The sequence below is a fragment of the Rhizobium leguminosarum bv. viciae genome, from assembly GCF_012276115.1.
Classification (GTDB): Bacteria; Pseudomonadota; Alphaproteobacteria; order Rhizobiales; family Rhizobiaceae; genus Rhizobium; species Rhizobium leguminosarum_T.
The window spans coordinates 225897-340997 of the sequence record NZ_WIEU01000003.1 but is presented as its reverse complement, the minus strand read 5'-3'; the positions used below and the strand labels follow the sequence as shown (position 1 = coordinate 340997).

General features: G+C 61.8%; 103 protein-coding genes, 1 tRNA gene, 2 pseudogenes and 1 riboswitch (2 of these 107 running past the window's edge). Of the genes and pseudogenes, 59 read left to right on the top strand and 47 right to left on the bottom strand.

Annotation, left to right across the window (positions count from 1 at the left end; all coding sequences use genetic code 11):
- Positions 1–285, top strand: the end of a protein-coding gene (locus GFM02_RS07515) for an acetyl-CoA C-acetyltransferase (RefSeq protein WP_168321283.1). It extends 897 nt beyond the left edge of the window; only the last 285 of its 1182 coding nucleotides appear in the window; its start codon lies beyond the left edge, outside the window; the stop codon is at positions 283–285.
- Positions 286–356: 71 nt separating this feature from the next.
- The gene (locus GFM02_RS07510; RefSeq protein ID WP_017962530.1) at positions 357–1082 is read left to right on the top strand and encodes a beta-ketoacyl-ACP reductase; all 726 of its coding nucleotides are present in this window, start codon (positions 357–359) and stop codon (positions 1080–1082) included.
- A gap of 413 nt (positions 1083–1495) precedes the next feature.
- Here the strand turns inward: GFM02_RS07510 and GFM02_RS07505 are convergent, their stop codons facing one another.
- A complete protein-coding gene (locus GFM02_RS07505; protein ID WP_003543792.1) occupies positions 1496–1756 on the bottom strand; it encodes a YMGG-like glycine zipper-containing protein in 261 nt (86 codons plus the stop codon).
- A 27-nt stretch (positions 1757–1783) separates the two neighbouring features.
- Complete coding sequence (locus tag GFM02_RS07500) at positions 1784–1939, bottom strand: DUF3309 family protein (RefSeq protein ID WP_017962528.1); 156 nt, start codon at positions 1937–1939, stop codon at positions 1784–1786.
- Between the two features lie 808 nt (positions 1940–2747).
- Between GFM02_RS07500 and GFM02_RS07495 the strand changes: the two genes are divergently transcribed.
- From GFM02_RS07495 to GFM02_RS07475, 5 genes are all read left to right on the top strand, one after another.
- Positions 2748–6020 (top strand): helicase-related protein, encoded by a 3273-nt coding sequence (locus GFM02_RS07495; RefSeq protein ID WP_168268674.1) that lies wholly within the window; start codon positions 2748–2750, stop codon positions 6018–6020.
- 2 nt (positions 6021–6022) lie between these two features.
- Positions 6023–6427 (top strand): RNA-binding S4 domain-containing protein, encoded by a 405-nt coding sequence (locus GFM02_RS07490; RefSeq protein ID WP_020052120.1) that lies wholly within the window; start codon positions 6023–6025, stop codon positions 6425–6427.
- Between the two features lie 194 nt (positions 6428–6621).
- On the top strand, positions 6622–6960 hold the full coding sequence (gene fdxA / locus GFM02_RS07485; protein ID WP_003567552.1) for a ferredoxin FdxA: 339 nt from the start codon (positions 6622–6624) through the stop codon (positions 6958–6960).
- Between the two features lie 393 nt (positions 6961–7353).
- Entirely contained in the window at positions 7354–7926 is a 573-nt protein-coding gene (locus tag GFM02_RS07480; protein ID WP_003543775.1) for a CarD family transcriptional regulator, read from the top strand.
- Positions 7927–8304: 378 nt separating this feature from the next.
- A complete protein-coding gene (locus GFM02_RS07475; RefSeq protein WP_012759432.1) occupies positions 8305–9168 on the top strand; it encodes an RNA polymerase factor sigma-32 in 864 nt (287 codons plus the stop codon).
- Positions 9169–9219: 51 nt separating this feature from the next.
- Here the strand turns inward: GFM02_RS07475 and GFM02_RS07470 are convergent, their stop codons facing one another.
- Together GFM02_RS07470 and GFM02_RS07465 are read right to left on the bottom strand one after the other, a co-directional pair.
- Complete coding sequence (locus tag GFM02_RS07470; RefSeq protein WP_168268672.1) at positions 9220–10764, bottom strand: M48 family metalloprotease; 1545 nt, start codon at positions 10762–10764, stop codon at positions 9220–9222.
- 389 nt (positions 10765–11153) lie between these two features.
- Positions 11154–12692: an MDR family MFS transporter gene (locus GFM02_RS07465; RefSeq protein WP_168268669.1), complete on the bottom strand. Its 1539-nt coding sequence runs from the start codon at positions 12690–12692 to the stop codon at positions 11154–11156.
- Between the two features lie 116 nt (positions 12693–12808).
- Here GFM02_RS07465 and GFM02_RS07460 point away from each other — a divergent pair, with 116 nt between their 5' ends.
- The 4 genes from GFM02_RS07460 (at position 12809) to GFM02_RS07445 (ending at position 16621) form a co-directional block, all read left to right on the top strand.
- The gene (locus GFM02_RS07460) at positions 12809–13336 is read left to right on the top strand and encodes a MarR family winged helix-turn-helix transcriptional regulator (RefSeq protein WP_168268667.1); all 528 of its coding nucleotides are present in this window, start codon (positions 12809–12811) and stop codon (positions 13334–13336) included.
- A 57-nt stretch (positions 13337–13393) separates the two neighbouring features.
- Complete coding sequence (locus tag GFM02_RS07455) at positions 13394–14050, top strand: thiamine diphosphokinase (RefSeq protein ID WP_205930208.1); 657 nt, start codon at positions 13394–13396, stop codon at positions 14048–14050.
- 3 nt (positions 14051–14053) lie between these two features.
- Entirely contained in the window at positions 14054–15871 is a 1818-nt protein-coding gene (locus GFM02_RS07450; protein ID WP_168268663.1) for an ABC-F family ATP-binding cassette domain-containing protein, read from the top strand.
- 120 nt (positions 15872–15991) lie between these two features.
- A complete protein-coding gene (locus tag GFM02_RS07445) occupies positions 15992–16621 on the top strand; it encodes a hypothetical protein (RefSeq protein WP_168268661.1) in 630 nt (209 codons plus the stop codon).
- A gap of 37 nt (positions 16622–16658) precedes the next feature.
- On the opposite strand, the gene GFM02_RS07440 is transcribed toward GFM02_RS07445, so the two are convergent.
- The 3 genes from GFM02_RS07440 to GFM02_RS07430 form a co-directional block, all read right to left on the bottom strand.
- Positions 16659–16871 carry a type II toxin-antitoxin system RelE/ParE family toxin gene (locus GFM02_RS07440; protein WP_168321282.1) on the bottom strand — a complete coding sequence of 71 codons (213 nt, stop codon included), beginning with the start codon at positions 16869–16871 and terminating at the stop codon, positions 16659–16661.
- On the bottom strand, positions 16868–17116 hold the full coding sequence (locus GFM02_RS07435) for a type II toxin-antitoxin system ParD family antitoxin (RefSeq protein ID WP_168268764.1): 249 nt from the start codon (positions 17114–17116) through the stop codon (positions 16868–16870). The genes GFM02_RS07440 and GFM02_RS07435 overlap by 4 nt, the downstream gene beginning before the upstream one ends.
- 96 nt (positions 17117–17212) lie before the next feature.
- Positions 17213–19105 (bottom strand): ABC transporter ATP-binding protein/permease, encoded by a 1893-nt coding sequence (locus GFM02_RS07430; RefSeq protein WP_205930207.1) that lies wholly within the window; start codon positions 19103–19105, stop codon positions 17213–17215.
- Positions 19106–19219: 114 nt separating this feature from the next.
- A riboswitch (SAM riboswitch) is annotated at positions 19220–19297 on the top strand.
- Between the two features lie 47 nt (positions 19298–19344).
- On the opposite strand from GFM02_RS07430, the gene metA reads away from it, so the two are divergent.
- The 6 genes from metA to GFM02_RS07400 all read left to right on the top strand — a co-directional run bounded on the left by metA (position 19345) and on the right by GFM02_RS07400 (position 25319).
- On the top strand, positions 19345–20268 hold the full coding sequence (gene metA / locus GFM02_RS07425) for a homoserine O-acetyltransferase MetA (protein WP_168268657.1): 924 nt from the start codon (positions 19345–19347) through the stop codon (positions 20266–20268).
- Positions 20269–20464: 196 nt separating this feature from the next.
- Entirely contained in the window at positions 20465–21487 is a 1023-nt protein-coding gene (locus tag GFM02_RS07420; protein WP_168268655.1) for an aldose epimerase family protein, read from the top strand.
- 133 nt (positions 21488–21620) lie between these two features.
- Positions 21621–22394 (top strand): GntR family transcriptional regulator, encoded by a 774-nt coding sequence (locus tag GFM02_RS07415; RefSeq protein WP_131620037.1) that lies wholly within the window; start codon positions 21621–21623, stop codon positions 22392–22394.
- The gene (locus tag GFM02_RS07410; protein ID WP_168268653.1) at positions 22391–23422 is read left to right on the top strand and encodes an SIS domain-containing protein; all 1032 of its coding nucleotides are present in this window, start codon (positions 22391–22393) and stop codon (positions 23420–23422) included. Before GFM02_RS07415 ends, GFM02_RS07410 begins: the two co-directional genes overlap by 4 nt.
- Complete coding sequence (nagA, locus tag GFM02_RS07405) at positions 23422–24573, top strand: N-acetylglucosamine-6-phosphate deacetylase (RefSeq protein WP_168268650.1); 1152 nt, start codon at positions 23422–23424, stop codon at positions 24571–24573. The genes GFM02_RS07410 and nagA overlap by 1 nt, the downstream gene beginning before the upstream one ends.
- A 17-nt stretch (positions 24574–24590) precedes the next feature.
- Positions 24591–25319 carry an SIS domain-containing protein gene (locus tag GFM02_RS07400; protein ID WP_168268648.1) on the top strand — a complete coding sequence of 243 codons (729 nt, stop codon included), beginning with the start codon at positions 24591–24593 and terminating at the stop codon, positions 25317–25319.
- Between the two features lie 183 nt (positions 25320–25502).
- Here the strand turns inward: GFM02_RS07400 and efp are convergent, their stop codons facing one another.
- Positions 25503–26072: an elongation factor P gene (gene efp / locus GFM02_RS07395; RefSeq protein ID WP_168268646.1), complete on the bottom strand. Its 570-nt coding sequence runs from the start codon at positions 26070–26072 to the stop codon at positions 25503–25505.
- Between the two features lie 148 nt (positions 26073–26220).
- Between efp and epmA the strand changes: the two genes are divergently transcribed.
- The 9 genes from epmA (at position 26221) to GFM02_RS07350 (ending at position 39046) form a co-directional block, all read left to right on the top strand.
- Positions 26221–27282: an EF-P lysine aminoacylase EpmA gene (epmA, locus tag GFM02_RS07390; protein WP_168268644.1), complete on the top strand. Its 1062-nt coding sequence runs from the start codon at positions 26221–26223 to the stop codon at positions 27280–27282.
- A complete protein-coding gene (locus tag GFM02_RS07385; RefSeq protein WP_168268641.1) occupies positions 27279–28331 on the top strand; it encodes a lysine-2,3-aminomutase-like protein in 1053 nt (350 codons plus the stop codon). The genes epmA and GFM02_RS07385 overlap by 4 nt, the downstream gene beginning before the upstream one ends.
- Before the next feature lie 264 nt (positions 28332–28595).
- Positions 28596–28847: an acyl carrier protein gene (locus GFM02_RS07380; protein WP_025396395.1), complete on the top strand. Its 252-nt coding sequence runs from the start codon at positions 28596–28598 to the stop codon at positions 28845–28847.
- Positions 28847–30028: an acyl-CoA dehydrogenase family protein gene (locus tag GFM02_RS07375; protein WP_168268639.1), complete on the top strand. Its 1182-nt coding sequence runs from the start codon at positions 28847–28849 to the stop codon at positions 30026–30028. Before GFM02_RS07380 ends, GFM02_RS07375 begins: the two co-directional genes overlap by 1 nt.
- A gap of 5 nt (positions 30029–30033) precedes the next feature.
- A complete protein-coding gene (locus GFM02_RS07370; protein WP_025396393.1) occupies positions 30034–30942 on the top strand; it encodes an amino acid--[acyl-carrier-protein] ligase in 909 nt (302 codons plus the stop codon).
- Positions 30933–31925 (top strand): DUF1839 family protein, encoded by a 993-nt coding sequence (locus GFM02_RS07365; protein WP_348643954.1) that lies wholly within the window; start codon positions 30933–30935, stop codon positions 31923–31925. The genes GFM02_RS07370 and GFM02_RS07365 overlap by 10 nt, the downstream gene beginning before the upstream one ends.
- Before the next feature lie 16 nt (positions 31926–31941).
- Positions 31942–34422, top strand: coding sequence for a glycoside hydrolase family 2 protein (locus GFM02_RS07360; RefSeq protein ID WP_168268635.1), 2481 nt, complete (start codon positions 31942–31944; stop codon positions 34420–34422).
- A 45-nt stretch (positions 34423–34467) separates the two neighbouring features.
- A complete protein-coding gene (locus tag GFM02_RS07355; RefSeq protein WP_168321281.1) occupies positions 34468–35646 on the top strand; it encodes a glycosyltransferase family 4 protein in 1179 nt (392 codons plus the stop codon).
- Positions 35647–35734: 88 nt separating this feature from the next.
- A complete protein-coding gene (locus GFM02_RS07350) occupies positions 35735–39046 on the top strand; it encodes an oligosaccharide flippase family protein (protein WP_168321280.1) in 3312 nt (1103 codons plus the stop codon).
- A 67-nt stretch (positions 39047–39113) separates the two neighbouring features.
- On the opposite strand, the gene GFM02_RS07345 is transcribed toward GFM02_RS07350, so the two are convergent.
- The 3 genes from GFM02_RS07345 to GFM02_RS07335 form a co-directional block, all read right to left on the bottom strand.
- On the bottom strand, positions 39114–40292 hold the full coding sequence (locus GFM02_RS07345) for a glycosyltransferase family 4 protein (RefSeq protein ID WP_168321279.1): 1179 nt from the start codon (positions 40290–40292) through the stop codon (positions 39114–39116).
- 147 nt (positions 40293–40439) lie between these two features.
- On the bottom strand, positions 40440–40676 hold the full coding sequence (locus tag GFM02_RS07340; protein ID WP_003543721.1) for an Lrp/AsnC ligand binding domain-containing protein: 237 nt from the start codon (positions 40674–40676) through the stop codon (positions 40440–40442).
- A gap of 68 nt (positions 40677–40744) precedes the next feature.
- Positions 40745–41653: a LysR family transcriptional regulator gene (locus GFM02_RS07335; protein WP_168321278.1), complete on the bottom strand. Its 909-nt coding sequence runs from the start codon at positions 41651–41653 to the stop codon at positions 40745–40747.
- Between the two features lie 84 nt (positions 41654–41737).
- Between GFM02_RS07335 and hglS the strand changes: the two are divergent.
- The 6 genes and pseudogenes from hglS (at position 41738) to GFM02_RS07305 (ending at position 50082) form a co-directional block, all read left to right on the top strand.
- Positions 41738–43176: pseudogene (gene hglS, locus GFM02_RS07330) on the top strand (2-oxoadipate dioxygenase/decarboxylase HglS).
- Positions 43177–43244: 68 nt separating this feature from the next.
- Positions 43245–44528 carry an NAD(P)/FAD-dependent oxidoreductase gene (locus GFM02_RS07325; RefSeq protein WP_168321277.1) on the top strand — a complete coding sequence of 428 codons (1284 nt, stop codon included), beginning with the start codon at positions 43245–43247 and terminating at the stop codon, positions 44526–44528.
- Between the two features lie 25 nt (positions 44529–44553).
- Complete coding sequence (gene amaB, locus GFM02_RS07320; RefSeq protein WP_168321276.1) at positions 44554–46092, top strand: L-piperidine-6-carboxylate dehydrogenase; 1539 nt, start codon at positions 44554–44556, stop codon at positions 46090–46092.
- Positions 46093–46302: 210 nt separating this feature from the next.
- Complete coding sequence (locus GFM02_RS07315) at positions 46303–47319, top strand: iron ABC transporter substrate-binding protein (RefSeq protein WP_168283301.1); 1017 nt, start codon at positions 46303–46305, stop codon at positions 47317–47319.
- 148 nt (positions 47320–47467) lie between these two features.
- Positions 47468–49048: an ABC transporter permease subunit gene (locus GFM02_RS07310; RefSeq protein WP_168321385.1), complete on the top strand. Its 1581-nt coding sequence runs from the start codon at positions 47468–47470 to the stop codon at positions 49046–49048.
- Positions 49045–50082, top strand: a complete 1038-nt coding sequence (locus tag GFM02_RS07305) for an ABC transporter ATP-binding protein (RefSeq protein WP_168321275.1) — start codon at positions 49045–49047, stop codon at positions 50080–50082. The genes GFM02_RS07310 and GFM02_RS07305 overlap by 4 nt, the downstream gene beginning before the upstream one ends.
- A gap of 12 nt (positions 50083–50094) precedes the next feature.
- Here GFM02_RS07305 and GFM02_RS07300 read toward each other — a convergent pair whose 3' ends face one another.
- The 9 genes from GFM02_RS07300 to GFM02_RS07260 form a co-directional block, all read right to left on the bottom strand.
- Positions 50095–51429: a glucoamylase family protein gene (locus GFM02_RS07300; RefSeq protein WP_168321274.1), complete on the bottom strand. Its 1335-nt coding sequence runs from the start codon at positions 51427–51429 to the stop codon at positions 50095–50097.
- Positions 51430–51683: 254 nt separating this feature from the next.
- Positions 51684–53522, bottom strand: a complete 1839-nt coding sequence (locus GFM02_RS07295; protein WP_168321273.1) for an ABC transporter ATP-binding protein — start codon at positions 53520–53522, stop codon at positions 51684–51686.
- Positions 53523–53547: 25 nt separating this feature from the next.
- Positions 53548–54303 (bottom strand): DUF1028 domain-containing protein, encoded by a 756-nt coding sequence (locus tag GFM02_RS07290; protein WP_168321272.1) that lies wholly within the window; start codon positions 54301–54303, stop codon positions 53548–53550.
- Positions 54304–54305: 2 nt separating this feature from the next.
- Complete coding sequence (locus tag GFM02_RS07285) at positions 54306–56090, bottom strand: gamma-glutamyltransferase family protein (RefSeq protein ID WP_168321271.1); 1785 nt, start codon at positions 56088–56090, stop codon at positions 54306–54308.
- A 21-nt stretch (positions 56091–56111) separates the two neighbouring features.
- Positions 56112–56987: an ABC transporter permease gene (locus GFM02_RS07280; RefSeq protein WP_168321270.1), complete on the bottom strand. Its 876-nt coding sequence runs from the start codon at positions 56985–56987 to the stop codon at positions 56112–56114.
- A complete protein-coding gene (locus tag GFM02_RS07275; RefSeq protein WP_131640854.1) occupies positions 56984–57931 on the bottom strand; it encodes an ABC transporter permease in 948 nt (315 codons plus the stop codon). Before GFM02_RS07275 ends, GFM02_RS07280 begins: the two co-directional genes overlap by 4 nt.
- 124 nt (positions 57932–58055) lie before the next feature.
- The gene (locus GFM02_RS07270) at positions 58056–59564 is read right to left on the bottom strand and encodes an ABC transporter substrate-binding protein (protein WP_168321269.1); all 1509 of its coding nucleotides are present in this window, start codon (positions 59562–59564) and stop codon (positions 58056–58058) included.
- Between the two features lie 92 nt (positions 59565–59656).
- Positions 59657–60388 (bottom strand): FadR/GntR family transcriptional regulator, encoded by a 732-nt coding sequence (locus tag GFM02_RS07265; RefSeq protein ID WP_168321268.1) that lies wholly within the window; start codon positions 60386–60388, stop codon positions 59657–59659.
- Between the two features lie 210 nt (positions 60389–60598).
- Positions 60599–62041: a M81 family metallopeptidase gene (locus GFM02_RS07260; protein ID WP_168321267.1), complete on the bottom strand. Its 1443-nt coding sequence runs from the start codon at positions 62039–62041 to the stop codon at positions 60599–60601.
- Positions 62042–63072: 1031 nt separating this feature from the next.
- On the opposite strand from GFM02_RS07260, the gene GFM02_RS07250 reads away from it, so the two are divergent.
- The 3 genes from GFM02_RS07250 (at position 63073) to GFM02_RS07240 (ending at position 66620) form a co-directional block, all read left to right on the top strand.
- Positions 63073–64023: a helix-turn-helix domain-containing protein gene (locus tag GFM02_RS07250; RefSeq protein ID WP_168321266.1), complete on the top strand. Its 951-nt coding sequence runs from the start codon at positions 63073–63075 to the stop codon at positions 64021–64023.
- Positions 64024–64470: 447 nt separating this feature from the next.
- On the top strand, positions 64471–65301 hold the full coding sequence (locus GFM02_RS07245; protein WP_020052076.1) for an alpha/beta fold hydrolase: 831 nt from the start codon (positions 64471–64473) through the stop codon (positions 65299–65301).
- A gap of 113 nt (positions 65302–65414) precedes the next feature.
- Complete coding sequence (locus GFM02_RS07240) at positions 65415–66620, top strand: NAD(P)/FAD-dependent oxidoreductase (RefSeq protein WP_168321265.1); 1206 nt, start codon at positions 65415–65417, stop codon at positions 66618–66620.
- Between the two features lie 397 nt (positions 66621–67017).
- Here GFM02_RS07240 and GFM02_RS07235 read toward each other — a convergent pair whose 3' ends face one another.
- The 4 genes from GFM02_RS07235 to GFM02_RS07220 form a co-directional block, all read right to left on the bottom strand.
- The gene (locus GFM02_RS07235; RefSeq protein ID WP_168268592.1) at positions 67018–67443 is read right to left on the bottom strand and encodes a cupin domain-containing protein; all 426 of its coding nucleotides are present in this window, start codon (positions 67441–67443) and stop codon (positions 67018–67020) included.
- 144 nt (positions 67444–67587) lie between these two features.
- Positions 67588–68340 (bottom strand): SDR family oxidoreductase, encoded by a 753-nt coding sequence (locus GFM02_RS07230; protein ID WP_168303342.1) that lies wholly within the window; start codon positions 68338–68340, stop codon positions 67588–67590.
- 148 nt (positions 68341–68488) lie between these two features.
- Positions 68489–69442, bottom strand: coding sequence for an MBL fold metallo-hydrolase (locus GFM02_RS07225; protein WP_168321264.1), 954 nt, complete (start codon positions 69440–69442; stop codon positions 68489–68491).
- Between the two features lie 454 nt (positions 69443–69896).
- The gene (locus GFM02_RS07220; RefSeq protein ID WP_168321263.1) at positions 69897–70829 is read right to left on the bottom strand and encodes a LysR family transcriptional regulator; all 933 of its coding nucleotides are present in this window, start codon (positions 70827–70829) and stop codon (positions 69897–69899) included.
- A 58-nt stretch (positions 70830–70887) separates the two neighbouring features.
- Between GFM02_RS07220 and GFM02_RS07215 the strand changes: the two genes are divergently transcribed.
- On the top strand, positions 70888–71637 hold the full coding sequence (locus tag GFM02_RS07215; RefSeq protein ID WP_168321262.1) for an SDR family NAD(P)-dependent oxidoreductase: 750 nt from the start codon (positions 70888–70890) through the stop codon (positions 71635–71637).
- 2 nt (positions 71638–71639) lie between these two features.
- Positions 71640–71815 (top strand): annotated as a pseudogene (locus tag GFM02_RS35000) (IS481 family transposase); the annotation flags it as partial.
- 64 nt (positions 71816–71879) lie between these two features.
- Here the strand turns inward: GFM02_RS35000 and GFM02_RS07205 are convergent.
- Positions 71880–71954 (bottom strand) — tRNA-Gly (locus GFM02_RS07205).
- A 256-nt stretch (positions 71955–72210) separates the two neighbouring features.
- On the opposite strand from GFM02_RS07205, the gene GFM02_RS07200 reads away from it, so the two are divergent.
- The 4 genes from GFM02_RS07200 (at position 72211) to GFM02_RS07185 (ending at position 75015) form a co-directional block, all read left to right on the top strand.
- Positions 72211–72720 (top strand): prolyl-tRNA synthetase associated domain-containing protein, encoded by a 510-nt coding sequence (locus GFM02_RS07200; protein ID WP_032999270.1) that lies wholly within the window; start codon positions 72211–72213, stop codon positions 72718–72720.
- A gap of 160 nt (positions 72721–72880) precedes the next feature.
- Positions 72881–73855 carry a thioredoxin gene (gene trxA, locus GFM02_RS07195; protein ID WP_077977900.1) on the top strand — a complete coding sequence of 325 codons (975 nt, stop codon included), beginning with the start codon at positions 72881–72883 and terminating at the stop codon, positions 73853–73855.
- Positions 73856–74130: 275 nt separating this feature from the next.
- Positions 74131–74817: an LON peptidase substrate-binding domain-containing protein gene (locus GFM02_RS07190; RefSeq protein ID WP_020052065.1), complete on the top strand. Its 687-nt coding sequence runs from the start codon at positions 74131–74133 to the stop codon at positions 74815–74817.
- 9 nt (positions 74818–74826) lie between these two features.
- On the top strand, positions 74827–75015 hold the full coding sequence (locus tag GFM02_RS07185; RefSeq protein ID WP_017962471.1) for a Trm112 family protein: 189 nt from the start codon (positions 74827–74829) through the stop codon (positions 75013–75015).
- Between the two features lie 34 nt (positions 75016–75049).
- Here GFM02_RS07185 and GFM02_RS07180 read toward each other — a convergent pair whose 3' ends face one another.
- Positions 75050–76264 (bottom strand): ubiquinone biosynthesis hydroxylase, encoded by a 1215-nt coding sequence (locus tag GFM02_RS07180; protein WP_168321261.1) that lies wholly within the window; start codon positions 76262–76264, stop codon positions 75050–75052.
- Between the two features lie 83 nt (positions 76265–76347).
- Between GFM02_RS07180 and tesB the strand changes: the two genes are divergently transcribed.
- From tesB to GFM02_RS07150, 6 genes are all read left to right on the top strand, one after another.
- Complete coding sequence (gene tesB, locus GFM02_RS07175) at positions 76348–77232, top strand: acyl-CoA thioesterase II (protein ID WP_168321260.1); 885 nt, start codon at positions 76348–76350, stop codon at positions 77230–77232.
- A 211-nt stretch (positions 77233–77443) separates the two neighbouring features.
- Positions 77444–77794, top strand: coding sequence for a P-II family nitrogen regulator (locus tag GFM02_RS07170; protein ID WP_017962468.1), 351 nt, complete (start codon positions 77444–77446; stop codon positions 77792–77794).
- A 27-nt stretch (positions 77795–77821) separates the two neighbouring features.
- Positions 77822–79249 carry an ammonium transporter gene (locus GFM02_RS07165; RefSeq protein WP_020052063.1) on the top strand — a complete coding sequence of 476 codons (1428 nt, stop codon included), beginning with the start codon at positions 77822–77824 and terminating at the stop codon, positions 79247–79249.
- Between the two features lie 250 nt (positions 79250–79499).
- Entirely contained in the window at positions 79500–82193 is a 2694-nt protein-coding gene (locus GFM02_RS07160) for a DNA translocase FtsK (RefSeq protein WP_168321259.1), read from the top strand.
- 139 nt (positions 82194–82332) lie between these two features.
- Positions 82333–83001, top strand: coding sequence for an outer membrane lipoprotein carrier protein LolA (locus GFM02_RS07155; RefSeq protein ID WP_168303347.1), 669 nt, complete (start codon positions 82333–82335; stop codon positions 82999–83001).
- Positions 83002–83103: 102 nt separating this feature from the next.
- Positions 83104–83907 (top strand): exodeoxyribonuclease III, encoded by an 804-nt coding sequence (locus GFM02_RS07150; RefSeq protein ID WP_018497630.1) that lies wholly within the window; start codon positions 83104–83106, stop codon positions 83905–83907.
- A 47-nt stretch (positions 83908–83954) separates the two neighbouring features.
- Here GFM02_RS07150 and GFM02_RS07145 read toward each other — a convergent pair whose 3' ends face one another.
- Entirely contained in the window at positions 83955–84410 is a 456-nt protein-coding gene (locus GFM02_RS07145) for a cyclic nucleotide-binding domain-containing protein (protein WP_168303348.1), read from the bottom strand.
- Positions 84411–84549: 139 nt separating this feature from the next.
- Positions 84550–85233 (bottom strand): response regulator transcription factor, encoded by a 684-nt coding sequence (locus tag GFM02_RS07140; RefSeq protein ID WP_017995455.1) that lies wholly within the window; start codon positions 85231–85233, stop codon positions 84550–84552.
- Between the two features lie 167 nt (positions 85234–85400).
- Here GFM02_RS07140 and GFM02_RS07135 point away from each other — a divergent pair, with 167 nt between their 5' ends.
- Positions 85401–85922 (top strand): L,D-transpeptidase family protein, encoded by a 522-nt coding sequence (locus tag GFM02_RS07135; RefSeq protein ID WP_168321384.1) that lies wholly within the window; start codon positions 85401–85403, stop codon positions 85920–85922.
- A gap of 231 nt (positions 85923–86153) precedes the next feature.
- Positions 86154–86984: an aldo/keto reductase gene (locus GFM02_RS07130; RefSeq protein ID WP_168321258.1), complete on the top strand. Its 831-nt coding sequence runs from the start codon at positions 86154–86156 to the stop codon at positions 86982–86984.
- A gap of 85 nt (positions 86985–87069) precedes the next feature.
- Here the strand turns inward: GFM02_RS07130 and GFM02_RS07125 are convergent, their stop codons facing one another.
- From GFM02_RS07125 to ffh, 10 genes are all read right to left on the bottom strand, one after another.
- The gene (locus tag GFM02_RS07125; RefSeq protein WP_168321257.1) at positions 87070–87423 is read right to left on the bottom strand and encodes a cell surface protein; all 354 of its coding nucleotides are present in this window, start codon (positions 87421–87423) and stop codon (positions 87070–87072) included.
- A 425-nt stretch (positions 87424–87848) separates the two neighbouring features.
- Positions 87849–89258 carry a 3-isopropylmalate dehydratase large subunit gene (leuC, locus tag GFM02_RS07120; protein ID WP_017962459.1) on the bottom strand — a complete coding sequence of 470 codons (1410 nt, stop codon included), beginning with the start codon at positions 89256–89258 and terminating at the stop codon, positions 87849–87851.
- Between the two features lie 285 nt (positions 89259–89543).
- On the bottom strand, positions 89544–90356 hold the full coding sequence (locus GFM02_RS07115; protein WP_168321256.1) for an amino acid ABC transporter permease: 813 nt from the start codon (positions 90354–90356) through the stop codon (positions 89544–89546).
- 16 nt (positions 90357–90372) lie between these two features.
- Positions 90373–91170, bottom strand: a complete 798-nt coding sequence (locus GFM02_RS07110) for a transporter substrate-binding domain-containing protein (RefSeq protein ID WP_168321255.1) — start codon at positions 91168–91170, stop codon at positions 90373–90375.
- Between the two features lie 144 nt (positions 91171–91314).
- Positions 91315–91869: a 50S ribosomal protein L19 gene (rplS, locus tag GFM02_RS07105; protein ID WP_003582945.1), complete on the bottom strand. Its 555-nt coding sequence runs from the start codon at positions 91867–91869 to the stop codon at positions 91315–91317.
- Positions 91870–92155: 286 nt separating this feature from the next.
- A complete protein-coding gene (trmD, locus tag GFM02_RS07100) occupies positions 92156–92887 on the bottom strand; it encodes a tRNA (guanosine(37)-N1)-methyltransferase TrmD (RefSeq protein WP_168321254.1) in 732 nt (243 codons plus the stop codon).
- Positions 92887–93456 (bottom strand): ribosome maturation factor RimM, encoded by a 570-nt coding sequence (rimM, locus tag GFM02_RS07095; RefSeq protein WP_168321253.1) that lies wholly within the window; start codon positions 93454–93456, stop codon positions 92887–92889. The genes trmD and rimM overlap by 1 nt, the downstream gene beginning before the upstream one ends.
- A gap of 113 nt (positions 93457–93569) precedes the next feature.
- Entirely contained in the window at positions 93570–93941 is a 372-nt protein-coding gene (rpsP, locus tag GFM02_RS07090; protein ID WP_020052050.1) for a 30S ribosomal protein S16, read from the bottom strand.
- 48 nt (positions 93942–93989) lie between these two features.
- Positions 93990–94310, bottom strand: a complete 321-nt coding sequence (locus GFM02_RS07085) for a chorismate mutase (RefSeq protein WP_011427149.1) — start codon at positions 94308–94310, stop codon at positions 93990–93992.
- A 16-nt stretch (positions 94311–94326) separates the two neighbouring features.
- On the bottom strand, positions 94327–95904 hold the full coding sequence (gene ffh, locus GFM02_RS07080) for a signal recognition particle protein (protein ID WP_168321252.1): 1578 nt from the start codon (positions 95902–95904) through the stop codon (positions 94327–94329).
- Between the two features lie 493 nt (positions 95905–96397).
- Between ffh and GFM02_RS07075 the strand changes: the two genes are divergently transcribed.
- The 6 genes from GFM02_RS07075 (at position 96398) to GFM02_RS07050 (ending at position 101832) form a co-directional block, all read left to right on the top strand.
- Entirely contained in the window at positions 96398–96622 is a 225-nt protein-coding gene (locus GFM02_RS07075) for a hypothetical protein (protein ID WP_020052048.1), read from the top strand.
- A 118-nt stretch (positions 96623–96740) separates the two neighbouring features.
- Entirely contained in the window at positions 96741–97646 is a 906-nt protein-coding gene (gene dapF, locus GFM02_RS07070; protein ID WP_168321251.1) for a diaminopimelate epimerase, read from the top strand.
- Positions 97643–98917, top strand: coding sequence for a tRNA (N(6)-L-threonylcarbamoyladenosine(37)-C(2))-methylthiotransferase MtaB (mtaB, locus tag GFM02_RS07065; RefSeq protein WP_168321250.1), 1275 nt, complete (start codon positions 97643–97645; stop codon positions 98915–98917). Before dapF ends, mtaB begins: the two co-directional genes overlap by 4 nt.
- A 16-nt stretch (positions 98918–98933) precedes the next feature.
- The gene (gene ftsY, locus GFM02_RS07060) at positions 98934–100529 is read left to right on the top strand and encodes a signal recognition particle-docking protein FtsY (RefSeq protein WP_168321249.1); all 1596 of its coding nucleotides are present in this window, start codon (positions 98934–98936) and stop codon (positions 100527–100529) included.
- 74 nt (positions 100530–100603) lie between these two features.
- Positions 100604–101248, top strand: a complete 645-nt coding sequence (locus tag GFM02_RS07055; RefSeq protein WP_168283329.1) for a septation protein A — start codon at positions 100604–100606, stop codon at positions 101246–101248.
- Positions 101245–101832 (top strand): DUF2585 domain-containing protein, encoded by a 588-nt coding sequence (locus tag GFM02_RS07050; RefSeq protein WP_020052043.1) that lies wholly within the window; start codon positions 101245–101247, stop codon positions 101830–101832. The genes GFM02_RS07055 and GFM02_RS07050 overlap by 4 nt, the downstream gene beginning before the upstream one ends.
- 193 nt (positions 101833–102025) lie before the next feature.
- Here GFM02_RS07050 and GFM02_RS07045 read toward each other — a convergent pair whose 3' ends face one another.
- From GFM02_RS07045 to ccmA, 5 genes are all read right to left on the bottom strand, one after another.
- Complete coding sequence (locus tag GFM02_RS07045) at positions 102026–102634, bottom strand: DsbE family thiol:disulfide interchange protein (RefSeq protein ID WP_168321248.1); 609 nt, start codon at positions 102632–102634, stop codon at positions 102026–102028.
- A complete protein-coding gene (gene ccmD, locus GFM02_RS34995) occupies positions 102631–102810 on the bottom strand; it encodes a heme exporter protein CcmD (RefSeq protein WP_168321247.1) in 180 nt (59 codons plus the stop codon). Before ccmD ends, GFM02_RS07045 begins: the two co-directional genes overlap by 4 nt.
- 2 nt (positions 102811–102812) lie before the next feature.
- On the bottom strand, positions 102813–103574 hold the full coding sequence (locus GFM02_RS07035; protein WP_168321246.1) for a heme ABC transporter permease: 762 nt from the start codon (positions 103572–103574) through the stop codon (positions 102813–102815).
- A gap of 48 nt (positions 103575–103622) precedes the next feature.
- A complete protein-coding gene (gene ccmB / locus GFM02_RS07030) occupies positions 103623–104282 on the bottom strand; it encodes a heme exporter protein CcmB (protein WP_162116902.1) in 660 nt (219 codons plus the stop codon).
- A 241-nt stretch (positions 104283–104523) separates the two neighbouring features.
- Entirely contained in the window at positions 104524–105168 is a 645-nt protein-coding gene (gene ccmA / locus GFM02_RS07025) for a heme ABC exporter ATP-binding protein CcmA (protein ID WP_168321245.1), read from the bottom strand.
- Between the two features lie 262 nt (positions 105169–105430).
- On the opposite strand from ccmA, the gene acnA reads away from it, so the two are divergent.
- The 3 genes from acnA to GFM02_RS07010 all read left to right on the top strand — a co-directional run bounded on the left by acnA (position 105431) and on the right by GFM02_RS07010 (position 109883).
- Positions 105431–108121, top strand: coding sequence for an aconitate hydratase AcnA (acnA, locus tag GFM02_RS07020; protein ID WP_168321244.1), 2691 nt, complete (start codon positions 105431–105433; stop codon positions 108119–108121).
- A 236-nt stretch (positions 108122–108357) separates the two neighbouring features.
- A complete protein-coding gene (locus GFM02_RS07015) occupies positions 108358–109098 on the top strand; it encodes a DUF1223 domain-containing protein (protein ID WP_020052036.1) in 741 nt (246 codons plus the stop codon).
- A 383-nt stretch (positions 109099–109481) separates the two neighbouring features.
- Positions 109482–109883, top strand: coding sequence for a DUF2794 domain-containing protein (locus GFM02_RS07010; RefSeq protein ID WP_131663168.1), 402 nt, complete (start codon positions 109482–109484; stop codon positions 109881–109883).
- An 86-nt stretch (positions 109884–109969) separates the two neighbouring features.
- On the opposite strand, the gene GFM02_RS07005 is transcribed toward GFM02_RS07010, so the two are convergent.
- From GFM02_RS07005 to GFM02_RS06990, 4 genes are all read right to left on the bottom strand, one after another.
- Positions 109970–110527, bottom strand: coding sequence for a GNAT family N-acetyltransferase (locus GFM02_RS07005; RefSeq protein ID WP_168321243.1), 558 nt, complete (start codon positions 110525–110527; stop codon positions 109970–109972).
- Positions 110528–110637: 110 nt separating this feature from the next.
- Positions 110638–111366, bottom strand: a complete 729-nt coding sequence (locus GFM02_RS07000; RefSeq protein WP_168321242.1) for a Bax inhibitor-1/YccA family protein — start codon at positions 111364–111366, stop codon at positions 110638–110640.
- Between the two features lie 180 nt (positions 111367–111546).
- On the bottom strand, positions 111547–114090 hold the full coding sequence (locus GFM02_RS06995; RefSeq protein WP_168321241.1) for an ABC transporter permease: 2544 nt from the start codon (positions 114088–114090) through the stop codon (positions 111547–111549).
- Positions 114087–114794, bottom strand: a complete 708-nt coding sequence (locus GFM02_RS06990; RefSeq protein ID WP_168268520.1) for an ABC transporter ATP-binding protein — start codon at positions 114792–114794, stop codon at positions 114087–114089. Before GFM02_RS06990 ends, GFM02_RS06995 begins: the two co-directional genes overlap by 4 nt.
- Positions 114795–114867: 73 nt before the next feature.
- On the opposite strand from GFM02_RS06990, the gene GFM02_RS06985 reads away from it, so the two are divergent.
- Positions 114868–115101, top strand: partial view of an arylesterase gene (locus GFM02_RS06985; protein WP_168268518.1) — the start only. Its footprint extends 411 nt past the window's final position; only the first 234 of its 645 coding nucleotides appear in the window; the start codon lies at positions 114868–114870; the stop codon falls past the right edge of the window.

Sequence of the window (115101 nt, the reverse complement as noted above, 5' to 3'; positions counted from 1 at the left end):
GCGCTCGAGAAGGCCGGCTGGTCGGTCAGCGATCTCGATCTCGTCGAAGCCAACGAGGCCTTCGCGGCGCAAGCCTGCGCCGTCACCAAAGATCTCGGATGGGATCCGTCGATCGTCAACGTCAATGGCGGGGCGATTGCGATCGGCCATCCGATCGGCGCCTCGGGTGCGCGCATTCTCAACACGCTGCTGTTCGAAATGAAGCGCCGCGGCGCGAAGAAGGGTCTTGCCACGCTTTGCATCGGCGGCGGCATGGGTGTGGCCATGTGCTTTGAAGCGCTTTAAATAGCCTACGATCCATATTTGATTGAAGATCCCGCCACGCGGCGAGGCGAAAAACAAAAGGGGAGCGGAACATGAGCAGAGTGGCTTTGGTCACCGGGGGTACACGCGGCATCGGCGCGGCAATATCCATGGCACTGAAAAATGCCGGATACAGGGTCGCCGCCAGCTATGCCGGCAACGACGAGAAGGCCAAAGCCTTCCACGACGTTACCGGCGTTCCGGTGTTCAAATGGGATGTTTCGGATTACCTCGCCTGCGGCGAAGGAATTGCCAGGGTCGAAAGCGAGATCGGCCCGGTCGAAATCCTCGTCAACAATGCCGGCATCACCCGCGACGCGATGTTCCACAAGATGACGCAGCAGCAGTGGCACGAGGTGATCAATACCAACCTCACAGGCCTGTTCAACATGACGCATCAGGTCTGGACCGGCATGCGTGACCGCAGCTTCGGCCGTATCGTCAATATCTCGTCGATCAACGGGCAGAAGGGCCAGATGGGCCAGGTGAACTATTCGGCGGCCAAGGCGGGCGATCTCGGCTTCACCAAGGCGCTGGCCCAGGAAGGGGCGAACAAGAACATTACCGTCAACGCCATTTGCCCCGGTTACATCGGAACGGAAATGGTGCTTGCCGTGCCGGAGAAGGTGCTGAACGAACGCATCATTCCGCAGATCCCCGTCGGCCGTCTCGGTGAACCGGAAGAGATCGCGCGCTGCGTCACCTTCCTCGTCTCCGACGATGCCGGCTTCATCACCGGTTCGACGCTGACGGCCAATGGCGGACAGTTTTTCGCCTAGGCATTCCTGTCTTGGAGTCGACAGTAGAGATCAGATTCAAAGCAATTGGCGCGTCCGGCTGAACGCGCCAATCTCTGTTTATGGACGTCGCTGTGGCCGAGCTCTGGCCGGCACTTTGCGCAGCGAGCGATTTTCGCCGCTAAGGGCTGATATCGCGGTCGTCAGGAAAGCCGATGTAACCAGAACAGCGACGAGAGAATTAAGCAAAATCTGGGTCATTGGAGGCGTTCCTTTCAGCTGCGCCGGGCGGCTTTGCCATTCCGTTGCGCTCGTGAAGGAAATATGTGTCTGGCAGTTGGGCGGCGGTAGATTTGACTTTCGCAACCGATTGTCAACGTTACGTTGACGGATGCAGCAGGCCAAAAGAAAAACGGGCGCCAAGGCGCCCGTCGGGAGTCCGATATGCTTGCCGATCAGTAGCGGCAGCGGGCCTCGTAACGGCGGCCGTAGCGGTCGCGATAGACGCAGTAGCCGCGGCGTTCGACCGACTGGCCGATCAGAGCGCCGGTCAAACCGCCGGCAACGGCGCCGACGGCGGCACCACCCCAGCTGTTGGTGACGGCACCGCCGATGACCGCACCGGTGCCGGCGCCAATCGCCGTACCTTGCTCGGTCGCTGTGCAGGATGCCAAGGCGCCGACGAGGGCACCAATAAGAACAATCTTCTTCATCATGTCGTAACTCCCCAGGTTAGTTGGGCTTTAGATGCGGCCCATTAGTACAAGGATAATGATAATCACGAGAACTAGCCCCAAACCGCCGGAAGGTCCATAGCCCCAGCCACGGCTATAACCCCAATTCGGCAAGGCTCCGATCAAGAGCAGAATGAGGATAATAAGAAGTATCGTGCCAAGCATGGTGTGTTTCCTTCATTTCATCCGCAATTTGAATGAACGAGAAACACACATTGGCGATTTTTGTTCCCGGTTAAGCGCCGGAAATGTGACGGCGCCTGATTCACGGTCTAAGTTCCGTTATTTCCGGAAATTGCCGTTATGGTTAAAAAAGACATATAAATACAATATGTTGCGGTGAACAAAACGGGAAGGTCGCAATGTCGCCGATTCGTCAGCGATTCGTTCCGTATTTGATCGGAACCCGATATTGGCCGCCTTGACTTAACGCCGTCTGAATCCGGCTCCTGAAAGATTAATGCCGATGCGACGAGGCGGCGCGAAAGGATCTCCGCCGATATGCATCTAGTGCCCAGACCTGAGACCGCTACCAGATGTGGCCGTGAACAAAAGGCGAAAACGATGGTGTGAACGATTCGTCTCCGATTCGTTCAGGCTTTGGTCGAGAGGTTAATTTCGGGCGGATTTTTGCCTGTTCAAAATCGGCGCGGGAATCGTCACCCACGACAGCGAAAATGCGAACAAGAGAGAGTCTCACGATTCAGCATCTAGTGGGAAAAAGTGATTCAAAATCAATACTTAGCCGTGAACAAAAGCTGAATCAGCGAGAGTCAGCGATTCGTCGCTGATTCGTTCTCACGCTGTTCCGAATCGTGAATTCGAGTGTTCCGCGAGACTCGCAAAGGTCGTAATCGCCGGTGCATTTTGAAATCTGCCCTTGCGTTTGCGGCGGCAGCTGTCCATGTGTTGTCCAGCTTCCATCGAGGAGCCGAGATTTTCCTGGGGCCACCCGCCTCATTTGCATGGACCCATGACTCTGACTTCGCAGCCGATGATTCTGAGTGGGCGCGGTGTGACCGCGGTGCTCGGGCCGACCAATACCGGCAAGACCCATTATGCCATCGAGCGCATGGTCGCGCACGGGACGGGCGTGATCGGCCTGCCGCTGCGGCTGCTGGCGCGCGAGGTCTATACGCGGGTGGTCGAGAAGGTCGGCGTGCAGAATGTGGCGCTGGTCACCGGCGAGGAAAAGATTTCGCCGCCCAATGCGCGTTTTTCCGTCTGCACTGTCGAAGCGATGCCGCGCGAGACCAGAGCCGCCTTCGTCGCGATCGACGAGGTGCAGCTCGCCGGCGATCTCGAGCGCGGCCATATCTTCACCGACCGCATCCTGCATCTGCGCGGCCGCGAGGAAACGCTGCTGCTCGGCGCGGCGACGATGCGGCCTATCCTGCAGCAGCTCCTGCCCGGCATCACTATCGTCGAGCGGCCGCGGCTTTCGCATCTTTTCTATGCCGGGCAGAAGAAGATCACCCGGCTGCCGCAGCGTTCGGCCATCGTCGCCTTCTCCGCCGACGAGGTCTATGCCATCGCCGAGCTCATCCGCCGGCAGCGCGGTGGCGCGGCGGTCGTGCTCGGCGCGCTTAGCCCGCGCACCCGCAATGCGCAGGTGGCGCTTTATCAGGCAGGCGACGTCGAATATCTGGTGGCGACCGATGCGATCGGCATGGGCCTCAACCTCGATGTCGATCACGTCGCCTTTGCCCAGGACCGGAAATTCGACGGTTACCAGTTTCGCAATCTCAATCCGGGCGAACTCGGCCAGGTCGCCGGGCGCGCCGGGCGGCATGTGCGGGACGGGACCTTCGGCGTCACCGGGCAAGTCTCGCCCTTCGACGACGAGCTGGTGCAGCGCATCGAAGGACACGAGTTCGACAACGTCAAGGTTTTGCAGTGGCGGACAACGGAGATGGACTTCGCCTCAATCGCGTCGCTGCGCGCCAGCCTCGAGGCGGGTCCGCGCGTGCCGGGCCTGACGCGGGCGCTGCCTGCGGTCGACCAGCAGGCGCTGGAACAGCTTTCGCGTTATCCCGAGGTCATCGATCTCGCCGACAGGCCGGCGCGCGTCGAAAAACTCTGGGAGGCTTGCGCGCTTCCCGACTATCGGCGTATCACCCCAGCACAACATGCCGATCTTATCTCGACCCTCTTTTCCGATCTCGTCCGCTATGGCACGGTGAACGAGCAGTTTCTTGCGGAGCAGGTTCATCGCTCCGATCGAACAGATGGCGAAATTGACACGCTTTCGGCGCGAATCGCGCAGATAAGGACCTGGACCTACGTTTCGAATCGGCCCGGTTGGCTTGCCGATCCGACACACTGGCAGGAAAAGACGCGGGAAATCGAAGATCGATTGTCCGACGCGTTACATGAAAGGTTGACGAAACGCTTTGTTGATCGCAGGACATCTGTGCTCATGAAGCGCCTGAGAGAGAATGCGATGCTGGAAGCTGAAATCAGTGTGAATGGCGATGTCTTCGTTGAAGGACATCATGTGGGGCAGTTGAGCGGATTCCGTTTCACGCCGGTGGCGGGAACGGACGGACCGGATGCCAAGGCGGTTCAGGCTGCGTCGCAGAAGGCGCTCGGGCTCGAGTTCGAAGCCCGTGCGGCCCGGATGCACGCCGCCGGCAACAGCGATCTGGTGATCGGTTCGGATGGGTTGATCCGTTGGCTGGGCGACCCGGTGGCGCGGCTTTCGGGCAGCGATCACATCATGCGTCCGCGCGTGATTCTGCTCGCTGATGAACAACTGACGGGCAATGCCCGCGATCACGTTGCCGCCCGCATCGAGCGCTTCGTCAATCATCATATCAGCACGGTGCTGAAGCCGCTCGATGATCTGTCGCGCGCCGAGGACCTACAGGGTCTCGCCAAGGGGCTTGCCTTCCAGCTCGTCGAGAATCTCGGGGTACTGTTCCGCCGCGACGTGACCGAGGAAGTGAAGTCGCTGGACCAGGAAGCCCGCGCCTCCATGCGCCGCTACGGCGTGCGTTTCGGCGCCTATCATATCTTCGTCCCGGCACTTCTGAAGCCGGCGCCGGCCGAACTCATCACGCTGCTTTGGGCGCTGAAGAACGACGGTCTCGACAAGCCGGGCTACGGCGATCTCATTCCCGTGCTTGCCGCCGGTCGCACCTCTGTCGTCACCGATCCGAGTTTCGAGCGGATGTTCTACAAGCTCGCCGGCTTCCGTTTCCTCGGCAAGCGTGCCGTGCGTATCGACATCCTGGAACGGCTTGCCGATATCATCCGTCCGCTGCTGCAATGGAAGCCCGGTCAGAACAACCGTCCGGAGGGCGCCTATGACGGCCGCCGCTTCACGACGACGACGGCGATGCTGTCGATCCTCGGTGCGACGCTCGAGGACATGGAAGAAATCCTCAAGGGTCTCGGCTATCGCGCCGATGCCGTGAAGGCGGAAGAAGCATCGGTCCATCTTGCGGCGCAGGATGCAGCCTCAGTGCCTGCCGCCAGCGCGCAAACGCCTGCGGAAGAGACAGCCGAGAAGGCCGACCACGACGATGCCGATGGCGCCGCGGAAGAGACTGCTGCCGAGCCATCCACAACCGAGGCGGCTTCGGCGGTCGCCGACGCGCCGGTGACGGAAGCCGTCGAAAGCACCGCTCCGGCCGAAGCGATCGAAGCAGCCGCTCCGGCGGAAGCCTCTGCTGCCGGGGAAATCTCCGCTCCTGCGGAAGCGGAAGCGGCTTCCGAGGAAGCAGGACCTGCTCCTGGGGAAGCCGGCGAGCCGACGGAACCGAAGCCGGTTCTTCTGTGGCGTCTTGGCGGTCGCAACGACAATCAGCGCCAGGGGCGCGGCGGGCATGGCGAACGCCGTGGCGCCCAGGGCCAGGAGCGCGGTCAGAACCAGGAACGCGGCGACCGCAATCGCCGGCCGGGCGGCGGTGAAGGCGGCGAGGGCAATCGTGGCGGCGACGGCCGCGACAACAATCGCCAGAATCGTGGCAAGGAAGGCGGCGGTCGCGATGGTGGCCGACCGCAGCAGGCAAGAGGCGACCGCAACAACCAACCACGGGGCGACCAGCCGCGTGGCGATCGGCAGGATCGTGGCGATCGCAAGGATCGCGGCGAGCGTAACGATCGCAACGACCGCAACAACAATCGTGGCGGCTCGCAGCCGTTGCGCTTCGAGGCCAAGCCGCCGCGCAAGGAGAAGCCGATCGATCCGGATTCGCCTTTCGCCAAGCTCGCAGCTCTCAAGGAGCAGATGAAGAAGTAATCATGAGCGGGGAGATACAGCCGACAAGCGGTTCGCGCCAGCGCATCGACAAGTGGCTGTTCTTCGCGCGCATGGTGAAGTCGCGCTCGCTGGCGCAGAGCCATATCCAATCGGGCCATGTGCGCATCAACGGCGAGCGTTGCAGCCATCCAAGCCAGATGGTCAAGCCGGGCGACCGTATCGAGCTGACGCTGGAACGGCGCGATGTCGTTCTCGTCATGCGCCTTGCCGGCGAACGGCGGGGACCTTACGAGGAGGCGCGTCTGCTCTACGACGACCAATCCCCGCCGCCCGATGAGGCAAAACGTCTCACGCCCTACGAGCAGGCGATCCGGGCGACCGGCACCGGCCGTCCGACCAAAAAGGAAAGACGTGCAATCGACAGGCTGATGTCGGACGAGGATTAGAAAACTCTGTCTGCGGCGACGGCTTTTGCAGATCGTTTATCCTTGAAATCCGGCGATAAAGCCGATAGGTCACTGACAACCTGCCGGAAGCGTGCTTGCCTCCCAAGCCTGCTCACGCTTTTCCTCCGGCACGGGGATAGGCGCGACGTTCCAGGTTGCCCGGCCCCATCCGCATGGAAATCCTGGAGTTCTTCATGACCTATGTCGTGACCGACAATTGCATCAAGTGCAAATACACCGATTGCGTGGAAGTCTGCCCTGTCGACTGCTTCTACGAGGGCGAGAATTTCCTCGTCATCCATCCCGACGAATGCATCGATTGCGGCGTCTGCGAACCTGAATGTCCCGCCGAGGCGATCAAGCCCGATACCGAGCCTGGCCTCGACAAATGGCTGAAAATCAATACCGAATATGCCACGATCTGGCCGAATATCACGGTCAAGAAGGACCCGTTGCCCGAGGCCAAGGAAATGGATGGCGAGACCGGAAAATTCGAGAAGTATTTTTCGGAGAAGCCCGGTTCCGGCGATTGAGACAGCGCCCATATCCGGTCCCCGGATTCGGGCGACCGCGAGGCGAAACGTTTTAAAAGTTGCGTGAGGCATATGGGTGACATGTGTTGCCCGCATGACTCAAGCGAAGCAAATTATTGATTTCCTCATATTTTTATGATAGGTTTCGTCTACTGTTCCATTTGTGGCATGACGCATGCCCAAAACCATCACGAAAGCAAAACAAATCCGTACACGGTTTCCGTGACATATCAACGCTTTGAGCGCCGGGTCCCAAGATCGTGCGCAAGAAGTCTTTGCTTTTGCCCGATGGGACCAGAGTGAAGTCACCCGACGGATACTACCGTCTCACCCGGGCCTGACTGACCCGGCTCCGGCCGCCGCCGGAAGCGTAACAGGGAGTTTTTGAATAGAATGACGACTCAGCAGAAAAAGCCTTCTACAGCACGTCACGGCTTCAAGACCGGTGAATCGATTGTCTACCCCGCTCATGGCGTCGGTACCATCACCGCTATCGAAGAGCAAGAAGTTGCCGGCATGAAGCTCGAACTTTTCGTTATCGATTTCGAGAAGGACAAAATGCGTCTGAAGGTTCCGGTCGCGAAGGCCATGAGCATTGGTATGCGCAAGCTTTCGGAAACGGATTTCGTCGAGCGTGCTTTGAAGGTTGTGCAGGGCAAGGCGCGCGTCAAGCGCACCATGTGGTCCCGCCGCGCCCAGGAATATGATGCCAAGATCAATTCCGGCGACTTGATTTCCATCGCTGAAGTCGTGCGCGATCTCTATCGTGCCGAGAACCAGCCTGAACAGTCCTATTCCGAGCGTCAGCTTTATGAGGCTGCGCTCGACCGCATGGCGCGCGAAATCGCCGCGGTCAACAAGATGTCGGAAACCGAAGCCGTCCGCCTCGTGGAGACCAATCTCAACAAGGGTCCGAAGCGCGGCAAGGCCATCGAAGAAGACGATTCACAGGACGAAGCCGCATAAAGCGACCCTGTTTTTTCTGTCAAAAAACCCGGCCTTCGAGCCGGGTTTTTTTATTGGAACTTTTTCCCGATTGCTGCGTTTACCAGACGTAATTGTGGACTGCTCGTCGGGCAATGGCCTCACGGGCGAACTGCTATTCCGTCAATGTTCGATGAGGAGCGGATCATGCCTTTTCTATATTGCCCATCCGGCAAGGTGAAGAAACAGATCCTGCCCAGCCGTCTTACCGGCACATGATGAGAAATAGGGCCTCCCCCTGAAAAGTCCAGGGGCGAGGCTTTTATGCATTCAAAACCCCATTCAATCCGGACAGCGATGTTCCGGAAGATGAGTTTTATTGTTCATTTCAGGGCGAGAGGCCTGTTTCGGGAGATTGAAATGAAGAACATGTCTGCAGATCGGCGCATGATCAAAATCGCGATGGCCGCGCCTTATCTCGCCCGCCAGGAAGAGCACGATCTCGCCACCCGTTGGAAGGATCATGACGACCGTGGTGCGCGCAACCAGATCGCCATGGCCCATATGCGCCTCGTCATATCCATGGCCGGCAAGTTCCGCAATTTCGGCCTGCCGATGAGCGATCTGGTGCAGGAGGGCTATGTCGGTCTGCTCGAGGCCGCCGCCCGCTTCGAGCCGGAACGCGACGTGCGCTTTTCCACCTATGCAAGCTGGTGGATCAGGGCGTCGATCCAGGATTATATCCTGCGCAACTGGTCGATCGTGCGCGGCGGCACGAGTTCGGCGCAAAAAGCGTTGTTCTTCAATCTGCGCCGTCTGCGCGCCAAGCTCGCCAAGGGTGACACGCAGCTGACGCTGCAATCCATTCACCAGGAAATCGCCGCGGCCCTCGGCGTCAGCCTCTCGGATGTGCAGACGATGGATGCTAGGCTTTCCGGCAACGACGCCTCGCTGCAGGCGCCTTCGGTCTCCGGCGATGCCGAGAGTGCGGAGAAGATGGACTTCCTCGTCAGCGACGATCCCCTGCCGGACGAGCAGGTGTCCAACATGATCGACGGCGAGCGCCGCCGAGTCTGGCTCGCCTCGGCGCTGAAACATCTCAACGAACGCGAGATGAAGATCATCAGCGCCCGGCGTCTGGCGGAAGACGGTGCCACGCTCGAAGAGCTCGGTGCCGATCTCGGCATTTCCAAGGAGCGCGTGCGTCAGATCGAAAGCCGGGCGATGGAGAAGCTTCGCAGCGCGCTCGTCAGCGCCGATCCGCATATGGCGGCCTACGCCTGAACCTTATCCCCTCCAGCAGCACAGACTGGCCCGGCGCAAACCGGGCCTTTTTTATTCGGCGATGATCTTGACGCGATCGCCTGTTGCAACGGCTGCACCAGTGGGCAGGGCGTTGATGAGCTTGAAGAGATCGAGCTTGCGGTCTGTGCCCATCATGCGGGCGGCGAGCGTCGAGATGTTCTCACCCGGCCGGACGGTGACGACGCGGATGCGCAGCGGCTTCAGCGAGGCGGTCTCTGCCGGCGTCATGCGGCGGAAGCTCGCCCGCAGCACATTCGCCGTTGGCTCAAGGGCGCCGCTGCCTTTCGGCACGGCGGTCAGGAAACGGAAGATCTGCGAATTGTTGCGGATCACGGTCACATCGAAATCCCAGCGGTCGGCGCTAGCGCGCGCGGTGGCTGCTTCCATGCCGTTGATGGTGATCGGCTGGATGGTCGACGGGTCGAGCCCGGTCACCCAGCCGCTGGAAATATAGTTGGTGAGGCTCTGGTTCTGATTGTCGGCGACGCCGTCGAAGCGGACGGCGATGTCGTTCGGGCCGGTGGCCATCACCGCTTCGACCTTGTTGTCGATGTGGAAATCCGGCGGTACGTCGAAACGGATGCCGAGGCCGCCATGCAGGAACGTCTGGCCGCGCACATAGCCTTCTTCCGGGCTGTCGCCGTAGAGCAGTCCGTCTATGCCGTCGAGATAATAATTGCGACCCTTGTCGCCGACCGAGCCTTCCTGGCCGAAGGCGCGGGCGTGGGTGCGGGCAAGTTCTATGCGCTGGACCGAATTCGGATGGCTCGACAGGAAGTCGAGGCTCTGGTCGGCTTCGGGATCAACCGACATGAAGCGACTGTAAGCGGCCATCGAATCGAGGAACCGGGTGGCGGCATAAGGGTCGTAGCCGGCTTCGCCGAGCATGCGCACGCCGATGACATCGGCCTGCAGTTCCTGCTGGCGGGAGAAGGCGGCGAGCCGTAGTTTGCCGCGGGCAAGCGCCTGCTTGCCGGCGATGTCGCTGGACAGGACCTCGGCGACGACGCGGCTGGCGATGACCTCGGCCTCTTCGCGCTTCTGCCGCTCGATGCCGTGGTTTGCCGTCACATGGCCCATTTCGTGCGACAGCACAGCAGCGACTTCCGAGGCGTCGTTGGCAAGGGCGAGCAGGCCGCGGGTAACGTAGAGATAACCGCCCGGCAGCGCGAAGGCGTTGATCGCCGGCGAATTCAGAATGGTGATGCGGTAGGACTGGCTCGGATTTTCCGACACCGCCGTCAGCGCGCCGGCGATGCGGGCGACGAGGCGCTCGGTTTTGGCGTCCTTGTATTCGCCGCCATAGCTTGCCACGATGCGCGGATGCTCGCGGGCGCCCATTGCCGCGCGCGGATCGTTCTTCTGCACCTCGTCGACGATCTGCGGATTGGAAGAAGGCGAGACACTGGGCTGATAGGATTGGTCGATCAGCGATTGGCAGCCATTCAGCGCCATTGCGAGGGCCGAAAGCAGCATCATGCGACGCGCGAAGCGCCGCGGCGCGGAGATGGCATCACTGGAAAGCGCGGGCGATTTCCACGTCGTCGAGCTGTCCAGTCTGATTCTCCGCATCATGTCGCTGTTTTGCCGGTTTGCCGCAGATTCGGACCGACCGTGGCAAGGGGAACTCAACAGGTGCGCACCCCTGATCTCGCGCTGCACAATCGGCCGATACAAGTCGTTGCTGTAGCTGATTTACGCATCGGTTGCATAGCGAGACTTCGTTTAAATGTGGCGCCGTTGCATTTTAGCAAGCCTCAGGCATTAAGGCTTCCTTTCGCTCGGATGAAATTATGGCGAAAGTTCCGTCACAAAGCGGAGATTCGTCGACGGCGCGGAAAAAGAACGGCCCGATTGAAGCAACCGGCTCGATAGCGACAGTCTTGCGAGAAAATTGCAACCCTTGATATAGGCGTCGAGAGGAAGGCCTCCCGATGAAGCATTCTCTCGCAGTAACGATTCGACTATTCGGCAGCTTCCGCCGTCGCCGGTTGCGGCTTCGTGGTTTCGCCGGCGCGAGGCAGCTGCACGGGTTTCAGCATGATGGCGGCGGCAAGGCCGATCAGCGCAATGGCGCAGGAAGTCATGAAGAGCGGCGAGAAAGCGGCGGCATAGGTATCGGCGACGGCCCGGCGGCTCGCTTCGGGAAGGGCGGCCATCATTTTCGGCGTCAGCTGCTCGATATCGGCGACGCCGGGAATGGAGATGCCGACCTTGCCGAGCTGAGAGGCGATGATGGCGCCATAGATGGAAATGGCGATCGAGGCACCGCCCATGCGCGACAGCGTCACCGAGCCGGTGGCGGCGCCGACATCGCGGGCGGGTGCTGCATTCTGTACGCCGATGACGGGAACCTGCTGGGCAAGGCCGATGCCGATGCCGTGCAGCATCATGACCGCGCCGATCAAGGCGATCGGCGTTCCCGCGTGGATCTGCGACATCAGTGCAAAGGCGATGGCACTGCAGGTGAGGCTTGCAATGGCGAAGGGCTTGTAGCGCCCCGTCTTCGAGATGATGCGGCCTGCGGAAAGCGACCCGCAGACGAGGCCGCCGGTCAGAAGGATGAAGAGCAGGCCAGCGGCAGACGGCGAAAGGCCGGTCGTGGTCTGCAGGAAGAGGGCGAGATAATTGACCATGCCGATGGCGATGGCGCCGCCCATGATCGAGATTACCAGGAGCAGGCTGAAGGTCGAATTGCGAAACAGCTGCAGGGGAACGATCGGTTCGGGCGCGCGGCGCTCGACGAACACCCAGGTGACGGCGCAGACGACGCCGAAGGCGACGATGCCGATACTCTCAGGCGAAATCAATGCACCGAACAGTTCGCTGCTGTCGGTGGCAAGCACGATGCTTGTCGTCGTCATGGCAAGCAGAAGCGCACCGGCATAATCGATCTTGGGGCGGCGATGCGGTTTGCGGTACGGCAGCATGAAGGCAAGGCCGGCGAGCACGATGAAGCCGATCGGCACGTTGACGAGGAAGATCGAGCGCCAGCCGAAAAGATCGCTCATCGTGCCGCCGAGCACCGGGCCGATCGCGCCCGATGCCATCAGCACGAGGCTGGAATAACTCTGGTAGCGCGCCCGCTCGCGTGGCTCGAACAGGTCGGCGTTGACGGCGAAGATCGATACCATGATGCCGCCGCCGCCAAGACCCTGCAGCACGCGGGCGGCGATCAGCGTATTCATCGAGACCGCAAGGCCGCAGACTGTCGATCCGACGGTGAAGATCATGATCGCCGTCATCATCACGTATTTGCGGCCGAACAGGTCGCCGAGCTTGCCGTAGAGCGGCATGACTGCGCTCAGCGACAGGAGATAGGCCGAGCCGATCCAGCCGAAACGCTCGAGATGACCGAATTCGCCGACGATCGTCGGCAGCGCAGTGGAGACGATCTGATTATCAAGCGTCGCCATGAACATGGCGGTCATCAGGAAGAAGAAGAGGATAAGCCGGCGACGAGGATCCGTCACGAGCGGCGCAGGCGCGAGTTGCATGTCCATGGGAGGCATCGTTCCGGGTTGAAGTGCATTTATGTGCTAACAGCATATAGTTGTCAATGGCACATTAATGACATCGGCATATTCAATTTTTGAATCGGCTCTGTTATGGTCCTGTGATGAGCGACGTCCTGACCAAGACCCCTTCTGTGGAGCCGGCCGCGCCGGATCGTGAAAACGTGCCGCGTATCGGCCGGAGCATGGCGCGCATGCGGCTGATGACCGGGCGGCGGCTGATCGGCCGGCTGGCGATCCAGAGTGCTGCACCGGGCCTCGAGCTATCGCATCTCGACGTGCTCGATGCCGTGCGGAGGGCGCAGCCTGCCGGCGAGGTCACGGTCGGCATGATCGCGGAGATGCTGCGCATCGATCCGTCACGGGCAAGCCGGGTGGTGGCCGACATGGTCGGCCGCAACGTGCTGCGCCGCGAGGCCTCGCAGGCCGATGCGCGGCGGATCGTCGTCGTCATGACCGAGGCCGGCCAGGACCTGCTTGCCGAGATCGTCGCGCAGAAGCTTGCGATCATTTCCGAAATCGTTTCGGACTGGCCGCAGGAAGATGTCGAGCGCTTCGCGGCGCTTTTCGAGCGCTTCATCGGCGGCTACGAGGCGGTTTTCCTGTCGCGCGACAAGGATACGCCGGGCTGAGGCAGACGCCGTCGTTCGCCGGCCCTTCCCCTCGACCCCTCGTTTGCGCTAAGGGCAATGCCCATGAGCCAATCCACCTTCACCATTCTCCTTGGCGGCGAACTCAGCCTGACGGAGCGCCTGCGCGATGCCATCGAAGACAGCCGCTTCATTGCGGCCGATGGCGGCATGCGGCATGCGGCAGCACTCGGTATTACGCCGGAGCTCTGGGTCGGTGATTTCGATTCGACACCTGATGATCTCGCGGGTGCATTTCCCGATGTGCCGAAACAGCCCTATCCGGCAGCGAAGGCGGCGACGGACGGTGAAATCGCCGTGGCGGAGGCCATCGCGCGGGGCGCGCGGCGGCTGATCCTCGCCGGTGCGCTCGGCGGCGAACGTTCCGACCACGCGCTTCAGCATCTGCTGTCGGCCGTCAGCCTGGCGGAAGAGGGTTTCGACCTGCTGCTGACCTCGGGCAAGGAAGAGGCAGTGCCGCTGGTTGCCGGTGCGATCGAACTGGACCTTCCCAAGGGCAGCCTGTTTTCCGTGCCCGGATTCAGCGAGCTGAGAGGGCTTTCCATCGAGAATGCGCGTTATCCGCTGGCAGATTTCCATCTGCCTTTCGGCTCGTCGCGCACCATTTCCAATGTTGCGGAAGGCAAGGTTCGCTTTTCGCTCCGCAGTGGCCGAGCGTTCGTGCTCGCCCGGCCCTATGATCTTACCGGAGTCTGATTTTTGGCCCCTCCCATTCTGAAACTCGACGATATCTTCCTGAGCTTTGGCGGTGCACCGCTTCTGGCGGGTGCCGGCCTGCAGATCGAGCCCGGCGACAAAATCTGTCTCGTCGGGCGTAACGGCTCGGGAAAATCGACGCTGCTGAAGATTGCCGCCGGCCTGGTCGAGGCGCAGTCCGGCGAGGTCTTCCGCCATCCGTCCTCGACGGTGCGTTATCTCGAACAGGCACCGGATTTTGCCGGCTTCAACACGGTGCAGGCCTATGCCGAGGCCGGCCTCGGCCCGGGCGATGACCCCTATCGTGTCACCTATCTGCTGTCGCATCTCGGGCTGAGCGGCGATGAGGACCCCAAGATGCTGTCCGGTGGCGAATCGCGGCGCGCAGCCCTTGCCCGGGTTATGGCACCGGAGCCGGACATTCTTCTGCTCGACGAACCGACCAACCATCTCGACCTGCCGACGATCGAATGGCTGGAAGGCGAGCTGCAAAAAACGCGCAGCGCCTTGGTGCTGATCTCGCACGACCGGCGTTTCCTCGAAAAGGTCTCGACGGCAACCGTCTGGCTCGACCGCGGCACCTCGCGCCGGCTCGACAGGGGCTTTGCACATTTCGAAGCCTGGCGCGATCAGGTGCTGGAGGCCGAGGAGCTGGAGCAGCACAAGCTCGGCAAGTCGATCGAGCGCGAGGAGCACTGGCTGCGCTATGGCGTCACGGCGCGGCGTAAGCGCAACATGCGCCGTCTCGGCGAGCTGCAGACGATGCGCTCGAACTATCGCGGCCACAAGGGACCGCAGGGCACGGTGCAGGCGACGGTTTCGGACGCGCAGGAATCCGGCAAGCTGGTGATCGAGGCCGATAAGATCACCAAGAGCTTCGGTGAGAGGGCAATCGTCACGCCGTTTTCGATCCGCGTGCATCGCGGCGACTGCATTGGTCTGGTCGGACCGAACGGCGCCGGCAAGACGACGCTGCTGAAGATGCTGACCGGACAGCTTTCACCCGATAGCGGCATCGTCAAGCTCGGCACCAATCTGGAGATTGCGACGCTCGACCAGAAACGCGAAGATCTCGATCCCGAGGATACGCTTGCCAACTATCTGACGGATGGGCGCGGCGAAAACCTGCTCGTCAACGGCGAGCAGCGCCATGTCACCGGCTACATGAAGGAATTTCTGTTTCAGCCGGAACAGGCGCGTACGCCGATCAGAAACCTCTCCGGCGGCGAACGCGCCCGGCTGATGCTGGCGCGCATCCTTTCGCGCCCGACGAACCTCTTGATCCTCGACGAGCCGACCAACGACCTCGATATCGAAACGCTCGATCTCCTGCAGGAGATTGTCGCCGGCTTTCCCGGCACCGTCATCCTCGTCAGCCACGACCGCGATTTCCTCGACCGCACCGTGACCTCGACGATCGCACCCGCCGTGCCGGATGCGCCTGATGGTCGCTGGATCGAATATGCCGGCGGCTACTCGGACATGCTTGTACAGCGCAAGGGCGCGCTTGAGGAGCGCAGAAAAGCCGAGAAGGCGGCGGAGAAGCCGAAGACGCAGCAAGCAACAGCTTCAGGCAGCTCGAAGGTCAAGCTCTCCTTCAAGCAGAAATTCGCACTGGAAAACCTGCCAAAGGAAATGGCGAAGGCCGAAGCCGAAATCGCCAAGCGCGAACAGGTGATGGCAGACCCCAATCTTTTCACGCGCGATCCCGCAGCCTTCAACCGGCTTGCCGGCGAGATGGAAAAACTGCGCGCCAGCCTGACTGACATGGAAGAGGAGTGGCTGGAGCTCGAAATGCTGCGGGAAGAGCTGGAAGGCTGAGATTTTCTCGAGGCTCAAGGCTCACTTTTCCTTGATTCGTCAGTGTGTCGTCCTGCGGCGTAAGGTGCCGTCCGGCAGCCGGGGATATTGCCGATCGCAATGGCGACAAGGAAAAGTCATATGTCTCGCAAGCCTCGTTCCCGTTTTCTCACAGCACTTAATGCCGGCAGCCTCGTGGCGCTTGCCCTGTCGCAAGCCGCACAGGCGCAAGACGCCCAGCGCATTCGTGTTCGCGGCGCCATCGAAAGCCTCAGCGGCGATACGCTCGTCGTCAAGACGCGCGAGGGCAGCGATGCGACGGTCGCGCTGAAAGCCGGCTGGAAGGTCGGCGGCATCAAAAAAGCTTCCGTCGAGGATATCAAGCCCGGCGATTTCGTCGGCGTCGCTTCGCTTCCGAAAGGCACCGGCCCGGACGGGGCGATCGAGGTGCTGATCTTTCCGGCGTCGATGAAGGGAACCGGTGAGGGCAACCGTCCCTGGGATGCGCAGCCGAACAGCCAGATGACCAACGCGACTGTCAGCAACGCCGTCAAATCCGTCGACGGCCACACGATCACGCTGACCTATCAGGGCAAAGAAAAGACCATCTCGATTGCCGATGGCACGCCGATCGTGACGTTGGCGCCTGCGACCAAGGATGATCTGAAGCCCGGTGCCGGTGTCGTCATCACCGGCGAGACGGCGGCGGATGGCAGCATCTCGGCCAGTCAGATCGCCGTCGGCCTCAACGGCGTCATACCGCCGATGTGACGGCCGGCTTCAGAAAAAAATGGCCATAGGTCCAACTCTACGCAAAGAGGCTTTGCCAGGGATGGAGCCGCATCGGCGGGTTTAGCTCACGGCGCTCACGGGCCACGCGTGGATTATCGGCCAACAATTCAAACGCGTCGAACAAGTCATCGACGTATCGCTCCGACTGCAAAGCGCCGAACTGATCGGCGCCGAGAACGTAGAACGCGACTACGTCCCGATCCGCTTCGACGGTTGTGCGGTATTTCATACACGCCGTGCAGCCAGCCGTTCGCGCGCCTCTCGAAGAATATCGGCCTTGGGACGATCACTGACGCCGCTTTCCAGCCCGTCCGTGATCAAACGCTGCAATTCCGCCAGCTTACCTGCGCGCTCTTGATCACGCCGTATCAAGTCGCGGACATAATCGCTCGCATTGCTGTAACGCCCGGTTTTGGTCTGAGCGTCCACCCATTCCTTCATTGGATCGGGCAGGGAAACATTCATCGTCGCCATATACATCACCTCGCCCCATATTTTGGCGAAGATCGCATCATCCTCGCCATACCGTGGCAACGAGATTTTCCTCAACACGCTGGGACGCGCGGCGTTTTACAGCGCCGGCGCGGGCACGGCGGCAGCGCCGGCACTGGCGCTGGCGCCGGTCTGGACGACAGGCGGCTGTTCCTCGGATTTTGACGGCAGCGCCTGCAGATGCAGCACGCGCGGCTTCAGCACCTCGAGATAGGCCTCGGAGCGGCCGATGTAGATCATGCCGCTTTCGGGCATCGAGGTGAGCAGTTTGGCCATTGTTTCCTGAAATTCCGGCTCCATGCCTTCCAGCACTTCGTCGAAGATGATCCAGCGCGGGCGCACGAGAAGCAGCCGGGCAAATCCGATCGCTTTCTGCTGGTCGCTGTCGAGCAGCTTGTCCCAGCGGGCGCGGGTTTCGAGCCTTGCGATCAGCGAATGGAGACCAACCTTGTCGAGGGCCGCCTCGACGTCGGCTTTCTCGTAGGCTTCGGGACGTTCGGGGAAGGCCAGCGCCTCGCGCAGCGTGCCGCCGGGAACATAGGCAACCTGCGGAACGAAGAGCATGTCGTCGATCGGCGGCAGGCCTATCGTGCCGCTGCCGCACGGCCAGAGCCCGGCCATCGCCTGGAAGAGCAGCTTGCGATTGACGCTGTGATCGCCGTTGATCATGATTTTTTCGCCGGCCTTGATCACGACATCGGTTTCACGCAGGCGGAAACCGCCGCATTCCTCGATGTCTTCGCCGATCTTGGCAACGATCACCACGTCCTTCAGCGTCAGCGTGTCGGGCGCGGCGTTTTCATAGGCGATGCTGTCCTTCAGGTCGAAGTCCTCTTCCATCTCGACCAGCGCCTGGCGGAAATCGGTGACGCGCATCAGCGTGGCGCGCCATTCGGCGATCGGGCCGAAATTGGACACATACCAGCGCAGCGCCGTGTTGACCTGGTTGAAGGCACCGACGGACATCATCAGCTGGCCGAGGGTGAGACCGCCGGAGAAATAGGCGGGGGCGGCAACGATGATCGGGATGACGATCACCAGCCAGCCATAGCCGGCCGAAACCCAGGTGAGATTGGTATTGGCCATGGCAAGCCGCTTGACGACTGTCAGGACCGAGCTGATATCGGTGTTGATGCGCCGACGCTCGTTCTCCTCGCCGCGGGCGACGGTGATTGCCGGCATGTTTTCGTTGGCGTGCATCAGCGTGAAGCGAAGCTCGGCCTCTTTCGAAAAACGATCGGCATTGAGCTTCACCAGCTTGCGGCCGACCACCTGGCTCAGCACCGAGGCGGAAGCGGCATAGAAAATCGCCGCCCAGACCATGTAGCCTGGAATGGAGAAGCTGTGGCCGCTGATGCGGAAGATGAAGCCGCTGGAAAGTTCCCAGAGCACGCCGATGAAGCTCACAAGAAGAATGGTCGACTGCAGCAGGCCGAGAACCAGTCCTGTCGTGCTTTCGGCAAGGTTGCGGGAATCCTCGTGCAGACGCTGGTCTGGATTGACGCCGATCAGGCCGCTGGAGGCGAGCCGCAGCGCTCGCTTGCGCTTCAGCCACTGGTCGACCAGATCGCGCGACAAGCCTTCGCGCATATAGAGCGCGGTCATCTGGTTCAGCCAGGCCTGCAGCACGTTGAGCAGCAGCAGCGTGCCGGCGATCATCGCGAAGATTTCGAGCTGGTGGAAGAATTCGCCGAGGTCGCGGCGCTCCAGCGAGTCGTAGAAAGGAGCATTCCACTCGTTCAGGATGACCTGGCCGTAGGATGTCGCCAGGATAACGAGGATCAGCACGGTCGCCAGAAACAGCACCTTGCCACGCACTTCCGAATTCCAGAATGCTGAGAACATGACGCCGAGGCGATATGTCAGGCTTAAATCATACCCTACCCTATCCTGCCTCCGGATGCCCGGCCTCCTCTCGATCTTATCTGCCATTACGCTTTTCCAAATCGCCCATGCCCCTATAAATAACATGGTGGCGTTACCGGTCTATCAACAGATTCTATCAGTCATTAAAGTGTGATGATGCTTGCATGAGTCTCTCCTGCATGCATTCGCCAGTTGATTCGCAATCAGACTGGGTCTAATTAAGGCCTCCGTGGTGATTTGGCCGGCCGGCTTGCAGCCACGTTAAAAAAGTCGCTAAAGGGCCGCGTGCGGACCGGTAGCGATTTTTGTCGCCGCCGGTTTTTGTTTTTGATCGAGTGACCGCAATGCCCATCAAGATCCCCGATACGCTGCCCGCCTTCGAAACCCTGGTTCAGGAGGGTGTGCGGGTGATGACCGAGACGTTGGCGATCCGTCAGGATATCCGACCGTTGCAGATCGGGCTGCTGAACCTCATGCCGAACAAGATCAAGACCGAACTGCAGATGGCCCGTCTCGTCGGCGCCTCGCCGCTGCAGGTGGAACTGTCGCTTATCCGCATCGGCGGCCACAAGGCGAAGAATACGTCCGAGGATCATCTGCTTGCCTTCTACCAGACTTGGGAAGAGGTAAAGCACCGCAAGTTCGACGGCTTCATCATCACCGGGGCGCCGATCGAGCTTTTGCCCTATGAGGACGTCACCTATTGGCCGGAGATGCAGGAGATTCTCGACTGGACGGAAACAAATGTCCATTCGACGATGAACGTCTGCTGGGGCGCGATGGCGGCGGTATATCATTTTCACGGCGTTCCGAAATACGAGCTGAAGGAGAAGGCCTTCGGTGTCTACCGTCACCGGAACCTCAAGCCGTCCTCCATCTATCTCAACGGCTTTTCCGACAATTTCGAAGTGCCGGTGTCGCGCTGGACCGAAGTGCGCCGCACTGACATCGAGAAATCCGAAAGCCTGGAGATCCTGATGGAGTCCAGCGAAATGGGCGTCTGCCTCGTGCACGAGAAGAGAGGCCGGCGGCTCTACATGTTCAACCATGTCGAATATGATTCCACCTCGCTTTCCGACGAGTATTTCCGCGACGTCAATGCCGGCGTGCCAATCAAGATGCCGCACAACTACTTCCCGCATAACGATCCGGCGCTTGCGCCGCAGAACCGCTGGCGCAGCCATGCGCATCTCTTGTTCGGCAATTGGATCAACGAAATCTACCAGACGACGCCCTTTGATGTGGAAGAGATCGGCACCGATCTCTGACCGTTGACGATCGCGCCGCGAGCCTATGCCGCCGCATCACTGCTGCGGCTTTTCTTTCTGATCCGCCGGTTGCGGATCGAAGCAAATCCGGGCAGGTTCCTGTCCTGAAGCCTACCACACCGCGCGTCTTCGTCGGACGTGCAATGCACAGTTTGAATCGCTGCAAATTCAGCAGGGACAGAATGGACGGTCGATCATGTCGGATAAGTTGGAGCGGGACGTTTTCGGGCAGACGCAGGCGGGCGAGACCGTCTATCGCGTCGAGATCAAGGGCGGCGGGCTGACGGCCAAGATCATCAGCTGGGGCGCGGTCATCCAGGATCTGCGTCTCGAGGGACATGATGCGCCGCTGCAGCTTGGCTTCGACGATTTCGACAGCTATCTGCTTTATTCGTCCTACTTCGGCGCGACGCCCGGCCGCTGCGCCAACCGCGTCGGCGGCGGCAGGTTCACGCTTGACGGTAAGGACTATCAGCTCGAGCCGAATGAAAACGGCGTCACGCATCTGCATGGCGGCAGCGACAATATCGCCAAACGCAATTGGACGATCGTCGAGCATGACGTCGACCGCGTGGTGCTGAAGATCGTCGATCCTGATGGCCGCGCCGGCTATCCCGGCAATTGCACCATCCAGGCGACTTTCTGGGTGCATGGCAATGGTGAACTGTCGATCACCTACGAATCGACCAGCGACCAGCCGACGCTCGCCAATGTCTGCCAGCACGCCTATTTCAATCTCGACGGCCGCGAAGACGCGCTTGGCCATGACATCATGATAGCCGCCGATCACTATCTGCCGACCGATGAGAAGCAGGTGCCGACCGGTGAGATCCGTCCCGTCGAGGGCACGGAATTCGATTTCCGCGAGATGGCGCCGATGAAGCGTTTCGTCGGCAGCCAACAAGCATTTTACGACCACAATTTCTGCCTGTCGGGCGAGCGTACCGCCAAGCGGAGCGTCGCGCTTGCCCGCAGCCTTTATTCCGGTGTGTCGCTGGAAGTGCGCAGCACGGAGCCAGGCGTGCAGTTCTATGCCGGCTTCAAGCTCGATGTCGGAGCGCCCGGCATCGGCGGGCGCAAATACGGCCCATTCGCCGGCTTCTGCCTGGAGACGCAGGTCTGGCCGGATGCCATCAATCACCAAGGTTTTCCGAATGCGGTCCTGCGCCCCGGCGAAGTGCTGCGCCAGGAGACGGATTATATCTTCACCAAGAACTGAGTGTTTCTGCCGCACGCACGGCTGTCAAATTCGAGCGCTATGAAACCCTTGCTGGTCCGCCGGTGAGGGTTTTTTCGTTCCATATTCGATTCTGACTTGCCGATTGGTTCTATATAGGTTCTATTGTGTGTCCATGGATAGAACCAGTCTGATAGCGGAACTGAAGAGCCGCGGCCTGCGTGACGAGGCGCTGACCGGGCCGCTCTACAAGCGGCTGGCGCAGACGCTGACCGGCCTCATTCAGGAAGGGCTGCTGAAGCCCGGCACAGCGCTGCCGGGCGAGCGCGACCTTGCCGAGGCTTTGAAGCTCGGCCGTGTCACCGTGCGCACCGCCTATCGCGACCTGATGGCGTCAGGCGCACTGGAATCGCGCCACGGAAGCGGTACTTTCGTATCGAGCAGGGTGGAGCGCATGGAACAGTCGCTGTGGCGGCTTTCCTCCTTCTCCGCCGACATGCGCTCGCGCGGGCGTCTGCCGGCCGCACGGATATTGTCGCGGGCGGTCAATACGCCGTCGCCGGAGGAATCCTTCCTGCTCGGCCTCGGCGGCGACGAGCCGGTGCTGAGACTCGACCGCTTGCGCCTTGCCGACGGCCTGCCGCTGGCGATCGAACGCGCCGTGGTGCCGATCAAGTTCCTGGGACACGATGCCGGCGGTGAGGGATCGCTCTACGATGCGTTGACGGCCAGCGGCCACAGGCCCGTGCGCGCGCTGCAGCGGCTGACTGCGGTCACGCTTGATCCGTCCTCTGCCGCGATCCTGAACGTCAAATCAGGCGCGCCGGCGCTTCTGATCGAACGTGTCTCGCGCCTGGAAGACCAGCGCGTCGTCGAATACACCCGCTCGCATTATCGCGGCGATGCCTATGATTTCGTTGCCGAATTGAGAATCGGAGATGACCTATGAATGACAACCAGTCACTGATGCTGCAGGAAGCCGGCCAATCGCCCGAGGTGGTGGCCACGCTGCTCGAAAAGGAAAAACCGGTCTTTGCCGAGATCGCCCGGCTGTTTTCGTCCGCCCGCCCGAGCGTGGTGACGACGGCGGCGCGCGGCTCCTCGGACCACGCCGCCACCTTTTTCAAATATCTCTTCGAGATCACCTGCGGCGTTCCGGTCGCCTCGGTCGGCCCGTCGATCGCTTCGGTCTATGGTGCGGCGCTGCATCTGAAGGGCGGTGTCCATTTCACCGTCTCGCAGTCGGGTGCCAGCCCCGACATCGTCGCGCTGCAGGATGCGGCGAAGAAGGGCGGAGCAACGACGATCGCCGTCGTCAACGTCACCGACAGCCCGCTTGCGAAGCAGGCCGATATTGTTCTCGGTCTCAATGCAGGTGCTGAAAAGAGTGTCGCGGCGACAAAATCCTTCATCGCCTCGGTTGCAGCCCTTTCCGGGGTAACGGCTGCGATCGGCGGTGCGTCCGATCTGCAAGCCGCGCTCGGCAAGCTGCCGGAGGCGCTCTCGGCAACCGCCGGCATCGACACGGCGGCAGCCGAGGAGGTGCTCTTCAATGCGACCTCGCTCTATACCGCCGGCCGCGGCCCGGCTTTCGCGATCGCGCTCGAAGCGGCGTTGAAGGCCAAGGAGACCTCCGGCCTGCATGCCGAGGCCTTCTCGCTGGCGGAACTGATGCATGGTCCGATGCGCCTGGTGCAGCCGGGCTTCCCGATCGTCGCCTTTGCGCCCGACGATGCGGCTTTCGCCAACAATGTGCAGGCGCTGGAACGCCTGCAGAAACTCGGCGCCAACACCGTCGGTTTCTCGACGCAGCCGCTTTCCGGCGTCCATCTGCGCGTGCCGACGACGGGCAACGGCCTCGTCGATCCGCTGGTGTCGCTGCTCGTCTATTACCGGCTGATCGAGTCGGTGACGCGCCGCAAGGGCTTCGATCCCGACAAGCCGGCAAACCTGCTCAAGGTGACGGAGACGGTCTGATGGTCCGCAAGATCTTCCTCGGCGCCCGCATCTTCGACGGCGAGCGCTTCCATGACGACAAGGCCCTCATCGTTGTCGGCGGCCGCGTCGAAGCGATCGTCGCGAAAAACGATCTGCCGGACGGCGAGGTGGTGACGCTTGCCGGCGGTGTTCTGTCCGCCGGTTTCATCGATGCGCAGGTCAATGGCGGCGCCGGGCGGATGCTGAACGATGAGCCTTCCGCCGCTTCGATGGACATTATCGCCGGGGGACACCGGCCCTATGGCACGACGTCGCTGCTGCCGACGCTGATCACCGATACATCAGAGGCCTCCATTGCCGCCATCGAGGCGGCCAAGGAGGCAGTGAAAATGAACCGCGGCGTCGCCGGCCTGCATCTCGAAGGCCCGCATCTGGCGCCTGCGCGCAAGGGCGCGCATCTGGCGGAACTGATGCGGCCGGTGGATGACCGCGATGTCAAGGCCTTCATCCAGGCGCGCGAGGCGATCGGCACGCTGCTGGTCACCATGGCCGCCGAGCAGGTCACGGTTGCCCAGGTGCGCGAGCTTGCGGAAGCCCGCGTCATCGTCAGCATCGGCCATTCCGATTGTTCGAGCGAGGCGGCGGAAGAACGTTTCGATGCCGGCGCGCGGGGAGTCACGCATCTCTTCAACGCCATGAGCCAGCTGGGACACCGTGCGCCCGGTCTCGTCGGCGCGGCGATCGATCATCCTTCGACCTGGTGCGGCATTATCGCCGACGGCCATCATGTCGATCCGAAGGCCCTGCGCACGGCGCTGCGCGCCAAACGCGGCGAAGGCAAGCTGTTCTTCGTCACCGATGCGATGTCGCTCGTCGGGTCGGAGAAGGACTCGTTCACGCTGAACGGGCGCACCGTCCGGCGCGAAAGGGGCGGCTTCTGCTCGAAGCTGGTGTTGTCCGACGGCACGCTGGCCGGTTCCGATGTCGACATGATCTCGACGATCCGTTACGGCGTCACCTATCTCGACCTGACGCTCGCCGAGGCTTTGCGCATGGCGACCCTTTATCCGGCCCGGTTCCTCAGGCTTGCCGATCGCGGCCATCTCTCGCCGGGTGCGCGTGCCGATCTCGTGCATCTCACCGATGCGCTTGCCGTCACCGCCACCTGGCTCAGCGGCGAAGCGACCTGAAATCAAGGATAAGCCGGATGACTGATATCACCGATGCCTATTTCTCCAACCTCATCGGCCGGCTGGAAGAACTCAAGCAGACGCTTGCCGAGCCGATGGCGCAGGCAGCAGCCGTCATCCTCGATGCTGCCCGCGGCGACAAACGCGTCTATGTCTTCGGCACCGGCCATTCGCATATGCTGGCGGAAGAGGTGCACTATCGTGCCGGCGGGCTCGCCTTCACCGTGCCGGTACTCGTCGGCTCGGCCATGCTGCATGAGGGCGCGGTCATCAGTTCGGTCTATGAGCGCACGCAGGGCCTGGTACGGCCGATGCTGGAGCGTTACGGCATGCAGCCGGGCGATGTCATCATCATCGCCTCCAATTCGGGCGTGAACGCCGCGCCGATCGAGGCCGCCGATTATGCGCGTGAAATCGGCGCAAAGGTGATTGCCGTCACGTCGATCGCCTATTCCTCAGCGATCGCCAATGGCCGCCGGCGGCTCGCCGACGCGGCCGATGTGGTGCTCGATAACGGCCTGCCACCGGGTGACGCCGTTATCGATCTCGAAGGCACCGGGCTTCGGGTTGGGCCAGTCTCGACAGCAGTCGGGGTGACGGTCATCAATGCGATCTTCGCGGAAGTCGCCTCGGAGCTTTCGAAATCCGGCGATGCGCCAATCTATCTCAGTGCCAACATGCCGGGCGCCGCTGAGATCAACCAGAAGCTCGTCAAGAAATACCGTCCGCGCAACCCGCATCTCTAAAGCATGTCGCGCAAAAGTGTGCCGCGGTTTTGCGTCCGGAATTGCGTGAAAACAAAAAGATAGAGCATGATGCCGAAAAGTGTGAGCGGTCTTCGGACGACATCATGCTCCGATTATTAATCGAGACGGCGGATACAAAAAAGGCCGGCGTGAGCCGGCCTCTTCGATAAGCTGAAACCAGGATCAGTCCTTGGCGCGTTCGACGTAGGAATTATCTTCCGTCGCGATGACGACGCGGGTGCCGGTATTGATGTGCGGCGGCACCATGGCGCGCACGCCGTTCGACAGTATGGCCGGCTTGTAGGACGACGAAGCCGTCTGGCCCTTGACGACCGGTTCCGTCTCCATGATTTCGAGCGTGACGTGGCGTGGCATCTGGATTGCCAGCGCAATGCCTTCATGCATTGACAGAACGCAGGTCATGCCTTCCTGCAGATAAGCCTTGTCGTCCCCCATCGTGTCGACATCGACGACGACCTGATCGTAGTTTTCAGGGTTCATGAAGTGAAAGCCTTCGCCGTCTTCGTAGAGGAATTGATGGTTCACGTCCTCGACGAAGGCACGCTCGACCTGTTCGGTGGTGCGCCAACGCTCGGAAACCTTCACGCCGTCGACGATGCGGCGCATGTCGACCTGGGTGACCGGCGTGCCCTTGCCCGGATGAAAGTTCTGCGCAGTGAGAACGACGTAGAGCTTGCCGTCGACATCGAGAACGTTGCCCTTGCGGACCGAAGAGGCGATGACCTTGACCATAAGACTTCCTTGTAACTCGGCTTTCGGCGTCGTAGATGACTGTCGAGACGCTCCGAAGACGCAAATGTTTTTCTTTGGGGCGCAACTAACCTAAAATCCGGGAAATAGCCACCCCCTATACCGGCCTCTCCGGCGAAGAAAGCTTGGAATGAACTCTTCGGCGAAAGCGTCCCCCTGGTGGACCCCGTCCGTGCATGCCGACCGCCGTCCGTTCCTGATCGGGCGCAATGCGATCCAGGCGGCGTTGCGCGGGTTTTTCGCGCGCGAGGATTTCATCGAGGTGGATACGGCGGTGCTGCAGGTCTCTCCCGGCAACGAGGCGCATCTGCATGCCTTCGCGACGGAAGCGCTGACGACGGATGGGCAAAAGGCGCCGTTCTACCTGCACACCTCGCCGGAATTTGCCTGCAAGAAGCTGCTTGCGGCCGGCGAGGAACGCATCTCGTGTTTTGCCCATGTCTATCGCAACCGCGAGCGCGGGCCGCTGCATCATCCTGAGTTCACCATGCTCGAATGGTATCGGGCCGGCGAAAGCTACGAGAGCCTGATGATGGATTGCGTGCGGATCCTGGCGCTGGCGGCCGAAACAGTGAAGACCGGGAAGCTTGCCTATCGCGGCGCCGAGAGCGATCCTTTCGCCGGGCCGGAGCGGATCAGCGTTGCCGAAGCCTTCGAGCGTCATGCCGGCATCGATCTTCTCGCCTCCGTCGCTGCCGACGGTTCGACTGACCGCGACCATCTGGCGGCCGAGACGAAGCGCGTCGGCATGCGGGTTGCCGATGACGACGGCTGGGCCGATCTCTTCAGCCGGGTGCTGGTCGAAAAGATCGAGCCGCATCTCGGTTTCGGCCGCATCACCATCCTCGACGAATATCCGATCTCGGAGGCAGCCCTTGCCCGTCCCTCGGCACGCGACCCCAGAGTTGCCGAGCGTTTCGAACTCTATGCCTGCGGCGTCGAGCTTGCGAATGGCTTCGGCGAACTCACCAACGCTGCCGAACAGCGGCGACGGTTCGAGATCGAGATGGCCGAGAAGGCGCGGGTCTACGGCGAGACCTATCCGATCGACGAGGATTTCCTCGCCGCGCTGTCGCTGATGCCTGAGGCAAGCGGTATCGCGCTCGGCTTCGACCGGCTGGTGATGCTGGCGACGGGAGCATCGCGCATCGACCAGGTGCTCTGGGCGCCGGTGGCGGAGGTTGGAAGATGAATGTCGTCAAACCGATCAAGAGCGTCGACGATCTTGTGAAGGCGGGGCTGGTCGCGCCTGCCGATCGCGTAGCGCTCGAGGAGGTGGCGGCGCGTTACGCGGTTGCGCTGACGCCTGCGATCAGCAAGCTCATTGATCGAGCCGATCCCGATGATCCGATCGCTCGGCAATTCGTGCCCGATGCAGCCGAACTCACGATCGTCCCGGAAGAACGCGCCGATCCGATCGGCGATCATGCCCACAGCCCCGTCGCAGGCGTCGTTCACCGCTATCCCGATCGTGTGTTGCTCAAGGCCGTGCATGTCTGCCCGGTCTATTGCCGCTTCTGCTTCCGCCGCGAAATGGTGGGGCCGCAGGGCCTCGGCACGCTCGATGCGGCGGCGATGCAGGCCGCTTTCGATTATATCCGCGGTCATGAGGAAATCTGGGAGGTCATCCTCACCGGCGGCGATCCGCTGGTGCTTTCCCCGCGCCGGCTCGGCGAGATCATGGAGGCGCTTGCCAGCATCGCGCACGTCAAGATCATCAGGTTCCATACGCGTGTTCCGGTCGTCGATCCCGAGAAGATCGATGCGGCGCTGATCGCCGCGCTGAAGGCGAGCGGCAAGACGGTCTATATCGCGCTGCACGCCAACCATGTCAGCGAACTGACGACCGAAGCGCGGGCGGCCTGCGGCCGCCTCGTCGATGCCGGCATCGCCATGGTCAGCCAGTCAGTGCTGCTCAAGGGTGTCAACGACGATCCCGACGTGCTCGCGAAGCTGATGAAGGCCTTCGTCGAAATCCGCGTCAAACCCTATTACCTCCATCATCCGGATCTGGCGCCCGGCACCAGTCATTTCAGAGTGACGATCGACGAGGGGCAGGAGATCGTCGCGGCGCTGCGCGGGCGAATTTCCGGTCTCTGCCAGCCGGCATACATCCTCGATATCCCAGGCGGTCACGGCAAGGCCGTCGTCACTGGGAGTGCGATCCGTGCGACAGGCGACGGATGTTATTCCATCACCGATTATCGCGGCGGCGAGCATTCCTATCCACCGGCCGGTTGAGACAAAACGCGGCGTTTTGCGTGTCATTTCTGTACTCGCCACGCCAGAAACCAGACTGTGTCGCAGTATCGAAATTATCTTAAGTCATTGATATAAGGTGGTTGTTTACGACGGCGCGGGAATGATCGCTAAAATCCTAACTATGAGCCTTAGGCATATTTAACTCAATAAATTAGCGGAATGTTCTGTTTTCCGCACTAAAAGAACGCTCATGACAAGGCGATGAACGCCGGATCGGGATCATGAGAATCTTGGAGTGATGGGATGAATAAGGCAATCCGCGACCTCGTAGCCAAATTCGGCAAGCTTCCTGGGCCGATCGATCAGGTCGCCGACGACGCCGATCTTTATGCGGCAGGTTTGACGTCCTTTGCTTCTGTGCAGTTGATGCTTGGCCTCGAAGAGGCCTTCGACATCGAGTTTCCCGACAATCTCCTGAACCGCAAATCCTTCGCGAGCATCTCGGCCATCGCCAGAACCGTCGATCTCATCCGGGACGGCCGGAAGGTCGCCTGATGAATTTCCCCGTCAAGATCATGCAGGACGGTCTTGTCACAAGGGTGGCCCGCGTCGCCGAAATTGCGGCGAAACACGCGGATACCGTTGATGCCGAAGCCCGTTTTCCTCGGGAAGCCGTCGATGCGATGAAGGCCGAAAGGCTGCTCGGCATCCAGGTGCCGCGCCATCTCGGCGGCGAATCCGCCTCGATCACCGAGATCGCCGAATTGTGCTCGATGCTCGGCCAGGCCTGCGCCGCAAGCGCCATGGTCTTCGCCATGCACCACATCAAGCTGTCGAGCCTCGTTGAACACGGCGCCGATAGCGAATGGCATCGCAGCTTCATGCGCGGCATCGCCGCCGAACAGCTGCTGATCGCATCCGCCACCACCGAAGGTGGTATCGGCGGAAATCTGCGCAACAGCATCTGTGCGGTCGAGGTCGATGGCGACACGTGCCGCCTCGAAAAGGATGCGACTGTCATTTCCTACGGCTCGCACGCCGACGCTATTCTTATCACCTCGCGTGCCCACGCGCAGGCGGCTTCCTCCGATCAGGTACTGACGGCCTTCCTCAAGGACCAGTACACGCTCGAGAAAACGCATGTCTGGAATACGCTCGGCATGCGCGGCACCTGCTCCGACGGCTTCCTGTTCAAGGGCGAAGCGCCGGCTTGCCAGATCCTGCCGAAGCCTTTCGCTGAGATCGCGGCGCAGTCCATGCTTGCCTCCTCGCACCTCTTGTGGAGTGGCGTCTGGTACGGCATCGCCGTCGACGCGGTTGTGCGCGCCCAGGCTTTCGTGCGTGCCGCAGCCCGCAAGGCGCCGGATGCCCAGCCGCCGGGCGCGCTGCGCCTCGCCGAGGTTTCGAACCTGCTGCAGATGGTGAAATCCAACGTGGTTGCCGGCCTCAAGGCCTATGAAGATGCCAAGGCCGATGCCGACCGGCTGTCCTCGATGGGCTTTGCAGTGGCGATGAACAACCTCAAGATCGCCTCGTCCGAGACGATCCTGGAGATCGTCAACCATGCGATGCTGATCTGCGGCATCATGGGCTATAAGAACGGCACGCCCTTCAGCCTCGGACGCCATCTGCGCGACGCGCATTCCGCACAGCTCATGATTTCGAATGACCGCATCCTCGGCAACACGTCGAGCATGCTTCTTGTCCATAAGCAGGACACTAGCCTATTGGGGTGACAGTCATGGATATGCAGACCTCGTTTCTGGACCGGCTTTTCGAATCCGGTCTGCTGATAGATACCGGCATCGACGGACTCTACGGCCGCAGCGGCCAGTTCGAAGACGTGATCGCTGCCTTCGAGCGCCTGATCGACACGTTCGGCGGCGCCGATGGTGCCGAAGCCATGCGCTTTCCGCCCGGCATGAACCGCGCCTTCTTCGAAAAGAGCGGCTACATGAAGAGCTTTCCGCAGCTCGCCGGCACGGTGCACAGCTTCTGCGGCAGCGAGCTCGATCATGTCAGCCTGCTGCAATGCATGGAGGTCGGCGAAGACTGGACCAAGGGACAGGAGGCGACCGATATCGTGCTGACGCCGGCTGCCTGCTATCCGCTCTATCCGACGATCGCCAAGCGCGGCAACCTGCCAAAGACGGGCGGCCTCTTCGACCTGCAATCCTATTGCTTCCGCCATGAGCCGTCGAAAGACCCTGCCCGCCAGCAGTTGTTCCGCATGCGTGAATATGTCTGCATGGGCACCGAGCTGCACGTCACCGATTTCCGCCAGCGCTGGATGGATCGCGGCGTCGAGATGATGAAGGCCGTCGGCCTCGATGTGACGATCGACGTCGCCAATGATCCGTTCTTCGGCCGCGCCGGCAAGATGCTCGCCAATAATCAGCGCGACCAGAACCTGAAGTTCGAGCTGCTGATCCCGATCACCTCGGCCGCCAATCCGACCGCCTGCATGAGCTTCAACTACCATCAGGATGCCTTCGGCACGAAGTGGGGTCTCAATCTCGAAGACGGCAGTGTCGCACACACCGCCTGCGTCGGCTTCGGACTGGAGCGCATCGCCCTTGCCCTCTTCCATCATCACGGGCTCGATGTGAAGCAATGGCCGGCCAGCGTACGGAAAGCGCTGTGGGGCTGAGCAAATCGATGACGTCGGTATTTTCGGGGGTATTTTCGGGAATCGACCCGGAAACCTACCGGGCGCATCCACTGCATTCCGGCGAGCGCGCCTGGCCGGAAACCAATTGCTATGTCGATCTCTGGATCGAGGTTCTGGCAACATCAGGCGTTGCGCCAGAGGCGATGCTGGGTTTTACCCTGACGCAGGATTTCGAGGGCGACCAGTTCACCTTCTTCAAGGTGCCGCTTGAGGATCTCGAAGCGCTCTATGACATTCGTGCGACTGAGCTTGCCATCTACGACCGTGTCGAACGCCATGTCGAGGTTCAGATTGCGCGAGCCCGTCTCTGCCTGATCGAAATGGATTCCTTCTACATGCCGGATACGCGCGGCACCGCCTACCGGCAGGAGCACGGCAAGACGACGGTTGCGATCAATCGGCTGGACGTTGCGGCCAAGCGCGTCGATTATTTCCACAATGCCGGTTATTTCCGGCTCGAAGGCGAGGATTTCGACGGGCTGTTCCAGCTGCATCTGACGGAAAACGACCCGCCGTTCCTGCCCTACACGGAATTTGCACGATTCCCGGAAAGGCCGGCCGATGAAACGCATCTGCGGTCGACCGCGCGGCGGCTTGCCGGCTTTCACTTCGCTCGGCGTCCCCGAGAAAATCCGATCCGCGCCTTTGCAAGCGTTTTTCCACAACAGGTCGAAGCGGTGGCGGAACGGCCGTTCGGCTTCTTCCACAAATACGCCTTCAACACGCTTCGCCAGGTGGGCGCCAATTTCGAGCTGGCGGCCGATTACCTCACCTGGCTTTCCCCTGGTGAATTCGCGGCTGCCGCCGAGCATGCCAGGCGTATTTCGGAGGTGGCGAAATCGGTGCAGTTCCAGCTTGCCCGCGCCGTCACCCGCAGAAAGTTCGGGCCGTTGCAGGCAGCACTTGATCCGGCCGCCGATGCATGGGATTCCATGATGGCGTCGCTTGCGGGGCGAATCTGAGGCCGGAGATCTGACCATGCGGGGGCGTTTGGCAAGCATCGGTGCCGAGGAAAGTCTACTTTCCGAAGGCTGGAACCTGATCCTGACGGAGCCGGGCGCCTGCGCCGTGCCGCACGACATCCCGCTTTCCGCACAGTTCATTCCAGCACCCGTTCCCGGCACCGTCGCCGCCGCGCTCGAGAAAGCCGGGCTCTTCGACCGGGAAAATCCCGAGCCGCTGAACACGCGGGATGCCTGGTATCTCTGCCGGCTTTTCGATGCCGAGCCCGGCGACGCGATCCTGCGTTTCGAAGGGCTGGCGACACTCTGCCACGTCTTCCTGAACGGCCAGGAAATCCTGTTTTCCGAGAGCATGTTCACGGCGCACGAGATTCCGGTGACGCTTTCGGGCGGCGACGAACTGGCACTGTGCTTCCGGGCGCTCGGCCCCCGCCTGTCGGAGCCGGGCCCGCGCGCACGCTGGCGGCCGCAGATGATCACGCCGGCGGGCTTGAAGAATTTCCGCACGACGCTGCTCGGCCATATGCCGGGCTGGTGCCCCGATATCCATGCCGTCGGACCATGGCGGCCGATTTCGATGATCCGGCGTCATCCCGTCTCGATCGACAATGTCTCCATCCGCGCCGTTTTGGAGGAGAGTGGCGTCGGCCGTCTCAGCGTGTCCCTGCATAGCAATGCCGAGGATCCGGCAATGCTGCTGCGCTGCGGCGGAATGGAGCAGTCCTTCGAGAAGGTCGGCGACAGTCATTACTCGGCTATCCTCAAGCTTTCCGACATAGAGGCCTGGTGGCCGCATACGCATGGCGCTCCGCGTCTCTACGCGCTGACGCTGGTTTCCGATGGCGCGGAATATCCGCTCGGCAGGACCGGCTTCCGGCGTATTGACGTCAACCGTGGTGCCGATGGCGACGACTTCGCGCTCCTCGTCAACGGCGAACGCATCTTCTGCCGCGGCGCCGTGTGGACGACGGCCGATATCGCGCGATTGCCGGGCGGGCGGGCGGATTATGAGCCGTTCCTGCGGCTTGCCGCTGCAGCCGGCATGAACATGATCCGCATCGGCGGCACCATGGCCTACGAAACGCCTGATTTCTTCGCGCTCTGCGACGAGCTCGGTCTGCTCGTCTGGCAGGACTTCATGTTCGCCAATTTTGATTATCCGCGCAACGACAAGGCTTTTCTCGGCCACGTGCATGCGGAGGTTGAGGAATTCCTGCACGGCGTGCAGGCGTCGCCTTCGCTGGCCGTGCTCTGCGGCGGCAGCGAAATCCACCAGCAGGCGGCGATGCTCGGCCTGCCGGCGGAATTCTGGAGCGGGCCGGTCACCGATGAAATCATCCCGGCGGTCGTCGCGCGCATCCGCCCCGACGTGCCCTATGTCTCGAACTCGCCCTATGGCGGAGCGATGCCCTTTTCGCCCAATGCCGGTATTGCGCATTATTACGGCGTCGGCGCCTATATGCGGCCGATTGCCGATGCGCGCCGCGCCGATGTGCGTTTTGCCTCCGAAAGCCTCGCCTTCGCGCATGTGCCGCAGCAAAGAACGCTGCAGCGCCATCTCGATGTGCCCGCCGTCCACAGCCCGCTGTGGAAGGCCCGCGTGCCCCGCGACCGCAGTGCATCGTGGGATTTCGAGGATGTTCGCGACTTTTACCTGCAGCTTCTCTACGGTTTCGATCCGGCTGAGCTGCGCCGCGAAGATCCGGAACGCTATCTCGATCTCTCCCGCGCCGTTACCGGCGAGGTGATCGAGGAGACTTTTGCCGAATGGCGGCGCAAGGGCTCCGCCTGCAACGGCGCGCTCGTCTGGACGCTGCAGGACCTGCTGCCCGGCCCCGGCTGGGGGGTGATCGACTCCACCGGAGAGCCGAAGCCGGTCTGGTATGCGATGCGCCGTGCATTCCGGCCGGTGCAAGTGGTCTTCACCGACGAGGGAACGAACGGTCTCGACGTGCATGTCGTCAACGAGACGGACGCAGCACTCGATGTCGAGCTCGAGGTCGTCTGCCTGCGCGGCGGAAAACAGCAGGTCGTCAGCGGCAGCAGGGCCTTCAAGCTGGCGGCAAGAGACACGGAGCGCCTTGCCTGCACCGCGCTGTTCGGCGCCTTCTTCGATACGACCTATGCTTTCCGTTTCGGGCCGCCGGCGCATGATGCCAGTGTGGCGCGCCTGCGCTCGCTGGCGGACGGTACCATCCTCGCCGAGAGCTTCCACTTCCCGTGCGGACGGGGGAAGGCGCTGCATGATGCAGGTATCGAAGCATCATTCACCAGAGACGGCGACGACTGGTTCGTTGACCTCAGGACCGACCGGCTGGCGCAATCTGTGCATATCGACGTCGAAGGCTATCGGGCCGACGACGACTGGTTCCACCTTGCCCCCGGCGCGATGCGGCGCGTGAAGCTCCACGCGCTGTCCGGCGTGGAAAGCGATATTCCGCCTGCGGGCGAGATCAGAAGTCTAGGCAGTTCGCATCGCGTCGCAATCGAGGGCTGAAGCCGCTGCGAAGGATGATGCCGATCCATTGGGAAAGACCGTGATTTGAGAACGATATACCGCTTTCTGCGCGCCCATGTTCTGCAGCGGCTGATCCCGCGGTCGCGTCTTGCCTTCAATCCGCGCAGGCCGGTGGAAATCGTCGGCTATCTCTCGATGGCGGTCGGCGTCGGCGAATCGGCAAGGCTCTGCGCCGGCGCTCTGTCGGAGGCTGGGCGGGCGATTTCGCTCTCCGACGTCAGCACGCATCCTGACGAGAATTCCTTTGCCGGATGGATGCCGTCGCATCTCTCCACCGAAGCCGCAGGGAGCCGGATCTGGCATCTCAATCCGCCGATGCTGCCGCGCGCCATCCTGAAGAAGGGCGTTGCCAATTTCACCCGCGCCTTCAACATCGGCTATTTTGCCTGGGAGCTCGAAGTCGTGCCGGCCGAGTGGCGCAATGCGATGCATTACATGAATGCCGTCTTCGTTCCGTCGGAATTCACCAGGCGGGCGATTGCGCCCCTCACTGCGGCACCGGTCATCGTCGTTCCGCATCCCGTCACCGAGAAGCCGGCGACGGAAGGAATGCGCCAGAAATTCGGCATCGAGGAAGACGCCTTTCTCGTCAGTTTCATTTTCAGCGCCGGCTCCTCGATCAACCGGAAGAATCCGCAGGCCGTCATCGAGGCCTTCCGGATATTTGCCGCCGATTGCCCCAGCGCCTTCCTGTTGATGAAGGCCAGCGGCGATATCAACAAGGATGAGGGCCTGCGCGAACTGGTCGCCTCGGTTAAGGGCAATACCCGGATCAGGATCGTCACCGACAGGATGTCGGACTCCGATATCAACGGCCTCATCCGCTGTTCAGACGCCTATCTTTCACTGCATCGTTCCGAGGGTTTCGGGCTGACGGTGGCCGAGGCGATCGTGCAGCGTACGCCCGTCATTTCCACGGCCTGGTCGGGCACGGTGGATTTCTGCGATCCCGACAATAGCTGGCTGGTTGCCTCTCCCCTCATTCCGGTGGTCGATACCCATCCCGAATTTGCCGGGCTCGAAGGCGCGGTCTGGGCCGATCCCTCACCCGAGGCTGCGGCCGCGCACCTGCAAGATATCTTCCGCGCACCCGAGCGTGCGGAAGAGAAGGCCGAGAAGGCACGGGAGTTCCTGCTGCGTTACCTCGCAGAAAACAGCTACGAGAAGGCGCTTCAGACGCTGGCGGCGATGCAGGCGAGCTAAGCTGAGGTCGTCACTCCGCTTTATTTTAACATTTTCGCATTAGAGATGGCGGGTATGCGGCGGTAGGCCGATCCTGACGGATGGACAGATGTCGAAGGGTATTATCGCAAACTCGGTGATGAACGCGGCGGCAGGCATGCTGCTGCTTCTGACGGGCTTTGTTTCATCGATCATAACCGCGCGGCTGCTCGGGCCGGAAGCCAACGGCATCGTCGCCTTCTCGCTCTGGCTGGTGGTGACCGGCGCCTCGATCGCCGAGCTCGGCTCCAGCATCACGCTGCTGAAGACCTTGCCGCAACTTTCGGCGGAAGGCTTCGATGCGCGCCGCCGGCGGGGTTTCGCCGCCATCCTCGTCAGCTTCATGATGTTCTCGACCGTCGTGCTGCTGGCGCTCTACGCGCTGTTCTTCCTGACCTCCGAAAAGATGCACTGGGCCGACACGGCGCCATCCGTCGCTCTGGTCACGGGCGTGCTGTTCTTCATCCAGGCGATCGGATCCTTCGTCAAATTCTACCTGATCGGCGAAAAGAAGCTGGGCGCCTTCTTTAAGCTGACGGTCGCCGTCTCGATCGTGCAGCTTGCCGGCGTTGCCGTCGGCGCCGTTTTCTACGGCGTCGAGGGCGTTCTCGTCGGCTATGCGCTCGGCCAGCTCGTGCTGTTTTTCGCCACGCTGCCGATCCTGCTTGCGCGGCGCGACTGGTGCGGGGTCTCGTTGAAATATCTCGCCTCCTCCTCCGTCATCCTGTCGATCCAGTTCATCATCGATTCCATTTTCCTCAATCGGCTCGAGCTGCTCTTTCTGCAGCAGTTCTGGTCGGTGGAGATGGTCGGCTATTATGCCGTCGGTCTGTCGATCGCGAATATCGCGCTGCAATTGCCGATCCAGATGACCGGCAGCCTGCTGCCCTATTATTCCGAGCGGCGGCACAGCAGCGACGATTCGACATTGCCGGTCGAGGTCTTTACCGCCGTCACCCGCAGCATGGCCTATATCGTGCTGCCGATGAGCCTGGGGCTTGCCGCGATCTCCAGTGAACTGGTGCTCGTGGTGTTCGGCGAAGCATTCCGCCGCAGCGGGACGGTGGTGGCGCTGCTTGCGCTTGTTGCTCCCGCCTATACCTTCATGCAGATCCTCAGCCTCTACCTTTTGTCGATGGACAGGGCCCGCTCCCGCCTGAACATCAGTGTGATAGGTGGCCTTCTGATGGTAGCGGGTTGTTTACTCATCATACCTAGGCTTGCAGCCGAGGGTGCCGCACTCGTGCGTATCCTCGTATTCGTTGCGATGTCGGTGATGATGATCAGACAGACAGGATTCGGATCCCAGCTTTCGGGCCTCTACGCGAGCTTGACGAAGGTGACGCTCGCCTCCGTGCTGTGTGCTTGCGGCGCGATTTCCGTGCTGGAATTCGTCCAGGGTCCGCTCGGCCTCGTCGGCGCGATCATCGCCGGCGCATTCTGCTATTTTGCAGCACTGCGGGTGCTGCGCGCCGTGCCGGGCGAGGATGTCGAAGTCATGCGCTCCATTCTTGAGAAGATGCCGTCCCTGCTGCGCCGGCCGATCGGCCACGCGATCAATTTCATCGCGCCGCGGCTTCCCGGCGATCCCGATCGCGCCAAGGTCGCGCCTGGCGAATTCTCACTCGAACCGGCCGAGGGTGCGGGACGCAGCGCCGCCCTGCCTGTCGTCTTCGACGGCACGATCGGGCTGTTCATGCCTGAAAATCCTCTCGCCAGGAAACGTTCGGCTGCGGTGCTCTTCGTCAGCCCCTGGGGTTTCGAGGAGATGTGCAGCCGGAAATTCTTCCGCGTCGCGGCCGAGCATTTCTCCGATATCGGCGTGGCGAGCCTGCGCTTCGACTATCGCGGCACTGGCGATGCGCTCGATTTCGACGCGCTGCCGGCAAGGCTGGAAACCTGGGAAGATTCGATCCGTGCGGCCGCCGCGAAGCTGAAGTCGCTGAGCGGCTGCGACCGCGTCATCCTCATCGCCCAGGGCCTCGGTGCGACGCTTGCCCATCGCGTCGGTTTATCGATCGACGGCGTCGACAGCCTCGTCATGCTGGCGCCGGTGCTGAGCGGCAGAGCCTATTTACGCGAACTCAACATGTGGTCCAAGATCATCGATGCCGATCTCGGCCTCGGCAAAGAGCATATCCAGACTGCCAAGGTGCAGATTGCCGGGCTCGTCATGCCCGAAGAGATCGCCGCCGAGCTCGGCAAGCTCAACATCACCTCGCCGCAGGGGCTCGCAACCTCCCGCTACCTGATCCTCGAACGTCCTGCCAAAGCCGAGGATACCGGCTTTGCCGATGCGCTGAAGGCGCTTGGCGCCGATGTCGAGCAGAAGGCTTTCGAAGGCTATGACGAACTCGCCACCAACCCGCTGTTTGCCAAAACGCCGATGACTGTCGTGGCGCTGCTGACGGCGTGGCTGGAGACAAGGACGACGGCGACATCCGCCGCCCATTCACCGGCAGCGATCGACAACCCGCCGCTTGCCGGCGACGGTTTTGCGGAAACGCCGGTCCGTTTCGGAAGCCATAATCATCTGGTCGGCGTCGTCAGCCGGCCGCTCGGCGAGATCAAGGGCAATGCCGTGCTCTTCCTGTCGACTGCCTATGACCGGCATGCCGGCTGGGGACGGACGACGGTTGATATGGCGCGCGAGCTCGCCCGCCAGGGCGTCGTTTCGCTGCGCTTCGATTCTGCCAATGTCGGCGACAGCCCGCCGCGGCCGGATGCGCCGGAACAGGTGCTTTATTCGGATACGCAGACCGCGGATGCAGTCGCTGCGCTGGATCTGCTCGAAAGCGTCGTCGCCGGCCCCGTCATGGTCGCCGGCCGATGCAGCGGCGGCTATGTCGCCTTCCGCGCCGGCGTCGCCGACGAACGGCTGAAGGCAGTCGTGTCGATCAATCCGTTCGTCTATTACTGGGATCCTGACATGCCGGTGCGCCGGGAGCATGTCGTCTCCGTTCCCCGTAGCCTCGATGATTACAGCCAGCGCCTCGCGCGACTCGACACGCTGAAGCGGCTGCTGCGCGGCCAGGTCGACGTCGTTGCGGCGCTGCGGAACATCATCATCGCCGCTGGCCGCCGGCTGTCGCCGTGGATCGCGCCCCTGCTCGAGCTGCTTCCCGACCGGCGCCATATCGCCCGCGAGGTCCGGCACTCCTTCGCGCTGTTCGGCAAGCGCAAGGTGCCGCTGACGCTGATCTACAGCGAGGGCGATGTCGGGCTCGACCACGTCTATTTCCATTTCGGGCCGCGCGGCGCCAGGCTTTCGCGCTATCCGAACGTGCGGCTGCTGATGCTGCCGGATGCCGACCACAATCTGACGCCACCGCAATCGCGCAAATTCGTACTCGACGAGATCATTCGTCTCGCCAGAGCATGACCGGAATTTAAGCCCACGCGTCTTTTCACACGCGAAATGCTGTAGCTTATGCGGCAGGAAGACAAGATCAGATGCTTTCTGCGGCGACGATATCCAGCGATCTGTAGAGATTGATATAACGTCCGGCGACGATATCCCAGGAATAGCCGCGGGCGGCGTCGAGAAGCACGGCGCGAACGGCGTCCGGCTGGCGCGAAAGGTGTTCATAGGCGGTTTCGAGCGCCGTGGCGGCGGTCTCAGGATTGGTGAAATCGGCAAGCATGAGAACGGGATGCCGGTCGGCGAGCGTCGAAAAGGCATCGTTGGCGTTCAGCAAGGGCAGCAGACCGGCGCTCATCGCCTCCAGCGCCACCAGGCCGAAACCTTCATATTCCGAGGCGGAGGCGAAAATCGAGGCTTCTGCGATGATGCGCCGGATGGTGTCGTTCTCGGGCGACACATGCAGGGTGACGCGGCCGGAAAGATGACGGCTTTCGATTGCGCCTTCGACATCCGCCCGGTTCAGGTCGGATTCGGCGCCGACAATGTCGAGATGCCATTCCGGATCGCGGGTCTTCAGCATGGCCATCGCATCGAGCAGGTGGTCCAGACGTTTGTTCACCGAGAACCGGCCGATCGTGACGATGCGGCGTTTTGCCCGGCGCGAAGCGGTGTCGGCGAACTTGCCGATATCGGCGCCGTTTTCGATCAGCAGGCTGTCGGGCACGATCTCGGAAAACTGCTTGAGGTCGGAGGCGCTGCAGCAGACGACGCGGCGGTAGGCCATCGCCGAAGCGCGGGTCAGAGTCCGGAACCAGATCTTCTTGATCGCCGCGTATTTCTGCGTATGGAAGAAGCCACCATGAGTGGTGACGATCATCGGCTTGCCGTGCAGCAGCCGGCCCCAGGCGAGCGCGTCGAAGAAGAAGTCGATGGCATGGACATGGACGAGATCGGCATCGGCGAGATGGCGGAAAACCTGCGGTGCCAGCGGATAGCGGCTGCTGCCGAACCAGGGAATGCGCACCACTTCGATGCCGTCGATATCTTCGCGAAGCGGCAGCTTGTCTTCAGGCGCGGTGAAGAGCGAATCCAGCGTGACGACGCGCACGCGGTAACCGCGGCGCACGGTCTGGCGGGCGAGATTGGCGACCACGTCTTCCAGGCCGCCGCGATTGGGCAGGAACTGGCGCACGACATGGACGATCAGCGGGCTTGTTGCCAACTGCGGGCTTTCGCGTACCCTATCTGCCTCGATGATCGACATTTTCCACCTATCGCTGCACGCCGGCCCGTGTTGATGCGGGCTTTTAACACAGCAACGACCAGATATGTGCGGCGTTAAGGCGCGGTTTAAGAGACCACTTGCGAGGGCCAATCTTCGCGAAAAAGGTTAACCGCGTCTGACGGGAATTCAGAAGGCCTTGAAGGTCAGCGTTGTCAGCGAGCGGACGATGCCGGGAATATTGGCGATGTTGTCGTTGATGAATTTGCCGATATCCTGGCCTTCCTCGATATAGACCTTCAACAGCAGGTCGTAGTCGCCGCTGGTCGAATAGAGCTCCGAGACCAGTTCGGTCTGGTAGATCGCGTCGGCGACATCGTAAGTCTTGCCGGGTGCGCATTGGAGCTGGACGAAGATCGGCTTCATGGAGATTTCCTGCAAAGTTGTTTGGAGCGCATAATGGTCGAAAGCGCCATGCCGATGCAAGCCGTTCGTCACGCAGCCGGGTTGGCGGTGGCTTCTGCGACGATCCAGTCGCGAAAGGCGGCAAGCGGCGCATAATCGGCGCGCTCGGGCGGAAAGGCGAGATAATAGCGCTCGCGGCTCTCCATTTCACGGTCGACAGCGGCGATGAGATCGCCGCGCCTGATCTCCTCCTGCATCAGGAATGTCGGCAGCAGGGCGACGCCAAGGCCGGCGATTGCCGCCTGCGCCGCCGTGGCGAACTGGTCGAAGAGCATGCCGTGCACGCTTTCGAAGGAAACGCCATTGCCGGCGAACCATTGCTCCCAGGCGTCAGGACGCGTCGTCAGATGCAGAAGCGGAACGGCGAGCAGATCCTCTGGTCCTGAGATCGCATATTGCTTCAGAAAATCCGGACTGCAGGCCGGCACCGTGCGCTCCGACATCAGCAGTGCGAGTTCGGCGCCCGGCCAGTGCGGGTGGCCGAAATGGATGGCGGCGTCGATCGAATCGAGGCGGAAATCGAAAGGCGAAAGCCGGGTCACCAGATTGATGGTCACGCCGGCATTGGCGGCGAGAAAGCGTCCGAGGCGCGGCGCCAGCCAGCGCGTGCCGAAGGTCGGCAGGATGGCGAGATTGAGCGTGCCGCCATGCGGATTGGCGCGCAGGTTCAGCGAAGCGCTCGATATCCGCCGCAGCGCCTCGCGAATCTCGCGGGCATATCCATCGCCGGCAAGCGTCAGCCGCATGGTCTGGCGTTCGCGCAGGAAGAGCTCGACGCCAAGTTGCTCCTCCAGCGCGCTTACCTGGCGGCTGACGGCGCTCTGTGTCAGATCGAGTTCGCGCGCCGCTGCCGTCACGCTGCCGGTGCGGGCGACCGCCTCGAAGGCGACGAGATGCGAAATCGACGGCAGAAAACGTCTAGACGTCAGCATGATCATTCCGTTTCAGAATGGGCTATTTCCAAAATGGCGATATTTGCCGCTTTCTGGCGCGTGTAAAGAGGTTCATCCTGCAAAAGCGGAATGAGCCGGAGTTTCCCAATGCCGCAAGCCTTCGTTTCCCCAGACCGCATCCGATCGCTGTTTACCGAGGCGATGTCGCAGATGTACCGGGCGGAGGTGCCGCAATACGGCACGCTGATCGAACTGGTGGCGGATGTGAATGCCGGCTGCCTCGAAAAAGATCCCGACCTGCGCGATCGCCTGGCCCGGGCCGGCGAGCTGGAGCGCATCGATGTCGAGCGCCACGGCGCCATAAGGCTCGGTACGGCCGACGAGCTTTTCACCATCCGCCGGCTGTTTGCGGTCATGGGCATGCAGGCGGTCGGCTACTACGACCTTTCGGTTGCCGGCGTGCCGGTTCATTCCACCAGCTTCCGGCCGATCGACGAGGCAGCGCTCAACGTCAATCCGTTCCGCGTCTTCACCTCGTTGCTGCGACTGGAACTGATCGAGGACGAAGGGCTGCGCGGCGAGGCCGAAGCCATTCTGGCAAAACGGCGGATCTACACGCCGCGCGCCGTCGCGCTGATCGAGCGCCACGAACAGAACGGCGGCCTGACCGAGGCGGAAGCGACGGAATTCGTCGCCGAGGCGCTGGAAACCTTCCGCTGGCATGGCGAAGCGACCGTCAGCGCCGACACCTACAAGCGCCTGCACGATGCCCATCGGCTGATCGCCGACGTCGTCAGCTTCAAGGGGCCGCACATCAACCATCTGACGCCGCGCACGCTCGATATCGACGCGGTCCAGGCCCGCATGCCGGAGCGCGGCATCACGCCGAAGGCGGTCATCGAAGGGCCGCCGCGCCGCCATTGCGATATCCTGCTGCGGCAGACGAGTTTCAAGGCGCTGGAGGAAATGATCGCCTTTTCCGGTGATGACGGCGCGATACAAGGGACGCATACCGCCCGCTTCGGCGAGATCGAACAGCGCGGCGTGGCGCTGACGGCGAAGGGTCGGGCGCTCTATGACCAGCTGCTCGCCTCGGTTCGCGGCGAGGTGCAGGTGGGCGCTGGCGGCGCCAAGGCCGGCGCCTACGACCACGAACTCGCCGCGCGTTTCAAGGCACTGCCGGACAGCTGGGATGAGCTGCGCAGGGCGGATCTGGCCTTCTTCCGCTATTCCGCGACGCCTGCGGGCATTGCCGCTGCGGTCGGGAACACCCTGCCCTGCGATCTGGAGGCGCTGATCGCCTCGGGTTATCTCGCCTTCACCCCGATCGTCTACGAAGACTTCCTGCCCGTCAGCGCGGCCGGCATCTTCCAGTCGAACCTCGGCACCGACCAGCAGCAGAACTATGCGACCCGCTCGAACCGTGACGCCTTCGAGGCAGCACTTGGCGCCACGGTCCAGGACGAGCTGGCACTTTACGCCGAACGCCAGGCGGCCTCGCTGGATTCGGCGCTGGAGGCGCTCGGCCTTGCCGCCTTGCGGGCTTGCCGCTGAAGACCGTTGCGTGAAATGGCAGGTTCAACGCTTCCCTTTATGCATTAGAGTATCCGCGATTTCGCTCTGATCGGACTGAGCCATGCTGAATGATCCGCGCTCCCACGGCCTCTGGGAAAAGACAGCGCCCGAAGCGCCGACGACCTCGCCTCTCGACGGCGCGATGTCGGCCGACGTCGTCATCGTCGGCGGCGGTTACACCGGTCTCTCTTCCGCCCTGCATCTTGCCGAAGCCGGGTCGAAGGTGGTGCTGCTGGAGGCCAAGGAGATCGGCTTCGGCGGTGCCGGGCGCAATGTCGGGCTGATCAATGCCGGCATGTGGGTGATGCCGAACGATCTGCCCGACGTGCTCGGCCCGGTGCATGGCGAACGTCTGCTCGATCTGCTCGGCAATGCGCCGACGCTCGTCATGGAGCTGATCGACAAGCATCAGATTGCCTGCGAACTGGAACGGAACGGCACGCTGCATTGCGCGGTCGGCGCCGACGGGCTGAAGGAGATCGAGGCACGCGCGGCGCAATGGTCCGCCCGCGGCGCAGCCGTGACGCTGCTCGATGCAGCGGAAACGGCCAAACGTATCGGCAGCGATGCCTATACCGGCTCGCTGCTCGACAAACGCGCCGGCACCCTGCAGCCGCTTGCCTATGCGCGCGGCCTTGCCCATGCCGCCGTCAAATCAGGCGTCGCCATTCACACATCCAGCCCGGTCATCGCGACGGAGCGCAATGGCGGCTGCTGGACCGTGAAGACGGCGAGCGGCGAGGTCAGCGCGGATTGGATCATCGTCGCGACGGATGCCTACAGCACCGGTCCGTGGGAGCAGGTGCGCAGCGAACAGGTGCGTCTGCCCTATTTCAATTTTGCCACTGTGCCCCTCGGCTACAATCTGCGTCAGTCGATCCTGCCCGAGCGGGAAGGCGCATGGGATACCAAGGAAATCCTCTCCTCATTCCGTATGGATCAGGCCGGCCGTCTCGTTTTCGGCAGTGTCGGGGCGCTGCGCAATGCCGGGCTTGCCGTACACAAAGGCTGGGCCAAACGCGCGTTGAAGCGGCTCTTCCCTGATATCGGCGACGTCGAATTCGAATGTGGATGGTATGGCCAGATCGGCATGACCGACAATGCGCTGCCGCGCTTCCACAAATTCGCACCTGGTGTCGTCGGCTTTTCGGGCTACAATGGCCGCGGCATTGCCCCCGGCACGGTCTTCGGCCGTACGCTGGCGGAGCATATCCTCGGCCGGCTTCCGGAAGCCGATCTGCCGCTGCCGCTGACTTCGCCCACCGAGCCAAGCTTCCGTGCACTCAAGGAAATATGGTACGAAGCCGGCGCTCAGGTCGCCCATTTCGCCGATGCCCGCTTCTGAGAATAATAAGATTGGAAACACGACAATGACCATCGCCGTCCTCGATCTCGCCACCGAAACCGCCAAGCTGCTTGCCGAACTCGGCGTCGATGCCGGCCGCTATCACGGCGGCACGCTTTCCGTCACCTCGCCGGTCACCGGCGAGGAAATCGGCAAACTCAGGGAACATTCCGTTTCCGAGACGAAGGCGGCGATCGAAGAGGCGCACCAGGCCTTCCTCGAATGGCGTGCCGTGCCGGCGCCGAAACGCGGCGAACTGGTCCGCCTGCTGGGCGAGGAGCTGCGCGCCTCCAAGGCGGCGCTCGGCCGTCTCGTTTCGATCGAGGTCGGCAAGATCACCTCGGAAGGCCTGGGCGAAGTGCAGGAGATGATCGACATCTGCGATTTCGCCGTCGGTCTTTCCCGTCAGCTCTACGGCCTGACGATCGCCACCGAGCGCTCCGAGCACCGGATGATGGAAAGCTGGCATCCGCTCGGCGTGATCGGCATCATCTCCGCCTTCAACTTTCCGGTTGCCGTCTGGTCGTGGAATGCGGCGCTCGCGATGGTCTGCGGCAATTCCACCGTCTGGAAGCCCTCGGAAAAGACGCCGTTGACGGCGCTTGCCGTGCAGGCGCTGTTCGAAAAGGCGCTGAAGCGTTTCGTCGCCGAGGGCGGTAGCGCACCGGCCAATCTGTCGACGCTGATCATCGGTGGCCGCGAGGTCGGCGAAGTGCTGGTCGATCATCCGAAGATCCCACTCGTCTCTGCCACGGGCTCGACGGCCATGGGCCGCGCTGTCGGTCCGCGCCTGTCGCAGCGTTTTGCCCGCGCCATTCTCGAACTCGGCGGCAACAATGCGGCGATCGTCTGCCCGAGCGCCGATCTCGACCTGACGCTGCGCGGCGTCGCCTTCTCCGCCATGGGTACGGCCGGCCAGCGCTGCACGACGCTGCGCCGTCTCTTCGTGCACGAGAGCGTCTACGACCAGCTGGTGCCGCGCCTGCAGAAGGCCTACGGCTCCGTCACCATCGGCAATCCGTTGGAAAGCGGTACGCTTGTGGGACCGCTGATCGACGGCCAGGCTTTCGAGAAGATGCAGGCAGCGCTTGGCGAGGCGAAATCGGCTGGCGGCACGGTGACCGGCGGCGAGCGCGTCGACAATGGCTCGGCTGACGCCTTCTACGTTCGCCCGGCGCTTGTCGAAATGCCGGATCAGACCGGCCCGGTCGAGCACGAGACCTTCGCGCCGATCCTCTATGTGATGAAATACAGTGACTTCGACGAGGTGCTGGCGCTGCACAATGCCGTGCCGCAAGGGCTATCGTCATCGATCTTCACCAACGACATGCGCGAGGCCGAAACCTTCGTCTCCGCCCGCGGTTCGGATTGCGGCATCGCCAACGTCAACCTCGGACCATCGGGCGCCGAGATCGGCGGCGCCTTCGGCGGCGAGAAGGAAACCGGCGGCGGGCGCGAATCCGGCTCGGATGCCTGGAAGGCCTATATGCGCCGCTCCACCAACACGATCAATTACGGCAGGACGCTGCCCCTTGCGCAGGGCGTCAAGTTCGACGTCGAATAAGCCGGCTGCAAAAGGCTGTAAAAGAGAGGCGGCGCTCGGGAGCGTCGCCTTTTTTGATCAATCGCGATTTATTCCGCTGTAACATGAAATATTCAGTCAAGATATTGTGATGGCTTTTCCGGCCAAGACAAACTTGAAATCCGCAGTCAGGAAAAATATACGCCTCTCATCGCCCTTGGGAGCTCGGGCGCCATTGCCACGGAGGCCATCATGAACATTGCTCTTAATCGTTTTTCCCTTGCGCTTGCCGCTTCTCTTCTCGCCGCCACCGCGCTCGCCGGCAGCGCCCATGCGCAGGACGAAGGTCTCGTCGTCTACAATGCCCAACACGAAAGCCTTGGCCGCGAGTGGATCGATGCTTTTACTAAGGAGACCGGTATCAAGGTCACCATGCGCCAAGGCAGCGACATGCAATTCGCCAACCAGATCATCCAGGAAGGCGACGCCTCTCCGGCGGATGTCTTCCTGACCGAGAATTCGCCGGCCATGACGTTGGTTGATGGCGCGGGCCTCTTCGCCCCTATCGAAAAGGAAACGCTGGATCAGGTTCCGGATCAGTATCGCCCGGCTGACGGCATGTGGACCGGCATTGCCGCCCGCACCACCGTCTTTGCCTATGACAAGACCAAGCTCACCGAAGACAAGCTGCCTAAGTCGATGCTCGATCTCGCCGATCCGGCCTGGAAAGGCCGCTGGGGTGCAGCACCTGCCGGCGCCGATTTCCAGGCCATCGTCGCCTCGCTGCTGCAGCTCAAGGGCGAAGACGCCACCAAGGCATGGCTGAAAGGCCTCAAGGACAACGCCACCCCCTACAAGGGCAACAGCGTCGCCATGAAGGCCGTCAATGCTGGCGAAGTCGAAGGCGCGATCATCTATCATTACTACTGGTTCGGCGATCAGGCCAAAACCGGCGAGAACAGCAAGAATGTCGGCATGCACTACTTCAAAAACCAGGATCCTGGCGCCTTCGTCAGCGTTTCGGGCGGCGGCGTCCTGAAATCCACGCAGCACATGAAGGAAGCCCAGGCTTTCCTGAAGTTCGTCACCGGCAAAGCAGGCCAGGCGGTTCTGAAGGACGGCACGTCCTATGAATATGCCGTCGGCAAGGATGCCGCCTCCAACGACAAGCTCACGCCGCTCGCCGATCTCAATGCTCCCAAGGTCGAGGCTTCGACGCTGGACAGCAAGAAGGTGGTGGAATTGATGACGGCCGCCGGCCTGATCTGACCTTTCTGCCGCAGGCTTGCCGGGCCAAAACTATTGCTTTTGGCTCAAGAAAACCTTAGGGCATGACGAAATCGGGCAACCGCTCCTCAAAAGCGGTTGCCTTCCTTTTCAGCGTGTAAAGGCATCGGCCTTGCTGCAAGACAACAGATTGCTCGCATCCGGCAACCAGGCGCCGGTCGCGCCGAGGGCCACGCGAATGGCCTTGCCGCGCGGACGCGTGCCGCACGCTTCCGTGATCCTGCTTGCAACCGTCGTCGCGATCTTCAGTCTCGTGCCGCTCGGCTTCATCGGCTGGGTAACCTACGATGTCGGCTGGGAAACGGTGAGGGCGCTGGTCTTCCGGCCGCGTGTCGGCGAACTTCTCGTCAATACGGTTCTGCTGGAATCGATCACCATCCCGCTGTCAATCGTGCTTGCCGTGACGCTTGCCTGGCTGACGGAACGGACGGACATTCCTTTGGCGCGGCTCTGGGCCTGGCTTGCGATCGCCCCGCTCGCCGTGCCTGCCTTCGTGCACAGCTATGCCTGGGTCAGCCTCGTTCCCGGCATGCGCGGCCTGCAGAGCGGCGTCTTCGTCTCGGTCATCGCCTATTATCCGTTCCTCTACCTGCCGGTCGTCGCCGCGCTGCGCCGTCTCGATCCGGCCATCGAGGATGCCGCGGCCTCGCTTGGTCTTAATCCCTGGCGGGTCTTCTTCCGCGCCGTGCTGCCGCAGCTGAGGCTTGCCATCTGCGGCGGCTCACTGCTGATCGCGCTGCATCTGCTTTCGGAATACGGCCTGTTCGTCATGATCCGGTTCGACACGTTCGCGACGGCGATCGTCGATCAGTTCCAGTCCTCCTACAACAGCCCTGCCTCCAACATGCTCGGCGGCGTGCTCGTCGCCTGCTGTCTTTTTCTGCTTGGCTTCGAGGTGCTGGTGCGCGGCAATGAACGTTATGCCCGCGTCGGCTCCGGTTCGCCGCGTCCGGCGGACCGCCGCCGGCTGGGCTGGTTCGTTGTGCCGGCCGTGTTGCTGCCTGTCATCCTGGCGGCGCTGACGCTCGGCGTGCCGCTGGTGACGCTTGGCCGCTGGCTCTATCTCGGCGGCGCCGATATCTGGCGCATCGAAGTCGGCAGCGCCTTCCTGCAGACGATCGTGCTTGCCGTTATCGGCGGCGTGCTGGCGACGATTGCCGCAGCACCGATGGCCTGGCTTTCCGTGCGTGCGCCCGGCCGCTTCCAGCGTGTGCTCGAAGCCTGCCATTATTATGTCGGCTCGCTGCCGGGCGTCGTCGTGGCGCTGGCGCTGGTGACGATCACCGTGCGTCTCGTGCTGCCGTTCTATCAGACCTTCGCAACGCTGCTCGTCGCTTATGTGATGCTTTTCCTGCCGCGGGCCATGGTCGGCTTACGCGCCAGCATCGCCCAGGCGCCGGTGGAGCTGGAGCGCGCCGCGATGGGTCTCGGCCGCACCCCGGGTCAGGCGGTGCGGCAGATCACCATGCGGCTTGCAGCACCGGGAGCGGCCGCCAGCGTCGCGCTGGCCGCACTCGGCATCACCAATGAACTCACGGCGACACTGATGCTATCGCCCAACGGCGTCGATACGCTGGCGACGAAATTCTGGTCGCTGACCAGCGAGCTCGATTACGTCTCGGCCGCCCCCTACGCCTTCATGATGGTCGTGCTGTCGCTGCCGCTCACCCTGATGCTCGATACTCAATCGAAACGGACCGCCGGCCAATGACGCTGCTTACGATCGAGAACATCAGCAAGCGCTATGGCCCCGTCCAGGCGTTGAAGGATATTTCGCTCGACGTCGCGGCGGGCAGCCGAACGGCGGTCGTCGGCCCGTCTGGTTCGGGCAAGACGACGCTGCTGCGCATCATTGCCGGCTTCGAACAACCGGATGTCGGCAGGGTGACGCTGGATGGCGACGTCCTTGCCGACGGTCCGGCGACAGTACCGGCGCATAAACGCGGCATCGGCATCGTCTCGCAGGACGGCGCGCTGTTTCCGCACTTAAGCGTTGCCGAGAATATCGGCTTCGGCTTCGAACGAGGGGCGGCGGATCGCGAGAAGCGCGTGCTCGAGCTGCTCGATATGGTCGAACTCGACCGCGGCATGCTGGCGCGGCGCCCGCATCAGCTTTCCGGCGGCCAGCAGCAGCGTGTGGCGCTCGCCCGCGCGCTCGGCCGCAAGCCGCGGCTGATGCTGCTCGACGAACCTTTCTCGGCACTCGATACCGGTTTGCGGGAAAATATGCGCAAGGCGGTTGCGCGCGTGCTGCAGGCGGCCGGCATCACCACCATCCTCGTCACCCACGACCAGGAAGAGGCGCTGACCTTTGCCGATCAGGTCGCGGTTCTGAGGGAGGGACGGCTGATCCAGGCTGGGTCGCCGCAATCATTATATCTGCATCCGCGCGATCGCGAGACGGCGCTGTTTCTCGGCGATGCCGTGCTGCTTCCCGCCATCATCCGCAACGGCTTGGCAGACTGCGCCCTCGGCCATGTCGCCGTCGAAGGCAGTCGTCAGGGCAAGGCGGAGATCATGCTGCGGCCCGAGCAGATCCGCGTCGTTGCCGATGAGAGCGATCGCGACTATGGCGGGCGTGTCGTCGAGGTGGAATTCGGCGGCGCGGTCTGCACCGTCGCCGTCTCGCTCGATGGCGTGGCGCTGCCGCCGATCCTGATCAAGACCTCGAGCGTCGCTCTTCCCTCGCGAGGCGATCTCGTTCGCCTCGACATCGCCGGCAAGGCGCATGTCTTCGAGAACTGATTAGCTCTAGACTTAGCCGAACTTGCGTACCACTTCTTCCGGCTCGATGCCTTCGAGCCAGCCGCCGGTAAAGCCGGCGCGTTCGAGGCCGAGGCGGATGACCGGCGATTGCCGCATCAGTTTCCAGATGAAATCCGAACGGTCGTTCTCGATGGTCATGACGACAAGCCCCTGGTCGATGCCGACGGTGCGGTCGTCAACCCAGCCTTCCGGTCGCTTGGTCTTGACCGTCGGGTTGAAGCCGCCGGGGAAGCCGCCTTCCAACAGCAGGTTCGGATAGGTGGTCAGAAGCGCCTTGGTACCGTCGAGCGCGGCCTGCTTGTCATAGGGCAGGCAGGCGAGGGCCGCCCAGGGTGCGATCGTGCCGTCGTCGGGGCCGAGCGGCGCGCCGCGTGCGGCGTAACCCAGAACCTTCGGCTGGCGGCCGCCGCGCATGCGCCGTGTCGGCGGCGGGCCGTCACAGGCGGAGAAACCCCAGATATTCCTGTTATAGCCGACGAACTGGCCGGGATTGCGCTCGGCATGGTCACGCTGGACGTTGATCATCACCTGCGTGTTGCGGAAATAGTCCCAGTTCCGCTCCGCCATCGGCTTGTCCTGAATGGTGCGGAAATCGATCCAGGCATGCGAGAAGAGGTGGATGAAGAGCGGTCCGGCATAGAGATAGGACTGCTCGCCATGCAACATCCACGAATAGCTTGACGTAAAGGCGTCGTAGCTCGATTGCGGGATGGGGTGCGTCGGTGAGGCGAGCGCCAGCGTATAGAGGATGATCGCCTCGTCGAAGCCGTGGTAGCGCCAGCGCAGGAAGCCGGAAGAGGGCTTCCAACCCATGGCAATCGTGTCGCCCTTGTTCAGCGCCCAGCGCCAGTCGACGCGTTCGTAGATGAAGGTCGCGAGCTCGCGGATTTCGGTTTCCGTCTCGTCGTCTTCGCGATTGAAATATTGCGCAGCCGTCAGGATGCCGGCGACGAGCAGCGCTGTATCGATGGTCGAAAGCTCGCTGTTCCAGGCGCGATGGCCGGTATCCATGTGCAGGAAATGATAGAAGAAGCCGCGGTGGCCGGTCGCGTGGCGTTCCTCGCCCTGACGCGCCTCGGCGAAGAACCGCAGCGTATTGACCGTGCGTTCGGCCGCTTCCTCGCGGCTGATCCATAAACGCTCGACACCAACAGGATAGGAGGAAAGCGCAAAGCCGACGGCTGCGATGCTGCACGGAACCCCGCCGATCGATGTGTCCGCCACAAGGCCGTTTTCGGGACTGGAATATTTCAGGAAGTACTTGAACGCCGAATGCTGCAGCCTGTCGACGAGCGCCGCATCAATGTCTTCAATCCGTTGCAGCATAGGCTCCTACCCAACTGTTGCATCGCCCCATGCTTCAACATGGTGGCCGTCCCCGAGCAAATCAAACCTTTTTGATTCGTAGGGATAAGAGAACACAAATGGGTGGAATTGGTCGTTAACAATTATGGGTGAAATAATATCTAGGATAAGTGATATAAGCGGTGCAGCAAAACGGGTGATCTGCACCTCGTCGGCACAGCTCATTTCCTGAAATACTTGGCTCCTCAGATGCTCTACAGAGTGGGTTTTCCCGCTCAGGCCGCTTCATCGACCCGCACCAGATGGCCTGCCGTCACTTCCCGGTATCGGCGTGGCGGCGCGACGTAGCCGACCGGGCGGACAGGGCTCTTGAGCTCGTCGGTTCCGAGGTTGCGCTTGATGCCGCGCCGTGAGGGATCGGGAACAGGCACGGCTGCCATCAGCTTCTTCGTGTAAGCGTGCTGCGGGTTGCTGAACAGTTCCGCGCGGGGGCCGATCTCGACGATTTCGCCGAGATACATCACCGCGACGCGGTGGCTGACGCGCTCGACCACCGCCATATCGTGGGAAATGAACAGGAAGGCGAGGTTGAGGCTTTGCTGCAGGTCCATCAGCAGATTGCAGACCTGCGCCTTGATCGAGACATCGAGGGCTGAAACGCTTTCGTCGGCGACGATCACCTTCGGATCGAGTGCGAGCGCGCGGGCTATGCAGATGCGCTGCCGCTGACCGCCGGAGAATTCATGCGGATAGCGTTTCATCATGTCGGGTTTCAGCCCGACGCGTTCGAGAAGATCGGCCGCCTTGTCGCGGGCCTGGGCGCCGGTGCCGAGGCCATGCTCCGTAATCGGTTCGGCGACGGCGGCGCCAACGGTCATGCGCGGGTTGAGGCTGGCGAAGGGATCCTGAAAAATCATCTGGATGCTGCGGCGCATCCGTCTGAGACTGGCCGCGTCAAGGCTCAGCACGTCATAGCCGTCGAGGCTGACGCTGCCGCCGTTCGGCTGGACGAGGCGGGTGATCGAGCGGCCGGTGGTCGACTTGCCGCAACCGGATTCGCCGACGAGCGACAGCGTCTCGCCCTGGAAGAGATCGAAGGAGACGTCCTCGACCGCATGGATCGCGCCGGTCTTGCGGCCGAGCAGGCCGCCGCGGATATCGAAACGGGTAACGAGGTTCTTGACTTCGAGGATCGGTGTCCGGCGGCGGTCGACGGTATCGGCCACCTCGATCGGCTCGCGGCGTTCGCCGGTCGTGGTATCGACGACCGGGAAACGCAGCGGCCATTTCCGGTCGGCCATCGAGCCGAGGCGAGGCACGGCCGAGAGCAGAGCGCGGGTATAGGGATGCCTGCCGCGATGGAAGATGTCATCGGTCGTGCCGGTTTCCACCGCCTCGCCGCGATACATGACGATGGTGCGGTCGGCGATTTCGGCGACGACGCCCATGTCATGGGTGATAAAGAGCACGGACATGCCCTCCTCTTCCTGCAGCATCTTGATCAGGTCGAGGATCTGGCCCTGGATCGTCACGTCGAGCGCTGTCGTCGGCTCATCGGCGATCAGCAATTTCGGCCGGCTGGCGAGCGCCATGGCGATCATCACGCGCTGGCGCATGCCGCCTGAGAACTGGTGCGGATATTCATCGAAGCGCGAGGCGGCGTTCGGGATGCGGACCTTTTCCAGCAACCTGATCGTCTCGGCCCGCGCCTCAGCCTTGCCGATATCGCCGTGGCAGGTCAGCGCTTCGGAGATCTGGCGGCCGATGGTGAAGATCGGGTTGAGGGATGTCATCGGCTCCTGGAAGATCATGGCGGCGTCGTTGCCGCGCACCCGCCGCATCTCCTTTTCCGAAAGAGCGAGAACATCCTTGCCGTTCAAGGTGATGGCGCCATCGATGCGGCTCGATCCCTTGGCGAGCAATCGCATGATCGAAAGGGAGGTGACGCTCTTGCCCGAGCCGCTTTCGCCGACGATCGCCACCGTCTCGCCTGACATGACGTCGAAGGAGACATCGCGCACCACCGGCTTCCAGTCGCCATCGACAAGGAAAGAGGTCGTCAGGTTCCTGACCGAGAGAACCGGGGAGGCGGAGGCCGAAGAAACATCACTCATGTCGTTCCCTTGTTCTTGTCTGGGGTCACGTCTTCAAAGGTGTGGCAAAGGAGGCGGATGGCCTGCCTTCAGCGATGCGGGCCGCTTCCAGCGCCGCGATCTTTTCATCGATCTCGCGCCTGTCCGTCATGCCGTTCGGATTTTGCCGCGTCGCCATCGTCTCCGCGACATGCAGGTAACGTTCACCCGCCACCGCATGCAGGCGGACAAGCTCGGCGAGCGGATCGGGATGATCGTCGGCGCGGAGGCTGAGCCAGGGATAATCCTGATCGCGATGGATGACGAGGGCGGCGGACTGCCTGCCGCGTTTGTCGCCGCCGGCATCCTCGCCTGCCTGCATCGCCAGGAGCAGGCGTTCGGCCAGCGGCTTGTCCATCGCCTTGTTGTAGGTGGCAAGCGTCTCAGTGACGACGTCAGGACATGCGAGCATGTTGCCGGCGACCGAGACGTTTTCGTCGATCAGATGTCCCGCCCAGTCGATGCATGCGGAACCGGTGAAGGCGGCGTTGCGCCCCTTCGCATCGATGAGATGCAACTGCCGCTGATTGCGGCCGGCGTCGCGCGCAGTCAGCCCGGCGATGATCTCCTCCGGCGTCTTGCCTGCAGCCAGCAGCGACAGGCCATCGACGCCGTAAAGCGGGCTGACGAAGGCCTGGGTGGCGACGGCGCCGATGCCGCCGCGAATATGCGGCACAAGGGCGCCGACGGCAAAGAAGCGGCTCGCGACGGCGATGCCGAGATGACCGGTCACGGGATCACGGGCGACGATGGACCAGGTCATGGCTATCTCCCGATCGCATAGGCCTGCATCAGGCGCGGGGTGGCTGCGGCGCGCAGCAGTCCATCGGCATCGCGTCTCGCGGCGGTCAGCCGGCCGATCGTCCAGGGATCGGCGACCGTCAGCGTGTGGCCCTTGCGGCGCAGGGCATCGAGGACTTCAGGGCCGAAATTCGCTTCCGCCATCAGGCTGCCGGGCTCTCGGGTGCGCGGATAGAAGGAGCCCGGAAAATGCGAAGTGTGGAACAAGGGCTGGTCGATCGCCGCCTGCAGGTTCAGCTTGTGGTGCGCATACCGCAGGAAGAAGGAAAGCTGCCACTGCTCCTGCTGATCGCCGCCAGGCGTGCCGAAGGCGAGCGTCGGTCGGCCCTCATAGAGGCCGAGCGACGGCGTCAGCGTCGTGCGCGGCCGCTTGCCGGGCGCAAGCGACGTCGGCAGGCCTGATTTCAGCCAGAACATCTGGGCGCGGGAATTGAGGCAGAAGCCGAGGCCGGGCACGGTCGGGGAGGATTGCAGCCAGCCGCCTGATGGCGTGACGGAGACCATGTTGCCGTCGCGGTCGATCACGTCGATATGCACGGTGTCGCCGCGCTTTTCGGAAAGATGCGCCATGGTCGGCTCGTAGACGGCGCCGGTCTTGGAATCCGCGCCGAGCATCTTCATCGTCAGATCATGCTGCGCTTCGAAGCCAGGCACGATGCCGGGGCGAAGATCGAAGGAGGCGTCCGGACCGACCAGCTTGCGGCGCTCGGCGGCATAGGTCTCCGACAGCAGATGCGCGATGGGAACCTCCGAAAAGTCAGGATCGCCGTAATAGACTTCGCGGTCGGCGAAGGCGAGCTTCATCGCTTCGACGACGGTATGGACGAAATCGGCGCCGGCGGGATCCATCGCGGCGAGATCGAAGCCTTTGAGGATCGACAGGGTCTGCAGGAAGACCGGACCCTGGCCCCAGGGGCCGATCTTGGCGATCGTCCAGCCATGATAATCATAGGTCAGCGGCTCCTCGATCGTCGCCGACCAGTTCGCCATGTCGTTGGCGGTCAAAACGCCCTTGTGGCGATTGCCGCTTGCATCCATCACCTCTGCGGTCTTCAGATAATCGTCGATTTTCTCGGCGACGAAGCCGCGATAGAAGGCGTCGCGGGCCGCCTCGACCTGCGCTTCCCGGCCGCTTTTCGCTTCCGCCTCGGCAATGACGCGCTTCCAGGTTTCGGCAAGCACCGGGTTCCTGAAATTCGCATGCGCTTCGGGGGCGCTGCCGCCTGGCAGCCATGTCTCGTAGGAGGTTGGCCATTCCTTCTGGAAGAAGGCGGCAAGCCCCTTGATCGTGGCGGAGACGCGCGGCAGCATCGGATGGCCGTGCTCGGCGTAATAGATCGCCGGTTCCAGCACATCGCGCACGCTCATCGAGCCATAGTCGCGCAGCATCAGCATCCAGCCATCGAAGGAGCCGGGGATGACGGTCGCAAGCAGCCCGTCGCCGGGGATCAGGCTCAGGCCTTCCGCCGTATAGTGTTCGATCGTCGCACCGGCGGGGGCAGGCCCTTGCGCGCAGATGACCTCGACCTTGTCCTTTTTCTTCGAATAGATCACCGCCGGCAGGTCGCCGCCCGGGCCGCAAAGATGCGGCTCGACGATCTGCAGCACGAAACCCGTCGCCACTGCCGCATCGAAAGCGTTGCCGCCCTTTTCGAGAATGCTCATGCCGACAGCCGAGGCGATCCAGTGCGTCGAGGTGACGACGCCGAATGTGCCGAGGATCTCGGGGCGGGTCGTGAATGCGGTCATATCGAATGTCCTTTCAAGAAATCATGCTTCGCGCGGATCGAGCGCATCGCGCAGGCCGTCGCCTAAAAGATTGAAACCGATGACGACGAGGAAGATCGCGGCACCCGGCCACATCGCCATCCATGGCGCCTGGGAGAGGAAATTCTTGGCGACGTTCAGCATCGAGCCCCAGCTCGGCGCCGGCGGCTGCTGTCCGAGGCCAAGAAAGGAGAGGCTCGCCTCGGCGATGATCGCCGTTGCGATGGTCAATGTCGCCTGTACGAGGATCGGCGCAAAAACATTCGGCAGGATATAGCGGGTGATGATGCTCGAGGACCGGAGGCCGATCGAGCGGGCGCCCTCGACATATTCCTCGGTTTTGACCGAAAGCACCTGGCCGCGCGTCAGCCGCACGAAGACCGGCATGGCCGAAAGGCCGATCGCAATCATCGCATTGGTCAGGCTCGGACCGAGAAAGGCGGCAAGCGCGATGGCGGTGATGAGGAAAGGCATGGCCAGAAAGGCTTCGGTGATGCGGGAGATCACCATGTCGATCCAGCCGCCGAAATAACCGGAGATCAGGCCGAAAGGCACGCCGATGACAACGGCAATGGCGACCGAGAAGACGCCGGCCATCAGCGAGGCCTGCGCACCCCAGATCATCCGGGAAAGAATGTCGCGGCCGATGTCGTCGGTGCCGAGCCAATGGGCGGCGGAGGGCGCCTTGCGGATTGCCGACCAGCTTGTGGCGTTCGGATCGGGAATCGGAAGAATGGGGGCGGCAACGGCGAGGATCGCAAAGAAGGCGATGATCGCCAGGCCGACGAGGGCGCCCTTGTTGGCCTTCAGCTTGCGCCAGGCGCGGCTCGGCGTACGGTCGATCGCGGAGGGAATGCCGGTTTCTCCGATCGCGGTCATAGGGCAGCCCTCATGCGCGGATTGAGCAGGACGTAGAGAATGTCGGCCACGAGGTTCATCAAGATGAAGCCGATCGCCGTGCAGATCACCACACCCTGAACGACGGCGTAGTCACGGTTGAAGACGGCGTCGACGATGAGCTTTCCGAAACCCGGAATGGTGAAGATCTGCTCGGTCAGCACGGCGCCGGCAAGCAGTTCGCCGAAAAGAAGGGCGGTCAGCGTCACGATCGGCAGCATCGCGTTGCGGAAGCTGTGCTCGAGCACGACGGTGCTTTCCGGCAGTCCCTTGGCGCGGGCGGTGCGGATATAATCGGCGCTCAGCACGCTGAGCATTGCCGAGCGGGTATGCCGCATCAGCGTCGCAGCCAGCGCATTGCCGAGCACGAAGGAGGGCATCAGCATAGTTTCCAGCGAACGCAGCGGGTTGCTGAAGAAGGGTTCGTAGCCGGATGCCGGCAGCCAGCCGAGATTGACCGAAACCAGCAGGATCAGCATGATGCCGAGCCAGAAATTCGGGATCGACAGACCGGTCAGCGCGATGATGTTGGCGAGATAGTCGATCATCGTGTTCTTCTTGACGGCCGCCAGGATGCCCATCGGCACGCCGATGACAAAGGCGAAGATCATCGACATGATGGCGAGCTGGATGGTGACCGGCAGCTTTTCGCCGATGAGCTGCAGAACCGGCTGGTTGGTGCGCAGCGAGATGCCGAGGTCGCCCTGCAGTGCCGCACCCAGCCAGCGGACGTATTGATAGGGCACGGGATCGTTCAACCGGTATTTCTCGCGCAGGAATTCGAGAACCTGCGGGTCGCGTTCCTCGCCGGCCATGGCAAGGATCGGGTCGCCGGGCAGCAGCTTCTGCAGCGAGAAGACGAAGACCGAAATGATCAAAAGCGTCGGTATGGCGACCAAGAGCCGTTTGGCGATGTAGGTGTACATGGGCGATCCTGACACGACTGGGGTCATGCGGCGGAGGTTTCCGCCGCATGATTTGCTGGATCAAAAAGTAGAGCATGATGTCGTCCGAAAACCGCTCACACTTTTCGGCATCATGCTCTAGGGATCAGCCGGCTTTCTTGACGCCGACGAGGCGGATCATGCCATCCGGCGACGGAACGAAGCCGGTGATGTTCTTGTGCAGCGCCCAGATCCAGGACTGATGGCCGAGATAGATGATCGGCAGATCGCCGTTGAGGATGACGGCGGCGGCATCATACTTCTGTTTGCGCACGGCCTCGTCGGTCGATGCACGGGCTTCGTTCAGCAGCTTGTCCACCTCGGCGTTGCAGTATTTCGTGTCGTTGATGCCGCCCTTGCAGGTGATGAACTGATGGATGTTGCCGTCGGGATCGACGCGGCCGGACCAGTCGGAACGGCTGAGCTGATAGTTGCCGGCCGTCTGCTCGCTCAGCAGCGTGGCGAATTCCGTCGATTTCAGGCTGACGTCGAAGCCGGCTTCGCCGACCATCGACTGGATGATCTGCATCATCTGCATGGCAACGGGATTGTTCGGGATCTGCAGTTCGATCGGCACGCGGTCGAAGCCAGCTTCCTTGATCAGCGCCTTGGCCTTGTCGAGATCGCGGGCGGGGACGGCAATATCCTTGTCGAACCACGGGCTGCTCGGGGGAAAGGGCTGGTTGCCGGCAACCGCCGTGCCCTCATAGACGATCTGGTTGACGGCATCGCGGTCGATCGCCAGCGAGAAGGCCTGGCGCAGGCGCTTGTCCTTGCCGAACGGATTGTCGGCGCGTGCGCCGTTGCCGATATTGGTGTAGAGCGCCATGTAGCCGGTGCCGACGGCATCGGCATAGACCAGGCTCGAATCGGACTTCACGGCTTCCGCGTCGGTCGCGGCCAGGCGCTCGATCATGTCGAGATCGCCGGACCGCAGATTGGCGAGGCGCACCGTCGTATCCGGGATCGGCAGATAGGTGAGCTTGTCGATGAAGATCTTGTCCTTGTTCCAGTAGTCCTGGAACTTTTCGAGCACGATGCGGTCTTGCTGGACGCGCTCGACAAACTTGAACGGACCGGCGCAGACCGGGTGATCGCCGAACTTTGCGCCGAGTTCCTTGGCGGCCTTCGGCGAGACGATCATGCCGGCGCGGTCGGAAAGCTGGGCAAGAAGGGTGACATCAGGCGCCTTGAGGGTGAACTTGACCTCGTATTCGCTTGCCGCCTCGACCTTTGCGACCGAGGCTAGCTCGCTCTTGCGACGTGATTCCGGCAGGGTGATATTGCGCTCGATGGTGGCGACGACGGCTTCGGCGTTGAAGGGGGTCTCGTCATGGAACTTGACGCCTTGGCGAAGCTTCATGGTGAGCTCTTTGCCATCGGCCGACCAGCTCCATTCGGTGGCAAGCTGCGGCACGATCTTCAGATCCGGTGAGACGTCGACCAGCTTGTCGCACATCGCGGTATAGACGATGCGGCCGACGAAGGTGCGCGACTGCGCGGGATCGAGCACGTCGGCATCGTCCTGCAGGCCGATCTTCAGATCGACGGCGAAGGCAGGAAGGGCAAACAGTGCGCCGGCAACGGCGGTGGTCAGCAATTTGGCGATCTTCATTCCATTCTCCTCTGTCTATTTTTGTTTGGTTTTTGCTTCCATTCCGGCGGTTATGGCCCGCCCTTATTTTTTCTCCCGGTTCACTTCCCGGCTTAGGCGAGGGTCTTGTCGACCTCCATTTCGCTGTGGTCGAGCGAGGTGATGCGGACGAGGCTTTCCTGCAGCGTCAGCAGATGCTGGCGCATCGCTTCGCCCGCCCTGGCCGGATCGCGGGCGGCGATCGCATCGACGATCGCCGTGTGCTGGTTAAAGGTGACGGGCCGCGTCCGGCTGGCACTGCGGGCGCGCTCGCGGATCGTCTGCCAGGCCTCGTCCTGGCGCACCCGGTTGATGACATCGAAGATGGTGAGGAAGAAACCGTTGCCGGCGCATTGGGCAATCTGGCGGTGCAGCGCCCCGTCCCAGAGTTCGCGCCCGTCGGCATCGGTGCTTTCGTAGATCTTCTTCACCAGTTCGTACATGCGCTCGATATCGGCGGCCTTGGCGCGCATGGCGGCAAGCTGGGCGAGCTGCGGCTCGATGCGCAGGCGCACTTCCATCACTTCCATGAGATCGGTGCCGGCAACGATCGAGCCGACATGATCGCTCCAGCCGTCGGGGCGCGGGCCGGCATAGGTGCCGGAGCCTTGGCGGCGCCAGATGCGGCCCTCGGCCTCCAGCACTTCGAGGGCGCGGCGGACGGCACGGCGGCCGACGCCAAGCATTTCCGAAAGGGTGCGCTCGGTCGGCAGCCTGCCGTCGGCGTCGAGACTGTCGGACCGCAGCAGAGCCCTCAGCCTCTCCAGCGCATAATTCGAATTGCCCTGCGTCTCATCTATCGGCATTCGCTTAAATGGTCCGTACCAATTTTCTATTGGTTCAGAGCAAACCAAATCGCGCCGACCGTCAAGCGCTTTTTTGTGCAAATCGAAATCTGCCCGTTTTTTGCTCAGATCCCGCTGTCGCCGCGATATGGAAATACAGTCGATCGCGGTGACAGGGCGCCGCCGCGATCGACAATATCATCCAGAAAACGCAATTGGTTCAGGTGGAACTCAGGCCGGCGTCGAGCGTGCGGAGAGAAAGACCTGCGGCTCGAAGGCGAAATCCTTGTCGAAGGGGTAGGTCGGATGCTGCTTGCGCAGCCGCGGCAGGCGCTCGACGAACTGGTCGACGACACCTGTTGATAGCGCCATCAAGTTCGGATTGGCAATCGGCGCCAGTTCCGGCGAGAGATAGCCCGATTTGACGACGATGATCTTCGCCCGGTGCGGGTCGAGGCCGAGCCGGGTGAAATCGGCGATATTGTGATAGGGCCGGCGCTTGGCGGAAAGCACCAGATCGATGCCGCCGGTCGAAACCACCGCCTGCCGGTCGCTCGGATCCGAAGTTTCGTGCAGGAACTTGACCGTGAAGCGGCCGTGAACGGGTTTGCTACCCTTGGTGTCGAGCGAGGCGCCGACGCTGAGGGCCAGGTCCGCGCCGATGCCGGCGGCATAACAGGCCTCGGTCGCCGCCTTGTCGGCAATGCCGGCAAAGACGACGCCGGTGGCCGCCCTGGCGATCAGTTCGGCCAGCACATCGGCTCGGTCCCCGACACCGCCGCCGGTCGGATTGTCGCCGGATTCGGCAAGCACCACTGGCGCGGTCGGGCTTGCGATCGCCTTGGCGACGCATTCTTCGAGCGAGCCGGTCTCGCAGCCGAAGACAAAGTCCTCGCGCGCATCCCAATAAGCCCTCGCGAGACGTTTGGCCTCACGCTCCAGCACGGCGCGGTCGGTGCCGGTCATGATGGCGGCGGCGGTGGCGCGCGGTTCATCGGCCCAGACATAGCCGACCATCAGCGATGCATCCCAGACGCCGTCGATCGCATCGATCCCGGGTAGCATATCATAGAGGCTCTTTGCCGGCTCATCGACGGTGCTGGTGCGCTCGCCGGGCAGCACCACCGGGATCGGCGCCCAGAGAACGAGCGGCCTCTCGCCGGTTTTCAGGCTCTTGACCAGCATGGAGACGGAGCGGCGCATCGTCTCCTCGACATCGATATGCGGCGCGGTGCGATAGGTGGAATAGATGTCGAGCGCATCGATGATGCGCTGGGTGACGTTGCCGTGCAGGTCGTAGCTCGCCGAGACCGTGCAATCCTCGCCGACCAGCGCGCGGGCCGCACTGATCCAGTCGCCCTCGGCATCCTCCATGCCCTCGACATACATGGCGCCGTGCATGGCGAGATAGAGACCGTCGAGCGGCAGCATCGGCTTCAGCCGCTCGAGGAATTCGCCCTTGAAGGCTTCGTAGGTGGCGCGCGAAACCGGGCCGCCGGCAATAGCCCGGGCATGGATCGTCGGCAGGAACTCGGCATCGTAATCCCTGAGGAAGGCGAAATAGGGCGCGGCCAGCAGCGCCTCGCCGCGCAAGACTCGAAAATCCTTCTCCTCGTTCAGGACGGGATTGTATGTGCTGCACTCGGTATGAATGCCACCGACGGCGATGCGCATGGGAGACCTCAGTTGGTGTTGGGAGCAATCAGGAAGTCATGGGCGATGCTGGCAACCCGGCTGCAGCGCCGGTATCGACGCGCCGGGTGCGGATCTGTGTCGGTCGACGGAGTTTGTGCTGCGATAAACTGAACATTCGGGATCCGAAGACGCGTCCTTTTGCCTCGACAATAGGTTCACAAACGAACCAATCAACCAAAATAAATTACAATCTTGATCTTCTAAACCGGCGTCGAGGTGGAAGGCGCTGTAATCGCTGAGCCTCCGACCGACTCGGTTTCTTCCGTCGGATGCCGCGCCGATTGCTGCCGACATACGCGTCAGCATCGCCATAAAGAAAAAATCCCACTTCGGGATCCCGAAATTCCCCCGCTTCGGGATTCCGAAATTCGTCGCGTTTTGGGCGGTGTCGCCGCGGGGAAACATCCAACGATTTCAAAACCGCAGCCAATTTCGGGATTCCGAAGTGCTATATAGATTTATGGTGGGGGTCTGGCTTGCCGACGAATTCAGCGAAGCTCTCGCCAGGTTCGCCGAACAGGAAGTCGATGCGCCCACCCACTCGGAGGTCGGAACCGATCGCCCTTGATGCGAGAGTTGAAGCTCATCGCCAAAAAGTGGCGAGCTAAAAATGTTTGAGCATCAGTCATTCGCTGCTGCACCAGGATTTCGAGATGAAATCGAGATTCGGAAACACATGAGTTTCGGAACCCATACGGTCCCTTGCCGTGCGTTGGCGCAAGGGCGTCAATCGTGGCGCTATGCAAACATTTAAATTTTACCGGTTGAGAGCGAGGTCCAGTGGCGAAGGCAACCTATCCTAGAGAATAGGTTTTTCCCCTCGAAAGTTTTGATATTTACTTGGCATCACACAACGCGAATAGGCAAAAGCACGGCGGAATCGCTCGACATTTGGGGCATGTCATGGGTAGTAGGACTGACGATGTCGGCCACCATAGGCGGACGCTCAATGAGCCCGCGATTGTTATCGGGATCGCACATAAGCAGCGCCTGTCAACGAGCGCGCAACCATGAGCTTGCCTTGCTCCAGCGATCCTCTCGAGAGCTCGCCGGATGAGACAATCGAGGCTCGCCGGGACGAAATGCCGGCTGCTGACCACAATCCTGCAAACGAGATGTCGCGCGTTCTGAGGACTGCGCCAATTCATCTTGCGGCAGACCCCTCCGGCGGTGCAATCGCCCACTGGAATCATGGCCCCTTGCATGATGTCGTCGAGCCCATGACCGACCACGTCATCATGGCTTACAACGGCGCGATACAGCGCATGGAACGGCGGTCCGGAAGATCGATCGAGAGCGGAACGTTTCGTCGCGGGGTTGTGATCATCATCCCAGCTGGATCAAGCTCCCGATGGGATATTCCAAAACCGGTTGACGTCGTTCAGCTTTATCTTCCCCGCACGACACTGACGCGCATCGCCGACGAAACCGATACTTTCACGCCGACCGATCTCTTGGAGCGAACGGCGCATCCGGACCTCATTACATCCCGATTGCTCCTGAGCGCAGCCGACGTCCTAGAAGGCAATACGGCACTGGATACACTGTTCAGGCAGCAGTTGACCGACCTTCTGGCCACGCGCCTGCTGGCTGCGCACACAGGCAAGGCACCGAGCTATCAGCCGGCGCTCGGCGGCCTCGCGCCGAGCGTTCTGCGCCGGGCCATCGAACGATTGCGGTCGGACGCCGACGCGGACGTCTCCCTCGGCGCCCTCGCTGCCGATTCCGGGCTGTCGCGTTTTCATTTCTGTCGCGCTTTCAAGGAAAGCACGGGGCTTTCGCCTCACAACTGGTTGCGTCAATATCGGCTCGAGCAAGCCATAAACATGCTGCGCGATCCTCAAAATTCGATCGCGTTGGTCGCAGCCTCCCTTGGTTATGCCTCGCAAACAGCATTTGCAGCTGCATTCCGAAAATTGATCGGTGAAACACCGACTGATTGGCGCCGCCGCCACGGCTGACCGTAATCTCCTTTCGCCCTCGCCTCAGATCCGGACGGTTCCGTTCTTCGCTTCCACGCCATCGGCTCGACTACGCGACGACCATGCCGCGCAATCCCCTGGCATGGCGTTGGTCGCAGTCTCACTTGACTGCGCCTCGCAAACAGCCTTGGCCGCCACATTGCCGAAGCTGACCAGTAAAACGCCGGGCGATGAACTGCGGCGCACCCGCTAAACCGCAATTGCTCTGCAATGGCGCCAATCCCTCTGGCGCAGCCGTAGACGTGTTTCGCTAAACCAGCATTGCGCCCATGCCAATGGATCCTGCGGAGACAAAGGATGGTCTGGGACACCGATTACGGGTCGGTCGCAACGAAGCGACCCGTAGCGGCTTACATATCCGATTTTAGCAACTGTCCGTCAGCGATGACGGGCGCCGAAACAAATATTCTCCAAAGGATCAGCACAATGACCTCCATTACAACCAGCGACGGTGTTCAGCTCTTTTACAAGGACTGGGGACCGAAGTCCGCTCAGCCGATCGTCTTTCACCATGGCTGGCCCCTCAGCTCCGACGATTGGGATAATCAAATGCTCTTCTTCCTCGGCAAAGGCTTTCGCGTGATCGCTCATGATCGACGCGGCCACGGCCGATCGAGCCAGGTGAGCGACGGTCATGACATGGATCACTACGCCTCCGATGTTGCCGCAATGATCGACTACCTCGATCTTCGTAACGCGATCCATGTCGGCCACTCTACCGGCGGCGGTGAAGCCGCGCGGTATGTCGCGCGGTACGGCAAAGGTCGCGTTACCAAACTGATCCTGATTGCGGCCGTGCCGCCATTGATGTTGAAGACCGGCGCCAATCCCGGCGGTTTGCCGATCGAGGCGTTCGACGGATTGCGCAGCCAGCTTGCTGCCAACCGTTCGCAGTTCTACCGCGATTTTCCGAGCGGCCCCTTCTACGGCTACAACCGCCCGGGTGCCGAGCCGTCGCAGGCGGTGATCTCAAATTGGTGGCGTCAGGGCATGATGGGCGGCGCGAAAGCGCATTACGAAGGCATTAAGGCATTCTCGGAGACGGATTTCACCGAGGACCTGAAGAGCATCACCGTGCCAACGCTGGTGCTGCATGGCGATGACGACCAGATCGTTCCCATCGGTGCTGCCGCCCCATTGTCGGCGAAGCTCCTGCAGGCCGGCACGCTGAAAATCTACGAGAAACTGCCGCATGGGCTGTGCACGACCCATGCAGATGTCGTCAATGCCGACATGCTGGCCTTCATCACCGCCTGAGCGACATCGCTTCACCAATCCGCGCGCCATCGTTACCGACCATCTCGCCGCCCATCGGGAGCGGCAACGATGACGCGCGGCCCTTTGAAACTACAAACCGCGGAGTGAATAACATGAGACTTGTGATTGTAGGCGCCGGATTCGCCGGCATGTACGCTGCACTTTCCGCAGCCCGCCTGCGCGATATCGAAGGCGTTTCGCCCGAAGAGCTCGAAATCGCGCTGGTGTCCCCGGAACCGACGCTCGTCATCCGCCCCCGGCTTTATGAGCCGAAGCCCGAGAGCCTGACGGCACCTTTGCAGGATGTATTCGATGCCGTCGATGTCGCCTACGTGCAGGGCAGCGTTGAAGCGGTCGACACGAGGGCCTGCACCGTAGACGTCGTCAATGCCAAGGGCGAACGAAGGTCCCTTCAGTATCATCGCCTTGTGCTCGCCACCGGCAGCCGGCTGTTCCGTCCGAATATTCCCGGCCTCGCCGAATACGCCTTCAGCGTCGATAACGTCGATGACGCTATTGCCCTTGATCGCCACCTGCACGAGCTTGCGAAGATGCCGGCCTCGGCCGCGCGCGACACAATCGTTGTTGCCGGCGCCGGTTTCACAGGTATCGAGGCGGCGACCGAGATGCCTTCGCGGCTGCGGACCCTGTTCGACAATACCGCCAATCCACGTGTCATTATCGTCGACCGCAGCAGCGCGGTAGCCCCCGACATGGGCGAAGGTCCGCGGCCGATCATCGAGGAAGCACTTCGCAAGCTCGGCGTGGAAACGAGGCTCAATGCCGGCGTTTTATCGCTGGATAGATTCGGAGTTACGCTGAGTACCGGCGAGCATATCGAAACCATGACCGTCATCTGGGCGGCAGGCATACGTGCCAATCCGCTGACCACCAAAATTCCCGGCGAGCGTGACAAGTTCGACCGGCTACTTGTCGATGGCTGCCTGCGCGTGCCGTCCGTACCCGGCGTCTTTGCCACCGGGGATGCGGCGCGCGCCGCTTGCGACGACTGCGGCAACTACGCACTGATGTCCTGCCAGCACGCCACACGCATGGGCGCCTTCGCCGGCAACAACGCCGCCGCTGAACTGTTGGGCGTGCCAGCACGGCAATATCATCAGGAAGCCTATGTCACCTGCCTCGACCTCGGCGATGCCGGAGCCCTCTTTACGCGAGGATGGGATCGCAAGGTGGAGATGGTCGGGGAGAAAGCGAAGGCGACCAAGCAGGAGATCAACACCGTCTGGATCTATCCGCCGAAGCCCGAGCGCGCCGCAGCGCTGGCCTCAGCTGATCCGGAGCACGTGACCAAATTGTGATCGGATCCCGAGATGAGGCTGCGCTCTGAATAAGAGCGCAGCTTGCCATTTTCCGGCTTGTTCCTGATGCAACTCATCTTTTATCGATCATTTCTTCCCGAGCGCTTTCTGCGCCTAAGCGATCTTTGAAGGCGTGCCGCAAGGAGCAGACCGCCTGGTTCTCGCCTGGAAACCTGATCGTCTCCCTATTTGCTCAAATCAAGCTTTGCATTGTCCCGATATCGGGAAAGTCCGCCGCGTTTTCTGTAAGCCGGTTGAGGCCGAAGCCCCGCAACTCCCAGAGTGTTGATCGGGACAAGCCGCAGGAAGTTGTCACACCAAATAAAGCTGGGTTTACCGATCATGGTTTTGCGTCAAAGGGCGGCCGGGCACGGCATCGTGTGCCCGGCCAGATCGCCTATTTCTTGATCGGGAAGGTGAGTTCCTGCTCAGCGGTATCGACCACGAATACAGCGAGAAGCTTTGCCGGCTTAGTCTTGCTGGCGTTTTCGCTGACACCGTGGCGATCGCCCGGAAATTCCGAAAAGCTTTCACCGGCGCTATAGACAGTGACGGGGCCATCGTTGACTTGACTGCGGATCGCGCCTTCGAGAACGGTCGCGTATATGAAGGCGGACACTGGATGTGTATGGCCCTCCGAGAAGCCACCCGGAGCATATTCGACGAGAACGCCCTTCATGCTCTTGCCGGGTACGTTCGGCAGTTTGTGGTCATAGACCAGCGTAACCTTTGCGCCGTCCCCGCCACCGGGCGCATCATGCGCAAGAGCCGAACCTGACAGGAGAGCCGTCAATGCGACGGCAAAAGCCAATGACTTGATCATGTTTATCGTCCTTTCATGATTTGGAGTAGATCGTTCGTTCTATAACGTGTTGTTTTCATACATCTTTTCGATGTTTTGCGTAGCCATCAAAATGTAGTGCTACGGGCGCATGGGCCGCTTATCAGGCGGCCCATGCGCAACTCGTTATTTTCTGGGTGTTGTCGCAAACCAATCGTCGAAACCGATACGGCCGATGCGAGGATGATTGTCGGAGACGAGTGAACCGTCTTCCAGTTTGGTGCCGAAATAGCGGGCATCCGGATCTGCGACAACGGTGCGGGAATCTCCGATCGCCTTGAGGTAGCGCGCGGCGAAATCGCAGAGACGCGCGCGCTCGGGGCCGCAGATTTCGATAATGCCGTTAACCGGCGCGGCAAGCGCCGCGTCAGTCACGAAATCGGCGACGTCGTCGGACGCGATCGGCTGCAGGGAACCCGTCGACAAGCGGGCCGTGTCGCCAACCGTGCCCTCCTGGGCGATGCCGCCGAGAAATTCCATGAACTGTGTGGAACGCACGATGGTGTAGGGAGTGCCGGCTTCCCGGATGATCTTTTCCTGCGCGACCTTGGCTCGAAGATAGCCGCTATCCGGCAACCGATCCGTGCCGACGATGGAAAGGGCGATGTGGTGTTTCACGCCGGCCTCGACTTCCGCTGCCATCAGGTTCTTGCCCGCCGTCTGAAAGAATTCAAGCACGGCCTTATCCTCGAAGGACGGCGAGTTCGCGAGGTCGATCACCACGTCGGTATTCTTCAGTGCTTCCGCCAAGCCCTCCCCGGTAAGGGTATTAACGCCGGTTTTCGGGGCAGCGGCAATGACCTCATGCCCTTTCTTGCGCAGGCGCTCTGCGGTCTTGGAACCGATCAGGCCGGTTCCGCCGATAATCACGATTTTCATAAGACGCTCCATTTGTTATGCGCCCATGCGGTGCGCGTGGTTCGATAGGTGGATAGGTGAAGGCCTGGTCGACGCTCGGGCTTGAAGGCCGCGCTGGGCACGGCCTTCAAGGACGCACGCTTTGGTTCGGCCTCAATTCAACAAGCGGTCAGTAGTCCCAGAAGACCGGGACCCAACGAAAGGCGTCGCCGTCGACCGCGACATGTCCTACGGAAGGAAACGGCATATGCGTTGCCACCAGCAGTTCGCCGGTCGCCGCCAGCTCCCGCAAAAGCCGGACCCGAACGCGGGCAGCCTCCTCGGGGTCATGTTCGAAACCATTGTGCCAGTCGGGATGGTCGAACCCGACCGCGAACACGGCGTCGCCGGCAAACATCAGCCGGTCGTTGCCTGAGGCAACGCGGACCACGCTGTGCCCGGGGGTGTGGCCACCGGTACGAGAGACGACCACGCCCGGCGCCACCTCATGCTCATCCTCGAACAGCCGCAGCTGGCTCTGATAGTCTTTGCTGAACCGTTTGGCGGCTGCCCGCAGCGCGTCAGGGAAGCCCGCCGGCATCGAGACGTGGGAGAAGTCGGGCGACTCCCAGAATTTGACCTCGGCAGCGGCCACGTGGATCCGCAGTTCCGGATTCAGCTGTTCCTTCACCCCGTCGACGAGCAGCCCGCCAACGTGGTCCATGTGCATGTGGGTCAGCACCACGTCGGTCACGGATGCCAGGTCGATGCCGGCGGCAGCCAGCCGCTTCATCAACTGCCCGGCCCGCGGCAAGTTCAAGTCCGGGTCGAGGCCCAGCCCAGCGTCGATAAGGATGGTCTGTCCGCCGCTGCGCACCACGACCACGTTCAGTGCCCAGTCGAAAGCGTCCTGCGGCAGGAACATATCGCCCAGCCAGGCAGCCCGGGCGGCCGGCTCGGCGTTGTGTCCCAACATCACGGTTGGGAGCGGTAGCACGCCATCGCTGATCACCAGTACGTCAATCTCGCCGATCCGCACCGCGTAGCGCGACGGAACCAGCTCTTCGGGTGCCGGTCTGCTGGGATGTGAGGTGTTGTCCAGTTTCATGCTTGCCTCCTGAGTGTTATTGATCATCTGGTTCATCTTTGAAAACTCCTGTGTTCTATCCTGGTGCTAATCCTGGGTGGCTTACGCTTCCTGGGCGGGAGGCGCGGTCAATGCGGGTGAAGTCTTTAGCGATCGGCGACACACTCACTGCTGGCGTGTCCTCTAATGATCTAGCGAAACCGATCTGCGGCTGCGCCAGAACGATTGCTGCCGCTGCAGAGCAATTGCTGTTGACGCATGCGCATGCGGCAATCGCCCGGGGTTTCGCCGATTTGTTGGATGCAACCGCGAGAGAAACGTCCCGCAATGATCCTCAACGACATCCTGGCCTTCGGGATCGTCGTTTACGTGGTTCTCGACTGCTTCGAGCTTAGGGTCGGCATCCGATATCTCCGCTCCGTCGGTGAGCTGATCGGGGCATGGGAGACCTTACCCCGACGATGCGCGAGACCGGCGGACCTGGATTCTGACAAACCCCAACATCAGGTGCTCAGATGGCTTCGAGGGTTTTTGCCTCGCGGGCGATGAAATCGCAGACCAGTTTTACGCGCAACGGCACGGTGCGACCAAAGGCGTGCAGTGCATTAAAGGGAGCGCTCGGGAACCCAAACCCCGCAGCGAGTGTAACAAGCGTGTCGTCTGCCAGGTCTTTCGCGACCAGACATCGCAGAAGATAGGCCGCTCCCAGCCCACTGAGCGCAGCCTGAATGAGTGCGGCCGCTGAGTCGCAATCGACGCGCCCGAAGGGAATGAAGCTCGTCCCGTCCGGCAGGCGCAGAGGCTGCGTGACACCACCTAGCGCATAGCGGGCAAAGGGCAGAGCCGCCAGCGCTTCGGCAGTTGCAGGATTGCCCCAGGTCTTCAGAAAGGTCGGAGACCCGACAATCGTCATCGGCAGGTCGGCCAGGTGACGAACCATGAGGTCCCTCGGCGCGGGATTTCCAACGCGCAGCGCAACGTCGTAGTCCTCCCTGATCAGATCGACGAACCGATCCGTAAGTCCGACTTCGAGATGCAGGTTCGGATAGTCGGCTGCAAAGCTTCCGAAGAGGCGCGGCAGCAGTAGAGGCGCCATTTCGCTAGGCATGCTGATGCGCAAGCGACCCGAGGGCGCAACGTCGGACCTGATCGCCTCTTCACTTGCATCCAGGTCCCGCAACAGTGGCGCAACGCGGTCGAAGAAAAGTTGCCCGTCCTGGGTAAGCGTCAGGGCGCGCGTGGAGCGCAGGAACAGCCGGGCGCCAATCTTCTTTTCCAGCCGGGCCACGCTCTTCGACACCGCTGACGGTGTCGTCGCCAGATCGCGGGCCGCGGCGCTGAACGAGCCGGCCTCTACCGTCCGCACAAAAGCCATCAATCCGGGCATCTCGTTGAGCAGATTCGGCATTTGCACCTCCGCGGCACAGATCATGTGCCCGCCCATGATCTAATGACGAAGGGTGGCAGCGTTTATCTAATTTCTCGTTGAAAGGAGATAAACAATGCAACACCTCAAAGACAAGGTCGCCGTCATCACCGGCGGCAATAGCGGCATCGGCAAGGCGACCGCTCGGCTGTTCGCGGAAGAAGGAGCGCAGGTCATCATTTCCGGGCGCCGGCAGGATGCTGTCGACCGCGCCGTGCAAGAAATCGGTCCGTCGGCCATCGGCTTCGTGGGTGATGCCGCCGACCTAGAAGCTCATCGCAGGCTGGCGGACACCGTGAAGAGCCGCTTCGGCGGGCTCGACATCTACATGGCCAATGCTGGGATCATCAATCTCACCACCTCCGCCGAGGTGACTCCGGCAGACTATGACCGGCATTTCGCAATCAATACGCGCGGCGTGTTCTTCGGCGTGCAGACGATCGCCCCTCTGATCCGCGACGGCGGAAACATCATCGTTACGAGCTCGCTCGCGGCCACGAAGGTCCTCCCGGACCATACCGTCTATGCCGGTTCAAAGGCAGCAACCGCCGCCTTTGCGAAAAACTGGGCGATCGAATTCAAGTCGCGGCGGATCCGCGTCAACATCCTGAGCCCGGGACCGGTCGAGACGGAAATCCTCGCCAAGCTAGGGGTATCGGAGGCCGAGCGGCCGGCATTCGAAGATTACATGGCTTCCTTGATCCCCGCCGGCCGTCTCGGCCGACCGGAAGAGTTGGCGCGCGCCGCACTCTTCCTCGCCTCCGATGCAGGAAGCTTTGTCAACGGGATCGAGCTTCATGTCGATGGCGGTATGACCCTGGCTTAAAAGGCCTGCCCTTTGCCAGCCCCAACGGGCTCTGCAACCTGTCGAACCTGTCGAACCTGTCGAAGCTGTCGGTCTGGTGGCTGAGGCTCGGCAGGTATCGAACGCATCAAACCATCCGCAGCAGAACGGCCGCCACGAGCGCATGCATCTGACGTTGAAAAAGGATGCCACCCGTCCGGCACGAGGTTGTCACCCCTGTCTCAGGGACAATCTGTTGTCTTCGGTATGGGAAATTGGAAAACTGGAGCGGGCGAAGGGATTCGAACCCTCGACCCCAACCTTGGCAAGGTTGTGCTCTACCCCTGAGCTACACCCGCTCAATCCGCCTCGGTCCGGGGTAGTTGTTGGACCGCGGGCGCCGCCTCGCGGCGACCGGCGCTATATGGCCTAACGGGTTTTCAAATGCAACAGGGAAATGACGGAGAGGCGAAGAAAAATTCCGGTGTTCGCAGACGCCCGGCGGAAAGGCCGCAAATGCGGGGCAAAGCGTCGGTCGCAAAGATTGCCAAACGATGTGGACCGACTTAATCAGGACGCCTCGCTTTTTTCCCTTCCTGCCCAATGGATTGCCCCATGTCCGAAAATGCCCCGAAGACAAGAGAAGAATTGTTTGCCTTTCTCGATGGGCTCGGCATCGCCCATAAAACGGTCGATCATGCGCCGGTCTTCACTGTCGCCGAATCGGTCGCCTTGCGCGACGAGATCCCCGGCGGCCACACCAAGAACCTGTTCGTCAAAGACAAGAAGGACAGGTATTTTCTGCTGACCGTGGAGGAAAATGCTGCCGTCGACCTCAAGCAGGTGCATAATGCCATCGGCGGCTCCGGCCGGGTCTCCTTCGGCAGACCGGAGAAGCTGATGGAGTATCTCGGCGTCGCTCCGGGTTCGGTGACGGCGTTCGGCGCGATCAACGATACTGCCGAGAATGTCACCTTCGTGCTCGATGCCGAGCTGATGGCGCACGAGATCGTCAACTGCCATCCGCTATCCAACGATGCGACGACATCGATTGCGGGCAGCGATCTCATCCGTTTCATGGAAGCGACGGGACATAAGCCGCTTGTCTTGAAAGTGACGTCCTGACATACGATTTTAGCGCTAAAGCGCGTCGCGATCTTTTAGATTCGCTTGCCGCGCTTTAGTCTTTGGTTTTGTGCATGTCTTTATCGCAAAACCGCACCACAGTTTTGCGCGAGATGCTTTAGCAAAGACGCCGGCAGGATCGGCGCGGCGGGAGATACCTATGAGCGGCAGCGACAACCCCTATAACGGTTCCTTCGGAAATCAGATGACGGCGACGACAAGCTTCGGTGCTACGCCGGAACCCGCGGCTGCGGCCGGCAGCTACATCACGGAGACGACGACCGCGAATTTTTCCAAGGATGTCATCGAGGCATCGCGCAGCCAGCCGGTGCTGGTCGATTTCTGGGCGCCTTGGTGCGGTCCGTGCAAGCAGTTGACGCCGGTATTGGAAAAGGTGGTCAACGAAGCCAAGGGCCGCGTCCGGCTGGTCAAGATGAATATCGACGACCATCCGTCGATCGCCGGTCAGCTCGGCATCCAGTCGATCCCCGCCGTCATCGCCTTCGTCAACGGCCGTCCTGCCGACGGTTTCATGGGCGCGGTGCCGGAAAGCCAGATCCAGCAGTTCATCGACCGCATCGCCGGTCCGGCCGGCGCCGATGAGGCGGCCGAAATCGAAGCCGTGCTTGCGGAAGCGGCGGAACTGCTTGCCGCCGGCAACATCAATGAGGCCGCTCAGCTCTATGGCGCCGTGATGCAGGCCGATCCCGAGAATGCCAAGGCGCTTGCCGGCATGGCCGAATGCATGATCGCCGCCAACCAGCATCAGCGGGCGCGCGAAGTACTGACGGAATTGCCGGAAGAGCTGGCAAAAGATGCCGGCATCCAGGCGGTGCTGATGAAGCTCGAGCAGATCGAGGAAGCCCGCAAGCTCGGAGACCCCGTTGCGCTCGAGCGTGAACTGGCCGCCAATCCCGATGACCACGAGGCGCGGATCAAGCTTGCCAAGATCCGCAATGTCGAAGGCCGGCGCGACGAGGCGGCCGACCATCTGCTGCTGGTCATGCGCAAGGACCGTGCCTTCGACGATGACGGCGCCCGCCGCCAGCTGCTGCAGTTCTTCGAGGTCTGGGGCTTCAAGGATCCGGCGACGGTCGCAGCGCGCCGCAAGCTTTCGGCGATGCTGTTCTCGTAGGGCGCCGCGCGTCCGACAGGACACGTCACGGACGGTCTATCGCATTGAATCCGTGCGTGATCTTTTCCGAAAATCGATTCCGATTTTCGGGTATTCGCCACTGCATAATTCGCTAAATCGGAATCGATTTAGCGATTAAATTATGCAGCGATTCAAAGTGTTACAGCGCCGCGCGTCTAAAAAGACGCGCGGCGCTGTAAGTTTCGAGCATCTGCCCTTGCGTTTTCGGACGAGGGCACCACATTCTCGTCAAGACGGGCATGCCCGTTACAAGAATGCGGGACGGTTTCATGCAAGTCGGGAATGCCAGATACCTGAAGCCGGGCGATCTGCCTGATGTGATTGCTGTCTTTCCCCTGACCGGCGCCCTCCTCCTGCCGGCCGGGCAGCTTCCCCTCAACATTTTCGAGCCGCGCTATCTGGCGATGCTGGATGCCGCGCTGACCGGAAACCGGCTGATCGGCATGGTGCAGCCGGCGCTCGGCGAACATGAGGACAAGGGCGGCGAGCCCAACCTTGCCGCTGTCGGCTGCCTCGGCCGCATCACCTCCTTCGCCGAGACCGGCGACGGGCGCTATATCGTGTCGCTGACCGGCGTCTGCCGCTTCCGGCTACTGGAGGAGAAAGCGACCAGCGATCCCTTCCGCACCTTCCGCATCGCTCCCTTCATCGCCGACCTCTCGGCCGAGAACGAGGAGGAGGCAGTCGATCGCGCAGCGCTTCTGACCGCCTTCAAGGCCTATCTCGATGCCAACAAGCTGGAGGCAGACTGGGAGAGCGTCGAGCGGGCGAGCAATCTGACGCTCGTCAATTCGCTGGCGATGATGTCGCCCTTCGGGCCGGCGGAAAAACAGGCGCTGCTGGAAGCGCCCGACCTGAAGACGCGGGCCGAGACGCTGATCGCCATTACCGAAATCGTGCTGGCGCGCGTCTTCGGTGACTCCGACACGGTTCTGCAGTAGACTTCAGCCATGGATGAAAAACTCAGCCGCGTCGATCCCAAGCTGCTCGATCTCCTGGTCTGCCCGCTCTCCAAGGGCCGGCTTTCCTATGATCGCGAGCACAATGAGCTCGTCTCGGAAAAGGCGCGGCTTGCCTATCCGATCCGCGACGGCATTCCGATCATGCTGGTGTCCGAAGCCCGCCGCCTCGACGATTAGTGCGAAGCGCTTTTGCCGGGAATGGCGTAGAAGGTTAAATCGTCTCTCCCGCTAGCAGCCGCGGATTATCCTTTGCCGTCGTTCCGGCCGCCTGGCCGATGAAGAAGGATTTGAGACGCGGCAGCCGGTCGACGATGCCGAGGCCGACGTCGCGGGCGATGCGGATCGGCGTCGCGTCGTTGGAGAAGAGCCGGTTCAGCACGTCGGTCGTCACCCCCATGCGGAAAGTGTCGAAGCGCCGCCAGGTCTGGTAGCGCTCGAGAATGTTGATCGAGCCGATATCCAGGCCGAGGCGGTCGGCCTCCACGATGGTTTCGGCAAGTGCCGCCACATCCTTGAAGCCGAGATTGAGCCCCTGACCCGAAATCGGGTGGATGCCGTGGGCGGCGTCGCCGGCCAGCGCGAAACGCGGCGCGACGAAGGAGCGGGCGAGCGTCAGGCCGAGCGGGAAGGCGCGCTTGTCGCCGATCACTTTCAGGCTCCCAAGCTTATGGCCGAAGCGGCGCTCAAGTTCTTCCTCGAAGATCAGGTCGTCGGCGGCGACCAGCCGGTTGGCATCCGGCGTGCGCTCCGTCCAGACGAGCGAGGAGCGGTTGTTCTTGAGCGGCAGGATGGCGAAGGGGCCGGCCGGCAGAAAATGTTCCTCGGCGCATCCGTCATGCGGCCGCTCATGCTCGACCGTCGCAACGATGCCGGACTGGCCGTAGTCCCAGGTGACGGTCCTGATGCCGGCGAGATCGCGCAACGTCGAGCGCACGCCGTCGCAGGCAACCAGCAGCCGGGTTTCCAGCGTGCTGCCGTCTGAGAGCGTGACGGTGGCATGGGTGTCGTGGGTCTTCAGCTCCGTCGCGCCAAGCCCGTGGCGGATGTCGATGCCGAGCCGTTCGCAGGCGCCGCGCAGGGCGGCGACCATCGCGACATTCGGGATCATGTGGGCGAACGGCCGGCCGTCGGCCACTTCGCCGTCGAAGGTCAGAAATACCGGACGCACCGGATCGGAGGTCTTGGAGTCGGTGACGATCATCTTGGTGATCGGCTGGGCCTCCGGCTCGATCTCCTTCCAGATGCCGAAGACTTCGAGCATCTTCGCTGCCGCCGCGATGATGGCGGAAGCGCGCGTATCGCTTTTCCAGACATGTTCGGGGGCCGCCTCGACAACGGCGACATTCAGGTGGGGTGCTGCCTGTTTGACCGCGACAGCGGCGGAAAGGCCGACATAACCCCCGCCCACAACCAGCATGTCCAGCATCGCGCCGCTCCCGTACCTTGTGCCTCAGATGTGACCTATATAGATCATCGCAACTTCACTTCCTACCGCTGGGAGACATGGAAATGACGGGCGAGACATCAGGGCCTTCGGCGATGGAGACGCTGCTTTCGACGCTCGACCTCGAGCCGATCGAGGTCGATATCTTCCGCGGCCGCAGCCCCAAGGTCGGCTGGCAGCGGGTCTTCGGCGGCCAGGTGATCGGCCAGGCGCTGATGGCGGCGCAGCGGACCATCGACAGCGAGCGTTTCGTCCATTCGCTGCATGCTTATTTCATGCGTCCCGGCGATCCCTCGGTGCCGATCATCTACCAGGCGGAGCGCATCCGCGACGGATCGAGCTTCAACACGCGGCGCGTCGTCGCCATCCAGCACGGCAAGGCGATCTTCGCGCTGTCGGCCTCCTTCCAGGTGGAGGAGCCGGGCTTCGAGCACCAGATCGCAATGCCCGAGGTCGAGATGCCGGAGGCGCTGCTCGGCGAGCAGCAGATCAAGGAACAGTATCTGGCGCACGCGCCGGAAGCGATCCGAAAATACCGGCAGCGTGAGCGGCCGATCGAGATCCGCCCCGTCTCGCTGACGCATTATTTTTCCGACAGGAAGCTCGATCCCAAACAGGACGTCTGGGTGCGCGCCACCGGCCCGGTTCCCGACGACCGGCTCTATCAGGCGGCGGTGCTTGCCTATCTTTCGGACATGACGCTGCTCGATACGTCGCTCTATGCGCACGGAACGTCCATCTTCGACCAGAGCCTGCAGGTGGCGAGCCTCGATCACTCGATGTGGTTCCACAAGCCCTGCAAGCTCGACGACTGGCTGCTTTATACGCAGGACAGTCCGTCGGCTTCAGGCGCCAGAGGATTAACCCGGGGTAGCCTATTTACACGATCCGGTAGCCTGATTGCATCGGTCGCGCAGGAAGGCCTGATTCGGAAAAAGGCAAATGAATAAATAATGTGCAACTTTATAAATTTGCGCGTTATTTGTGCGCTTATTGGCCAATCATTTGCCTGTTTATTGGCACTCTTTATTATAGCCTTTACTTTTCAATAACTTACGTCTTGCTTCGAATCTGGCACGTCCCTTGAATGTGTATTGGCCGGTCGCTGTTCAGAAACGTCAGCGGCAAGGAGAGTCGGCTCCGCGCCGAGGATAACGAAGGATGGGAAACCAGATGAAAATTGTGATGGCCATTATCAAGCCGTTCAAGCTCGATGAGGTCCGCGAAGCCCTTACGGCGATCGGTATTCAGGGGCTGACCGTAACCGAGGTGAAGGGCTACGGGCGCCAGAAGGGGCACACCGAAATCTATCGCGGCACCGAATATGCAGTCAGCTTCCTGCCGAAGCTCAAGATCGAAATCGCGGTTGCATCGGAACTCGTCGACAGGGCGGTCGAGGCCATCGCGGCAGCGGCCAAGACCGGTCAGATCGGTGACGGCAAGATCTTCGTCTATTCGATCGACCATGCCGTGCGCATCCGTACGGGCGAAACCGATTCAGAAGCGCTGTAAGAACGGCAGATCAAGGAGCTTTTTCCAATGTCAATTTCGAAGTTTTCTTCCACCTTTGCGCGGATTTGCGCAGCTTCGGCCGCGCTTCTCGCGCCGGCCGTCGCTTTCGCGCAGGAGGCTGCGCCAGCCGCCACTGCCGCTGCTGCTCCCGCTCTCACCATGGACAAGGGTGACAATACCTGGATGCTCGTCTCCTCGGCGCTCGTCCTGCTGATGACCATCCCCGGCCTTGCGCTTTTCTACGGCGGTCTCGTGCGCGCCAAGAACATGCTCTCGGTGCTGATGCAGGTCTTCATGATCACGGCCGTCGTGGCGCTGATCTGGGTGACCTACGGCTATTCGCTCGCCTTCACCGACGGCGGTTCGCTGAACAGCTTCGTCGGCGGCTTCTCCAAGGCCTTCCTTGCCGGCGTCAACACCTCGTCGCTCGTAGAAACCTTCTCGAAGGGCGTCGCCATTCCGGAATACACCTTCATCGTGTTCCAGATGACCTTTGCCTGCATCACGCCCGGCCTGATCGTCGGCGCGTTCGCCGAGCGCATCAAGTTCTCGGCCGTCATACTCTTCGTCGTGCTCTGGGTCACCTTCATCTACTTCCCGATGGCCCACATGGTCTGGTTCTGGGGCGGTCCGAGCTCCTACACCTCGCCGGCCGGCCTGATCTTCTCCTACGGCGCAATCGACTTTGCCGGCGGCACGGTCGTTCACATCAATGCCGGTATCGCGGGCCTCGTCGGCGCCATCATGCTCGGCAAGCGCACGGGCTATAAGAAGGAAATCATGGCTCCGCATTCGATGACGCTGACCATGGTCGGCGCCTCGCTGCTCTGGGTCGGCTGGTTCGGCTTCAATGCCGGCTCCAACCTCGAAGCCAATTCCTACGCCTCGCTTGCCTTTATCAACACCTTCCTCGCAGCGGCTGCTGCCGCTGTGTCCTGGTGCATCGTCGAAACCCTCAGCCGCGGCAAGGCTTCCATGCTCGGTGGCGCTTCCGGCGCGGTTGCCGGTCTCGTCGCCATTACCCCGGCGGCAGGCTTCGCCGGCCCGATGGGCTCGATCGTTCTCGGCCTGATCGTTTCGCCGGTCTGCTACTTCTTCGTCGACGTCGTGAAGAACAAGTTCAACTACGACGACAGCCTCGATGTCTTCGGCGTTCATTGCATCGGCGGCATCATCGGCGCTCTCGGCACCGGTATCCTGGTCAACCCCGCTCTCGGCGGTGCAGGCATCGTCGACTACTCCACAGCCGACTTCGCAGCCTCCTATGCCGGCACGGCAACCCAGGTCTGGAACCAGGCCAAGGGTGTGCTGACGACGCTGCTGTGGTCCGGTATCGGTTCGGCGATCCTCTACAAGATCGTCGACGTCGTCATCGGCCTGCGTGTCACCGTCGAAGCCGAGCGCGAAGGTCTCGACCTTTCGACCCACGGCGAAGCCGCCTACCACTCTTCCTGATCACAGGGTTTGCGGCGCCCGGCAAAAGGGCGCCGCTTCACAGCCCGTCGCGGCCTATCTAACCATAGACCGCATTTCGCCCGGACCTTTCAAGGTTCGGGCCTTTTTCATTTCCCTGTCCGGAATTGTCGTCCAGCCATGCATGGTTAACATCGCTTTAACCCGGCTCTGATTAGGTAGAGCGGACGCATTTTGGCACGGCGAAGCTTCAGCGATTCGCGTGTCCTCAGGCATTGGACGGGTTAGACACATGGCAAGAAGCACGTCGCCGGCAATGGATGGCCGTCCGGATCGGTTCTCCTTCTCGGCATTCATGCTGCGGCAGATCCAGGCGCTCATCGGCTTTGCGATCTTTCTGCTGCTGGCGTTCTGCGTCGCGGCATTGGCGACATGGAATGTTGCGGATCCGAGCTATTCCTACGCGACCGCCAACCTGCCGACGAATATTCTCGGCTACAGCGGGGCTGCCTTTGCCGATATCGTCATGCAGTTCCTCGGGCTTGCCAGCGTCGTTTCGATGCTGCCGATCGTCGCCTGGGCGCTGACGCTGATCTCGGGCCGCCGCTTCAGCCGTATTCCTGCCCGTGCCGGCGCCTGGTTCGGCGGTTCGGTGCTTTCCTGCGCCGTCCTCGGCTGCTTTCCGCCGCCGCTCACCTGGCCGATCCCGAACGGCATCGGCGGTGTCATCGGCGACATGATCCTGCGTTTTCCCGCACTCTTCGTCGGCGCTTATCCGACGGGCACCTTCGCCATGGTCGTCGGCTGCATCTTCGCCGCACCGACCGCTTGGCTGATGCTTTTTGCATCAGGCCTTGTCGGCCGCAGCGAGGTCGACGAGGAGATCGAGGAAGACTACGTCGATACGCGCAGCAAGGCCCGCGTCGTCGGAGACGAGGACGAGGAGGAAGACGAGTCGCGCTGGGTCGCTCTCAGCGGCGCCGTGACGCATGCCTGGTACATGAGCCAGGGCCGACTGCGGCGGCTGTTCGGCATGGGTCCGCGCAAGCGGCGCCAGGGCGATTACGAATCACCTTATGATTTCAACGATGACGAGTTCGGCACGCTGAACGAACCCGTCCGCGCCAAGGCGCCGACCGTCCGCGGCGAGCGCATGGAACCGTCGATGGAGCCATCGCTGGGGGCAAGGACGGCTTCGCCGCGGCGCATCGTCTCCGCGCCGTCGCTGTCGATCGATGACGACGACGATAATGACGACGACCTGCCCTTCGATAACGACATGCCGCCGCGCCCGGCCGATATCCTGCCCGACGACGATGACGACGACTGGATGATCCGCGCACCGGCAAAGGCGGCCGGCAAGCCGGAACCGCGCGTCGTCCCCGTCGTCGCACGTCCGAAGCCCAGCGCCCGCATCGAGCGGGAGGCGCAGGGCTCGTTCATCCGTCCCGAGGGCTTCCAGCTTCCCTCGATGCATCTGCTCGCCGAACCGAAGAACGTCGTGCGCGACTCCACGCTTTCGGCCGATGCGCTGGAACAGAACGCCCGCATGCTCGAAGGCGTGCTTGAGGATTTCGGCGTCAAGGGCGAGATCATCCATGTCCGTCCCGGACCTGTCGTCACCCTTTATGAACTGGAGCCGGCGCCTGGCATCAAGTCGTCGCGCGTCATCGGCCTTGCCGATGATATCGCTCGCTCGATGAGCGCGATTGCCGCCCGCGTGGCCGTCGTGCCCGGCCGCAACGCGATCGGCATCGAATTGCCGAACCAGACGCGCGAGACCGTCTATCTGCGTGAACTCATCGCCTCCAGGGATTTCGAAGGCAGCAAGGCGAAGCTCGCCATGGCGCTCGGCAAGACGATCGGCGGCGAAGCCGTGATCGCCGATCTCGCCAAGATGCCGCATCTGCTCGTCGCCGGCACCACCGGTTCCGGCAAGTCGGTCGCCATCAATACGATGATCCTGTCGCTGCTCTACCGCATGACGCCGGAACAGTGCCGGCTGATCATGATCGACCCGAAGATGCTGGAACTCTCCGTCTATGACGGCATCCCGCACCTGCTTTCGCCTGTCGTCACCGATCCGAAGAAGGCCGTCGTCGCGCTCAAATGGACGGTGCGCGAGATGGAAGAGCGCTACAAGAAGATGTCGAAGATCGGTGTCCGCAACATCGATGGCTTCAACACCCGCGTCGAGCAGGCGCTGTCGAAGGGCGAGGCGATCTCGCGCACGGTGCAGACCGGATTCGACCGCCATACCGGCGAGGCGATGTACGAGACCGAAGAATTCGATCTGCGGCCGATGCCCTATATCGTCGTGATCATCGACGAGATGGCCGACTTGATGATGGTCGCCGGCAAAGACATCGAAGGCGCCGTCCAGCGTCTGGCGCAGATGGCGCGTGCGGCCGGCATTCACGTGATCATGGCGACACAACGTCCGTCGGTCGACGTCATCACCGGCACGATCAAGGCAAACTTCCCGACGCGCATCTCCTTCCAGGTGACTTCGAAGATCGACAGCCGCACCATTCTCGGCGAACAGGGTGCCGAACAGCTGCTCGGTATGGGCGACATGCTCTACATGGCGGGCGGTGGGCGTATCCAACGCGTGCACGGCCCGTTCGTTTCGGATGTCGAGGTGGAAGAGATCGTCTCCTATCTGAAGACCCAGGGCTCGCCGCAATATCTCGACGCGATCACCGCCGATGACGACGAAGATGGCGATTACGGCGGTGGTGGCGGCGGTCCGGCCGGCACCTCCAATCTTTCCGAATCGGAAGATCCCTACGACCAGGCGGTCGCCATCGTGCTGCGCGACGGCAAAGCATCGACCTCCTACGTGCAGCGCCGGCTCGGCATCGGCTACAACCGTGCCGCCTCGCTCGTCGAGCGCATGGAGAAGGAGGGCATCATCGGACCGGCCAACCATGCCGGCAAACGCGAAATTTTGGTTCCGACCGAGGGCGACATCCTCGACCGCTGACAGAACAGGCATATATTTCCAATACAGCCGCTTTTGCGGAAGCCTGATAGCATCGAAGCCGTTACCTCTCGCAGGCCGATCGCAACGCCTTGAAGACGCCGCCTTTCGGCAGCATGCAGATCGCATAAAGGAGATTTAGATGAGTCACTCCGATACCTTCCTCTCCGGCCTGACGGTAACGCGCCGCAACCTTCTCGGCGCCTTTGCCGTCGCTGCGATAGCGAGCGCCATTCCCCTTGGCGCTTACGCGCAGGCGGCCGCTCCCGCCTCCGGCACGGCGCAGGCGATCGCCGATCATTTCTCCGGCGTCACGACGATGCAGGGCGAATTCGTGCAGTTCGGCCCGCGCGGCGAACAGACCGGCGGCAAGTTCTTCATCCAGCGCCCCGGCAAGCTGCGATTCAACTATGACGATCCGTCGCCGATGCGGGTGATCGCCGACGGCAAGAACGTCGCCATCGGCAATACGAAGCTGAAGACCTGGGATCTCTATCCGCTGTCCAAGACGCCGCTCAGCCTGCTCCTGGCGCAACATATCGACCTTTCGGCCGGCATGGTGAAGGGCGTGAAGGAAGAGTCTGACCTGACGACGATCGCACTCGGCAACAACACGGTGTTTGGAAACTCGACCATCACCATGATGTTCGACCCGAAGACCTACGATCTGCGTCAGTGGACGATCACCGACAATCAGGGCAAGGACACCTCGGTGATGATCTTCAACGTCAAAACCGGCATGCAGTTCGACGATCGCGTCTTCCGCGTGCCCTATGAGACCATTCCCGGCACGCCTCAGTCGCGCGACTGAAACCTTTTCGGTTGATCGGCTGCTCCTTTTACAAGCGGCCGGTTCCCTCGCGTCCGCCTTTGTTTTAAAGCCCTTTTATAAAAGCGTGAAAGGGCATCGGGCATGGGTTTTTCGATCACCACCTGGAACATCAATTCGGTGCGGCTGCGTATGCCGATCGTCGAGCAGCTGGTTCTCAAGCACAGGCCCGATATCCTCTGCCTGCAGGAAACCAAGGTGACGAACGATCTGTTTCCGGCGGCACCGCTCAGGGCGATGGGCTACAATCACATCATCATCCATGGCCAGAAAGGCTATCATGGCGTGGCGATCGCCTCGCGCATTCCGTTGACCGAGGATCACCGGCAGGATTATTGCGGCGTCGGCGATGCGCGCCATATCTCGGCGATCTTCGAGCACGGCAATCGTCGCGTTCGGCTGCACAATTTCTATGTCCCGGCCGGCGGCGACGAGCCGGATCGCACGATCAATCCGAAATTCGGCCACAAGCTCGATTTCATCGAGGAGATGAAGCTGCTGAAAGCCAATGGCGAGGCCAACACCTCAGCCATCCTCGTCGGTGACCTCAACATCGCGCCGCTGGAGCATGATGTCTGGTCGCACAAGCAGCTTCTGAAGATCGTCAGCCATACGCCCGTCGAAACCGAGGGGCTGCTCGAGGTGATGAAACGCGGCGCTTGGCTCGATCTGATGCGCCAGCATGTGCCTGAAAACGAGAAACTCTACACCTGGTGGAGCTACCGCGCCAAGGATTGGGAGGCCGCCGATCGCGGCCGGCGTCTCGACCATATCTGGTCGTCGTCGGATCTCGGGCCGCATCTGAAGCGGATAGAAATCCTGAAGGAGGCGCGCGGCTGGGATCGTCCCTCCGACCACGTGCCGGTGACGGCGCATTTCGATTTCTAAGCGGTGCAGCTTCGTGGAAGCGCAGGGATTCTTATCGCTAACAGGGATCAGTTGAAGCGGTAGAACTGGCTTGCGGCCTTTGCCGCGAGTTCGGCGAGATTGTCGCGGATGCGGTTCTCGATCAGCCGGGCTGCGTCCGGATACTCTTCGATCAGCCGGTGGAAGAGGGCGCGAGTGATGCGGATGATGCTGGTATCCTCGCGCGCTATCGCGGTGAACTTGCGCTCCACCAGCGTCACCAGCGCCAGCTCGGAAACCAGGGTGCCGGGACCGGCGATCCCCTCGGTCCTCTGCATGCCGTCGCTGCTCGTCGCGCTCAGTTCCAGGCTACCGCTGAGGATGACATAGGCGCTCTCGGCGGGCGAGCCCTGGCGAAACAGCATCTGGCCGGCAGCGATCATGCGCCGGTCGGCGCCGAAGGCAATCAACCGCAGCTGATCCTCACTCATGTCCTTGAACAGAGGAAGCTGCGCGAGCATGTGGATGTCGTCGGTCAGCGCCATGCGGGCTTTTCGCCTTAGAGCAATTCCAGCAGAAGTGTCTAGCGGTTTTGCCAGGCAAAACGTGAAACGCTTTTGCCGGGAATTGCGTGAAAACAAAGAGATAGGGCATTTCCGTCATTCGGAGAAAAACGGAACTGCTCTAGGGTATGATCTTGTAGCCGCCGTTTTCCGTGACGAGGATTTCGGCATTGGAGGGATCGCGCTCGATCTTCTGGCGCAGGCGATAGACGTGGGTTTCCAGCGTATGCGTCGTCACCCCGGAATTATAGCCCCAGACCTCTTCGAGCAGCACGTCGCGGGTAACGACCTTCTGTTCGGCGCGGTAGAGATAGCGGATGATTGCCGCTTCCTTTTCCGTCAGCCGGATCTTCTGGCCGTTATCGGTGGTCAGGAGCTTCTGGCTCGGCTTAAAGAGGTAGGGGCCGACGGTGAAGGTTGCGTCCTCGCTCTGCTCATGCTGGCGCAGCTGCACGCGGATGCGGGCGAGCAGCACGGCGAAGCGGAAAGGCTTGGTGACATAGTCGTTGGCGCCGGCTTCGAGGCCGAGGATCGTGTCCGAATCGGTATCGTGGCCGGTCAGCATAATGATCGGCGCCTTGAAACCGCCCTTGCGCAGCAGCTTCACTGCCTCGCGGCCGTCCATATCGGGCAGGCCGACATCCATGATCAGCAGGTCGATCGGCGTTGCGCGGGCGGTCGCGACACCTTTGCCGGCGTTGGCTTCCTGCAGAACCGTGAATTCCTCATACAGCGACAATTGCTCCGTCAGCGTCTGCCGAAGGTCATCGTCGTCATCCACCAGAAGAATGGTGCGTGCGGTCATGCCGTTTGCGTCCTCGTGTTAAGTCCCCTAGTCCTACGCCAAATTCCTGGTTTGGCAAGGATCGGGCAGCGGGCTGTTGCCGGGTCGGTTTCGATATGATTTCAATCGAAGCCCTAGACAAGGCACGACATGCGAGAAAAATGGAAAAAGCAAGGCAGAGGCGGGGTATAACGCCATCGACGATGGTGGTGCGTCCTGCGCCGGGGCGCAAGAGCCGGGCGATCGTCCGGCTCGGCGCCATCACCGTGCCCGCCGCGATCGGTCGCTCCGGCCGCACCGTGATGAAACGAGAGGGCGACGGCGCCACGCCGATCGCTTCGATGAAGCTGATATCCGGCTTTCGGCGCGGCGAGCGGAACGGCCGGCTCGTCACTCCGCTTTCCATCCGCCGCATCCGCCCCGACATGCTCTGGTGCGATCAGTCCGACAGTGCCAGCTATAACCGCCTCGTCAGGGCGCCGTCCGGCGCAAGTCACGAGGAGATGCGGCGCAGCGATGGGCTCTACGACATCTGCCTGGTGATGGACTGGAACATCTCCTCGCGTGCGCGCAATCGCGGCTCGGCGATCTTCTTCCATCTCATCAGGCCGGGCTACGAGCCGACGGCGGGCTGCGTGGCGGTGAGCCTGCGCGACATGCGCCGCCTGCTGCCTCACCTTCGAAAGGGAACGATTGTCCGCGTCGTCTGATTGTCTTCCGGATGCGGTCACCTATATGCTTGCGATGACCGAACGCTCCGGCTGAAATGCGTTCTGGGACGTCCGTACCCTGCGCAATTCCTTAAATCGGAATCGATTTGAGGAATTGCGCAGCAATTGAAAGTGTTACAGCGTCCTTTGCGCGTCTGAAAAAGACGCGCGGCGCTGTAAGGGGGCGCAATTCATGCCTCGTCCAATTCTTCAAACTCCCGGAGATATATTGTGACCGCTCAACCCATCATCACTTTCCATGACGGACATTCCATTCCGCAAGTCGGCCTCGGCGTCTGGCAGACGCCGCAGGACATTGCCGCTCCCACCGTGCGCACGGCGATCGCCGCCGGCTATCGTCATATCGATACGGCTTCCGGTTACGACAACGAAGAGGGCGTCGGCGAAGGCATCCGCTCTTCCGGCCTCGACCGCAAGGACATCTTCGTCACCACCAAGCTCAGGAATACCGATCAGGGCTATGACAATACGCTGCGGGCCTTCGACGGCAGCCTGAAGAAGCTCGGTTCCGAATATGTCGACCTCTACCTCATTCACTGGCCGTCGCCGCATCGCGGCCTTTATACGGAGACCTGGAAGGCTTTCGCCCGCATCCGGGAAGAGGGCCGCGCACGCTCGATCGGCGTGTCGAATTTCAATCCTGAACATCTCGAGCGCATCATCGGCGAAACCGGTGTCGTTCCCGTCATCAACCAGATCGAGCTGCATCCCGATTTCCAGCAGAAGGCGGCGCAGGAGGTCCACAAGAAGCTTGGTATCGTCACCGAATCCTGGAGCCCGCTCGGCCAGGGCAAGTTCATCTCGAACGCGGTGATAGGCGAGATCGCCAAAAAGCATCAGAAGACGCCGGCTCAAGTCATCATCCGCTGGCACATCGACACCGGCCTCGTCGTCATCCCGAAATCGGTGACGCCGTCGCGTATCGAGGAGAATTTCCAGGTGTTCGACTTCAAGCTCGATGCCGACGATATGGCCGCGATCGCCAAGCTCGACAGCGCCAGCGCCCGCATGGGACCAGATCCGATAACGGCGACCTTCTGATCGTCGTCCTGATCATTGCCAGACAATCAGCGGCCGCCTCGGGAGAGATCACCCGCGGTGGCCTTTGTATGACGCGCCCGCCGCTTCAATAATTACATTTGGATGATCCGTTGGTCGGGGTAAAACCGAAGTTGCAGGCATTGTTCAGGGGCTGCGGACGCCCGATCGAACCGGTATAATCGTCCGAAGCGAAGGCGCGCGAGGGATACCAATAGCCATTCGAGCTCTTGATATAGCCGGGCCGAGCGCTGCTATAGCCGCGATAGCCATTGAGCGTGGGCGGCTTGCTTTGCGCGACCTGTTGCCACAAGCCGAAAGAGACCGTGATCGGCGGTGCTGCCGGATGGATCGGCGCAGCCGCGGCGGCATCGATCGATGCCAGCGATACGAACAGGCCCAGGATGGTTTGCGGCAGGCGTCCTGCCATTTTCTGTCTCATGGCCATTCTCCCAGATCACACAACGCGGAGCTTTGCTCCTGCATAATTCCTTAAATCGGAATGGATTTAAGGATAAAATTATGCAGCAATCCAAAGTGTTACAGCGTCCTTTGCGCGTCTGAAAAGACGCGCGGCGCTGTAGCGCCGCCAGGCCAATGATCGCCGAAACCGGCAATGGACGCCCGAAAGCGTGCCTGTCGAAAGTCGCGCGAGATGCATCTGAAAGCGCCATCTCGATGAAGCCACAGGCAGTCCCCGATGTCGATTGCCCGAACGGGTGAAATCGAGAACGCGGGTCATTCACTGACGAGCCCATGGGAGCATTACCCACCAGGCGCCAAAGACGCCGGAGGAGCCATAAAATGTGAAACCCACCGATGCGCAGGGGCACCGGCGGGCTTTTGATTGTCATCCGTTTTGACGGATCAGTTCCACTCGCGGATATCGACGAAGTGCCCGGCGATCGCGGCTGCGGCTGCCATTGCCGGCGAGACGAGATGCGTGCGGCCCTTGAAGCCCTGGCGGCCTTCGAAGTTGCGGTTCGAGGTCGAAGCGCAGCGTTCGCCCGGCTTCAGGCGGTCGTCGTTCATCGCAAGGCACATGGAGCAGCCCGGCTCGCGCCAGTCGAAACCCGCGGCTTTGAAGATCTTGTCGAGGCCTTCGGCTTCCGCCTGTTCCTTGACGAGGCCGGAGCCCGGCACGATCATCGCGTCGACGGTTGGGGCAACCGTCTTGCCTTCGACGACCTTGGCGACTTCGCGCAGATCCTCGATGCGGCCGTTGGTGCAGGAGCCGATGAAGACGCGGTCAAGCGTGATGTCGGTCATCTTCGTGCCCGGCTTCAGACCCATATAGTCGAGCGCGCGCCACTTGGAGGTACGCTTGGTTTCGTCCGGAATGTCGTCCGGGTTCGGAACGATGCCCTGAACGGAGATGACATCCTCGGGCGAGGAGCCCCAGGAAACGATCGGCGGCAGGCTGGCGGCGTCGAGCACGACGACGCGGTCGTAGTGAGCGCCCTCGTCGGTCTGCAGGGTCTTCCAGTAGGCGATCGCCTGTTCCAGTGCCTCGCCCTTCGGCGCGCGCGGCTTGCCCTTGATGTATTCGAAGGTCTTTTCGTCAGGGGCGATCAGGCCGGCGCGGGCGCCGCCTTCGATCGTCATGTTGCAGACGGTCATGCGGCCTTCCATCGACAGCGCGCGGATCGCTTCGCCGGCAAATTCGATGACGTGGCCGGTGCCGCCGGCGGTGCCGATCTCGCCGATGATGGCAAGGATGATGTCCTTGGCGGTGACATGCGGCGGAAGCAGGCCGTCGACCCGCACCAGCATGTTCTTCGCCTTCTTCTGGATCAGCGTCTGGGTCGCCAGAACATGCTCGACCTCGGACGTGCCGATGCCGTGCGCCAGCGCGCCAAAGGCGCCATGCGTCGAGGTATGGCTGTCACCGCAGACGATGGTCATGCCGGGCAGGGTAAAGCCCTGTTCCGGACCGACGATGTGGACGATGCCCTGGCGCTTGTCGCTTGCCGAATAATATTCGACGCCGAATTCGGCGGCGTTGGTGGCCAGCGCTTCCACCTGAATGCGGCTTTCCTCATTCTTGATGCCGAGATGGCGATCAGGCGAGGTCGGAACGTTATGGTCGACGACGGCGAGCGTCTTTTCCGGCGCACGAACCTTGCGGCCGGTCATGCGCAGGCCTTCGAACGCCTGCGGCGAAGTGACTTCGTGGACCAGGTGACGGTCGATGTAGAGAAGACAGGTTCCGTCTGCCTGTTCGTCGACCAGATGATCGTCCCAGATCTTGTCGTAGAGGGTACGCGGTGCGCTCATGGCGTTAAGTCCGTTTTTTTGGAAGCTTTGGAAAATCGAGAAATGGCGGATCAGGCTCCGCCGGCCGTCATTCGATCAACGAAGTCGGCTGTTGAGCGCGCCGGACACGCACGCAAAGAACCGCGCCGGCAGGCGATAATGGTCCTGCAGCACGAAAATATGCGCACCAATGCATCTGAACTTGGATTCCATGGCCCTGCATATAGCGATTTTTCGCGACGGCTTCAATTTGAATCATCAGCAGGCGCTCTGCGGCCAATCAGCGGCGCGGCGGCTATTGATCGCTTACCGCGACTTCATCCACTTCTCCGTCCGACGCAGTGCCAGCGACAGGCCGATCGTCAGGATCAGATAGATATAGGTGACGATCGAATAGGTCTCGAAGAAGCGGAAGGAACCGGCGGCATAGACCTTGCCCATCTGAGTGATGTCGGCGACGCCGAGCACGGAGACGAGCGAGCTGTCCTTCACCATCGAGACGAAATCGTTGGAGAGCGGCGGGAAGATCACCCGGATCGCCTGCGGGAAGACGACGGAGCGGAAGCGCCGGTAGCGCGACAGGCCGAGTGCCTTGGCCGCCTCGATCTGACCGAGATCGACCGACTGGAAACCGGCTCGGAAGATTTCGGCGATGAAGGAGGAATAGCCGACCGTCAGCGCGATGATCGCTCGCCACATCAGCGACAGATCGCGCACCAGGATGGGCTCGGTCACGCCTGACGTCACCAGCGGCGAAATCAAGAAATTATAGGCTGCGACCAGAGCAGGCGCGCCGACGAAGGCGACGTAGAACAGCAGCACGAGGATCGGTATGCCGCGGATGATTTCGATGTAGAATCGCGCGATCTGACGCAGCACCTGGCTGTCAGCCATGCCAAGCAGGCAGATGCCGAGGCCAAGCACGGTGGCAAGCACGAATGCGACCAGCGTGACGAAGATGGTGACGCCGACACCGTTGACGACGGTGCGGAAGACCTGGGCATAGATATTGTTGGCGACGATGACGGCGGCAAGCACGATGCCGATCGTGACGAGGGCGACCAGCCACCAGGGATAGTCGTCCTTGACGTGTCTGTCGCGAGATGGTCGCAAGGCCATCAGTCGTTGCTCGGCGTCATTCGCCCATCTTGTAGTCGAGGAACCACTTCTTGTTCAGCCCATCCAGCGTGCCGTCGGCCTTGAGTGCGGCGATGGCGGCGTTGACAGGGGCGACGAGGTCGGACCCTTTCGGGAAGATGAAGCCGAAATCCTCAGTGCCGAGCGGTTCGCCGATCAGCTTGAGGGCGCCGTTCGAGGCATCGACATAACCCTTGCCTGCGGTGCCGTCGGTCAGCACGACGTCGACGTCGCCGGCCTTCAGGGCCTGGACGGTGGCGCCGAAGGTTTCGAAGAGCTTGATGCGCGGGTTCTGCTCGTTGCCATCAAGCACTTCATAGACGGTGGTGTAGAAGGGCGTGGTGCCGGGCTGTGCGCCGACCAGGCCATCCTTGAATTCGCCGAAGGACTTGGCATCGGTGAAGCGCTTCTCATCGCCGCGCACCAGCATGAACTGCTGCGAGCGCATATAGGGATCGGAGAAGTCCACCTTCTGCTTGCGGTCTTCCTTGATGGTGATGCCGGTCATGCCGATGTTGTACTGGCCGTCGGACACCGCCTGGATCATCGCGTCCCAGCTGGTGTTCTGGTATTCGACCTTGAAATTCAGCCGCTTGGCGATCTCGTTCATCGCATCATATTCCCAGCCGATCGCCTTGCCGGATTTCGGATCGACGAATTGCAGCGGCGGATAGGCATTCTCGGTGACGACGACGACGCTCTTGCCGCCGAGATCCGGCAGCTCGGCGGCTAATGCGGCGAGGGGTGCAAGAGCAAGGGCGGCGAAGCTCGCAAGAACGGTACGACGAAACAACATTGAACGGTTCCCCAAATTGAACGGCAAAAACTGTCACGGAAGATAGGTCTGAGGCAAGGCCGCCGGCTGCGCACCGAAGCAAAAAATAGAAAAGGCGACCCGAAGGCCGCCTTTCCAAGCAAAGAATTTTGCGTAGCGCAGATCTTATTCTGCGGCCGGTTCCGCTGCAGCGGCGGCTGCTTCAGCGGCGGCCTTTTCGGCAGCGGCCTTGGCTTCCGCAGCTTCGGCTGCTGCCTTCTCGGCGGCGAGCGCCTGAGCGGCTGCAACCTTTTCAGCTTCGATGCGTGCCTTTTCCTCGGCAATGGCGGCGCGCTCGGCGTCGTTGAGCTTGCGGGCGCGGACGCCGGTGTCTTCAACGATACGGGCAGACTTGCCGCGACGGTCGCGCAGGTAATAGAGCTTGGCGCGACGGACCTTACCGCGGCGAACGACATCGACGCTTTCGATCATCGGCGAGTAGACCGGGAATACGCGCTCGACGCCTTCGCCGTAGGAGATCTTGCGGACCGTGAAGTTTTCCTGCAGGCCGCCGCCGGAGCGGGCGATGCAGACGCCTTCATAGGCCTGAACGCGGGTACGGGTGCCTTCCGTGACCTTGACGTTGACGCGGACGGTGTCGCCCGGGGAAAATTCGGGAAGCGTGCGCTTGGCTTCGATCTTGGCGGCCTGTTCGGCCTCAAGCTGCTGAATGATGTTCATCGTCTTAACCTTTGGTTCTTCTGAAACAGCCAGAGCGCTCGACACTGATCCTTCGGAACTGGCCTCAGGACTTTGCCCGTCAAGGGCGGGAGCGGATTCGCCATTCTTTGTTTGCTGGCAGACGGGGATAAACCCCATTTCCGCGTGCGCCAATACACGAAAGGCCAGGGCTTGTCATCCCTTGGACGGCATTTTTGTGAAAAGGGCTGCGAAATCAGCCGTTTTTCTCACTTTATAGCGCCGCGCGTGTTTTCAGACGCGCAAAGGACGCTGTAGCATTTTGAATCTACGCATCGTGCTTTCCGAAATTCGATCCCGATTTTCCGGGCGATGCGCCGGCCTTTTCCAGCAGATCCGGCCGCCGCTCCCGCGTCAGCCGCACCGCTTCCTGATGCCGCCATTTCTCGATCGCGCCGTGGTTGCCCGAGGTGAGGATCGCGGGGATTTCCCGGCCTTCCCATTCCTGCGGCCGGGTATAATGCGGATGTTCCAGCAGTCCGCCTTCGAAGCTTTCGTGCAGGCCGGAAAGATCGTTGCCCATGACGCCGGGCAGGATGCGGATGATGGCATCGAGCACGATCAGCGCCGCTGGCTCGCCGCCTGACAGCACGTAGTCGCCGATCGAGACCTCTTCCAGTCCGCGCGCCTCGATCACCCGCTGGTCGACGCCCTCGAAGCGGCCGCAGACGATGATGACGCCGTCGCCCGCCGCGAGCGCGCGCACACGCTCCTGCGTCAGCGGCTTGCCGCGCGGGCTCATCAGCAGGCGCGGGCGGGTATCGTTTTCTGAGGCGCTGTCGATCGCGCGGGCGAGAATGTCTGGTTTCAGCACCATGCCGGCGCCGCCGCCGGCCGGGGTGTCGTCGACGGTGCGGTGTCTATCGGTGGCGAAGTCGCGAATCTGCACCGTGTCCAGCGACCATTGCCCCCGCTCCATCGCCTTGCCGGCGAGCGAGAAGCCCAGATGCCCCGGAAACATTTCCGGATAAAGTGTCAGCACGCTCGCCCGGAAAGCCATTACTTCTTCTTTTTCGGCTTGTCGGGAGTGAATTTCGAAAGCTCTTCGGGATCGTCGACCAGCCCCGCCGCCAGCGGATCGATCAGCAGCGTGCCGGCCTCGAGGTCGATCTCCAGCACCGAGGCTTCGGAGAAGGGGATCAGCACCGGGCGCTTGCCCGGACCTTTGAGCTCGAGCAGGTCGCCAGCGCCGAAATCGAAGACGCCGGTAACCGTGCCATAGCTGACACCGTTGTCGTCGCGCGCCTCGAGCCCTTCGAGATCGGCATAGTAGAACTCGTCGTCCTCCAGCTCCTCGTCCGGCAGGTTGTCCCGCTCGATATAGAGTTCAAGCCCGTTCAGGGCCTCGGCGGCATTGCGGTCGTTGACGCCGCGGAAACGGACGACGACGACATTCTTCATCTCGCGGATTTCGAGGACTTCGAAGCTGCGGCCGTCCATGCTGTGCAGATGGCCGTAGTCGCCAAGCGCGCCGGGATCGGCCGTATAGGCCTTGGCGCGCACCTCGCCCCGGAGGCCTTGCGCGCCACCGATCGTCGCCATCAGAACGGGGTTTTCAAGCTTTGTCATGGGTTCCTTCATGTGAAGCCGAAAGACAGGTTTCTCATAAACGAAGTGCGTGCGATTGGAAACGAAAACGGGCGGCATGTCGCCATGCCGCCCGCTCGAAGGGAATGTCGCGATTATTCCGCGGCGTCTGCTGCAGCAGCGGCGGCGTCGGCGACCTTCTGAGCCTTTTCGGCGGTGCGTTCCTGGGCGCGCTTGCCGGGCTTTGCCTTGACCGGGTTGTTCTTGGCTTCGCGCTTGGCAACGCCTGCCTCGTCGAGGAAGCGCAGAACGCGGTCGGTCGGCTGGGCGCCGTGTTCGATCCAGTGCTTGATGCGCTCGGCGTTCAGCTGAACGCGCTTCTCATCATCCTTGGCAAGCATCGGGTTCCAGGAACCGAGGTTTTCGAGGAAGCGGCCGTCACGCGGGCTGCGCGCATCGGCGAGAACGACGTGGTAGTACGGGCGCTTCTTGGAACCACCGCGGGCGAGACGAATTTTCAGTGCCATGTTCTTTACTCCTTGGGCTTTTCTTGACCGCTTTCTTGAGCGGTACGGTTATCGGGCTGCAGCGCTCTGTTCAGCGTGATCCGCAGCGATCTGCTCATGATGCCGGATGACTTCCTTGATGACGAAGTTCAGGAACTTCTCGGCGAAATCCGGGTCCAGATTGGCGGCTTTCGCCAGCTGGCGAAGGCGTTCGATCTGGTATTCCTCGCGCGCCGGGTCGGCCGGCGGCAAATTGTATTTGGCCTTCAGCACGCCGACCTCTTTGGTGCAGCGGAAGCGTTCGGCCAGCATGTGCACGAGAGCGGCATCGATATTGTCGATCGACTGACGATAGCTCGCGAGCTGGGCTTTGACGTCTGGATCAATCATGGGGCAAGCGATCCTTTCACTTCTTCTTCGGCAATCCGGGCAATCCCGGGAAACCACCGCCGAGGCCCGGCAGCTTGGCGCCGCCGAGGCCCGACAAACCACCCGGCAGACCGCCGAGACCGGGCATGCCCCCACCCGGTTTTCCAAGCCCCGCCGCTTCCGCCTGCTTCTGCAAGGCCTCGAGCTGCCGGGGATCGATATTCGAAAGATCGGGCATGCCGCCACCCATGCCGCCGCCGAGCCCCATCTTGCCGGCTAGGCCGCCCATCATCTGCTTCATCATGCCGCCTTTGCCCTTGCCGCCCATCATCTTCATCATGTCCGCCATCTGGCGGTGCATCTTCAGAAGCTTGTTGATGGCGGCGGCATCGGTGCCGGAACCGGCGGCGATGCGCTTCTTGCGCGAATGCTTGAGCAGGTCGGGATTGGTGCGCTCTGCCTTGGTCATCGACTGGATGATGGCGATCTGGCGGCCGAAAAGCTTGTCGTCGAGGCCGGCTGCGGCCATCTTGTCCTTCATGCCGGCCATGCCGGGCATCATGCCCATGATGCCGCCCATGCCGCCCATCTTCTGCATCTGGCGCAGCTGGTCGGCGAGGTCGTCGAGATCGAACTTGCCCTTGGCCATCTTGGCGGCCATGGCGGCCGCCTTCTCGGCGTCGATGTTTTCGGACGCGCGCTCGACGAGCGAGACGATGTCGCCCATGCCGAGGATGCGGTCGGCGATGCGGCGGGGATGGAATTCCTCCAGCTCGCTCATCTTCTCGCCGACGCCGATCAGCTTGATCGGCTTGCCGGTGACGGCGCGCATCGAAAGGGCGGCACCGCCGCGGCCGTCACCGTCCATGCGGGTCAGCACCAGACCGGTGATGCCGACGCGTTCGTCAAAACTGCGGGCGAGGTTGACGGCGTCCTGGCCGGTGAGGCTGTCGGCGACCAGCAGGATTTCATGCGGGTTCGACCGCTTCTTGATGTCGGCCATCTCGACCATCAAGGGCTCGTCGATATGCGTGCGGCCGGCGGTATCGAGGATGACGACATCATGGCCGCCAAGCTTGGCCGCCTGCACGGCGCGGGCGGCGATATCGGTCGGCGACTGGCCTGATATAACAGGCAGCGTGTCGATATTGGCCTGCGCGCCGAGCTGGCGAAGCTGCTCCTGGGCTGCCGGACGGCGCGTGTCGAGCGACGCCATCAGCACCTTCTTCTTCTCGCGCGTCGACAGGCGGTGGGCGATCTTCGCCGACGTCGTCGTCTTGCCGGAGCCCTGCAGGCCGACCATCATGACGACGACGGGGGCCGGCGCATGCAGGTCGATGCCGACCCCTTCGCCGCCCAGCATCTCGATCAGTTCGTCATGCACGATCTTGACGACCATCTGGCCGGGCTTGATCGCCTTTAGGATCTCGGCGCCGACGGCCTTTTCACGCACGCGGTCGGTGAACGAACGCACGACGTCGAGCGCGACATCGGCCTCCAGCAACGCACGGCGAACCTCGCGCAGCGCTGCGGAAACATCGGCTTCCGAAAGCGCGCCACGGCCTGTCAGTCCATTCAGAATGGATCCAAGACGGTCCTGGAGGTTTTCAAACATCGGCTCTTCCTTGATACGTTTCGGGCAGGTTGGGATATGCCCGGAAACGTCGTGCTTTTCCTTGACGAAAACAAGACGCAAAGCCAAAAAGCACCCGAGGGCGCATCGCGCTGTCGGGTGTTGACCTCCGGGATCTTAAGGTCCCGGTCGGCGGCTCGGAGTCGTGTGGCTCGTCGCGGATTGGGCGCGATAAACAGGAAAGCCGCGCGAAAGTCAAGGCGATGCGGACAAATGACCGCATGACCGACTTCTCAGAAGCCGTTTGACGAGAGGGCGGCAGTGTTTCGTCCATTGGTTGCAGCGAAAGTACATACTCAAACAAAGTGATGTATTGGCTTGCGCAATCCGCCAGCGTTTCAGGTTTTGCCGATATATATTGCTACCCCGGCGGCCGAATTCGCTGTCAACGCCAGTTGCAAATTATTCTGCTTATGATTCTATTTTCTACTTAAGTGCGTCCTGTAAAATGATTCGTGAATATCCTTGATGCCGAATGAATCGGCGGAGATATCGAATGCTAAATGCTGATATTGAGAGCTGGGCGCTGGCGCGGGCCCATCATATTGTCCTGAACGAAGGCCTGAATCTGGCGAAGGCGGCACAGGATCTGGATCGCAAGCGGTCCCGCTCGCTGGTCTACGAGCTGAGAAAGGTCATCACCGCAGCTATTCTCGAAGCCCATGCTGCGTCCTTCGATCCCGACGGTGCGCAGCGGTAAAAGCCGAACCGCTGCCTCGACGGGGTCAGCGGGCCGCAACGCCTGCCCGGCACTCACCCACTGGTAATTCCTTCGCATTTCCGCCATATACACCGGAAAGACAGACGGAATGATACCCATGAGCGCAACGGTCGAATTTGCGAGGATGAACGGGCTTGGCAACAAGATCCTGGTCGTCGACATGCGCGGCCGGCCGGACAAGGTGACGCCGGCGGCGGCGGTCGCGCTCAATGCCGATCCGCAGACTGAGTTCGATCAGATCATGGCGATCCATGATCCGAAGGCCCAAGGCACCGATGCCTTCATCGATATCCTGAATTCCGATGGCTCGAAGGCGCAGGCCTGCGGCAACGGCACGCGCTGCGTGGTGCAGGCGCTTGCCGCCGAGACCGGCAGGAAGGTCTTTACCTTCCAGACGGTCGCCGGCATCCTCAACGCCGTCGAGCACGAGGACGGGACGATCTCGGTCGATATGGGCCGGCCTGTGTTCGATTGGGACAGGATCCCGCTGGCGGAAGAATTCCACGACACCAGCCGCATCGAGTTGCAGATCGGCCCGATCGACAAGCCGGTGCTGCATTCGCCCTCAGTGATGTCGATGGGCAATCCGCATGCGATCTTCTGGGTGGACAGGGATGTGATGTCCTATGATCTCGCCCGCTTCGGACCGCTGCTCGAGAATCATCCGATGTTTCCCGAGCGCGCCAATATCACGCTGGCGCAAGTGACGTCGCCGACATCGGTGACGACGCGCACCTGGGAGCGCGGCGCGGGACTGACGCTTGCCTGCGGTTCGGCTGCCTGTTCTGCTGCCGTCAGTGCTGCGCGCACCGGCCGCACCGGCCGCAAGGTGACGATCAATGTGGCAAGCGCCAAGCCGCCGGCCACGCTTTCCATCGAATGGCGCGAGCGCGACGATCATGTCATCATGACCGGCCCGGCCGAATGGGAATGGTCGGGCAGGGTCGATCCTTCGACCGGTCTCTGGTCGCGCGATGGTACCCGAGAGGCGGAGGCGCAGTGAGCGGCATCGAGGTCATTACCTTCGGCTGCCGCCTCAACACATATGAATCCGAAGTGATGAAGGCGCAGGCTGAAAAGGCCGGGCTCAACAACGCCATCCTGGTCAACACCTGTGCCGTGACCGGCGAGGCCGTGCGCCAGGCCCGCCAGGCGATCCGCCGGGCACGACGCGACAATCCGCATGCCCGCATCATCGTCACCGGCTGCGCCGCGCAGACGGAAAAGCAGACCTTCGCCGCGATGGCGGAGGTCGATGCTGTGCTCGGCAACGAGGAGAAGCTGACGAGCGCCTCCTATCTTAGCCTGCCGGATTTCGGCGTTTCGGCCGAAGAGAAGCTCCGGGTCAACGACATCATGAGCGTCAAGGCGACGGCGCCGCAGATGGTCGGGCACATCGACGGCCATGTGCGCGCCTTCATCCAGGTCCAGAACGGCTGCGACCATCGCTGCACTTTCTGCATCATTCCCTATGGCCGCGGCAATTCCCGCTCCGTACCGATGGGAGCCGTCGTCGATCAGGCCCGCAATCTCGTCGACGGCGGTTATCGCGAGATCGTGCTGACCGGGGTCGATGCCACCAGCTATGGCAGCGATCTGCCCGGCGCCCCGACGCTCGGGCTGTTGGCGAAGACGTTGCTGAAGCAGATCCCCGATATCCGCCGGCTCAGGCTTTCCTCGATCGACAGCATCGAGGCCGACGCCCACCTGATGGATCTCATCGCCGACGAGCCACGTTTCATGCCGCATCTGCATCTGTCGCTGCAGCATGGCGACGACATGATCCTGAAGCGCATGAAGCGCCGGCATTTACGCGCCGATGCGTTGCGTTTCATCGAGGATGCGCGCCGCCTCCGCCCCGAGATGAGCTTCGGCGCCGATATGATTGCGGGCTTTCCTACCGAAACCGAAGAGATGTTCGAGAATGCCGTGAGGCTGGCCGAAGAGGCTGGCATCGCTCATCTGCATGTCTTCCCCTACAGTCCGCGTCCCGGCACACCGGCCGCCCGCATGCCGCAGCTCGACCGGTCGCTGGTCAAGGATCGCGCCGCAAGGCTGCGCGCCGCTGGACATATGCTGCATCAATCCCATCTCGATGGGATGATCGGAACCCGGCAATGGCTGCTTGTTGAAAACAACGGCCTGGCGCATACGGAGAACTTCACGCTGGTCGCGGCCCCCGGCCTTCGTCCCGGCGAACTTGTGCCGGTCACGATCACCGGCCACAATGGCAAGCATCTCGACATGCAATTGACGGCCGCAGCCGCGGCCTGACTTTCACGGAATCCCCATGACGCTCAGTTTTATCAAAAAGGTCTTCACCTTCGGCAAGCCGGCTGAAGAACCTGTGCCTGCGGCCGTGGAAAGGGAGCTGGAGCCGCGTTCGCGCGACGAAGATCTGCCGGTTGCCGACGATCCGGTGCTGGCCGAGGAAATGGATACGGCCGGCGGGCCGGCTGCCGATATTGACGACGGCGGAGTCGAAGCACCGGTTGCTGACGATGATGTCGAATCCGCAATCCTGCCCGCCGCCGACCAGTTGAGCGACATGAGTGTTGTGCCGCTCTCATTGCTGGAAGCCGAGGCGGCAGCGGAGGTGGAGGCTGAAAGCCAGACGGTCGCCGAACCCGTTACGGAAATACCCGCTTCTGTTCCTCCGGAACATTTCTCCGACGGGGCAGGAGATCCTCTGGAGACCGGAGCGCTAGAACAGCCGGCTAACCTCGAAGAGATCGTCGAAAAGCTTCCGGAAGAGATTCCGACCGAGCCGGGAGAGATTCCGACTGAGGATGATGCAGGGTTGGATTCGCCCTCCCAGCCAATCTCCCCACCTGTGGGGGAGATGCCCGGCAGGGCAGAGGGGGGTAGCCCCGCGGTAGAACCGGAGACCGGCTCTCCCATCCTCCCCAGAGGTTTTGCCACCGGCCCGAAGGTCGTCGAGCCGGAGCCCGTTGTCCTGCAGCCAAAACTCAGCTGGTTCCAGCGCCTGCGCAACGGCCTTGCACGCACCTCTTCGCAACTGACCGGCCAGATCACTGCGCTCTTCACCAAGCGCAAGCTCGATGACGAGACGCTGCAGGATCTCGAAGACCTGCTGATCCAGGCCGATCTCGGCGTCGAGACCGCCATGCGCGTCACCGACACGCTTGCTTCCGAGCGCTATGGCAAGGATGTGACCGGCGAGGATGTCAGCCGGGTCATGGCGTCGGAAATCGCCAAGGTGCTGAAGCCGGTCGCCAAGCCGTTGCAGCTCGACCTCTCGCACAAGCCGCATGTCATCCTCGTCGTCGGCGTCAACGGCACCGGCAAGACGACGACGATCGGCAAGCTTGCGGCAAAGCTTTCCGGCGCCGGGCTGAAGGTGATGCTGGCTGCCGGCGATACATTCCGGGCAGCGGCAATCGAGCAGCTGAAAATCTGGGCCGATCGGACAAATTCCGAATTCATCGGCACCAAGCTCGGCGCCGATGCCGCCGGCCTTGCCTATGATGCCTTCGAACAGGCAAAGGCGAAAAAATGCGACGTGCTGATCGTCGATACCGCTGGCCGCCTGCAGAACAAGGCAGAGCTGATGGCCGAGCTCGAGAAGATCGTGCGCGTGCTCGGCAAACTCGATCCCGACGCGCCGCATACCGTGCTGCAGACGCTCGATGCCACGACGGGGCAGAACGCGCTCAGCCAGGTCGAGATCTTCCGCAACGTCGCCGGCGTCAATGGGCTGATCATGACCAAGCTCGACGGCACGGCGCGCGGCGGCATTCTCGTCGCCATCTCCGCCAAGCACAAGCTGCCGGTCTATTTCATCGGCGTCGGCGAGGGTGTCGAGGACCTGGAGCCGTTCGAGGCCGAGGATTTTGCCCATGCCATTGCCGGACTTGGGCAATGATGCCACAGATATGCCGCCGAAAGCCTGCAGGGCACGGCCGGAAACAGTTTCCAGGAAAACAGGTTTAAGAACGCATGAGCACCGAGAGCGATATCACCCCGTCTGCTGCCGACCGGCATCACCCGCTGCTGAAACTGGCGCTGGAACTCGGGCCGCTGATGATCTTCTTCTTCGCCAATCTGCGCGGCCAGTGGCTGGTGGAGAAATTTCCTGGTCTTTCCGAGCTGGGCGGGCCGCTGTTCGTCGCGACCGGCCTCTTCATGGCGGCGACGATCATCTCGTTGATCGTTTCGAAGATCGTGCTCGGCCATCTGCCGATCATGCCTTTTGTATCCGGGATCGTCGTCGTCATCTTCGGCTCGCTGTCGATCTGGCTGCAGAACGAGACCTTCATCAAGATGAAGCCGACGATCGTCAACGCGCTCTTCGGCGTGGCGCTGCTCGGCGGGCTGGCCTTCGGCAAGTCGTTGCTCGGCTATGTCTTCAACGCCGCCTTCCAGCTCGATGCCGAGGGCTGGCGCAAGCTCACCATCCGCTGGGGTATCTTCTTTCTCTTCCTTGCCGTGCTGAACGAAGTCGTCTGGCGCAATTTTTCCGACGGTACCTGGGTCGCCTTCAAGGTCTGGGGCACGATGCCGATCACCATCATCTTCACGCTGGCGCAGATGCCGCTGGTGCTGAAACATAGCGTCAACCTGGAAACGGAAGGCGAGAAGTGAGCGCTGTCGACGTAGAATCTCGCGTAAGACACCAGAACTTCTGGTTTGTCGCCTGCCTTGCGATCTTGGTCATTCAGATCGCTGCCGAATTTATGATGGGCCGCGTGCCGATCTGTGCCTGCGGCACTGTCAAACTGTGGGAGGGCGGGGTCAATACCAGCGGCAATTCGCAGCATCTGTCGGATTGGTACACGCCGTCACACATCATCCACGGCTTCCTGTTTTACGGCCTCGCGCATCTCATCCTGCGCGGCAAGCCGCTGGCGGCAAGGCTGCTGCTGGCGCTGGTGATTGAATCCGGCTGGGAACTGCTCGAAAACTCCCCTCTCATCATCGACCGTTACCGCACGGCGACGATCGCGCTCGATTATTACGGCGACAGCATCCTGAATTCGGCGATGGACACCGTCTTCATGTGCGTCGGCTTCTTCTTCGCGCGTCGCGCACCGGTGGCGCTCACGGTGGCGATCGCCATCTTCTTCGAGATTTTCACTGGCTACATAATCCGCGACAACCTGACGCTCAACGTTGTGATGCTGATCTGGCCGGTGGAGGCCATCAAGGTCTGGCAGGGCGGGGTGTAGGGCTTCTTTGTCCCGATAAGACCCCTCCCCAACCCCTCCCCACAAGGGGGAGGGGCTTAACAGGCGGCTCTCGTCGTGAGCCCTATTGAACGTCGACTGTGCGGTTGGTCTATTTGTTTGTGAGGCAGGCGCCACAACTTAACCCCTCCCCCTTGTGGGGAGGGGTTGGGGAGGGGGCTTTGTGGCGCGATCGTTACGAAGCGGGCTTGCCGAGCGCCTTTTCCATCGCGGGGAAAAGGCCTTCCTTCAGGCTGATATCGTCGAAGGGTCCGACGCGCTTGTAGAGGATCGTGCCGTCAGGCCCGACCAGATAGCTTTCCGGAATGCCGTAGACACCCCAGTCGATCGCTGCCTTGCCGTTCGGATCGATGCCGATCGCCCGAAAGGGGTTGCCGAGTTCGCCGAGGAAACGCAGGGCGTTGTCGTTCTGGTCCTTGTAATTGATGGCGACGATGTTCAGCCGTCCGTCTTTTGCCAGTTCTTTCAATATCGGATGTTCGTCCCGGCAGGGGAGGCACCATGAGGCGAAGACGTTGACGAGGGTCAGCTTGCCCTTGATTGCGGCATCGGTCAGCGCCGGCAGGTTGGAGCCGTCGAGCGGCGGCAGGTTCAGCGCCGGCGCCTTGGTGCCGATCAGGGCGGAGGGAATTTCGGCGATGTTCTTGCCATGGAAATCCTGGTCGTAGAGCATCTTTGCGGCCGTGGCCGCAATGCCGCCGAAGACGACGAGCGGCAGCAGCGCCAATGCGTAACGGCTCAGCCCGCGCGGCTTGGCGACGGTGTTTTCCGGCGTGTCGTTCATTCGCCATCTCCCACACTATCCTTGGGGCGCGCCGAACGGCGGCGAATGCCGGCAGCCTCAAGGGCGGCGAGTTCCGTGCGGCGGGCGTGGCCGTCGGCCCAGGTCCAGACCGTGACGGCGACCGTCACCAGGGCTGCAAAACCATAGGAAGCGTAGACGTAGAAGGCATGCGTCACGATTAATCCTCCCGACTCGCCATGCGGGCGGCAAGACGGCGCTGGGCGGCAATGCGGCGGCGCCAGATCTCGTTCCTCATCGCCATGATGTGCAGCGTGAAGAAGAGCAGGGTGAAGGCGATCGCCATGACGAAGAGCGGCCGCAGGAATTCCGGATCGATCGCCGGGCCGTCGAGGCGCAGCACGCTTGCCGATTGGTGCAGCGTGTTCCACCACTCGACCGAGAATTTGATGATCGGGATGTTGACGAAGCCGACGAGGATGAGCACGGCGCTGACGCGTGCGGCCTTCGACGGATCGTCGATGGCGCGGCCGAGCGCAATCAGCCCGAGATACATCAGGAAGAGAACGAAGACGGAGGTGAGCCGCGCATCCCAGACCCACCAGGTGCCCCACATCGGCTTGCCCCAGAGCGAACCGGTGACGAGTGCAAGCAGGGTAAAGGCGGCGCCGAGCGGCGCTGCGGCCTTGGCGGAAACATCGGCCAGCGGATGGCGCCAGACCAGCGTGCCGATCGCCGAGAGGCTCATGATCGTATAGCACATCATCGAAAGCCAGGCCGAGGGCACATGCACATACATGATGCGCACGGTCTCGCCCTGCTGATAATCGCCTTCGGTGGCGAAGCTCAGATAGAGGCCGACCGCGAAACAGAGGGCGGTGATGCCGGCCAGCCACGGAATGGCGCACGCCGCCAGCGCCAGAAACCGCGTCGGGTTGGCGAGATCACTGAATTTGCTGATGGCAAGGCTGGTTTCGCTCATGTCCGCTTCCTTACCTTGATCCGGCTTTTCCCGCAATCGAATGGCCCATCAATCCGCTGTGTTTCGTAGCGCAAGCGCCGCAGCTGCCGGGCCGATGACGGCGAAGAAGAGTGTCAGCGCAATGAGGATCAGGAAGGGCGGCAGGAAGGGGGCGGGATCTTCGACTGCGGCATAGGTGGCGCTGACGCCGAAGATCAGCACCGGAATGGTCAGCGGCAGCACGAGGATCGAGACCAGCAGGCCGCCGCGGGGCAGCGCCACGGCAACGGCAGCACCGACGGCGCCGATGAAGGTGATGGCGGGCGAGCCGACCAGCAGCGTCAGCATGGTGGCAGCAATCGCCGTTTCGTCCATGTTCATGAAGAGGCCGAGCAGCGGCGAGGCGATGACCAGCGGCAGGCTGGTGGCCGTCCAATGGGCGAAGCATTTGACCAGCACGGTGAGGACGAGCGGCGTTTCCTGCATCAGCATCAAGTCGAGCGATCCGTCGTCGCGCTCGGCCTGGAACAGGCGGTCGAGGCCGAGAAGGGCGGCAAGCAGGGCGCCGATCCAGACGATGGCGGGGCCGATGCGCGACAGCAGTTTGAGATCGGGGCCGACGCCGAAGGGGATGACGGCGACGATGGTCAGGAAGAACAGCACGCCGATCAGCGCGCCGCCGCCGGCGCGGATGGAAAGTTTCAGGTCGCGGAGGAAGAGGGCGGTCATGCGGGGCACTCGTTGCGGGGATGTGAGGAAGACCCCTCCCCAACCCCTCCCCACAAGGGGGAGGGGCTAAGCTGCAGTGCGCGACGGTGGCCAAAAGCAACTGGTGTGCACGCTGTTATCGTTTCGCAAATCGCGACGATGCGGTTGGTATGGGACAGCGCGGCACAATAGCCCCTCCCCCTTGTGGGGAGGGGTTGGGGAGGGGTCTTGACGTCATGCGCTGACAAGCTCCTGCAGACCATCATCCCCACACCCCCGCATCCACGCCGGCAAAGCCCGTCATCTTCAATTCCTGCGCATTCCTCAGCCCCAGCGGCTGATGCGTTGCCGCCAGCACGATGCCGCCCTTTTCCAGATGCGCCGTGATCAAATCGGCAAACAGCCGGTCGGCGCTGGCATCGAGTGCTGCGGTCGGTTCGTCGAGGATCCAGACGGGGCGGTGGGCGACGAGCAGCTTGGCGAAGGCTATCCGGCGTTGCTGGCCGGCGGAGAGATAACCGAAGGGAAGGTGGCTGATGCCGGAAAGACCGACGGCGTCAGTGGCGTCCTCGACGGAAAGGGTGGCGGAGCCTGCATTGCCGAGAAAGGTGCGCCAGAAATCGAGGTTTTCTGCAACCGTAAGTTCATTCTTCATCGCATTTCGATGGCCGAGGTAGTGGCTAACCTCACCGGGATGCCTGCCTCCCGGGCTCTCTTCGCCGTGAAATATGACAGTGCCTTTTTCCGGCCTGAGGAGGCCGGCGACGACACGAAGCAAAGTGGACTTTCCCGATCCATTTTTTCCCGTCAGCACAAGCGCCTCGCCGGCTGCCAAGTGAAAGGAAATGTTAACGAAAATGAGATCCTCACCGCGCCTTGCAGCCAGATTGTCGGCGGTGAGATGCATGCGTCGGCTCTTTCTTGGTTTCGGCTTGCGGCGGGGTCAAAAAATGTCCGATTTTGACTGTGCTCGGGTATGGCAAGTTTTTAGGAAATTATCTATAAGACCTGCAACCACGCCAGCGGTCGGCGTGAATTTCATCCTTGCGCCGAACTTGGAGCGTCTGTTCCACGTGCGGACAGCGGAAATGGCCGTACCCGCATCCTGATGTGCATTAAGTGCATAGGCGTTCGCACGACTGTGTTGGCTATCAGAAACGGGGTATCTCGTGTCTAAATCTCTTGACAGTTTCAATTGTCGTTCCACGCTTTCCGTGAACGGGAAGGACTATGTCTATTACAGCCTGCCCAAGGCTGAGGCAAACGGTCTGGCCGGCGTGTCGAAGCTTCCCTATTCGATGAAGGTGCTGCTCGAAAACCTGCTGCGCTTCGAAGACGGCCAGTCGGTCACCAAGGAGCACATCCTGGCCGTTGCCGAATGGCTGAACAATAAGGGTGCGGTCGAAAACGAGATCGCCTATCGCCCGGCGCGCGTGCTGATGCAGGACTTCACCGGCGTTCCCGCCGTCGTCGATCTTGCCGCGATGCGCGACGCGATGGTGTCGCTCGGCGGCGATCCGGAGAAGATCAACCCGCTCGTTCCCGTCGACCTCGTCATCGACCACTCCGTCATCGTCGACGAATTCGGCACGCCGCAGGCTTTCGCCAAGAATGTGGAGCTGGAATACGAACGCAACGGCGAGCGCTACCGCTTCCTGAAGTGGGGCCAGCAGGCCTTCAAGAATTTCCGCGTCGTGCCTCCCGGCACCGGCATCTGTCATCAGGTCAATCTCGAATATCTCGGCCAGACCGTCTGGACCAAGGAAGAGGACGGCGAGACGATCGCCTATCCGGATACCTGCGTCGGCACCGACAGCCACACGACGATGATCAACGGTCTCGGCGTTCTCGGCTGGGGTGTGGGCGGTATCGAAGCGGAGGCCGCGATGCTCGGCCAGCCGGTCTCGATGCTGCTGCCCGAAGTCATCGGCTTCAAGCTGACCGGCAAGCTCAAGGAAGGCGTCACGGCGACCGACCTCGTTCTCACCGTCGTGCAGATGCTGCGCAAGAAGGGCGTCGTTTCGAAGTTCGTCGAATTCTTCGGTCCCGGTATGGATAACATGCCGCTCGCCGACCGCGCGACGATCGGCAACATGGGTCCGGAATATGGCGCGACCTGCGGCTTCTTCCCGGTCGACGGCGAAACCATCAACTACCTTACCATGTCCGGCCGCACGCATGACCGGATCGCCCTCGTCGAAGCCTATTCGAAGGCGCAAGGCATGTGGCGTGAGGGCGACGGCTCCGAGCTCGTCTTCACCGATACGCTGGAACTCGATCTTAGCGACGTCGTGCCGTCGATGGCCGGCCCGAAGCGTCCGGAAGGCCGCATTTCGCTCGAGAACATCGCGACCGGTTTTGCCGGCTCCATGGATGCCGACTACAAGAAGCCCGGCCAGTTGAACAATCGCTATGCGGTTGAAGGCACCGACTTCGATCTCGGCCACGGCGACGTGGCGATCGCTGCCATCACGTCGTGCACCAACACCTCCAACCCGTCAGTGCTGATCGCCGCCGGCCTTCTTGCCCGCAACGCCGTTGCCAAGGGTCTGAAGACGAAGCCGTGGGTGAAGACCTCGCTGGCACCGGGAAGCCAGGTCGTCGGCGAATATCTCGCCAAATCGGGCCTGCAGGCCGATCTCGACAAGCTCGGCTTCAACCTCGTCGGCTTCGGCTGCACCACCTGCATCGGCAATTCCGGCCCGCTGCCGGCGCCGATCTCAAAGACGATCAACGACAAGGGCCTGATCGTTTCCGGCGTTCTCTCCGGCAACCGCAACTTCGAAGGCCGCATCTCGCCCGACGTGCAGGCGAACTACCTCGCATCTCCGCCGCTCGTCGTCGCTTATGCGCTTGCCGGTACGGTGCAGATGGATCTGACCAAGGAGCCGATCGGCGAGGACCAGAGCGGAAACCCGGTCTATCTCAAGGACATCTGGCCGACCTCTAAGGAAGTCCAGGAATTCATCCTGAAATACGTGACCCGCGAACTCTACGAAAGCAAATATGCCGATGTCTTCAAGGGCGACGTCAACTGGCAGGCCGTCCAGGTCCCGCCAGGCCAGACCTATGCCTGGGACGATGATTCGACCTACGTGCAGAACCCGCCCTACTTCGTCGGCATGGGCAAGAAGGGCACCGGCGTCTCCGATATCAAGGGCGCCCGCGTTCTCGGCCTGTTCGGCGACAAGATCACCACCGACCACATCTCGCCGGCCGGTTCGATCAAGGCGGCATCGCCGGCCGGCGCCTACCTCATCGGCCATGACGTCGCCGTTGCCGACTTCAACCAGTACGGCACGCGCCGCGGCAACCATGAAGTGATGATGCGCGGCACCTTCGCCAATATCCGCATCCGCAACCACATGCTCGGCCCGAACGGCAAGGAAGGTGGCTACACCATCCATTACCCGTCGAAGGAAGAGACCTCGATCTACGACGCCGCGATGCAGTACAAGCAGGAAGGCGTGCCGCTCGTCATCTTCGCCGGTGTCGAATACGGCAACGGCTCCTCGCGCGACTGGGCTGCCAAGGGCACCAACCTGCTCGGCGTCAAGGCGGTGGTCGCCCAGTCCTTCGAGCGCATCCATCGCTCGAACCTGGTCGGCATGGGCATCATCCCCTTCGTCTTCGAAGAGGGCACGACCTGGCAGAGCCTCGGCCTCAAGGGCGATGAACTCGTCACCATCGAAGGCCTCGAAAAGATCAAGCCGCGCGAGATGAAGATCGCCAGGATCACCTATGGCGACGGCACCGTGAAGGAGGTTCCGCTGCTGTCGCGCGTCGATACGCTCGACGAGGTGATCTATCTCAACAATGGCGGCATCCTGCAGACGGTTCTGCGCGATCTCGCTGCCTGATTTTTAAGAAACTCGCATGATAATGGCCGCCGGAGAGCAATCTCCGGCGGCTTTTCTTTGGCGCGACGACAGTATTTGGACGGGCTCACGATGATTTGTTTTACGCAGGTTCCGGTCGAGCTTCGTCTCACCCGTTCGTGACTTTTCGTTTGGACCCGGAAGGATTATTCGTACGTTCATATGTCAGGGCCGCCGGTTCAAACATGCCGTCGACGCTGAAAAAGAGGTGCAGGTGAATGTCCCCCCGTTTTTTGCTTCCGCTAATCGCCGGCGTTGTTCTCTCAGGCCCGCTGCAGGCCGAAGACGGCACGCCGAAAGGTGTCGTCGAACTCTTCACGTCGCAGGGCTGCTCCTCCTGTCCTCCCGCTGATGCCGCTTTCCGCAAGCTGGTGAACCAGGGCGATGTCATCGCGCTGGCCTATCACGTCGATTACTGGAATTATCTCGGCTGGGCCGATACGCTGAGCTCCAAGGAAAACACTGAGCGGCAGTACGGCTATGCCAGGACGATGGGCCGCAGCAACGTCTATACGCCGCAGGCCATCGTCAACGGACGCGGCCATCTGGCCGGCGCCGATCTGAATGGCATCAACAGCAAGATCGACACCTTTAGCAGCGAAGGCAACGGGCTGACTATTCCGATTAGTGCTGCGATGCGCGGCGACGAGCTGGAGATCAAGATCGGCGCCGGACAGGGCAAAGCCAATGTCGTGATGGTCTATTTCGATAAGGAAAAGACGATCGATGTCGAAAAGGGCGAGAACAGCGGCAAGAAGATTTCTTATCTGCACAGCGTCACCAATGTCGAAACCGTTGGCATGTGGGACGGCAAGGCGATCAATCTGACGCTGCCGGCCAGCGTCCTGCAGCGGCCGCAGCTCGAGGGCTGCGCGATCCTGCTGCAATCGGCGACCGCAGACGGCGATCCGGCTGCGATCCTTGGCGCGACCGTAGTGATGGCTGGTAAAAATATCTGACACTTCGTCCGGTTACGGACGAAGTTCCGGGCGGCCCGGCCGAGCGTATTCGGGGCTGGGGTTAAGGTCGATACGCTCCGCCGGGCCCTTTGGCGCGCTGGCGCCAAACCGGAATTCATAAATCTCCTGCAAATGAGGCGCTGTTTTGACTGAAATGCGGCGCTGCGGAGAAAGCGTTGACCTGTCCAGCGCATCATGCTTTCCGAAAATCGAACGCGACTTTCGGAAGGCATGATGCACTGACTCAAAGTGCTACAGCGTCCTTGCGCGAGAGACGTGCGGTGTTGTCGTGCGGTTGAATGTGACGGCTGGCACTCTTGCAATTTGCGGCGGCTCGGGCAAACTGTCACCCTCCTGTCACAAGCGGAGGCCTCGGGAGACTGATGACAGATCAGCCGGATTTGCGACACGGCGAGAGCCGCTCCGTCGACAATAGTTCCTCAGTCGTCGTCGATCTCAGGGAATACAAGCAAAGCAAGGACCCGCTTCCGGTGACCTTCCACCGGCGCGAACTGGACGCGATCCTGTGGATCTACGGCCGGATGGTCGGTGACGGTGAATGGCGCGACTACGCCATCGATCACCTGAAGGACAGGGCGGTCTTTTCCGTTTTCAAGCGTTCCGGCGAAATGCCGCTCTTCCGCATCGAGAAAAACCCGAAGCTCGCCGCCAAGCAGGGCGCCTATTCCGTGATCAGCGTCAACGGCACGATCCTGAAGCGCGGTCACGAGCTGAACCAGGTGCTGAAGGTGTTCGACAAGGCCCTGAAGCTCGTCGACAATTAAAGCGCGTCGCGCTTTAATTCTTTGTTTTATGCATGTCGTTATCCCAAAACCGTTGCACACTTTTGGGCGACATGCATTAAGCCATATCAGCCGTTAAACAGCGTGCCGGGATAGACGGACGAGTCCGGATCTGTGCTCATGCCTTCGCCGAGCGCGCGCTGCATGAACATCGTATCCAGCCAGCGGCCGTGTTTATAGCCGGTGCCCTTCATCAGGCCGACCTCCTCGAAGCCGGCCGTGCGATGGAGCGCGATCGATGCGGGGCTGGCGCCGCCGATGACGGCAGCCATCTGCCGAAAGCCGAGGGTGGTGCAGCGGATGATCAGTTCGGCGAGCAGCGCCTTGCCGATGCCCCGGCCGCGAGCCTCGGGCGTCAGATAAATCGAATCCTCGACCAGCCAGCGATAGGCGGGACGCGTGCGAAACGCCGAGGCATAGGCGTAGCCGAGCAAGGCCCCGTCCGTGCCGATGGCTGCGATATAGGGATATTGCTGGCCGACGATCGTCGAAAAACGCAGTGCCATCTCGGCCTCGGAGGGCGGGACGATCTCATAGCTCGCGACGCCGTTCAGGACCGATTCGCGATAGATATCGGCAATGGCGGGGATATCGGCATTCGAAGCATCGCGCAGGAGGAAGGACATTTCAGCAGCATATCCATAAGGGCGGCAAGGGCTTTCTAAAACCATTCCGTGAAAGCCCGCGCAACAAAAAAGGCGGCCGAAGCCGCCTTTTCGATCTCAGTCGGTCCTGCTTATTTACGGTTGCCCATGAACTGCAGCAGGAACATGAAGAGGTTGATGAAGTCGAGATAGAGCGTCAGCGCACCCATGATCGCCTTGCGGCCGGCTACGGCGACGTCATCGGCTTCCAGGTACAATTCCTTGATCCGTTGCGTATCGTAGGCCGTGAGGCCTGCGAAGATCAGCACGCCGAGTACCGAGATGGCGAACTGCACGGCGGACGACGCCAGGAAGATGTTGACCAGCGAAGCGATGATCAGGCCGAACAGACCCATGATCAGGAACGAGCCCATCGCCGACAGGTTACGCTTCGTCGTGTAGCCGTAAAGCGACAGCGCGCCGAAGGAGGCGGCGGTGACGAAGAAGGTCTGGACGACGCTCTGGCCCGTGTAGATCAGGAAGATCGACGAGAGCGACAGGCCGACGAGCGCGGCGTAGACCGCAAAGGTCGTCTGGGCGGCGGCCACCGTCATGGTACTGATCCGGAAGCTCAGGAAGAACACCAGAGCCAGCGGCGCCAGAATGACTACCCACTTCAGCGGGCTCACATAGATCGCCTGACCGAAAGCGGTCAGCTCACCATTGGCGAAGGCGAATTGGAACGACAGATATGCGGCCACACCGGTGATCGCCAGGCCCAGCGCCATCAGGTTGTAGACCTTGAGCATATAAGCGCGAAGGCCTTGATCAATCATCTCGCCGGTCTGAGCGCGGCTTTGATAGTTACGAAGATCAGCCATAGTTTCCTCTTACAAGCTCCGATGGAAATACGGTGTCGGGGTTTTCGACCCGGGCGCCGCTGCGGAGCTCCAGCATGCCTGCGGATAATATGAGGCTTTCGCCCTTTGCAAACAAGAGGCTTGCATAGGCTCGGTCGGTTAAATCGCCGTAAGGTGAAGGGTTTGGGTGCCGCTGCCCGGTCAAAGCTCGCGCAAGACGGGGGCTGCCTTCTGCCCAAGTATGCGCCAGGTGCCGATGAGGCCGATGCCGACGGTCAGGACGAGCGCGGTCACAAGCGTCAGTCCCGCCACGTCGGGCAGAAAGGCCGAGGGCAGACGCATGATGCGGGCGACGATGAACCAGGCGGCGGCGCTGCCGGCGATCAGCGCGAAGATCGCAGTCGCGAGGCCGAGGATCAGATATTCGTAGCTGAAGGCGCGGATCAGCATGGCGCGCGTGGCACCGAGCGTCTTCAGCACCACCGCGTCGTGGGTGCGCGCCCGGTTTCCGGCGGCAAGCGCGCCGGCAAGGACGAGGATCGAGGCGATCAGGGCGACCGAGGCCGCAGCGCGGATTGCGGTCGCCAGCTGTGCGACCAGCTGGTTGACGATATCGATCGCGTCCTTGACGCGCACACTGGTGATCGTCGGATAGGTGTTGGTGACCGATTTCAGGATCGCCGCATCTTCGGCCGGTGTCGAGGAGGGATCGGTCAGCGTCGCCAGCCACGCATGTGGGGCGCCGCGGAAGGTATTCGGCGAGAAAACCATGACGAAATTGATCGACAGCGATTCCCACTCGACGCGGCGCAGATTGGCGATCTTCGCCGTGATGTTGCGGCCGAGCACGTTGACGGTGACCTTATCGCCGATCTTGAGGCCGAGTTCATGCGCCTCTTCCGAGGAGAAGGAGACGAGCGGCTCGCCGCTGTAATCCTTGTCCCACCATTTGCCTTCGGTGAGGGCGGCGTTCTCCGGCAGAGTTTCGGCATAGGTGATGCCGCGATCGCCGTTCAGCACCCAGCGGCCGGCCGCCGGCACGTTCATCTTGGTGACGTCCTCGCCGTTGAAGGCGATGATCCGGCCGCGCAGCATCGGCACTTCGACGAGTTTGCCCTTCGGCGCCTGGCCCTGGACGAGATCGCGGAAGGCGCCGACCTCGGCGCTCTGGATATCGACGAAGAAGAAGTTCGGCGCACCCTCGTTCATGCGGCCGGTCAGCTGCTGGCGCAGGTTCCCGTCGATCAGGGTCAGCGTCACCAGCAATGCCAGGCCAAGGCCGAGCGAGAGCACGACTGAGGGCGTCAGTGCGCCGGGACGATGGATGTTGCCGATCGCAAGCCGCAGTGCCGGCGAATTGACGCGCGGGCTGCGGCGCGCGAGCCAGGCGATCAGCGCGGCGACGAGGCGCAGGACGACGAAGGCGAAGACGATCGCGCCGACGAAGACGACGGCGATAAAGCGGTCATAGGCGGTCAGAATGGCAAGCCCGGCAAGGCCGGCCATGAACAGGGCGGCAAGCAGGATGTAGGGCCAGGAGGGCAGGCGGCGGGCTTCGAAGCCCTGCTCGCGGAAGAGTGCCGTCGCCGGCACTTCGCGGGCGTGACCGAGCGGCAGGATGGCGAAGGCGAGCGTCGTCAGGATGCCGAAGAGCGTGGCGAGCAGCAGCGCGCCGGGGTAGAGAGCCGGCGCGGTCGAGACCGGTAGAAATTGCGCCAGGAACTGCGCGGCAAGCATCGGCGACAGGGCGCCGATGACGAGGCCGGTCAGGATGCCGCCGAGAGCGATGATGGCGATCTGGAAGAGATAGATCAGAACGACGACCTGCGCCGGCGCGCCGAGACATTTGAAGGTGGCAATGGTGGTGCGCTTGGAATCGAGGAAGGCGCGCACGGCATTGGCGACACCGACGCCACCGACGATCAGCGCGGTGAGGCCGACCAGCGTCAGGAACTGCGAGAAGCGGGTGATGTTTTCGGTGAGCGAGGGCGCGGCGCGGTCGCTTGTGCGGATCGCCCAGCCGGCGGCGGGGAACTCCTTGGAGGCGCGCGCCTGGATGCTCGACATCGCGCCCTTGTCGTCCAGCCGGATCTTGTAGGCATGTTCGACCAGGCTTCCGGTCTGGATCAGCCCGGAGGCTTGGAGCGCCTGGCGGCTGACAAGCAGACGCGGCGCAAAGCCAAAACCTTCCGACAGCGCATCCGGCTCGGTTTTCACCGTACCGGTGATGCTGAGCTTGACGTTGCCGAGCAGCAATTCGTCGCCGACCGCAAGCCCAAGCCGATCGAGAAGCAGGGGCGCTGCGACCGCGCCATAGGTGCCGCCTTGGCCCGAAAGCAGTCTCGCAAGCGGATAGTCCGGCTCGGCCACGAACTTGCCGTAGAGCGGGTAGGCGTCGTCGACGGCCTTGACCTCGACCAGCGCCTGATCGGAACCGTCAGGCTTGCGGGCCATCGAGCGCAGGCCTGTCGACACCGAAACGGTCCCGAGGCCTTCGAGGAAACCTATTTCCTGAGGCGTGGCTTCCCGGTTGTTGAGTTCGAAGCGGACGTCGCCGGCCAGCAGTCCCTGCCCCTGCGAGGCGATCGTGTCGGTGATCGACTGCGAAACGGAATTGACGGCGGCAATCGCGCCGGTGCCGAGCGCAATGCAGGCAAGGAAGATGTAGAAGCCGCGGATGCCGCCGCGCAGCTCGCGCAGCGCCAAGCGAAAAGCCAGCGAGACACGTGGCGTGATGATCCTCATGCGATCGCCGCTTCGCTGCGGCGGGCAGCGCTGTCGCCTTCGATCCGGCCGGAGCGGACGCGAATCTGGCGCGAGCAGCGGTTTGCAAGCGAGACGTCATGGGTGACGAGAAGCAGGGTCGTGCCACGCTCCGCCTGCTTGGAGAACAGAAGATCGGCGATCTGGCGGCCGGTCTCGGTGTCGAGATTGCCCGTCGGCTCGTCGGCGATCAGCAGGGCGGGCGAGGGGGCGAGCGCCCTGGCGATCGCCACGCGCTGCTGTTCGCCGCCGGAAAGCTGGCCGGGATAGTGGTTCAGCCGTTCGCCGAGGCCGACCGATTTCAGCTCGCGATGAGCGATTTCGAAGGCGTTGCCGACATTGGCGAGTTCGAGCGGCACCGCGACGTTTTCCAGCGCCGTCATGTTGGCGATCAAGTGGAAGGACTGGAAGACGATGCCGATGTTGCGGCCGCGGAAATCGGCGACCTGGTCCTCGGTGAGGCTATGGAGCGGCGTATCGTTGATGTTGATCTCGCCGCTATCGAGTTTCTCCAGCCCGGCAAGCACCATCAGCAGGGTGGATTTGCCGGAACCGGAAGGGCCGACGATGCCGACGGATTCGCCGGCCGCGATATCGAGATCAATGCCCTTCAGCACATGGACGGAAGCGGCTGCGCTGCCAAGGGTCAGATCGGCGCTCTTCAACTCGATAATGGTTTTTGCCAACAGGAATCGCCCTATATAAAGTTCGTAATCGAATGGCCGCATGACAGCACTTCGCCAATCTAGGGAAGACACGATGAGATTTAAAGTTGCCGCCCTTCAATTCACCGTCATCGCCGTCTCGCTGATCTTTGCCACCGCAGCCGATGCCCGGACGATCAATCTCGTCGGTTTTGGGGACAGTTTGATGGCGGGCTATCAGCTGCCGCCCGGCGACGGCTTTCCCGAAAAGCTGCAGGCGGCCCTGAAGGCGAAGGGCCTCGACGTCACTATCGCCAATGCCGGGGTTTCCGGAGACACGACGACAGGG

Coding starts and splice junctions, on each gene's coding strand:
- GFM02_RS07510 (WP_017962530.1), top strand. CDS start 357: ATGAGCAGAGTGGCTTTGGTCACCGGGGGTACACGCGGCATCGGCGCG.
- GFM02_RS07505 (WP_003543792.1), bottom strand. CDS start 1,756: ATGATGAAGAAGATTGTTCTTATTGGTGCCCTCGTCGGCGCCTTGGCA.
- GFM02_RS07500 (WP_017962528.1), bottom strand. CDS start 1,939: ATGCTTGGCACGATACTTCTTATTATCCTCATTCTGCTCTTGATCGGA.
- GFM02_RS07495 (WP_168268674.1), top strand. CDS start 2,748: ATGACTCTGACTTCGCAGCCGATGATTCTGAGTGGGCGCGGTGTGACC.
- GFM02_RS07490 (WP_020052120.1), top strand. CDS start 6,023: ATGAGCGGGGAGATACAGCCGACAAGCGGTTCGCGCCAGCGCATCGAC.
- fdxA (WP_003567552.1), top strand. CDS start 6,622: ATGACCTATGTCGTGACCGACAATTGCATCAAGTGCAAATACACCGAT.
- GFM02_RS07480 (WP_003543775.1), top strand. CDS start 7,354: ATGACGACTCAGCAGAAAAAGCCTTCTACAGCACGTCACGGCTTCAAG.
- GFM02_RS07475 (WP_012759432.1), top strand. CDS start 8,305: ATGAAGAACATGTCTGCAGATCGGCGCATGATCAAAATCGCGATGGCC.
- GFM02_RS07470 (WP_168268672.1), bottom strand. CDS start 10,764: ATGATGCGGAGAATCAGACTGGACAGCTCGACGACGTGGAAATCGCCC.
- GFM02_RS07465 (WP_168268669.1), bottom strand. CDS start 12,692: ATGGACATGCAACTCGCGCCTGCGCCGCTCGTGACGGATCCTCGTCGC.
- GFM02_RS07460 (WP_168268667.1), top strand. CDS start 12,809: ATGAGCGACGTCCTGACCAAGACCCCTTCTGTGGAGCCGGCCGCGCCG.
- GFM02_RS07455 (WP_205930208.1), top strand. CDS start 13,394: ATGCCCATGAGCCAATCCACCTTCACCATTCTCCTTGGCGGCGAACTC.
- GFM02_RS07445 (WP_168268661.1), top strand. CDS start 15,992: ATGTCTCGCAAGCCTCGTTCCCGTTTTCTCACAGCACTTAATGCCGGC.
- GFM02_RS07440 (WP_168321282.1), bottom strand. CDS start 16,871: ATGAAATACCGCACAACCGTCGAAGCGGATCGGGACGTAGTCGCGTTC.
- GFM02_RS07435 (WP_168268764.1), bottom strand. CDS start 17,116: ATGGCGACGATGAATGTTTCCCTGCCCGATCCAATGAAGGAATGGGTG.
- GFM02_RS07430 (WP_205930207.1), bottom strand. CDS start 19,105: ATGTTATTTATAGGGGCATGGGCGATTTGGAAAAGCGTAATGGCAGAT.
- metA (WP_168268657.1), top strand. CDS start 19,345: ATGCCCATCAAGATCCCCGATACGCTGCCCGCCTTCGAAACCCTGGTT.
- GFM02_RS07420 (WP_168268655.1), top strand. CDS start 20,465: ATGTCGGATAAGTTGGAGCGGGACGTTTTCGGGCAGACGCAGGCGGGC.
- GFM02_RS07415 (WP_131620037.1), top strand. CDS start 21,621: ATGGATAGAACCAGTCTGATAGCGGAACTGAAGAGCCGCGGCCTGCGT.
- GFM02_RS07410 (WP_168268653.1), top strand. CDS start 22,391: ATGAATGACAACCAGTCACTGATGCTGCAGGAAGCCGGCCAATCGCCC.
- nagA (WP_168268650.1), top strand. CDS start 23,422: ATGGTCCGCAAGATCTTCCTCGGCGCCCGCATCTTCGACGGCGAGCGC.
- GFM02_RS07400 (WP_168268648.1), top strand. CDS start 24,591: ATGACTGATATCACCGATGCCTATTTCTCCAACCTCATCGGCCGGCTG.
- efp (WP_168268646.1), bottom strand. CDS start 26,072: ATGGTCAAGGTCATCGCCTCTTCGGTCCGCAAGGGCAACGTTCTCGAT.
- epmA (WP_168268644.1), top strand. CDS start 26,221: ATGAACTCTTCGGCGAAAGCGTCCCCCTGGTGGACCCCGTCCGTGCAT.
- GFM02_RS07385 (WP_168268641.1), top strand. CDS start 27,279: ATGAATGTCGTCAAACCGATCAAGAGCGTCGACGATCTTGTGAAGGCG.
- GFM02_RS07380 (WP_025396395.1), top strand. CDS start 28,596: ATGAATAAGGCAATCCGCGACCTCGTAGCCAAATTCGGCAAGCTTCCT.
- GFM02_RS07375 (WP_168268639.1), top strand. CDS start 28,847: ATGAATTTCCCCGTCAAGATCATGCAGGACGGTCTTGTCACAAGGGTG.
- GFM02_RS07370 (WP_025396393.1), top strand. CDS start 30,034: ATGGATATGCAGACCTCGTTTCTGGACCGGCTTTTCGAATCCGGTCTG.
- GFM02_RS07360 (WP_168268635.1), top strand. CDS start 31,942: ATGCGGGGGCGTTTGGCAAGCATCGGTGCCGAGGAAAGTCTACTTTCC.
- GFM02_RS07350 (WP_168321280.1), top strand. CDS start 35,735: ATGTCGAAGGGTATTATCGCAAACTCGGTGATGAACGCGGCGGCAGGC.
- GFM02_RS07345 (WP_168321279.1), bottom strand. CDS start 40,292: ATGTCGATCATCGAGGCAGATAGGGTACGCGAAAGCCCGCAGTTGGCA.
- GFM02_RS07340 (WP_003543721.1), bottom strand. CDS start 40,676: ATGAAGCCGATCTTCGTCCAGCTCCAATGCGCACCCGGCAAGACTTAC.
- GFM02_RS07335 (WP_168321278.1), bottom strand. CDS start 41,653: ATGATCATGCTGACGTCTAGACGTTTTCTGCCGTCGATTTCGCATCTC.
- GFM02_RS07325 (WP_168321277.1), top strand. CDS start 43,245: ATGCTGAATGATCCGCGCTCCCACGGCCTCTGGGAAAAGACAGCGCCC.
- amaB (WP_168321276.1), top strand. CDS start 44,554: ATGACCATCGCCGTCCTCGATCTCGCCACCGAAACCGCCAAGCTGCTT.
- GFM02_RS07315 (WP_168283301.1), top strand. CDS start 46,303: ATGAACATTGCTCTTAATCGTTTTTCCCTTGCGCTTGCCGCTTCTCTT.
- GFM02_RS07305 (WP_168321275.1), top strand. CDS start 49,045: ATGACGCTGCTTACGATCGAGAACATCAGCAAGCGCTATGGCCCCGTC.
- GFM02_RS07300 (WP_168321274.1), bottom strand. CDS start 51,429: ATGCTGCAACGGATTGAAGACATTGATGCGGCGCTCGTCGACAGGCTG.
- GFM02_RS07295 (WP_168321273.1), bottom strand. CDS start 53,522: ATGAGTGATGTTTCTTCGGCCTCCGCCTCCCCGGTTCTCTCGGTCAGG.
- GFM02_RS07290 (WP_168321272.1), bottom strand. CDS start 54,303: ATGACCTGGTCCATCGTCGCCCGTGATCCCGTGACCGGTCATCTCGGC.
- GFM02_RS07285 (WP_168321271.1), bottom strand. CDS start 56,090: ATGACCGCATTCACGACCCGCCCCGAGATCCTCGGCACATTCGGCGTC.
- GFM02_RS07280 (WP_168321270.1), bottom strand. CDS start 56,987: ATGACCGCGATCGGAGAAACCGGCATTCCCTCCGCGATCGACCGTACG.
- GFM02_RS07275 (WP_131640854.1), bottom strand. CDS start 57,931: ATGTACACCTACATCGCCAAACGGCTCTTGGTCGCCATACCGACGCTT.
- GFM02_RS07270 (WP_168321269.1), bottom strand. CDS start 59,564: ATGAAGATCGCCAAATTGCTGACCACCGCCGTTGCCGGCGCACTGTTT.
- GFM02_RS07265 (WP_168321268.1), bottom strand. CDS start 60,388: ATGCCGATAGATGAGACGCAGGGCAATTCGAATTATGCGCTGGAGAGG.
- GFM02_RS07260 (WP_168321267.1), bottom strand. CDS start 62,041: ATGCGCATCGCCGTCGGTGGCATTCATACCGAGTGCAGCACATACAAT.
- GFM02_RS07250 (WP_168321266.1), top strand. CDS start 63,073: ATGAGCTTGCCTTGCTCCAGCGATCCTCTCGAGAGCTCGCCGGATGAG.
- GFM02_RS07245 (WP_020052076.1), top strand. CDS start 64,471: ATGACCTCCATTACAACCAGCGACGGTGTTCAGCTCTTTTACAAGGAC.
- GFM02_RS07240 (WP_168321265.1), top strand. CDS start 65,415: ATGAGACTTGTGATTGTAGGCGCCGGATTCGCCGGCATGTACGCTGCA.
- GFM02_RS07235 (WP_168268592.1), bottom strand. CDS start 67,443: ATGATCAAGTCATTGGCTTTTGCCGTCGCATTGACGGCTCTCCTGTCA.
- GFM02_RS07230 (WP_168303342.1), bottom strand. CDS start 68,340: ATGAAAATCGTGATTATCGGCGGAACCGGCCTGATCGGTTCCAAGACC.
- GFM02_RS07225 (WP_168321264.1), bottom strand. CDS start 69,442: ATGAACCAGATGATCAATAACACTCAGGAGGCAAGCATGAAACTGGAC.
- GFM02_RS07220 (WP_168321263.1), bottom strand. CDS start 70,829: ATGGGCGGGCACATGATCTGTGCCGCGGAGGTGCAAATGCCGAATCTG.
- GFM02_RS07215 (WP_168321262.1), top strand. CDS start 70,888: ATGCAACACCTCAAAGACAAGGTCGCCGTCATCACCGGCGGCAATAGC.
- GFM02_RS07200 (WP_032999270.1), top strand. CDS start 72,211: ATGTCCGAAAATGCCCCGAAGACAAGAGAAGAATTGTTTGCCTTTCTC.
- trxA (WP_077977900.1), top strand. CDS start 72,881: ATGAGCGGCAGCGACAACCCCTATAACGGTTCCTTCGGAAATCAGATG.
- GFM02_RS07190 (WP_020052065.1), top strand. CDS start 74,131: ATGCGGGACGGTTTCATGCAAGTCGGGAATGCCAGATACCTGAAGCCG.
- GFM02_RS07185 (WP_017962471.1), top strand. CDS start 74,827: ATGGATGAAAAACTCAGCCGCGTCGATCCCAAGCTGCTCGATCTCCTG.
- GFM02_RS07180 (WP_168321261.1), bottom strand. CDS start 76,264: ATGCTGGACATGCTGGTTGTGGGCGGGGGTTATGTCGGCCTTTCCGCC.
- tesB (WP_168321260.1), top strand. CDS start 76,348: ATGACGGGCGAGACATCAGGGCCTTCGGCGATGGAGACGCTGCTTTCG.
- GFM02_RS07170 (WP_017962468.1), top strand. CDS start 77,444: ATGGGAAACCAGATGAAAATTGTGATGGCCATTATCAAGCCGTTCAAG.
- GFM02_RS07165 (WP_020052063.1), top strand. CDS start 77,822: ATGTCAATTTCGAAGTTTTCTTCCACCTTTGCGCGGATTTGCGCAGCT.
- GFM02_RS07160 (WP_168321259.1), top strand. CDS start 79,500: ATGGCAAGAAGCACGTCGCCGGCAATGGATGGCCGTCCGGATCGGTTC.
- GFM02_RS07155 (WP_168303347.1), top strand. CDS start 82,333: ATGAGTCACTCCGATACCTTCCTCTCCGGCCTGACGGTAACGCGCCGC.
- GFM02_RS07150 (WP_018497630.1), top strand. CDS start 83,104: ATGGGTTTTTCGATCACCACCTGGAACATCAATTCGGTGCGGCTGCGT.
- GFM02_RS07145 (WP_168303348.1), bottom strand. CDS start 84,410: ATGGCGCTGACCGACGACATCCACATGCTCGCGCAGCTTCCTCTGTTC.
- GFM02_RS07140 (WP_017995455.1), bottom strand. CDS start 85,233: ATGACCGCACGCACCATTCTTCTGGTGGATGACGACGATGACCTTCGG.
- GFM02_RS07125 (WP_168321257.1), bottom strand. CDS start 87,423: ATGAGACAGAAAATGGCAGGACGCCTGCCGCAAACCATCCTGGGCCTG.
- leuC (WP_017962459.1), bottom strand. CDS start 89,258: ATGAGCGCACCGCGTACCCTCTACGACAAGATCTGGGACGATCATCTG.
- GFM02_RS07115 (WP_168321256.1), bottom strand. CDS start 90,356: ATGGCCTTGCGACCATCTCGCGACAGACACGTCAAGGACGACTATCCC.
- GFM02_RS07110 (WP_168321255.1), bottom strand. CDS start 91,170: ATGTTGTTTCGTCGTACCGTTCTTGCGAGCTTCGCCGCCCTTGCTCTT.
- rplS (WP_003582945.1), bottom strand. CDS start 91,869: ATGAACATCATTCAGCAGCTTGAGGCCGAACAGGCCGCCAAGATCGAA.
- trmD (WP_168321254.1), bottom strand. CDS start 92,887: ATGGCTTTCCGGGCGAGCGTGCTGACACTTTATCCGGAAATGTTTCCG.
- rimM (WP_168321253.1), bottom strand. CDS start 93,456: ATGACAAAGCTTGAAAACCCCGTTCTGATGGCGACGATCGGTGGCGCG.
- rpsP (WP_020052050.1), bottom strand. CDS start 93,941: ATGGCACTGAAAATTCGTCTCGCCCGCGGTGGTTCCAAGAAGCGCCCG.
- GFM02_RS07085 (WP_011427149.1), bottom strand. CDS start 94,310: ATGATTGATCCAGACGTCAAAGCCCAGCTCGCGAGCTATCGTCAGTCG.
- ffh (WP_168321252.1), bottom strand. CDS start 95,904: ATGTTTGAAAACCTCCAGGACCGTCTTGGATCCATTCTGAATGGACTG.
- GFM02_RS07075 (WP_020052048.1), top strand. CDS start 96,398: ATGAATCGGCGGAGATATCGAATGCTAAATGCTGATATTGAGAGCTGG.
- dapF (WP_168321251.1), top strand. CDS start 96,741: ATGAGCGCAACGGTCGAATTTGCGAGGATGAACGGGCTTGGCAACAAG.
- ftsY (WP_168321249.1), top strand. CDS start 98,934: ATGACGCTCAGTTTTATCAAAAAGGTCTTCACCTTCGGCAAGCCGGCT.
- GFM02_RS07055 (WP_168283329.1), top strand. CDS start 100,604: ATGAGCACCGAGAGCGATATCACCCCGTCTGCTGCCGACCGGCATCAC.
- GFM02_RS07045 (WP_168321248.1), bottom strand. CDS start 102,634: ATGAACGACACGCCGGAAAACACCGTCGCCAAGCCGCGCGGGCTGAGC.
- GFM02_RS07035 (WP_168321246.1), bottom strand. CDS start 103,574: ATGAGCGAAACCAGCCTTGCCATCAGCAAATTCAGTGATCTCGCCAAC.
- ccmB (WP_162116902.1), bottom strand. CDS start 104,282: ATGACCGCCCTCTTCCTCCGCGACCTGAAACTTTCCATCCGCGCCGGC.
- ccmA (WP_168321245.1), bottom strand. CDS start 105,168: ATGCATCTCACCGCCGACAATCTGGCTGCAAGGCGCGGTGAGGATCTC.
- GFM02_RS07015 (WP_020052036.1), top strand. CDS start 108,358: ATGTCCCCCCGTTTTTTGCTTCCGCTAATCGCCGGCGTTGTTCTCTCA.
- GFM02_RS07010 (WP_131663168.1), top strand. CDS start 109,482: ATGACAGATCAGCCGGATTTGCGACACGGCGAGAGCCGCTCCGTCGAC.
- GFM02_RS07005 (WP_168321243.1), bottom strand. CDS start 110,527: ATGTCCTTCCTCCTGCGCGATGCTTCGAATGCCGATATCCCCGCCATT.
- GFM02_RS07000 (WP_168321242.1), bottom strand. CDS start 111,366: ATGGCTGATCTTCGTAACTATCAAAGCCGCGCTCAGACCGGCGAGATG.
- GFM02_RS06995 (WP_168321241.1), bottom strand. CDS start 114,090: ATGAGGATCATCACGCCACGTGTCTCGCTGGCTTTTCGCTTGGCGCTG.